Raw genomic sequence first — 115,343 nt, 5'->3', positions numbered from 1 at the left:
AATCAAGCTGAGCCGCTTGACGATAATCGACCTGCAAGCCTTTAGCTTCAGCCAAGGGTCGCACGGTTTCCAGCACTTCTTGGGCAATCGCTGCACAATCGACTGGGCCAAAATGCAATTCAACCCGTCCAGCCTCGATTTTGGAAAGATCGAGAATATCGTTGATCAGGTGTAACAAATGTTCACCAGCGCCGCGAACCTGATCTTGATAGCTTTTTTGTTGGCTGTTGAGCGGTCCAAACCAATCGATAAACTCGGTCATGTTGATAATTGCATTCAGCGGGGTGCGCAATTCGTGGCTCATTGTGGCCAGAAACTGCGATTTGCGCAGATTGGCTTGCTCCGCAACGTGTTGCGCCGATTTGGCCTCGTGGACGCTGACCGCTAATTGAGCAGTGCGCTCGTCGACCAAATCTTGCAAATTGGCCTGAAGATGCAACGATTGACGCAGCGCGTTTTCAAGCGCCCGTACAAGCAGCCAGATTAAGAACATAACTATACTTAAAAATAGTAAATTGTAATATGTTGTTGAAAGAATTTCAGTTTGGTAAATATAAAAAAAGATAAAGATCGAAATTATATATAAAAAACCACTTGTAATCATCGTAAAAGATCCACTAATTAACCCAACCATGATAATAGATAATAAAAGTAATAACGTATGGTCAGATATTAGCATATTTAAACGATCAGCAGTATCAGCTATATAAATAAAATATACAAATCCTGTAAAACCTAAAATAACACCCTTAATTGTATATTTTTCCTTGAAAAGGAATAGCATAAATATATAGAGAATTGCCATGCTAATAACATTGTAATCAATAGCGTTCTGAGTAAAGAATCCAAACTGGATTGCATATAAGGTTAATCCTAAGGCAATCCCGCAGCAATAGTTAAATGCTGTTTTGCGCAACTTACGCACCGATTCAAAGCTATTTAAATCCATCCAAAAACTCCTCATTTGTGCGCCAAAGCCAACCCAAGAACGCTTTATGGCTCATGCAATACTTGAGTAGATTATGGCCTAGTATGAGTATACGCCAGCCAAATGCACGCCAATTGTACAAAATCAAAAGCTACTGCTAGTTCAACGCAGTGCGTCATGTTCCGTCAGTCTATGGTATACTATGGCCAAAGCCACAGCGCATGCTTGTGGCAAAAGAGCCACTCAGCAAACCAACGGAGGTTTCTTGAATGCACGCAGTAGTTTGTGTTAAGCAAGTTCCTGAACAAAATAGTGTCAAAATCACTGCCGATAAGCAGATTAACAGCGACGGAATCAATCCAATTATCAATTTGTTTGATGAATATGCGATTGAAGAAGCCTTGCAGTGGGCTGAAAAGAACGATGGCCAAGTAACGGTCATCAGCCTTGGCAGCGACGATGCCACTGATTCACTGAAAAAAGCCTTGGCAATGGGTGCGAACGAAGCAGTCTTGATCAACGACCCAGCTTTGGAGCATGTTGATTCGCAAAGCGCTGCTAAAGTTGTCGCTGCTGCGATCAAGAAACTTGATAATGTTAATATCGTCTTCTGTGGCAAGCAAAGCACCGACGACGAAACCGGCCAATTTGGCCCAGCCTTGGCCCGCTTCCTTGGTTGGCCACAACTGACCTATGTTTTCAAAGTGCACGAATTGAGTGACACCAGCATTGTGGTCGATCGTGCTTTGGAAGACACCCTCGAAACCGTGGAAGCCTCGTTGCCAGTCGTCGTGACGGCGGTTAAAGATTTGAACGAGCCGCGCTACCCATCATTGTTGAAGATTCGCAAAGTTAGCAAGCAACCAATCCCAACTTGGAGTTTAGGCGACCTTGGCCTTGGCGGCAGCGATGTTGCTGGCAATGTGCAAGTTGCTGATCGCGTGCCACCACCAGCCCGCCCATCAGGCGAGATGATTAGTGGTAACGTGCAAACTCAAGTGAGCAGCTTGGTTCAAAAATTGGTTGAAAATCAAATCCTTTAGTAAGTCAAAAGGCAAAAATCAGAAGGCAAAATACTTGCAGCAATGCACTATTTGTCTTCAATGATTGATGATCTTGACTTTTGACTTTTGACTTTTGACTTTCACAATGAGGTGTTTTCATGGCTAGTGGCGTTTGGGTCTTAATTGAACATAAAAATGGCGAAGTGAGCGCAATTTCCAAAGAATTGTTGGGCAAGGGCAAAGAAATTGCCGATGCGCTTGGGCAAAGCGTTGCAGGCTTAGTGCTTGGCAGCAATACGGCTAGCTTGGTCGAGCAAGCATTTGCTGCTGGCGCAAGCAAAGCCTATGTGGTTGATGATGCTAATTTGGCGCAATATACCACCGATGGCTATGTTGCTGCGGCCAAAGCTGCAATCGAAGCCCACCAACCAGAACTGTTTTTGACTGGTTCATCGTTGCAAATGCGCGATTTCACTGGCGCATTGGCTGCTGAGTTGGGCGTAGGCTTGGCTCCCGATGTAACCAATGTGAGCGTAGAAGCAGGCCAATTGACCGCTGTTCGTCCTTCACACGGCGCAAACGTTATCAATAGCTTGAGCTTCGGCGCTGCTCGCCCAGCAATCGCTTCGGTGCGTCGCCAAGTTGGTAAGCCAATTGCTGGCGCTGGCGCTGGCGAAGTGGTGAATGTGGCAATGCCTGCGGTCACGATTCGGACCAAAGTGCGCAATGTTGAGCAACGCACGGGCGCTGTGAACTTAGCCGATGCAACCGTGATTGTTTCTGGTGGCCGTGGCCTTGGCTCGCCTGAAAACTACGAAAAACTCATCCCTGAATTAGCTCGGGTGATGGGTGGCACGCACGGCGCTTCGCGCGCAGTTGTCGATGCTGGCTGGATCGCCTACGAGCGCCAAGTTGGTCAAACCGGCAAAACCGTTGCGCCAAAATTGTATGTTGCCTGTGGGATTTCAGGCGCAATTCAGCACCTCGCTGGTATGCGCTCATCAAACACCATTGTGGCAATCAACAAAGATCCCGAAGCCCCAATTTTCAAGGTTGCAACCTACGGGATTGTTGGCGATATTAACGAAATCTTGCCAGCTTTGACTGCTGAAGTAAAAGCCAAAACTGGCCGCTAATTAGTTTCTGGTTATAGCAACACACGGATCAACATTTGATCCGTGTGTTGCTATTTAAGCCTACGATTCTGGCCCGTAAACCCTAACTCTTCAAAGCTTAAGCTTAAGCTTCGATTAATCTAGCTAGCTATTGAGTGTGTTATGCTAGCGAGGCACTTTTAATGTGACATGTCAACGATTACAATTCTAGTAGAACATTGCTCCCAGTAACTCGCCTGACACGTTGATCTTTTCTATTGGTATTGGGAGGCAGGATGACGGCACCAATCGTTCAAGCTGAGTATGAGCAGCTGAAGCAAATTGCAACCAAATTTGGTCAATTGAGAGACCGAGTTTCAAGCTTACAACAACAACTTAATCAATTGCATCAGCAATTAGCCAACAACTGGCATGGCGATGCCTTTAAAGCCTTTGAGCATGAATATACTGGCGAGGTTGTGCCAGCATTAAAGCGGCTTGAAAACAACTTTAGCGTAGCCCAAAGTGTCACTGGTGAGATTAGCAAAATCTTTCGCCAAGCAGAGGAAGAAGCTGCTGGCCTGTTTAAAGGCAAAATGGTTGCTGCGGCGGCGGCTGCACCGAAGAATGATGAAGGCAGTTGGTGGAGCAAAACTTGGGGCAAAGCGAGCGAATGGGTCCATGGTGGGCTTGATGTTCTCGGCTTTATCCCTGGGTTTGGTGAAATTGCCGATGGCGCCAATGCCCTGATTTACCTCGCCGAGGGTCGCCATCTTGAGGCCGCGATCTCGGCTGCTGCGATGATTCCGATTGTCGGTGATGCAGGCAAACTTGGCAAATGGGGCGTTAAAGCTGGCAAAGAAATCGTCGAGGAAGTTGTCGAAGAAGGAGCCGAGCGGGTTGTCAAAGAGGTCGCTGAGGAAGTTGTCGAAGAAGGAGCTGAACGGGCTGCCAAACAGGTTCCTGAAGCTTTAGCTAATCGAACCTATCGTGAAGTCGAAATTGTCGATGCGAAGGGTAGCCCACTGGGCGAATTTGATAAGATCGATAATGGTATTATCGTTGAAGAAAAAGCTGCGCAAGGACTTGATAGGGTTAATCCTCGTACAGGTCTACCTGCTCAAACTGCCGATCAATGGGCCGAAAAGCAAATTTACAAGAAAACTCAAGTTCGGATTGATAATCTCGATGAGGCTGTGAGTTCGCGGCCAACCGTAAATGGCTCGCCTGATGTGCCTTCATTAGAAGATATCAAAACAATCCGCGATATTCGCTTCCATTTAAATGGTGATTCTCCAGAACTGCGGAGTGCGGTGCAAAAACAAATGGATGCACTGAAACAACGCTATCCTGATTGGAATTTTGACGCGGAGTATGGCTTATAATCGGTTTTTTATTGAAGGCTAGCTATGTTTCACCAAATAGCTAGCCTAAGCATTGAGGTCAATGTTATATGTCTATCGCTTTGCTTATTACATCAGCAGATGGCAAAGATACGCTTTTTCCGATTGCAACCGAAGCAATATTTAGCAGCTATTGGCTGCCAATTATTGAGGAGCATAATTTACAATTTCTTCGCTTATTTCAAACAGGACTTCCAGTTGAAAAAGAAGATATTCCTTATATTTTAGATGAAATTAAAATTTTCAGGAATAATCTTTCAAAGACTGGACAACAAAGTTCAATTATTAATGAACGCCTTGATGCAATCAACGAACAATTACAATTATTGGTTGATCAGGACTTTGATAGCATTTACATTGGATAATTGAACACGAAAAGGATTAATATGGATCAAATGGATGTATTTAAGCCAACCGAAATCAACCAGCAAGCGTGGCAGCAATTTGAGCAAACGCTTGATGCACAACGCCAAGCTGGCCACGAGGTTGCGCTTGATCTGCAAGTGATTAACTTGCCGAATGCTGATCAACGCCCAATTATCCTTGCTGCGCGCTATCAGGTTGATGGGTTGCCGTTCTATAAGGCGTTTCATTACCATAATGATGCTGTCTATGATTTAAGTGATGCCACTACTGAGCAATTGTTGGCAGCCTTGCGTAGCACAATTGAGCAGCGAATTCCTCAACCATGGGTTAGCGCTCGCGTGGTTGCCGAAATTCCGGCAGCTGACCATGGCTTGCTCTACGGGCGATTTAGCTCGGCCAACCAATTGCGCCACGAGCAAGGCTTTGAGGTCGATTATCAACTCTTTTTCATTCTGCGCGAGCTGCGCGAACGCTCCAAGCCTGCTTGGAACGCAATCGAGCTTGTGACCAGCCCGCAACAACCACTGCGCCTGACTATGAGCTTTGCTGATGGTCAGGTTGAACAAACAAGCTTCTAAATTTAATCCCAGGATCAATTATAATTGTTGATCCTGGGATTCTTTATTTAATCGGTTAACCTGCTTAGTTAAACGAATCAATATGCAGTATGATCCAACACGCTATAGGTTGCATGATGGTATAATTGAGGCAATTGAATATGATGCTCAACTACAGCAATTAATATTACATATCGAATATAACCTTAATTTAGCAGTTAATTATGATCCTGCATCGCCAGACGATGATTTTCGCCAAACGCGATTACTCTTGGCCGGAGTTGAAGTAATTCCATCAGAACTAGCACGAATTATTCAAGCTATCGCTGATAATGCTGATTGCTATGGCGATATTTTGGAATGCAACTGGAACAATAATTATACTTCTACAACGCTTGAAATCCTGCTGAATTTTTTTGATCCTGCGAAACAGACTGAAGAATTTATCCAAACTCAAATTTGTTATCAGACGGTCGAATGGCAGATTGATCCGCCGTTTGAGCAGGCTTAAACGTGCCAGCAATTACCTCATCCGTATTTCATGGAAGGGTGTTCATGCAAAAGCTCCGTTTAGCTGCTGATTATTGGTGTTATCCGGTCTGGTGGAATGATGGCATTCAGTTTGGCGATATTGATCCCAGCGAGTTGCCACTCAGCCCAAACCTCATTGCCGATTTGATGGCTTGGTCGGATACATTTGATGCGATTTATGTTGATGATGATCCGGCGAGTTCGGGCTTTGCAACTCGTGCCGCAGAGCAGCAATTTGCCGAGCAAGGCTTGGCGTTGGCCCAACGACTGCAAGCAGAACTCGGCACTGAATATCAGATTGAATATACCTATCGGGTTAAAGGTCACTATTGAAGCTGACGAATGCTCAGTTTGGCTTCTTTGCAGCCCGCTGCATCGCTTCAACCCCAAAGGCATTTGTATAGCGCTCGCCTACTTGAAAAGTGCTGATCAATGTGGCAAGTGCCTGATCTGGATCGGCTATAACCAATTGCTGGAGATAGCCTAGCGCTTCATGTTTATCAATTTGGCCATAAAGTGTATAGTAGCTAGCGTGCAAACTCGCATAAATAGCTTCATGCCAACCTACATCGGCAATCAATCGGGCATACAGCGGCGCTTTTAAATGCCAAGCAGTAGTAGCTGAACTTCGCAGAACGCTTGCCAAAAGCGCAGTATTGGCATCATGCGTTAAGCGATGCCAAATTGAATCACAATTGCTACAAAGTTCAAACCAATCAAGCGCTAGGTGATATTCGAGCGGGCCAGCCCAAGCAGGATCGCCTTGGGCCAAAATGCGTCGAACCTCTGCCCAAAAAAGGGCTTGGGTTGGCGGATCAAAATGTTGATAACGGCTCCAATTCAGCATGAGCAACGCATAGCCTGGCAAATCTTCGTAGATCGCAACCATGAGCAAGAGCTTTTCGCTATCAGTTAGCTCATTGGCTGCATCCCAAATTAAGCTATCAATTTCATGCAGCGTGTCTGAACTATAGAACAGCCCATGTGGGTTATTGGTTTGCGAGCCATACCAACGCGCATCCTCAGCTTCGAGCTCATATATCTCAGGGCTAATCTGCTCGATAATGGTTTGTTTATGCATTGTGGGCTACCCAGCATTTTGGATGGCTAAATAATCTTGCAACCACCCTGAAACATTATCTTGATAGTCTTTGGTTTGAGCTGGATCAAGGCCATTCAGCGCTTGGCGCCACGAAAGCGCTCGATTGATCATGCCAAGCCGATAGGCAAGATCCAGGGCTTGGTCAAGTTGCTGGCGCGGAGCAAATTGGGTCCATGGCTCCAAATAGGCATCGCGCAGGCGTTGCAACTCTGGGCCTTGCTCATCGAGTTTGAGCCAATGGGCGGCGGCACGCAGCGTCACCACCATCGAAAAGAAAGGATGGCTCACGCTGCAATCGCTCCAATCAGTGAAGGTGTAGCCACGCGCTGCATAAAGCACATTATTTTCGTGAATTTCCTCGTGAGTCAGGGTTTCTGGCAAGCCAAATCCAGCCAAAGCTTGACATTGCTCTTGAACAATTGGCTGCAAGGCTTGCAGTTGTTGATGTTCGGCAGTGCTCAAGCCAGATGCTTGATCGATCAACAAGTTGGCATGATCGTTCAGCAATTCAGCAAAGAGCTTAGGAAAATGAGCCAAACGCCGATCAGGCAGGCCTAAATCGAGCAATGCTGGCACGCGGGCAGCAAGCTGGATTTGCAATTCGCTATACTGGGGTAACAATGCATCCCAGTGCGCAAGTTGGCTGCGATCTTGGCCAAGTTGACGTAAGGTTGTGCCAGCATCGGCGGAAAGAATCCAGCCTTGGCTTGGCTCGATGGCTAAAACAGGCACATTACAGGCTGGTTGCCACGTGGCTAGGGCTTGGGTTAGGCCAGCCTCATAGCGAAAGGCTGGAGCCGGAGCTTTGAAATAGACCAAGCCTTGGTCGGTGCTCATTTGGGCAAAGGCCGACCATGGGCGTTGATGAATAAGTTCGATTGGCGCGTTGAGCTGGCGACCATGAGCGCTAAGCTGTTGCTCAATCCAGCTGCTGATTGTGCTAAACCAGTCGGCTTGATCCCATGGCAATTGGGTAGTTGGGGCTTGCATCCAGACCTCCTTCGACAAAAACAGTGGCTAGTGTAGGTCGATGGCTGGCTGCCAACATCGGTCTAACGATTGGTTTGTGATCATTGGGGCAAAAAATGCCCCTCGACTGAGTTCAGTCGAGGGGCAGATAGCTACGCGCCGCTTGGAGCGAAGCGGTTGGTGGGCGGCGGATTTGCTGCTTGACTGTTGCTAATCAAGCCATCGACCGCCTGAATTTGGCTTTCGTCGCCAATCACGCCCAACGTATCGCCTGGTTCGAGGGTCAATTGCGATTCTGGATTGCTAATCAATTGTTGATTGCGCAATACGGCAATGACCGAAGCTCCGGTTTGGGCGCGAAAGTTGAGCATCGCCAAACTTTGGCCAACTAAGCTGCTATTGGCGTTAATACTGCGCCATGCAATCTCAAAGCCACGCACACTCTGGATCAATTGTTCAAGCACCAGATGTTCAGTTGGCACAATGTTGGTGTGATATTGATCGCGGCGTACAGCATCGGTATAGCCTTGAACTTGGGTTGCTGCATAGCCCAAGCGCAAAAGGGTATGGCGAATAATTTCTAAGCCACCCTCTAGTTCTGGGTGAATCACATCGTGAGCACCTAATTTTGCTAAGCGTTCTACGCCAGAATTGGTTGCAGCGCGGGCCACAATTGGCAAGTTTGGCGCAAGATCGCGGGCAGCGGCAACGACTAATTCACTTGCTGCCTCATTGGGCAAGGTCACAACCAAGGCCTTGGCTTTATCGAGCTTAGCGTGTGTCAGCACTTCCGAGTTGGCAGCATCGCCAATCAAGGTTGGAATATTTTTGGTCATAAAATCGTCGGCGCGATGATTATCTGCTTCGACAACCACAAAGGGGATTTTTAAGCGCTGCAACACCGTGCCAATGTGTTCGCCGACCCGCCCGTAGCCAACCACGACCACATGATCGGTTTCTGGTAATTTGGTTTTTTCAGGTTCGATTGCTGCGTGGCGTTCGAAGCGTGCCCACAGCCGTGGATAGCGCTTGAGCCATGTTTCAACATGCGGAATCGACCAGAACATCACTGGATTGAGCATAATTGAGAAGATCGCTCCAGCCAAAAGCAGCGAATATTGATCTTGGGTCAAAACACCTAAGCCAACCCCAGCTTGGCCGACAATAAACGAAAATTCACCAATTTGGCTGAGTCCTGCGGCCACCACAATCATTGTGCGGCCAGATGAAGGCAAAATCAGGCCCAAAAACAGGGTGAAGATGGCCTTGCCGAAGACGATCAAGGCGGTGAGGGCGATAACTTGGCCAATATTGTTCCACACATAGATTGGATTGACCAACATTCCCACCGAAACAAAGAAAATCACTGCAAAGATTTCGCGGAAGGGCAGCACTTCATCGCCAATTTGGTGACTGAGGTCGGATTCGCCCAAAACCACGCCCGCCAAGAAGGCTCCAAGCGCCAATGAAACCTCAAAGGCTGCGGTTGCTGCAAAGGCTGTGCCAAGTGCGACCGCCACCGAGGCCAAAATAAACAGCTCGCGTGAGCGCGAATGAGAGATCCAAGTCAGCAACCAGGGCAAGAAGCGTCCGCCAGCAAATAGAATCAAAACCACAAAGATGGTGGTTTTGAGCAAGGCGATGCCACCAGCGGCCCAAGGATTACCGCCACTGCTGCCGAAAAAGGCTGGCAGCAAGACCAAAATGAGCACAGTAGCTAAATCTTCAAGCACCAACCAGCCAACGGCGGTTTGGCCAGCTGGCGTATTCAGCTCGCCTGCATCCATCAAGCCGCGCAGCAACACCACCGTACTGGCGATCGAAAGCGCTAGGCCCATAACCAAGCCTGCGGCAGTAGACCAGCCCCACAAACGCGTTAGCCCAAAGCCCAAGCCTGTGGCCAACAGCATTTGCAGGGCTGCACCTGGAATTGCGACTTTGCGCACAGCCCATAAATCTTTGAGCGAAAAGTGAAGGCCGACTCCAAACATGAGGAAAATAACCCCAATTTCTGCAAGCTGGCTAATATCACCAACATCGCCTTTGAAGCCGGGCGTGAACGGGCCAATGAGCATGCCTGCTAAAAGGTAGCCAACGATTGTTGGCAGGCCGAGGCGGCGGGCAAGTAAGCCGCCAGCAAAGGCCGCAACCAAAGCAACCGAGATATTGGTGATCAACGATATATCATGGGGCATCGGCACCTCCTGAATGAGTTGTAGTTGCTAAAACTGTTAGAATTGGGGCTAATTTGACGAGTGTGCTGCCATCGCTTGCATTGCGCAACGGGCAGCCTTGTTGTTCGAGTTCTTGCCGCAGTTGGACTGGATCAAGTTGGAAAAAACAGGCAGCCTCGATCAGATCGACGGTGCCATTGGCCACAACCAAGCGTTTTGGGCGCCAGATTGGCACGACCCGCCGCTGAATCAGATCGCCAAGAATTAGCGTAACGACCGCGAACGGTGCTGCTTGGCTAATGATCGTCGGCAACTGATAGGGCGGCAGGGTTGGTTCGCACATGCTAATTGCTAGGGCAAGCAGCAGCGGGTAGAGAAAAAGATGACCCGGGCGTTTAAGCGGCTTGAGGGCAATTAATAAGCCAAGGCTAAGAAGCTGAATTGCAATGCCAACATGGCTCCAACGCGGGGCAAGCTCAGCAAAAAGCAACAGGATGGTTAAGCCAGCGCTCATCATAAAACACCAGCGTAGCAGCCGATCGAGCAATACTAACGGTGGTGACAATGAAGATATAGGCATTAACACCTCCATAAAGCACACGAGCTAGCTTCACAGAGCGAAGCTGCCTGCTAGACGGGTGCTGCTTGATGAATGAGTATCTATGCGTATAATAAAGATCTTTATGATCGTTGTCAAGTTCAATCTGCTTGAAAATATTTTCTTAATAATTGAGTTTTAGTCCTGTAGATGAAGCATGATTTTTATAAAAATCATCAAGTTACTTGAATAATAAAGGGGAATTATGCAGCGACATCATATTGATCGACTGGTCGAAGATTTATTTGTTCTCGCGCCCCAACTGCATCGCTTGGTCGATCTTGAGGTGCGACGGCAACTCGATGGCTCAACCAGCGCCGCCCAATTACGCATGTTGAATGAACTTCAGCATGGCCCACAATCGTTGAGTGGCTTGGCGCGGCAACAACATGTTAGCCCGCAGGCCATTAGCGAGCTGCTGCCTGCCTTAGTTGAGCGCTGTTGGATCGAGCGGATTCCGCATCCGCAAGATCGGCGGCAACAGCTTTTGCAATTAACTGCTGCTGGCTTAACTGCGGTGCGCCAAGCCCAAACTCAAGCCCATAAGCAGCTTACTGCCCACGTCGCTGGTTTGAGCGAGGTCGAATTGAGCATTTTGGCAGCGGCCTTGCCCGCCTTGCAACGCCTGCTCGATTTGGCGAAGCGCGCCGATGAGGGATGAAGAGCAACCGAAGGATGAATTATGAATTATGAGGGATGAGGGATGAAGAGCACAGAGCATAGAGCATAGAGCATAAAGGCTATAGGCTTCAGGCTATGGGCTATCGGGAATAGGATGGAATACCAAAACCAATAGCCAATAGCCAACAGCCAGAGCCTTCGTGCGCTTCGTGTTCTTCGTGGTTTCGTGCGCTTCGTGGATCATATTTTAACGCAGAGGTGCAGACCAACCATGGATTAAAGCCCCTTGCTCGTTAGTTAGACAGGCAAGGGGCTTAGGGCGTTTCATATTATTAATTTGACATAATTAATGATTACTGAACTGCTGCATAGACATTAATCCGGCCACACGACCAATAGGTGCCAGTGCCTGCAATTGGGTTGGCGGTGGCGCAAATGCGATCGCGAATTTGGGCGTTGGTGCGGTTTTGCGAGGCCAACAGGCCTGCTAAACCAGCAACATGGGCGGTTGCAGTTGAGGTGCCGCTAATGGTGTTGTAGCCGCCATTGAGCCAAGTTGAATAGATGCTGACTCCTGGGGCTGCAACTTTGACCCATGTGCCATAGCCCGATGAGGGAGTTTTAATGTCGGTCTTGCCGCTGGCTGCCACGGGGAAGCAGTTGGCATAGCCAGCAGGATAAGTTGGCGTACCACTGTTGCTGCCACCAACTGCACAGCTGAGGAATGCACCTTTGTTCCAGGCATAATCAACAGCATTTTTTAAGGTGGTTGAGGCACTGCCACCAAGCCCTAAGTTGATAACTTTGGCTCCATTGTTGGCAGCATAGGTGATGCCTTGCGCCACGGCGGCAAGCGTGCCACTCCCATTATTATTAAACACCCGAATTGGCATCAAGCGACAATTTGGACATAAGCCAGCGCCACCAGTGCTATTGTTGGTTTCGGCGGCGGCTGTGCCAGCCAAGTGCGTGCCATGGCCGTTGCCATCGGTTGCATTGGTGTCGTTATCCACAAAATCGTAGCCAGCCACAATGTTGGCATCAAGATCAGGGTGATTGATTTGAATGCCTGTATCAACGATCGCGATAATCACGCTGGAATTACCTTGGGTAATATTCCAGCCATCGTAAGCTTTGATAACGCCCCAAGCCCATTGTTGGGCAATGCCCGGATCGTTGGGCGTGTACAGCGGCACATAGATGTAGTTTGGTTCGACATACTCAACCGCTGGATTATTTTTCAGCTCGGCTAAAACGCGCTCGGTTTGCTCGATCGAAGCATTGTTTTTGAGCGCAGCAAATTCGATTAGCTCAAGATCAAGGCTATCGAGGTGTTGGAGTTGATCGGCGCCGAGGTTTTTGAGGGTGGTCTTGCGGTCTGCTTTGGAGAGGGAATTGTTGAACTTAATCAGATATTGGCCTGCAACGGCGGGCGCTTCTGCTGCCGCCAAATTTTCAGGTGTTTTTTCCTTCAAACGAGTCTGCCCAGCAGTGATTGTCGGTGCTGCCAAGCCAAGGATACAGCCAACAACCAATGTTCGTAGCCATAGACGCTTCATATAAGCCTCCTCAACAACGAGTTGCAACCCACAGTTATCCAGTACGCTTCCAACAAGGCGGTCGTACCTCTACCTGAGCAACGATGTTGAGCACAACACGGCGAGGCCAGCAGATCGACGTTTTCGCTCCTTTCGTTTAATGAACTAGCCACTGTATACTAGCCGATTTTAGTGAATTTGTAAAAAATATTAATAAATAGATAATTAATCCACGAAGAGCACGAAGGATTCAGAAGTTAGTTTTAACGCAGAGGCGCAGAGAACGAAAGGATGAGGAATGCAGGCAAAAGTCAAAAGGCAGAAATCAAAAAAGAACACAGAACATCGCGAAAGGATGAGGGATGAAGGATGAAACCCAATAGCCCAAAGCCCAATCCTCACCATCTGTGGTAATCTGTGGCGAAAATAAGCAGCATTCGTGGAATTCGTGGCGAAAAACTTAACCTTCGCGTTCTTCGTGCGCTTCGTGGTTTCAACGGCTGAATTTTAACACAGAGGCGCAGAGAAATCATGGCTCTAGACTGTGGGCTATTAGGGAGCAGGAATAAAATCAAAACAATCTGTGCCAAAAAAACTTAACCTTCGTGTCCTTCGTGGATCAATGATCAGCGCAGAGGATGCGAGGATTTTGGCTAACGGAATATGGTTGTGGTAGCTCAAGCATTCCGCTAGCCTATAGCCTACAGCCTCTCGCCTTTGCGCTCTTCGCGGTTTCAACGGCTGAATTTTTACCGCAGCGGTGCATCAGCCAAGACAAAAATATCCAAATCGCGGTCGCTATTGATCAGTTTGGTCAGCAACGAGCCGCCGCGCAGCTCATCCCAGCGTGAGCGCACAGGCCGCCCAATAAAGATCCCAGTTGCATGCTGCTCGTGCGCCACTTGGAGCATCGCCGCTGCCACATCTTTTTCCTCGATAATCACCACCTCGTGGCACAACTCCTCTGCATAATCGATGTGTTCGCGGGCCGCCAAACGATAGCCACTGGAGCCACCACCAGGCGGGCGAATATGCACCCCAATCAACAATGCGCCCATGCCATAGGCCAAATCGGCGGCCCGTTGCAACAAATACATGGCACTAGGATTGAATCCAATCCCCACCAACCAACGCGGACGTTCGGCGCTATCGCTCAATGGGCGGCGAATTTCGAGCAAGGCATGGGTTGCAGCCCGCAGTTGATTCAACACATCAAGGCGTAGCGAGGTGCTACGCGCTTGCTCTGCTTCTGGCGGAGCCAGCAAAATCCCTTCATCGAGTTGGCGAATAATATCAATTGGCTCAGGATCGATCAGCACCAACTCGCTGGCTTGCTCCAAGGCTGTTTCAGGAATAATCGGCGTTGGCGTAATATCAGTCAAACGGGTAAAAATAGGCGCAATCGTGGTCAAATTATAGGCATAAATCGTTGACCAAACCGCAACTCCGGCCATACGCAGTTGCTCGACCAACTTCAACGGCTCGATTGGCTGATCTGGCAAGCCATGTTGATGCGCTAAGTTGCCAAGCACAATAATTTGGGGTGGATCGCGCAGAATCGTTTCAAGATCAAGCGCTTCAACCCGTTGATTGTTTTGGCGCTCATAAATTAAAGGTAAAGGCCGCAAACCACGGGCAAAATCACATAAATAATCGCTTGAAGCATTAAAGGCAATCCCAACATCATAGCCTTGGGCTGCCAGCAGTTGGGCATCGGCCATCAACCGACGGGTGCAGCCAATGCCTGGTGCTAAGCTCAAATAAATGCGATGTTCGCCATAACGGTGTGAAGCGGATTCAGATCGCATGGAGACCTCATTGCATAGATTGAGCTTTAATTATACCTGTAACGTCAATCGCGTGCCAAAAGCATCTCTGGCAAAACTCGGACCACAATTGGCCGACCGCGCAAATCGCGCTGAGCATAGAACAACGCTCTGCCAGCTTCGAGTTCTTCAACATTCTTGGAAAGTTGAGGGTTGGCCAGCCCAAAACCCATTAAAAAGGCGCCGAAAAAGATCGTAAAGGCCCCACGAAAGAAGTAGGCACAAACAAATGCAATCACTGCCCAAATCAGCCAAGCCCAAATTGGTAAGGGCTTGAGCGCTGGCAATTGTTGAAAATCGCGAGCGGTTTCGGCCTTCAGCAAGCGCTCGCGCAATTTGCGCCAATGGAATTTAATTTGATAAAAATAAATTGCCACTGGAATCACAATACTGATGCCGATTATGCCCGCCAAATCAGCAAGTTTAAAGCCACTTTGGCTAATGTCAGAGCCAAGAAACAGCACACCCAAAGCGAGCAAGATGCCGCCAGCGATGCAGAGCCAACGCCCGACTTGGCGTAATTGTTCAGTTAAGCGCATTGCATGCTCCTAGGGTTGTACCTGATAAATAATCCAGCCATCGGCTTCGTAGACTTTGGTCGCTGCTTGTTCGATTAAGCCAATATTGGCTTGGGGATAGGCTCTTTGCTCATTCGGCCCCCAAACCACATAATTAACTTTTTGGCGAGTCAGCACTTCGCGTAGTTGATTTAGATCAGTCGCATTATAAATCGCATTCAGATCGCCTTGGCGCTGCGCCACTTGCTGATTGGCATCGGGCTGCTTGCTGCGCCACAAGCCTTCGTGAGAACCAGGCCAGGCCAAAAGGGTTGGCCGAGCACTCAAGGTCGCCAATTCACCGCCATCTTGATAGCTACTGCCAGGCGCGTTTGCCAAAACGCTGTTGCGCGGTGTGTTGGCTTCAAGCCAAGCTGCGGCTTTGCGAATTGGCTCGGAAAAGTGTTGAGAGCTTTCAATCCCATCTAGTTTCGCGCCGCTCGAATCCCACGAGGGCGAGGTTCGCGGATTGATCACTGAAATTGGGTAGACCAAGCCGCCAGCCAATAAGAGCCCAAACAACGGCAACCAAATGCCATTTGTCCAGCGGCGCCATTGGCCATTGCTCAACAAGCCCCAAATACTGGCAGTCGCAGTAATCCCCAACAGCATCCAAGCTTGGTAATAAACCTTGAAAACTGTGTTCATGCGATTATCAAAGATATCGCGTAGATACAGAAAATCGACGACGACAATAATTAATGCAGCCAAACCAACCACGATCAAGCTAAAGTTTTGCACATCGCGCTGGTTGCGTTGCCACGCTGTTTGCCAACAGATCACGGCAATTGGTAAAAACACGACCGCTGGAATCCCCACGATCAAGCCAATGAGCAGCACCACCCCAATCACTGCCCATTGTTGCCATGCGTTGACGATGCGCGTTAGCCAAGCAACGATTGGCACCAAGAACAAACCAAAAATGATCAGCAAATCAGTCCAGCCTGAATGATCACGGGCTGGAGCCATAATTTTGCCCAAACTGTTGATAATTGGGATATTGGCGAAGGGTTCAGGAATCGTATCGCGGCCAGCAAACGAGGTGAAGGTCAGCAGGAATGGCATATAGAGCAAAACCGCTGCCAACACCACCAAACCAACTTGACCAGCCACATGCAACCAATCACGGCGCGTTGGCTGCGGTGTATGCCCGCGCCACAAGTTGACCAGGCCCAAGGCATACAATACACCAAAGGTTGGCGCATCCCATGAATTAGCAGCGTACAAGCCGCCAATCACCAAGCCAGCCATCGCCAATTCAAGCCAATCGTGCTTGGGAAAGCGCAGCATCGCAGGCCGCACAAACAGCGCCAAGGCTAAGGCAATTGCCAACAGCGTCAGCGGAATCGCGAGCACATGCGGGTGCATATCGGCCAGATAGAAGCTGAAGAAGGGAAATTCGGTGATAATCTCGCGCTGAAACATCCCCATGCGTTGCTGGTTATCAACGATGATCGTCGTTTCTTCGCTATCGTCGTAGATCACGCGTGATGGCCACCAAGCATTAAATTTCTCGCCCATTGGTGGCAAGGTCGAGCTTTTGGACTCGCCTGGATTATCCGATTTGAGCGTCGCAGGATCGACGGTAGCAGGCTCAATGCCTTGCAATGCTTGCCACAGCACCGAAACCCGTTGGCTATCAGTGAGTTTATTAACCTCGGCAGAATTGATGATAGTTTGCAAGGCTCCCATTTGGTTGCCCACCATCAGCACCAACACACAGCCAAGCAAGGCCAGCGCGCCAATCCCTACCAAGCGCAACCGCGATAGCACATAATCGTGCCACCACAAACGCACCATCGTTGTGACTAAACCAGCTACCCCAACGCTGGCCAAGGCCATAATCGTGGCCAAGCCGAGATTGAAGGTTTCGCCAAGCGTCGCGCCACTCAGCACGCTCAAGACGCTGATCAGCACATAGCCAAAATAATAATAATTAACGCTAAATCCCGCCAACCATAAATCGCTCGGGGGGTAGTTGGAGCTATTCAACACGGCGCTAAACAGCATCGCTTCCATCGGTTTTTCGGTGGAATGAATCCCCGATCCATAAAGCCCATGCAAGCGCAACTGAATGCCCAGCCAGAAAACCAGCCCAAACAACAGTTCGTAGGCCAGCCATTCAGGCCAATGTTGGCGAACTGCCGCCAGCATGCGCGCTTTATCCAAAGGTTTTTGCACAAACCAACTGAGCGTGCCAAGGCCGATTAAGCCCAAGCCAACCGTCACGCCATCGAAGCCCGAAAGATTGAGCATCGCGCCCATCCAAGCGATCCATGCAACAACCAACAGGCCCAGCGCCTTGCTCCACGCCAAGCCCCGCCCTGGCAAATAGCCAAACACGCGCATACTCAGCGGTAGCGCGAGAATTCCGATTAAAACGATGCTTAACCACCAAGCAATCATAACAACTCACTATGGCAGGTTCTTCAAGCGCTCCTGCGCCGAACCTACCCACAAGCCCTCGGGCGGGGCGATACTCAAATAGGTTTCGTATTCGCGGCGAGCCTCGGCAGAATTATTTTGCAAACGATACACTTCGGCCAGATGATAGTGCGGGTCGGCAAATTGGCTATCAGCCAGAATCGCCGCGCTAAATTGAGCCGCTGCCGCATCAAGTTTGGTGCTATCAACCTCGGCCCAAGCCAAATAGCCTTGGCCAAGTTTGGTTTGGTTTTGCGGGCTTGGCCCTGCATTATAGGCTTGTTCGTAGGCCAACACCACCTGATCGTAGCGCTTCAGCGCGAGCAGCACATCGCCCAAGAGATGGTGCAAGCCAATATCATTGGGGTGCACGTCGGCAGCGCGGCTCAAAATTGCCGCCGCGCGATCAGCCTGGCCCGATTGCCACAATTGCTTACCAGCCTCGAAGGCATAGCCAGCATTGTTGGGGTCGCTTTCGTAGAGCGCAACCGCCGCCTCGACTTGGTTGCCAGCTTGATCAACGGGGTTATTCGGGACTGCGGGAGTCGCAGGCACGCCATCACGCCATTGCATTGCTAGTTCGCGCAATTGCGAGGTTGTCTTATAAATCGTGACGCTATTCTGTTGATAAACTTGCTGCACACCAGGCATAGTCACAAATTTATCAACGCCCATTGGGTCGCGCAAGCGCTCAATCTGGCCAACATACACATAATCTACGCCATATTTATTCAGCAACCACTGGGTGCGCAATACATCAAGGCTGCTATAAATCTCCAGCACATCGCGAATGCGTTGATCAACCAATGGCCCGGGCCGTTGTTCGCCAGCATGCAAGGCGCTGATGATTGTTGGCAAGCCAGTATTGGCCGTGATCCGAATTCCAAAAGCGCGATAGAATTCTTGCTCCGATTGCAGCAGAATTTCGGTGCCAGTAATGTTATCGGTAATCCAGCGAATGGCCGCCAGATCGTCGGCCAGATTGACCACGCCATTGTTGACGTTATATTCAGCGGTTTGCATATAGGCCAAGCCATCAAGGGTCAAGCCTGGCACTGGTTTATCGAAACGCATGCCAACCCGACTGAGCGTGCCAAAAATCGGGAAGAACAGGCCAATCACAACCCCAACGGTCACCACCGTTTGCCAACTATATTTGGCTGCCCGCGAGCTGCGCAGGGCCGAAGCAATATGCGGCAGCAGCAGGCTCGCACTCAAAGCCCACAGTACCCAAACTTGATAACCAAATTTGAAGACCGTGTTCATGCGCTCTGAATCGCCGGGGCCACCTTCCCACGTACCAGGGGCAAGGTGATCACGAATGAACAGCATCTCGACACCCAAGGCCACTAAGCCGCCAACCAATCCCAGTACAATCGCCCAGCGCGCCGATGGCGAGGCTACCCGATTGATAAAGCGCCGAATGAGGCCCGCCAATAGCAAGCCGATCACCAAGCGCACCGGAATCCCAGCGCTGAAAATTGGCTTATAGATTGCTGCCAAGCCTGGCAAAACCGAAGGCTCAGTCAGCGCACTTTTGCCAGCATTACTGCGCGTTAAGAGCAACACAACCAAGGCCGCCGCAGCCAAACCATAGCCAATCAGCCAGCGCCCGCGCGTCGCTTTCACCCAATCCAAAAATGGCGTAGGTTCGGCGCGCTTCAGCGGCAACAACAGCCAAGCAGTAATTACCAGCACAAACAGGCCATAAATCGCCAGCCACGGCACAAGCGCCGTGCCAACCCGAATGGGCCACACGCCGCCAACGGGGGCTTTATAGCTGCCCAAGAATGGCGCATACAGCAGCAAACCAAGCGCAACAGTTGCTACGCCAAGCAAGCTATAGCCAAGCGTCGCCCACCAACGGCGGTGCGGCGCTTGCCAACCGCGCGCCATCAAACCAACAATGAGCACCAAGCCGTAGGTCGGCACATCCCAAGCATTGGCCGCAGCCAACGAGCCAACTGCCAAGGCCGCTAAGCCAAAGGCTGGCAATTGTCGCCGCAAACGTCGTCGTCGGCTCACTTCCCATGCCAAGGCCACCACTAACAAGGTTATTGGCAAGGCAATGAGGTGCGGGTGTAAATCGGCAAAAATGATGCTCCAAGCAGGGAATTCATTAATTGTGTTGAGCTTATCGCTGACGGTAACCCGACTTGGCCCCCAGAACCATGGCACGCCACCACCCAAACGGCGGGTAAAGTTTTCGCCCGTGCCATTGGCCAGCGCATCGCCGAGCATCGCACCCAAGCTGGTTTCACTATCGAGCGGCGCACAAGCAGCTTCGCGGCCTTCGCCACCCAACTCGCAAGCTTGCCAAGCCCGCACCACGCCGCCAATTCCGGTCGAGGTGCCAATTGGCAATACGCCTGCTAAATTGCCGATGATGGCTACTGCAACTAAGGCCATGGCAGCAACTTTGAGCCGCCGCGTAACCACCAAGCCCACGGCCCAAGCACCAATGCCGATCAACGCCCCAACCGTAGCAACCGCCAAATTAAAGCCAATTGCCGAGTTTAGGCCAAACAACTTCATCGGCAAGGCCATCAAATACAGGCCATAATAGTAGTAGTTGATCGTGCCTTGCGAATAGAACGGATCAAGTGGTGGCATGTTGGGCGAGCGCAGCACTGCATTCAAAAAGCCAAATTCAAACGGCTTTTCGCCACCCCAGTAGGGATGCCACAAATCAGGATTGGCCGCCCGAACCAAGGTCCAAAGCGCAAACAAGCTGATAAAAACCAGCTCGCTGATGATGATGTTGCGTCGTTGTTGCCGCCAGCCAGCGCGAATCCGTTGGTCCGCTCCAAAATACCATGCTGCAACCGCTAAGGCCGCCAACATTGCGAAGCCGACAACTACGCTGAGCCGCGTCCACTGCCAGAAGCCAAGGCTGGTTGGCAGCCAAATCAGCCAGCCAAGCAGCAAGATCCCAGCAATTTTGCTGGCACTCCAGGCTGCGGCCAACGACGAACGCAAGGCTTGGGCCACAATTGGGAAGGCTAGCAAGCCCACTAATTCAAAGAATAGCAACCACAAGACGATTGCAGCGCCCTGATTTTGGTTGATCCAAGCCCAATCTGAGAAGCCATCGACGCGCGGGGTTTCGACTTTGTTATCGACTGTGGCTTGGGGCAAGGGCTTTTCAGCCATGCTAATCGCCGCAACTGGATTGGCTGGCGGTATGCCCGGCAATTCGGTCGGCGGCAAGGCACTTGGCTCAGGCACGTTGGCATCGGTACGCAGGTAGATTTGGGTTGAGCCGCTATCGTAGCCAATGCGCCAGCGCCCTGAGGCCTTCAGTTGATCAAAAACTGGCAACAAATCGCCGTAGACCGCGCGCTCCAAGCCGCCAAGGTAAATCACACTCACGCCATAGCGGTCGAGGTAATTTTGGGCGGTGTTTGGATCAAAGGCGGTATAGATTTGCTGAATAATATTTTTGCGATTAGCAATAATGCCCGCTGCTTCTGCTGGTGCACGTTGTTGATTCTCGTGACCATCCCAACCAATCAAGGTTGGTAGGCCAGTCCAGGTTGCAATCCGGCTGTTCCAACGATAGGCCGAGGTGCTGGCTTCGAGCACGGTTGGCGTGCCTTCGACGTTGGCACGCAACCAGCGAATCGCCGCTGCATCATCTTTAATTGCGATTTCGCGATTTTCAACCCACGTCGCGCCTTCCATCCAAGCCATGCCATCAAGCCCACGCGGCGCATCGGCCACATAGCGGTCGGCAACTTTGGCTTGGGTAGCGGTAATTGGATAGACCAATGCGCCAAGCACCAACAAACCGGTGACGGTTGCCCACGAGATGCGCAACGGAGCCGCCAAACCAGAACGCAACCCGCTGCGGAAGGCGCTCAAGGTCAATGGCACAACGCTGGCCGCTGCCAAGGCCAACAAGGCCCAAGCCTCATAGCCCAGCTTAAAAACGACGTTCATGCGCCCAGCCCCGGGCAAGACAATCGTTTCGGTCAAGAGCACGAGCAAAATGCCAGCAGTCGTCAAGGCCAAGGGCACAACTTCGCGCCGACGGGTGCGGCCAGCCAAAGCACTCCACAACAGCGAAATTCCCCAAACTGCCAGCGGCAATAGAACCACAATTGAGGCAGCACGTTGGGCAATTGCCTGCTTGAATAAATTATCAATCAACAGCGCTGCTTTGTTTGGCTCAACGCTCATATCAAGTGGCATTACCACATTTTGCAACAGGCTCATCAACGCCATCCAGATCAGGCTGGCGCTAACCCCAATCAAGGTGCTGCGCATGCCCCAAATCCGCCGCGCCAGCAGCAGCATCCATGGAATCAAAATCCAGAACCACAAGCCATACAGCGCGGTGAACTCGCGAATCGTCATGCGCTGATCGTTGGTTAGCAATTGGGGCTTGCCGTAGTCGCCAGTCGCCAAATAACGGTTGAACGGCGACCAAACCACGGTCATCACCACAAATACAGCCAGCGGTGGCAGCACAATCCACAGCCAGCGCTTGGGCCAAGCGACGTTGCGGCTTTGTTGGACCCCAACCACCAACAGCGCAACCGCCGCCAAAGCCAGGCTCAGCGGATAATCCCACACATTGGTGGCCTTGAGTGCGCCAACCAAAATACCCAGCGCCACGCTCCAACCAGCCAAAGCTTTGGCCGAAATCTTGGGCGCTTTGTACAAGCCAACCAAGCAGAGCAAGAGCAAGACGAGTAGCGAAAGCCCAATGATGTGAGCATGCAAATCGCCATATAAAAACGAAAAGAAGGGAAATTCGCTAATTGTGCTGGGCGGAATCACCCGCGTTGCATTCCAATACGGCCATTCTGGGCGCAAATTGAACGATTCGCCGTCGAGCCGTTTGGCAAAGCCAGCCGCCGCATCAGCCAACGGCGAGCCACCTTCTAGCCAAATACCTTGGCTCGATTGCTCAGGATTCGACCAACTTAACTCGCTGTTGCCCAAAATTCGCGCACTATTGAAATAGAAGATTGGCTGGACCAAATTGCCCAACAGCATCAAGGCTACCGCCGCCCCAACCGCCGTCACGCAGGCGCGGCGCTCGATCTTTTTGGCGGCTCGCCCAAGCGTCGAGAGCAGATTGTAGCCAAAACTGCCACTTAGTTGCGCGGTCATGGCAAATAGCGAAATCAAGGCCAGATTGAAGCCAACCTCTGGGCGAATCGCCAACAGCTTCATTGGCGTGCCCATCAGCACATAGCCCCAATAGTAATAGTTCATATAGCCGCCAGCAAACCATGGGTCATAGGGCGGGAACTGCACCGATTTGAGCGTCGCGGTGAGGTAGGCCAAATTCATGGGCTTTTCGCCACCCATGGCTGGGTGCCATAAATCGGAGTTTAGGTAGCGAATCGTCAGCAAAATCAAAAAGCCAACCAGGTAAATCGCCTGCGACGTGAGAATTGCCGCCCGCCGTGTCTGCCACCACAAGCGTAATTCGTGGCGCGAACGCAGCAAACTAACCCCGCCCAAGCCGACCAAAACCAGATAGACCCCAGCAATCCAGAAGCGATTGAACGACCACCAATGCCATGCTGCTGGCAGCCATGCAATCAAGGTCAGAGCAAATAAGCCAACCAGCCGCGCCATGCCCAAGCCACGATCAGGCAAGGGCAATTTTAAGCGCCAGAGCAAGCCGAACGCTGCCAAGCCCAGCACTTCAAGCGCCAAAACCCAGAAAATCAATGGCGCAACATTGGCAATGCCATCGAAAACCCAAGCCCAGGTACCAGAAGTCAGTTGGGCACGCCATTCGGCCACGGTTTGTTGCAACATAGTTGGCATTGGCGTGGCAACTTTAGGCCGCAGCTTATAAATTTCATCAACATTCACATCGCGCAAAATTTGCTGGCGCGCCGCATCAAGATTCCAGCGCTCAGTGCGCTTCCAAATCGTTACCCGAGGATGATCGTAGACGCTCCAATCTTCGGTAGCGTGATCATCGGGAATGCTGATGCCCAAAAACGATGGATACGAGCTAAAATCGGCAACTTTTTCGTAGCCCAGCGAGCCATCGAAAATGCCCTTGAAGAAATTGAGCGTCGCCGGAAAGCGCATCGGCAATTGATCAAGCGAATCGTAGGCGCGATTCGAGGTGAAGGCCAAATAGTTGGCTTGGTTGGCAACTTGCAGAATTTGCTCAATCGAGCCAGCATCATTTTCATTGACAATTGGCAACTGCACATCAGTCCAGATCCAATTTTCCATGCCTGGAATGCCAATATCCCACGAATCGGAGGTGTGGGTGCTGCCCGGCGGCAGGTTAGCATGCGCCCAAGCAGAAGCTTGAATCCGGGTATGTGGTCGCTCATAGATCCGGCTAAAACCCCAGCCCCAGAGCAACGTCACCAGTGCGACCATGCTGGTTAGGCCCACTGCCAACCCATGCAACGGCACTTTGCGAAATAGCAACGGTGTGCCTTCGCGCCGCGCCCAATCAACAAAGCTAATCAAGCCCCAAGCAGCAAATAAAATTAACGGGCCATAGATCGGCAGTAAATAGCGCATCGGCTTGATCATCAAGCCGCCCTGCCAAAAGAAATAAATCCCTGTCCAAAGCCACATTGGCACGAGGCCAAGCAAACGCTGGCGTGATTTTGCGCGCCACAGCGCAACCCCAAATGCCAGCCAGCCAAGCCAAGCAGCCACGCCCAAAGGCACACCCATGCCCCAACGAATCATGTTGGTCAATTCGTAGGTATAGTTGCTGCGACCAGCCCATTGATGCGATGAAGGTGCGTCAACATCACCAGATGAAGTTGCACTAGCACGGCCAATTGCCTCAAGGAAACGGCTATCAGGCCAAAAACCATTGAAAGCATCGGGCATGCTAAAGCGCAGGGTAAAGAGCATAACCAAGAAGGCCAACAGCCCAAAGCCAACCCCATACAAACTGCTAATCAGCAAGCGTACAAACATGGCCCAAGGAGAACGATCACCATGCAAATAGGCAGGGTTGTGCCAATAGGCCACCATCGCTGCAATTGCAACAATCCCGCCAAGCGGCGCGAGGGTAATTTTGCAGGAAATTGCCAAGGCGAGGGCTGCGCCAGCAAACATGGTGTTAAGCACGGCGCTCCACCAGCGGCGCGATTGGGCCAAGCGCGTGCTAGCATACAACGTCAACAGTCCATACATCGCTGCCTGACCATCGACGACAAAAAAGTGAGCATGTTGAATGAGCGCTGGCGACCAGGCAAAACAAAAGCCAGCTAACAAGCCAATCCGGCGGCTGTTGAGCGTGCGGCCAAGCAAAAACAAAATGACAATTGAGATCAAATCGGCAATTGTTGAGACAGTGCGACCAACCACGGCAATTTGGCGGCTCGATAGTTGATCTGGTTCAATTTCAGGGTAGAATTTTTCGGTTAAGTAGCGCACGCTGGCAACTGGCAACGAGCCATAGACATAGCCTTGATCAATCGTGCGTGGGTTGAGTGAGTTACAGCCGCTGGTTGCGCTAGGCCGTTGTTTGCTCACATCAGGCTCTTCCGGATTGCGCGCATTCTTCAGCTGCGCCACGCCTTGATCGTTCTGCACTATCTCACATTCGGTTCTGAGATAGCTCAAAAACGAATCGGGTACTCGCAGGTTGGGCGTAATCGCATCCTTGAGGTAATACTCGTCTGGGTGGATGAGCGGCGCGTAGCCATCCCAATCAGCACGATTGATCGATCGTACTCCCCAAGCCATCCAAAGGATTACCAACAATAAAAGCAAGCTGATCAAATCGGGGAAGCGTCGCCCCAAGGCACGCAGCGCAGCGAAACGTGGCATAGTTATCACCCTGAACTCAACAACGGGCGAATTATAGCGCAAAATTGGCTTGCATGGGAACGAAATAAAGATAAGGATGAAGGATGAATTATGAGGGATGAAGTTAAGAACAGAGAACAAATCAAAAGGCAAAAGTCAAAGGGCAAGGGATCAGAGGTCGGGGACTAGGGATCGGGTGCTCGTCTAGACCCATAGCCAAAAGTCTATAGCCATCTGTTCTCTGCGCCGCTGCGTTAAAGCATTGATCCACGAAGGGCATGAAGGGCCACGAATGATGGAAACCGCGAAGAACATTGTTTCGCCACGAATTCCACGAATACTGCTTATTTTTGCCACAGATTGGCACAGATGATTGGGATTCTGTTGCTGCTCCCCGAATAGCCCATAGCCCATAGCCTCCCATCCCTGACATCTATTTTGCCTTCTGCCTTTGCTCCTAATCCCTGGCCCCTGATCCCTCGCCCAGCGCTTGTTCAATTATGGGTTTGAGCATCTCAAGGCTGGTTTGCTGTTTGATTTGTTGATAGACTGGTGCATCCAATTGTTGCTCAAGCTGAGCAAGCCATGGAGCTAATAAGGCTTGTTCTGGCTCGGAGCGTGGCGCGCCAATCGATTCGCGTAGTTGTTCGACCATTATTAAGCGTTGGGCTCCTAGCTGATAGTTGCCCGCCTGAATTGCCAAAATTGCCATGCCCTCCAAACATTCGGCAATACTTTCGCGCTCGCCAAGTTGTTGTAAGGCCTGCAAGCTCTGTTGATAGTAGGCTTGGGCTTGCTGATACTCGCCGCGTTGCAAGCTAATGGCGCCAAGATTGGTGAGCGAGGTTGCGCTAGCCCACTGGTTATTGAGCTGTTGGCGTAAGCTGAGGGTTTGCTGGGCCAGATCATAGGCGCGTTGCAAATCGCCGCGATAGCGTGCTAGCATCGATAAGTTGCTCAAGGTTGCCGCATAGTTGGCAGCTTGATCAGGATTGGGGCCAAAGACGGCGGCATTCAATTCAAACAAGGCTTCTGCTTGGCTATAGGCTTGTTGTTTAATCGCCACCAGCGCCAAATTATTGCGCGCCATGGCTGCGCCAATTGGGTTATTGTTGGCATCGTAGAGCGCAAGGCTCTGGCTAAAGCTGGCTTGGGCCGCAGCAATATCGCCCCGACTCCAGGCCATAGCACCACATGCGTTCAGTGCTCGCGAATGGAGGGTTGGCTCAAGCGGTTGCGCTTGGCTGGTAGCCTGGGCCAGGGCTTGATCAAGCCATTGTTGGCCTTCGTGGAAATAGTTGCGTGCCCACCAAAAGCGCCAGCTATTGACCGCAATATTCAGGGCCGCAATGGGATAATGATTGCTGCTGGCCCAGGCAAGTGCCGCGCGCAAATTATCGTGCTCAGCCTCAAAGAGATCGAGCCAATGTTGTTGATCGCTGGCAAAATGTTGATTAAACGCCTCGCTGAGTTGGCTGGCCCAAGCTAAATGCTGTTGCGCTAACTGTTGCTGTTGGGCGCTTGCTAATTGTTCGAGCACATAGTCGCGCACAAATGGGTGCAACACCCAGCGCTCAGTTTGTGGCACTTGCATAATCAAATGATGATCGACCAAATTGCCCAAAATTTCATATAGCGCAGGGTCTGTTTCTTCCAGATTAAGCGCAAAGCTGGCACTGCTGATTGTCCAGCCAGCAGGCCAAATTGCCAAGGCATAGAGCGCTTGTTGTTGGCTTGGCTCTAGTAGATCGAGGCTCCAGCTAATCAGATTGCGCAGGCTGCGCTGGCGTTCGGGCAAATCGCGAATGCTGGTTTTTAGCCCAAGCACATGGTTGGTTAATTGTTGGGCTAAGCGTTGCGGCGACAGCACGCGCGTGTGGGCGGCAGCTAATTCGAGCGCCAAGGGTAAACCTTCAAGTTGGCTGCAAATTTGGCGAATCGCTTCAAGCGTTGCTGCATCTGGTTGCAATGCTGCTGCATGGCTTTGGGCACGTTCAAGAAATAAGGCAATCGCTGGCGTTTCAGCCAAATCTTCGCTCGCAATCGGTTTGCTTGGCACTGCCAAAGGCTGAAGTTGCAGCATATATTCGCCATACAAATTGAGCGGCACGCGGCTGGTGGCGACAATTTGCAATTGTGGTGCTTCGCGTAATAGCTGGCCAATTGCGGTCACGCCTTCAACTACATGCTCAACATTATCCAAAATTAGCAATAAGTGACGGTGGGCCAAAAACTGTTGCAGGGCTTTTTCGGCAGTTTGCTGTGGGCCAATCGCCACCCCCAAGGCCTCGGCAATTGTGGCTAAAACCAAGTGCGGTTGGCTGATGCTGGCTAGCCCACAGAAACACACGCCATCGCGATAGTTGGCCTGCTGTGCTTCGGCAATGGCAAGGGCCAAGCGGGTTTTGCCAACCCCACCAAAGCCCAGAATGCTGATTAAGCGCTGGCCTTTTGTCAAGAGTTGATTCACGGTTTGCTGCTCGTTATTGCGCCCCAAACAGCTGGTTGGCGGAATTGGCAGGCTGAAGCTAGCATTTGGTTGGCTCTCAGCAATGCCATCATTCAAACGAGTAGTTAATTGTTGACATAACTTTTTAAAGTGTCGATGATAGGTTGTGCTGTGAATGCCCAAACTATCGGCGTAATAAGCAATACTGCGTTGTGGTTCGGCCACAATTAAGTGCAGCAAGCGCTGTTGATCGGGCTGTAAAGCTTGCTGACAAAGCGCTTGGAGAAAGGAATTCAGGCCGCCCTTGGCGCTTACAAGTTGTTGAATTGCTGTCTGATTGAGTGCCGTATGCGGTTGTTGGAGCAGTTGCTGAAGCCATTCAACCTGCCAAAGATGCTGGGTCATTGCCAAATTCTCCTCAACCATGTGCTATTAATAAAATTTTGACTATTTTGACATTCTGCATTATGATGCTGCTATCCACCAATTTCTCCAACCTATCCGCTAGTTGATTCTCACAAATATCCGTCAGTCGCTTCTCTCGATGATCGTTCGTCAGTGACGATGAGCAATGCAAAGGAGTCGTTCGTGAAACGTCGGATTGTTATTATTTTGGCCCTGATCGCGCTCATGTTGGCCACATTTAGCCTTCCCCCGCAAGCAGTTCAAGCTCAAACCAATCAGTTACTGGCCGCACCAGCGCCACGGATTATTGCCGAGGTCAATGGGGCTGGCAAGGGTCGGGTTTGGGTTGGCGCTGTGCCCGCCAACAGCAGTAGCAAGCCAGTTTTGGTCTTTGTTCATGGTCTGCACGGCAAGGCTCCTAACTGGTGGGGCGAAACCATGTATCACGGCACGAACGATATGTATGATAAAGCCTATGCCGCTGGCTATCGTACAGCCTTTGTCAGTATTGACGACGAAGTTGATGGCCCTTCATCAACAATTTGGACGAACGGCGCAACCCTCAATCGCCAATTAGACGTTATTTTAAGCCATTATGGGGTTAGTTCGGTTAACATTATCGCCCATAGCAAAGGTGGTGTCGATACCAATAGCGCAGTTATTCACTATGGCGCAAGCAGCAAAGTGCAAAATATCGTCACCCTTAGCTCGCCACATCGTGGCTCGCAACTGGCCGATTTGGCCAACAGCTGGTGGGCTGGTTGGCTGGCTTCGTTGCTTGGTCAGCGCGATGATGGCACCTATTCAATGCAAACCTCGTACATGAACAACTTCCGAGCCCAAACCGATGGCAGCGCCAACTACAATAATGTGCGCTTCCACACGGCTGGCGGTACCAACCATGGCCCATTCTTCTCGGCAATGTGGTTTGGTGGCGCCTACATCTCCGGCGATAACGATGGAGTTGTGCAGGTTAGCAGCTCAATTCACCCCCGTCAAACGACTCGCCTCTTCACCCGCAACTACGATCACGATAATATTCGCTTGGGCAGCGTGGTTTGGAGTTCAATCGAGCCAAGCGTGCGCAGCACCTTCCGCAGCAAAGCTGTCGAATCTGCAAGCGCCAGTCCGGTTGCTGAGCAAGCAACGAGCATCGAAGCCAATAGCATTTTGCGCGGGGGAATGCTCGAAAGCGCCAGCCGCAGCGGTATTCGCTTCAAGCTCGAAACTGGGGTCAAAACTGCCAGCTTTGATTTTGTCAGCAACAGTGCAGATCTGGATGTGAGCTTTGTTGATAGCCAAGGCCAGCGCTATGCTGCCAACAAACCAGCGCTTGATGGCGAATTCTTCCGTGGCGCATATCACTACAGCGCCGAAGTAGCTGCACCTGCAAGCGGTACTTGGTCAGTGGTTGTGAGTGGTGGCAAAGCAGATACCGCCTATTTGTTCAATGCCACGCTTGAAAGCAGCCTGAAGGTGCAGCTTGACGCTGCCAATTTGTTGGCCCAACCCAACCAAAACTTGGGCTTCAAGGTCAATGCTGCCAATGCCCAAGCCTTGAGCATCAAAGCTCAATTGACTGGTACACCACAGGACACTGAATTGCACAGCGCAATGCCAACCAACCGCAGCTTGGCTGCTAAAGGCGTTGATCGCGCAACTCTCAATCTCAGTAGCCCACAAGCCTTTGGTTTGTATCAACTGGCAGTAACGGTTACGGGTACAACCGCCGATGGCAGCAGCTTCGAGCGCTCAATTCCATTAAATATTGGGGTTGTTGATAGCGCTGCCAAGAATGCCGCCGATAGCTTGCCTGCTGGCCGCTAAACCGCGAATAAACTAACGCTTTGGCCAAACACCATCCTTTGGGGGTGGTGTTTGGCCGTTTAGCTAGCCAATTTTTAGGCATAATCGTGTACAATACAAATAGATATTAGCACCAGTTATGGAGGCGAATGTGGATCGCCAAGAAGCTTTCGAGTTTTTAATTGAACACTACGAACAACCCCGCCATCGTGGCGAACTGGCCGATCCGGATGTGACCATGCCTGGTGGTAATCCTGGTTGCGGCGATGTCGTGACAATCTATCTCAAGGTCGATTCAGCCAACGATGCAATTCAAGATGTGGCATTCGTCGGCGAGGGCTGCACTATCAGCCAAGCAGCTGCCTCGATTTTGCTTGAACAAATGCAAGGCCAAAGCCTGACAGCAGTCGAAGGCCTTGATTTTAATTGGATGATCGATGAGCTAGGCCGCGAGGTGGTGCAATCGCGCCCACGCTGTGCAACCTTGGCCCTCGGCACGCTCAAAGCCGCGATCAAGAAATATCGCAACGATCAAATTCGGGCGGAGCTTGGCGCGGAGTCGGCCCAAACCCCACCTGAAACATTCTCAAATTAAGCACACCTGCGTGGTGTGAGCTATAGGAAGGAATTTCAATGCTTAGTGATGATATGGTTCGTTCAGCGCTCAAAAACGTGGTTGACCCTGAAATTGGGGTGAATATCGTTGATTTGGGTCTGATTTATAACGTCGATATTCGCGATGAAGGTCGCCAAGTGGTCGTTGATATGACCCTGACCACGCCTGCTTGCCCAGCTGGCCCGCAAATTATCGACCAAGCCCATAAAGAGGTCAAGGCGCTCGAAGTGATTCACCCAAGCTTGAACGATGTTAATATCAACTTGGTTTGGACGCCCTTCTGGAACCCAGAAATGATGAGCCAAGATGCCAAAGATGAACTAGGCTATTTCTAAATTGAACTCAGCCAAAACCCCGTTGTGCTGGCTAGGCATGACGGGGTTTTGCGTTTAACCAAGGCGTTGGGCGGCAACTGTTTCGACCAATAAGCGGGTTTCAGGGTGAATCTCCAAACCAGCTAAATCGTCAACCCCAAACCAGCCAATCGCCAGCGCATCGTCGCCAGCCTGCGGCTCGCCACTCAGCCACTCTGCTTGCATTTCCAACAAGACATAATGATATTGAATACGCTCGCTTTGGTCGCGATGAATGACATCGACGGCAGTGATAAAGCGTGGTGCGCTAATTTCAACATTGCATTCTTCGCGAATTTCGCGCCGCGCAGCCGCCTCGATAGGCTCGCCAAGCTCAATCGCGCCACCTGGCACGCTCCACTGGCCAGCTAGCGGCTCCTTGGATCGCTTGATCAAAAGTACCCGTTGCGCGTGCCAAACCATGACCGAAACCCCAATTAACGGTTGGCTAGGATAAATCCGCGACATCAATGTTCCTCAATCACAAAGTTAATCACGCTTGATTATGCCATAGCTTATTGCTGCAATGCTAGGTGTTTGCTACCAGCTCATAGTTCTGCATCCGGCGACGTTCTTGATACAGCTTGTAGGCGGTATAGCCTGCATCGACAATCACAAAGAATGCCGTGAATGTCAGGCCATAGTAGAACGCACTCATGCCAATTGCCATATTACTCTCGCGAATCATATCGCCAAGCCTGCTTAGTTTGAGCAACGAGCGCGGATAACCAGCATTTGCCAGCCAGGCGGAATGGCCTTGAATCAGCAAGAACAGCACGATCAAGCTCAAGCCACTGGCTGCTAGCGAAGCAATTCTGGTGCTTGTTTGCCAAACACCGCGCCACAATACAACCAAATCGACCACAATATTGACAATACTGGCAACCACAACTAAGGCAAAGTATTGGCTAATGACTGGATTTTCAAACAAGCCTTGGCCGCTGAACCAGCGAAAGCCACCTTCAGCCTGAAATTGCATCAGCCAGCCGAGCAAAATAACCTGCGCTGCAATCCCAAATAATTGCGAGCCACGGCCAACTTTTTCGCTGGCTGGGGTGATCGCTGGCAATTTGCGCGGATCAAAAGGCTTTTTCGGTTCAAATTCGGTGTCAACTTCGAGCTGTTGTAAGCCCCAAAAAATTGCTACGATCAGCCCAAAGGTTGCAGGCAGATTGCCAATTACGCCCCAGATTGTATTAATGATATTGAGCCGTTGATTGCCGAGCGAGCCAAGCAACGCCAAGCCAAGCTGGGTCGCAATCATAATGCTAAACACCAGCAATACAACCGAACGAAACTGCGGAAACAGCGCTGGGCTAATTAAATATTGGCGATTATTGCCATAGGCGGCAGCAACCTTGGCTGGCTCGCCCAGCGCTTGCAAGGCGGCGACCACTGCTGCTTGATCATCGAGCGCTTGATCGTTGCGCTCAAGGCTATCGTAAATCGACGAGCGTAATTCAGCCAAAATATCGTTGCGCTGTTTCGCTGGCAAATAATTGCTGACTGCACCAAGGTAGCGTTCAATCAAATCCACCTTAAACTCCTTCATCATTCAAGAGGCGCTGCATAACTTCGGCCAAGCTTTGCCAATCGTGACTAAGTTGGGCCAGAATTGTGCGACCTGCCTCGTTAATCACATAGTAACGGCGTGGACGAGAGCCTTCGACATTCCACATGCTATCCAAAAAGCCTTGGCTTTCTAAGCGGCGCAAAAGCGGATACAGCGTGCCTTGGTCGATGTTAAAGCCTCGTTCAGCCAAGCGATCAATCAGCGAGTAGCCATATTGGGGCGTTTGCAGCTGGCTTAGCGCCGCCAAAATCACCACTCCCCGGCGTAATTCTTGGGATAACTTTTCGTATCCCTCTTGTTCTGTTGCTTGTACTATCATGTCTTTTATAATACTGTGTATTACACAGTATTGTCAAGAGTTAAATATACGGAAATTTTTGGTATTTTTGAAATTATGAACTATTGCAGTAAAACGTGGGTAGAATAGAGCAAGGATGGTTATCTAGTGGGAGTTTGGGCTATGGGGTTTAAGCCAATTAAGGTTGATCGCCGACTCGTCTATGAGAACTTATGGTTTAGTACTTGGAACAGTAGTATTGAGCATTTGTCAGAATGGCTCCCCATGGACGACGTGGCAAATCAGGTGCGATTTATCGAAACCTATGCGAAACCATATTTTGAACCAGCGCGCCATCCAAGTTATATTCGTTCTCAGTATTGGATGAAAGAATCCCTGCGCTATTGCTTGAATATCTATGATGAACAGATGAGGCATGAATTTTATCGTGCATGGGATTCAATGCAAATCCAGTTTGACCAACCGAGTGATGTTCATGCTTTTTTGCTGCGCGTTTGGCAAATCCTTTTCCCTGATGAGCCGTGGGAAATCGATAATCTTAGCTTTTATCACGATATTAGCGACGAAGTGCGTCAGCAAGTCCAAACCAAGCCCAAAAGATCGGCCCAACCAGCCGTTGATCCGCTGGCTACGCCGCGCCCACCGCGCCGCCGCAAACGCCATGAGGTGGTTGAATTGGGCTATTTGTATGATGATCCGTATAGCGAGGATTATTATGCAGAACCCTAGCCACAATCCACATCCTACTATTACTTGATAATATACGTATATTGATGTAATATACGTATATTGAAAAATAATTTCGTAAGGATGGGATATGCAATTTGATGCTACGCTGATTATTCAAACAACCTTGGCGACGGTGATGCAAGCGCAACAACGGTTGGCCGAGCATTTGTGGTGGGGTGGCGCTTCAGCCAATTCAACAATGGCTCCAAGTTTGTTGGAGCAAGAACTGACGCTTTTGGTGCAGGTTGCTAATGGCGAAATTGAGCGCGAAACTGCGGGCGTGGCTCGTTATTTTGAAATTAAAGGCGTGCTCGATGATGTTTGTCGGTTGTTGTGGCAAGCGCCGTTGAGCGCAGAACCAGTTATCCCCGCAGAATTTTGGACTCAGCCTGGGATTGGCGCGGTTTGTGGGGCGGTGCTGGCATGGCTTGATGCAGACGATTTAATTACGATCACCGAGGCGGCGCAGCTGCTCTACCCCGATGCAGCGCTGGTTGGCAGCAATGTGGCGACTCAACGGGTTATTCGGCTGATTCATAGCGGCAAACTCCACGAATATACCGCTAGCGCTGAGCTTGCGCCCAATCCCCGTCATCGGCGACGGGTCAAGCGTAGCGAGGTGCTGCCACTCTGCAATATCGTTCATGCTGAGGATGATGTTTAATGTTTGACTCCCAACCCTCGCGTTGAAAGCGCAAAAAATGCGCAGATCACGAGGGTTAATTTTTTGATCCACGAAGGACACGAAGAGCACGAAGCACGGTTTTTAGCCATAGAGTGTCACAGATTGGCCCAAATTATTCTTTGCCAACGCCAATGGTCAATAGCCTATAGCCTTCTGCCTCATCCTTCATCCCTCATCCTTTCGCTATGCTCTATGTTCTATGTTCTTTGCTCTATGTTCTGTACGCAGCCCATGCCAGCAATTGAGCAACAGTGCTAGGCCGCTAGCGGCAATCAAGCCACTGCCCAAGCGCAAGCCCCAAACGCTATTAATCATCACAGCGATAATCACCAAGCCGCTGCCCAAGCCATAACTTGCGATTGAGGTAGTGGTTAGGTGGGGCATGAACAATTCGCGGGCAGTGGTTGGCACATGCTGGGTTGGGCGATTGGCGCGATCAATCCAAATTAAAAATGGAATAATTTTGTGCAACATCGTCATGATTGCTAGCCCAATCCAGCCTTGCATGCCAGCCAAAAACAAAACTTGGAATTGCTTTACTCCGCTGCCGGGGAGCCAACCCAACGCTGCGCTAAAAGCCCAGCCGCTACAGAAGAGCAGCCATACGCCAGCAGCAATAAACAGTTTAATCGGGCCTTCGATTTGGCGGCGAATCCGATGGCGCAAAATCGAACGCACATCAGCCAGCCATGCTCCAAGACTGAGCAACATTAAACTGGCGCAACTTAATATAATAATGTTTGATGCTTGGAGCCATAAGGCTACGCTAGTTGCATAGGCTGCGACGTTCATGCCCACAACTGCAATCCAGCGCCAGCGGCAAACGTAGCCATGGGCCAAACTGAACATTGCCAATAATCGATAGCTCAAGGCCAAGGTTAGCGTGCTAAACCAACCGAGCACTCCCAGCGTGGCATGGCCGAGTGGGCCATAAGCAACCAAACTTGGCCAAAGCAAGACCGAACGATTGATCACAAGCATAATTCCAATCAGGAGTTGAATTGTCAAGGCAGTTAATGCTAAACTAATCCCAATCGTCGTTACATCCCACTGGCGTGCTTGCCATAACGTGCGACCATAGCTTGCCAAAATGCCCACCAAGCCAATACTCATCAAGCCAGCCCCGCTTATCAGCCAATGAGTTGCCGTTTGACTAAACGCCCAACTGAAGATGCCGCTGCCAAGCACAAACCCGCCAAAGCTCCAATCGACCATGCTGCGCCACAGCAAGGGTTGTTGCAACAGCACTGGCAAGAGTTGATACAAGGCCGCCAAACAGATTAAGCTCGCCCATCCAAGCGTAATTAGGTGGGTCAAACTTAAGATGTTGGGGCTGTAGGGAAAGCCAATCAGCTGCGGGGCAATGCTGGCTTGTAGTCCAGCCCAAGCCAACAGAAAGCCTTGAGCTATCAGCAGCAAAATCAACACGTTGCGAGCATGATTATAGTTTTGGCTGGGGACATGCATAGCATCCTCGTTTCAACAATTAACCTCTGCATGAGCCTAGCAAATTGAGTTAATTAAGGGCGTGACTTTTCTCACACCACCGTCATGTGAGAAAAGTCGCTGCCCGAAGCACGTTGCTGAAGCTAGAATCGCCAAACAAGGCATTCAGCCCAACGAGGTTTTCATGATTACTGCTACAATGACGGTTGCCGATATTCTCAAGCGCTATCCCAATTTGCTTGAGGTGTTTGTGGCCCAACATACAGCCTTTCAACGGCTACGCAATCCGCTGTTGCGGCGGGTGTTTGCGCGCATGGTTACGGTTGAACAGGCAGCCCAAATTGCCAAGATTGAGCCTGCGCGCTTGCTGCAAGCGCTCAATCAAGCCCAACCTGATCCTGTTGCGGGTACGCCACTTGCCGAAGATTTTGCTGAGCAGCCCGATCCAACCACTCCTCCAGCTTGGCTGCACTTGCACCACATTACAGCGCTGCTTGATGTGCGTGAAGCCCAAGCAAATGCCCAAAATCCACTGGCGCTCATTACTCCAGCAACCCTTGCCCTTGCCGCCGATCAGCTCTTGCTGTTGCGCAGTGGTTTCGAGCCAGTGCCGCTGTATCAATGGCTTGCGCGGCGTGGCTACCAAGCTTGGGCCTATCAACATACCAGCGATGATTGGTTGGTTTTTATTGGGCGCGTTGCCAACAACGAAGCCCAACAATCCAACCAACTCAATCCGGCTAAGCCATGTGTTGTTTTGGATAATCGTGGACTTAAGCCGCCAGAACCGATGGTCCGCACCATAACCACGCTCAAACGGTTGCCGCCAACGAGCTATTTAATTGGTGTGACCGACCGAATTCCGGTGATTTTGCACGAAACCCTCAGCGACGAAGGCTATTCGTTTGAGTCGTTAGGCCACATCAAGCAAGCCTATCTGACATTAATTACTGCATTGTAAGGAGTTTCTAACCACAGGTATTTAGCTGATTACATTGTTGTGGAGAGCTAGCAAGTACCCTGCTAGTGAATCCCCAAATGTGCCAACTTAAAACAACAGTGTCGTTTTGGTTCAAGGAGCACCCGATGGTCAAACGCCACCCCGTTCGCAAAGCACTGCTTTGGGGCTGCATGACAACGATCAGTCTTGCGATTATGATTGCGGTTGGTTCACGCGATCTGGCGCATTTTGATGCAGCCCTTGTCGCGTATACCTTTGCCACGCTTTTTGCCACCTTTGGCATTACCTACCGCTACACGATGTGGCTGCAACGCCCGCCAACCGCCATGTATTGGAAACGCGGCTGGCAAATGTTTTTCAAACCCCAGCGCTTATTGACCAACATTCGCAATTTATTTACCCGTACCAGTAGCGATTTTGCCGCTAATCGCTTTATTTGGAAGCGTGGCAAGCTGCGCTGGCTGGCCCACTGGTTCATTATGTGGGGCTGCATTGTCGCTGTCGCAATCACGTTTCCCTTAGTTTTTGGCTGGCTGCACTTTGCCAGCGTGCCCGGCTCATTAGATTCGTATCGAGCCTATCTGTTTGGCTTTGCGCTCTTCGACTTTCCCGTCGATTCGATTTTTGCCTTTTTGATGTTTCATGGCTTGGTTTGGTCGTCGTTCGCGGTGATTTTCGGCGTGATGTTGGCGATGTGGCGGCGCATGCGCGACCATGGCGCGGCCTCAGTCCAGCAATTTGTTGAAGATATTTTGCCATTGATTCTGCTGTTTGCGATTAGCGTGACTGGCGTGATGCTGACCGCCAGCTACACCTGGATGCGTGGCTATGCCTTCGATTTTATTGCGATTCTGCACGCAATTACGGTGATTTTCACCTTGCTGTATATGCCGTTTGGCAAGTTTTTTCACATCTTCCAGCGCCCCGCTCAGCTTGGCGCAACCTTCTATAAAGATGCAGGCGCAACCAGCGAGCAAGCCCATTGCCGCCGTTGTGGCGAAGCTTATTCCTCGCGCATGCACGTCGAAGATTTGATTAGCGTGCAAAAGCAACTTGGTTTTCGCTACGAAGTTGCGGGCGAAGTCGAACATTATCAATGGATTTGCCCGCCATGCCGCCGCGCGATGTTCGTTTTGGCCCAAACCAAACAGTGGCAAGGCAATTTTGGCGATCAAATGTTTTCGAGCATGCACGAGCAACCAGCCGCCCCGCGCTTTGGTAACCCCGTCATTAGCGAAGGCCCGCTTGGCCATGAAGATCAGGCCAATCTGCATTTTTAGGTTTGTGAGGAGTTTTCGATATGGCACAGCTTCCCCGTTCTGAACTAGAGATGATTGCAGCGTATGGCCCGCATGTGGCCCACGCCCAAGGCCAACGGCTTGAGGCTGGCGTTGAGCCAGATCGCTTGGTCAAAACCCACTGTTGCTTTTGTGGCCAGCAATGTGGCATTCAACTGAAAGTCAAAGATAATACTGTGATTGGCTTTGAGCCGTGGTATGACTTCCCGTTTAATCAAGGGATGCTCTGCCCCAAAGGTGTAAAACGCTATTTGCAAGGAGCGCATCCCGACCGCTTGTTGACCGCCTTGGAGCGTGATCCAGCCAGTAGCGGCGGTTTTCGGCCAATCGGCTACGATGCTGCAATTCAGCGCGTGGCTGATGAAATTAGCCGCATTCAAGCTCAATATGGCAACAGCGCCTTCGGGATTCTCTCTGGCGCAAGTTTGACCACCGAAAAAACCTATTTGATGGGCAAATTTGCCCGCATGTGCCTCAAAACGCCCTATATCGATTATAACGGGCGCTTGTGCATGGTCAGTGCTGGCGCTGCCAACAAAAAATCATTCGGCATCGACCGCGCCGCCAACGCATGGGACGATATGCTGCACACCGATGTGGTTTGGATTAGCGGCGCGAATGTGGCCGAATGTGCGCCAATCACCACCAGCTATGTTTGGCGGGCACGCGAAAACGGAGCCAAAATTATTGTCGTCGATCCGCGCATCACACCGATTGCCCGTACTTGCGACTTGTATTTGCCAATTAAACCAGGCCGCGATATTGCGCTCTTCAACGGCATTTTGCACCTCATGATCAAACACGATTGGCTTGATCATGAATTTATTAACAATCACACGGTTGGCTTTGAAGCAGTAGCCGAACACGTTGCCGATTGGACTCCCAAGCGCACTGCCGAGGTGACAGGGATTGCTGAAAAGGGCATTCAACAAGCAGCAGAATGGTGGGGCACGGCCAAAACCTCGTTTATGACTCACGCCCGTGGCATTGAGCACCACACCCATGGCGTGCAAAACGTGCTGGGCGCGATTAGCCTTGTGCTGGCCTCGGGCCGTATCGGGCGGCCAAATTGTGGTTATGCCACGATTACTGGCCAAGCTAATGGCCAAGGTGGCCGCGAACATGGCCAAAAATGCGACCAATTGCCAGGCTGGCGCGATTTGGCCAACCCTGAACATCGCCAACATATTGCCAACATTTGGGATATGCCTGTCGAGGAAATGCCGCAGCCTGGGGTTGATGCCTACGAAATTTTTCGCAAAATCGAAACTGGCGAGATCAAAGGCTTGCTGAGCTTGTGCTTCAATCCCAAGGTTTCGCTGCCCGATAGCGATTACGTCAGCGCGATGCTCGATAAACTGGAATTCTACACCTCAATCGATTTCTTCTTGAACGATAGCGCGCGTCATGCTGATATTGTGTTGCCTGGCTCGCTACAAGAGGAAGATGAAGGGACGGTGACCCAAGCAGAAGGTCGGGTGATTAAAATTAATCAAGCAATTGAATGCCCAGGCGAGGCTCGCCAAGATTGGCGCATCATTCAGGATATTGCCCAAGCTTTGGGCCGTAGCAAAGGCTTTACCTTCGATGGGCCACGAGCGATTTTTGAGGAATTACGCCGCGCTTCGAAAGGTGGAGTTGCCGATTATTCAGGCATTACGTACGAAAAAATTGAAGCCCAAAATGGAGTGTTCTGGCCGTGCCCTAGCGATGATCATCCGGGAACGCCGCGTCTGTTCGAGCCAAATTCTTGGAATCCAGTTGCCAAAGGCGCTGGCCCGTTCTACTTCCCTGATGGCAAAGCGCGCTTCAATGTTGCGCCCTACACGCCGCCCGCCGAAGATGTTGATCCAGAATATCCCTTGATGCTGACGACTGGCCGCGTGATTAGCCACTTCCTTTCGGGAACCCAAACCCGCCGCATTGGCCCGTTGGTTGATCAATATGCCGAGCCACGAATTGAGCTGCATCCGCAACTGGCGCTGCGGCTCAACATCAAAGAAGGCGATTGGGTGACGGCCCAAACGCGGCGCGGTGAAATCACTTTGCGGGCGCAAGTTGTGCGCACGATTCGCCCAGATACGATTTTTGTGCCCTATCACTGGGCTGGACAAAAGAGCATCAATCGCCTAACGATCGCCGCTCAAGACCCAATTTCGAAAATTCCTGAGTACAAGGTTTGTGCGGTGCGCTTGATCAAAGCGACCCAAGCACCGGCCTATGCTAGCCAACTTGAGCCTCAGCAATAGGAGCCTGCCATGCCTGAAGCCCAGTATGAATTTTTTATCGATCCTAGCCGTTGCATCGGCTGCCAATCGTGTGTCCAAGCCTGTAGCGAGTGCGACACGCACAAAGGTCAGGCCATGATTCACCTTGAATTTGTGAATCGGCATTATTCGACCCAAACTGCGCCTGTGGTGTGTATGCACTGCGATTCGCCAACGTGTGCCGAGGTTTGCCCTGCTGATGCAATTAAGAAAACGCCCGATGGCGTGGTGCAAACTGCGCGAAAACCACGCTGTATTGCCTGCAACAACTGTGTGCTGGCCTGCCCGTTTGGCGTGCCCAAGATGAATAGTGGCGCTGAACTGATGATGAAATGTGATATGTGTTATGACCGAACTTCGATAGGAAAAGCACCGATGTGCGCCTCGGTCTGCCCAAGCGGTGCTTTATACTATGGCACACGCGAGCAAATCGAAGCCCAACGTCCTCGCTCAATGCCAGTCAATCAATTTCAATTTGGTCAGCAAACAATTAGCACCAAAGTCCACATGATGGTGCCGCGAACAGCCCACCCAGAACACATTGACGTGCTTTCGGCTATGCATGATCACACCAGCGGCCACGATATTTTCTTGATGATGCACGACGAATAAGCCACCAAACGCTGTTTGTTAAAACCTGAAATTGAAAGGACATGCTGATTATGCCTCGCGACCACGATGAACTTTCGCTTGCACCCGATGGCTTGCCATTGAGCGAACAGCCGCAATGGCGGCAAGACTTTCCGATTGATGTTGCCCAAGATAATTATGTTTCGCGGCGGGAATTTGCCAAATTTTTGGTGCTGATTAGCTCGGCATTTAGTGCAGGCCAATTTTGGATTTTGTTTAAAAATTGGCAGCGCAACCAAGCAGCGCCACCACCAGCCCAAAAAATTGCCAGCCTTACCGAGATTCCGGTTGGCGGCACCTTGGTGTTCCACTATCCCAACGAGCATGAGCCATGCATTTTGGTGCGCCCCGATGCTGATACCTTGCTGGCCTATAGCCAAAAATGTACCCATCTTTCGTGCGCCGTGATTCCCAACGTTGCCGAAAACCAGATTGGCTGCCCATGCCATAATGGCTCGTTTAGCTTGGCTGAAGGTCGCCCACTCGCCGGACCGCCGCAACGCCCATTGCCAAGGATTCAGCTCGAAGTGCGTGGTGATGAGATTTTTGCAACAGCCGTGGAGCTACGCAGCATATGAAACAACGTTTTCCTCGCCAGCAAAAAATGACCATCGTCCATGGCATTTTGAGCATTGTGTTGATCATCGATATTGTGCAGCTTTGGCTCTTGACCGCCACCATGAACTCGTATCTTGGTGGTGATAGTGGTGTGCCCCTGCCAGCCCTGATTTTTAGCTGCATCTGTTTGCTGCTCAACCTTGGCTTGCTGAGATTTCTCTACAAGCTTGATCGAAAGCCCAACTGATAGGAGCCTTGCAATGAATGCTCAAGCAACGGCCAACGAGGGCCAACCCCGTGGCAATCTTGGCCAACTGATTCTCGCAACCGGCGCATTTGCCGTCTGTTTTGCAATATTTGGCTCGGTTTCGGCCATGATGCCAACAATTAAAACTGATTTGAATCTCACGCCTGTTCAGGTCAGCATTGCGCTGGCCTTACCCGTGCTGCTTGGTAGTTTAGGGCGGATTCCGCTGGGGATGTTGACTGATCGCTATGGTGGCCGGATCGTGTTTAGTGCTGTGATGGCTGGCGCGATTATCCCATCGCTTGGCATGGGCTGGGTGCAAAGTTACAATCAATTGCTGATTGCGGCCTTTGGTTGTGGCTTAGCGCTGGCGAGTTTTTCGGTTGGGGTTGGCTTTGTTAGTGGTTGGTATCCGCCGCAACGCCAAGGTTTTGCCTTGGGGGTGTATGGTGCTGGCAATGCAGGCCAATCGTTGGCGGCGTTTGGTGCGCCAGTATTGGCGGCCAACTTGGGCTATCAATGGGGCTTTTGGGTTTTTTCGGCCTTGACTGTGGTTTGGCTGATGTGCTTTATGTTCTTTGCCCGCAATGCGCCGCGCCAAGGCCAAGTCAAAAGCCTAAGCCAAATTTTGCAGCCAATGAGCAGCCCCAAAAGCTGGATTCTGAGTTTGTACTATTTTCTAACATTTGGTGGTTTTGTGGCCATGGCGGTCTATTTGCCAACTTTGTTGACCGATTTATTTGGCCTGAGCAAAACCGATGCAGGTTTGCGTACCGCTGGCTTTGTGCTAGTGGCGACGGCGTTACGCCCAGTTGGCGGGATTTTGGCCGATAAAGTTGGCGGTAATACCATTTTGAAATGGGTATTTCCGATCACCACCTGTATGGCTGGCTTGATGGCCTTCAACAATGTTGTGCCTTTTACAATTGGCGCATTGGGCATGGCTGCGGCAATTGGCTTGGGCAATGGGGCAGTTTTCAAATTAGTGCCTGAGTATTTCCCGCAATCAGTTGGAATTGTGACTGGCTTAGTGGGTGCTGCTGGCGGCTTGGGTGGCTTTTTTCCGCCATTGCTGTTGGGCTATATTCGCCAACAAACTGGCTCGTTTAGTTATGGTTTTGTGGCCTTGGCGGTCTTTACGCTGGTTTGCTGGCTGGTGCTCTACTTCAACAATCGCCCGCGCCGCCCAACCGCGCAACTCGCCTAAAAGGTAGTTTGGCGAGCTACCTATTTTGAGGTGGCTCGCCGATTTCTTTAGGCTGAAGGATTGGCATAGACATAAAAAATATAATCTTGTGAACTGGTTTTGACTCCAAAATCGTGGCACATGCGCAGCACTTGGGCGCGATGATCGGTGCCGTGGTTGACAACTTGCAACAACACTTGCCAGACAATCAAATTTTCATCTTCGCCATCAAGCGGTTTGGTTTGCAAATCTGCATCCTGCAAATTCGCTAAATACTCGCGCATCATAGCTTCAACCCCAGCCCAATAGCTGCGCAAGGTGGCCAGATTAGGGAACGCGTTGGGATCAAGCGGTTCGGGAAATTCTATGCCACGCAAGCCACTAAACCAAGTTTGATCAACACTCATCAAATGCACAAGTTGGTTGCGCACTGAGCCAAGCGAATACACTACTTCTTGCACAAATTGTTCATCAGATAATTGAGCGACATAATTCTCCAAGAGCTGGCGGTTTTCTGCAAAGTGATATTCGTAGAAATGGCGAAACGCTGCAACATTCATCTGCATCTCCGATCCTGAATCAAGCTACTTCATTGAACTAGGCTGAATCCCAAGGCCAAACGCATGGTTATCATAGCACATATGTTTTGTTGAGCATAGAGCGCAGCGACTGGATTAATTTAAGGATGGCTGAATTTCTCCGCTTGCTGAATGCTTGGGCCTTTGCTGCTGAGGGCTGCGGCTTGAGTTTGCGCTCGTTCGCAATTCGTGACCATGCTCCCAAGTACTCTTGGGAACATGGTCGTTTTTTGCTGCTTGCAGTATTTTATGGGGTTCCATGGATCGTCATTGGAAGATAGATGCGATAACTTGGCGCAACCATGCTGGGAGTTATTGTTGCCGTTGGCGTGTGGGTTGGTGTGCTCGGAACGGGTATGGTTGCGGAACTGGTTGGACTGGTTGTTGCCGTTGCTGAAACGCTTGGTATGACCGTCGCAATGGCAGTCAGGGTTGCTGTTGCTGAACTTGATGGAAGAGCGGTTGTTGTTAAGGTCGGTAGCTGGTTTGGCGTGCTGGTTGTGGTTGGCATGGCTGTTGGAGTCGCGGTTGCGGTACTCGTCGGGGCCATGGTTGGGGTGACAGTTGGTGGAAGCAGCGCAAAGTTAGCTGTCACCTGACGCGCCTGATTGATCGGTAGGATGCAGAGGATCGTTGTGCCGCTGCAATCGTCACTCCAGCCAACAAAACGTGTATTTGGCATTGGCGCGGCGGTGATGGTCACGACAGTGCCTGCATTGACCATGCTCAAACATGGGGCGGTTTGGCGAGTACATTGGATGCCTGCTGGCATGATTGTAATTGTGCCAGCGCCATCGCCTGCGAAATCGACACTGAGTGGGTAGCTCTTTACCTCAAAGGTTGCGGTCACATGCTGCGACTGATTCATGGTCACAATACAGCTTGTTTGGCCATTACACGCGCCGCTCCAGCCACTGAAGACCGAAGTTGCATCCGGCGTTGCGGTGAGCGTGATTATCGTGCTGGCTGCAAAAAGGGCTGCACACAGATTGCCACAATCAATACCTGTGGGCGTGCTGATGATCTGACCATTGCCGCTCCCGTCTCGATCAACCTGTAGCTGATACGCGTCGCGCACGGTGATGCTCATGCTATCGCTAGCGATGCTACCATCATTTGCCATCAACATAGTAGTCAACGTGTAGCGACCGCTTGCTTGTGGCTGCCACGTTGTTGCCCAGAGGGTATTTGTAACGCCCGTACCAAACTGTAGGGTAGCCACGCTATTTCCAGCGATAACGACTGTTATTTGTTGAATGCCAGCAGGCGCATACGCTCCGCCAGTGATGCTGATCGGTGCCGTCCCTGTGATGATACTCGATGGTGCGGTAATCACAATTGCGGGGCTTGGGGTTGGGGTTGGCAGCTGCAACGAAGCACTAGCGTGATTGCCCGCTAGATCATCAATGCTTGCGCTCACCAGTCCTTGTTGATGGCCTGGAAGACTGCATGTTGCCGTCAGTGTGCTCGTGCCGCCCATTGGATTGGAGGTTAAGCTACTGCTGAGCCCTTGACATGGCATGCTAAGGGTCGCAGAATCAAGGAAGAGATCGCTGGCGGTTACGGTATAGACGGTTGAGGCTGCATAGCCACCACCGCGATGGACCGCACTGAGGTTGATTGTGGGTGTAATGCTATCGATCATGCCGCGCCATCTCGTTGCCATCGCTTCGGTATTGCTGAAGCTATCTGTGCCTCGCATGCGCAGGCTATACAAGCCTTGAAGCCCATGTGGAATCGAATAGTTCCAGTCGGCGCTGGCCGTGCTTGCCCCTGTGATCGGGGCGGTTGTCCAGCCTGATGCTAGCAAGCCAATATCCTTGGCTGATAATGCGCGATCATAGATGCGAACCTGATCGATGGCCCCGTTGAAATAGGTATCAGCCTTGCCAATTTCGAGTTTGGAAACCGGATACGGGGTGCGGCCTGCGCTCGCTGTCGAGGTATAGACCGCCGTGCCATTGACATAAACCCGATAAGCGTTGCCATCAAAGGTTGTCGCAAGATGATTCCAGGCATTGATGGTCAAAACTGGGCCTGTTTGCAGCGATGTAAAGACACTGCCATCGCCAAATCCTGCGTGAATGCGATTCTTTTGATTGATATAAATGCTTGGTGGGCGGCGCTGATTGAGCGAACCTGGTTGATAGCCCATTACCGCGTGATAGCCTGAATCGCTGCCTGTTGGGTAGATCCATGCTGCTTGAGTAAAGTTTGCCAAGCTCAGATTGTTGGTAATCGTTACACTCAGACCATCGTTAACCCCATCAAACCAGAGTGCGTCGCTATCAGTCCAGCCAGTGGTTGCTGTTGGACAAGTGGTGCAGGTTGCAGGATAGCTATTGCCACTTGCATCGGCAAAATTGGTTGCGCCAGGGACTTCGGTAAAATCGTAGCTGATCAGTGGGCTGGCGGGTAGCATCGTTTCGTCGGGGGCAAGCCAGATTTGAGCATTGCTAATTCCAGCGACCGAGCTTTGGGCCAATGCATAGACTTCCGCCGCCGACAAGGCCCGGTCGTAGAGGGTGAATTGATCGAGTTGGCCAGCAAAGAATTGGCTGCTGCCATTTGAGCCAAGGTGCAGCGGCAGGTTGATCGTCGTTCCAAACGCTTGATCAACGATGCCAAGTTCAACCCCATTCAGATAGCCTGTCCAGCTATCGCCTGCTTGCACCAAGGCAAGGTGTGCCCATTGGTTGGGTGCTAGATTCAGGGGGAGGCTGGTGGTTGAATTGCCTGTGGTTAATTGCATGCTACGGTAATTGGCCGCGATCTGCCAGCGCCAGTTTGGCGTGCTTGCAGTGCTCTGGGCTGCAAGTGTTGGGGCATAGCCAAGCGTGCCCGAAATCCAGCTTGGTTTGATCCACACGCTCAGGGTTGCTGTGTGCAGATCGATGGTTGTGGTCGGCGCGATGGTCAGGCTATCGTTGCTACCATCGAAGCTAAGCGCACGGCCAAAGATCCCGCTCACGCCGCTTGGACAGCTTTGGCCTGTACAGGTTGCGTTCAGCTGGCTAGCGGAGTAGTCGGCAAAGCTGGTCGCGCCGCTGGCTTCGGCAAACGGGAAGGCGGCAATCTCGCCCCCCCAGTGTGGTTGTTCGACCACCAGTCCATTCAGGCTTGGAGTTGTACTGATAATCCGCGAAGCCAGCAGGTCGGGCGCAAGCTCCATAGTGGGCGCGCGTCCATCAAGCATGATGCTGCCAATCAGCCCCAACCATTGATTGCCAACTGCATCGGCGACACTGAAACGCAGTTGATAACGGCCCGCCGGACGTTTGTTGGCAAAGCCATAATTGATGCTCCAACTATTGCCGCTGACGCTGACCGTTTGCGCATGATCCAGCCCAGCTACGGCGCCTGTGCTATCAAGTAAGCTCAATTGCGCTGCACTTGGATCAATGCCACTGCCAGGATCACTGAGTGTGCCGCTGAGCGCCACTGTCCATGCCAGATTATCGCTGACACTGGCGACGAGCGGTTGCCAATGGTCGCTGTAGGTGCTGGCAGCAGTTGGCGCTGTCTGATCGATGTTAATTTGATAGGCAGGCGAGATTGTTTGGTTGCCGACTGCATCGACCGCGCGGAATTGAAGGCTATAGCTGCCTGGGCCGCTGAGGCTGGTTGGATCAAAACTGTAACACCACGCGGCGTTACGTGCGAGGCTAAGCGATTCGGCACAGAGTGCTGCGCTCGACCACGTATAACTACTTGTATTTGGGCGTTTAACCCCAACGTCGAGCAAGCGCACCCCTGAGGTTGGATCAATTGTCGAGACTACAATGCTAGTTGGTTGATTGGCCATATAGGCCGCATCGCTAAGCAGGGTGATGCTTGGCGCATCGGTGTCAACCTGAAGCTCAACTGTGCTACGGGCGCTATACCAGCGCAAATCGCGGAGATAGATGCCATAGATTTCGCCAGTGGTCAGTTGACGGTCGTAGATCGCTAGCTCATCAAGTTGGCCACGGAAGAAGTTTTGCAAAACCCCAATCGTGCTTGCGCTGCCACCAAGATAGGTTGGATCATCGGTGTTTGCTTTGGCAACTGCCGAGCCATCGATCGTTGCTTGCAATGCACCATTGACATAAAACAACGCATCGTAGTTGCTATCGAAAACCACGGCAATATGCTGCCAAATCCCGGCGCGCACGCTGGCACTACTGGCATAGGTTTTTACTCCCAAGGTACGGAATTGAAGTGTATTATCGTTCAATTCAAGACTGAAACCATTGTTGCTGCTCGCATCGGTGCCGCTAGCGATGATCTGCTGGAAGCCAGCAATATCATCAGGGTTGATCCAGCCGATTAAGCTAAAGGTGCTGGTCAAGGCCGAAACCGTGGTTGGGCTTTGGACTTCAATCGCACCAGCCCCGCCAAAGGTCATTGTTTGGCCAATTTTGCCATCGGTTAGGCTCGGCGCGCTGCTACTCGTTGGCGTCGCATATCGGTAGTTCAGCACCATATGATCGATTGGATAGGAGCCAATGATAACGCTCGCCGTGGTTCCCGACAGGGTTGGATTGAAGCTCGCTGTTCCATAGTAGGAGATTGCTGCATTGCTTGCAATTTGCTCAATTCGCAGGCTATCCATACCACAGATTGGCACGCTTACATTCAATTGCTGCACCGCTGTTGCGATCAAAGGAATGCTCAGAATCAGCTGATCGGTACTTTCCAAACGAATGTTAATCCCATCAGCGCCAAAGTTGCTAAAATCGGCGGAATCGAGGGTGACCGTATTGCAGAACGAGCCGCGCAGCACGCCAGGATAGCCATTGACCGAGGTATCGTGAACGCTGCTGGCATTGCTTGAATCGGCATTGAAATCGAAGGCCATGGTGGGCGCTGATTCGGTGTAGAGTTGTTTGATTTGGCTGGCTGAGAGCGTGATAGTATAGCCGCGCAGATCATCCATCGCGCCATGGAAAAAATCGCCATCAGCCCCCAAGTTCCCAAATGTTCCTGCCCGATTGGCTCCAATCGATGGGAAACTGCCTTCGTAGGTGCCGCTGCTGCCAAGGCTGGTCGAGCCATATAGCGCTCCATTGACATAAACCTTCGCAATTCGGCTGGTCAGGTCAACGGTTGCTGCGACATGGACCCACTCGTTTTCTGGCAGATCAATCGCGATTCGATAGGTCGTCCCGTTGATTGTGACCTTGAAGCTGTTGTAATCCAACTCAAGTCCGCTACTACCGAGCGAGTTACGGAAATCGGCAATCGTGCCGCGATCGGCCTTGACCCAGGCTGCCACGCTGCGAATGTTAATTTCACTCAATCCACAGGGCAAGCCCAAAACTCCAGCATAGGTACAGCTGAGCCAATCGCCGCTGCCATTGAACCATGCAGCCCGCCCGACCACGCCTTGCATGCCTGTGGTTGGGCAGCCAATCGTGCTATAACAGGTTGGGGTTTTCATGTCGTTGCTTTGGCTATAGCCTGTTAGCGTGCCATAATTGTTGAATATGGTTTCGCCTGGCACTTCCTCAAACGGCATAAGCAACGGCATGCTGGCTGCATTGCTATCAGTTACCGGATAGGCGATTGCCGATTGGAGATCGATTGCCGCCTCTACCTCTTGGGTAAACGTATGGCGGCTAGTAACCGCATTGCTGCTCACGCTGGCAGCGGCGCTCAGCGTGCTTGCCGAAAGTGCATTGAGTTGGAAGGTTGTAACAGCGTTGGCAAACTCGATCATGGGATAGGTAGTTTGCATCAGCAATTGCGCACCTGCCAGATCAACCGCTGCGGGAAGCAGCACAACTTCATCGAGCAAGCCTGCGTAGGCGTTATAGCCTGTTTGAATCATGCCAAGGCGCAAGAAGGGTGGCGCGCTCAGGCTAGCTGTGTTACCGGTGCCGCTGGCAACCAACGTCCCATCAATATACAGCCGCATCGCCCCACTTTGCTTGACCCTAGTTGCCACCACATGATGCCAACTGCCATTGGCGACGCTGCCGCCTTTGATGGTTGTGTCGCTGGCAGTCGGGTTGCCAATCCCAAACAAGACTTTGCCACCATCGCCAAGGGCGATCCCAAAGTCGTTACCATTGCCTGAAACCTCACCATCGACCAAGCCATTGCCCTGCCACCACGCGCTGGCACTGCCTGTGGTTTGGCTCGTTTGCATCCAAAATGCGATGCTGAAATCGTCGGCTAACGTATGATCAAGCACCATGTAATCATCGCTGCCATCGAAGCGGAGCGCCGCACCAAATTTGCCAGCGCTGGTTGATGTGGGACAGCTATAGAACGCTCGACATGCTGCAACCCGACCTGCATTGACTCGGTTAATCTGTTCGACGTTGAAGCTTGGTTGGTCGAAATTAAGCGCGTAGCTTGTGGCAATGAAATCGTCAAGCGCCCCGTTCAGCGGCATTCCACCGCCACCACGTCGCCCAAACCGCGCATTGCTATCGGTTGTGATCAAGGGCCAATAGGTGCTGGTGCCGCTACTGCTGGCCGTTGTGGTGGTGCCATTATAGGTTGTGGCGATGCTGAAGCTGCTGGTTGCGCCTGCCGCTGCGGCCAGATTCCAGCTGATCGTCACCGTTACCCAACTACCAAGTTTGCCACTGAAGCCTCCGGCGGCAGTGGTTGCGAATGGCCCAAAAGCAATGTTGGTTGTACTGCGATTTATCAAGCCAAGCGTGACCAGCCCAGCTGAATCAACGAAGGCCCGTAAACAATAGCCTGCGCCCGCCGAGCTTGAACAGCCGTTATCGAGCAAATAATAGTAGGAACCGCTGGCTGGGAGCGTCGTCAATTTAAGTTTAAAGCTTAGCGATCCGCTCGTCCCTGCTGCGTTACTTACTGTGGCAGGCAAGGGCAAATAATCGTCGCTGCCATCGAACCACAGGCCTTCGTTGGTTGCGCCAGCGGTTAAGCTTGGGCACGTCGCTGCCGAGGCACAGGTAACGGTGCTGCCGCCGCTCGCAGTGTTGACAAAACTGGTGCGCAGGCTGCTATTATTTTCATCGAAGCCAAGCGCAAAGACCGTTTCTGCATTATTGTTGATGATGCTGATGGCGTTGAGATTGCCATGCAATGGGCTAGTTCCATCGATGCTATTGCCCAATGTGCCAGCCCCAACTACGAGGCGCAAGCGCAGATTGTTGTTCAATCCGCTATCTAAGGTGCCGTTTTGATAGACGCGCAATTGCTTGTCGTTGACAGTCACGGTGATCGTTATCCAAGTATTGGTTGGCATAGTGATGCCACCAGTCAAGGCTGGGTTTACATCATTTAAGCCTACCATCAGCTTGCCGCTGCTATTAACCGAGACATTCAGCCCATAGGTTTGGGTTGGGTCGGTCGCAATCAAACTCATAGTTTTGCCAGCGCTTGGCCAGGCATTTAATTTCACGTTGAACGAAAAGCTTGAGGCTTGGAAGGCGGTTTCGTAGGCTAGCGTGCCGATCGAAAGCAGATCGTCAACGCCATCGAAGGCCAACGACCGATCGCTGCCACTCACAAGATCGCTTGCTGGGCAGGTCGTGCCAACACAGGTTGCCGCTTCGCTCTCGCCAGAAGCTGGGCTAAAGCCGCTCTTGCGGTCAGCATCCTCGAAGCGCAAGGCAATCTTCGGCTCGGCAACAACTGGATCGCTGGTGCTAGTGCTACCCAGCAAATGGCCATGAATGCCTTGGGCTGCCAGCGTATTGGTGACGTTGGTTGAATACTGCAAGGCTGCGCCTGGTTGCACGATCAGATCATTGGGATTGTAGCGGCCATCCTTGAGCGCAACCACTTCGCTGGCCGACAGTGCCCGATCAAACAGGCTTACTTCGTCGATTGTGCCTTTGAAATAGTTATCGATGCGGCCAACCCGCAAATTGCTAATTGGATAGGGCACTTTGCCGCTGGCTGCGGTTGAATTCGCTTGCTCAACCCCATTGATATAGATGCGCATGGTGCTGCCATCAAAGGTGCTGGCAATGTGATTCCACGTGTTGCTGCTGAGCATGGCACTGCTGATTGAAAGGCTGTTCCATGTGCTGCCATCGCCAAAGCCAACTTGCACCCGTCCCGCCTGAAACAGGTAGATGCTTGGTGCGCGTTGGGCCAACACCCCGTTGTCATAGCCAACAATCCCATGAAAGTTCGTATCGCTGCTGGTGGGATAGACCCAAGCTGCTTGGGTATAGGCCGTGGGATTGAGCTGAACGCTGGCTTCGAGATAATCGTTGCTGCCATCGAAATTGGCCGCAGTGCCATAACGCCCACTTTGGGCCGCGATTGGGCAAGTGGCGGTGCTGGCACAGTTAAAGCTGGTGGCGCTGGCACTATTGGCAAACACGGTTGCATCGGCAGGTTCTTCTAGCCGTAGCAACACTGTTGCCGCCGCAGTTTCCTGCACGTTCATTTCGGCAAATTGCACAAGATTGTCAATTAATGAGGCATCGGTGGCGACCCATGGGTTGAAGCCATAGACGAACTCTTGTAAATCGTTCAAACCATCATCATCAATATCGCCAACATTGGGATTCGACCAAACTCGTGTATAACGGCGATTGTCCGCAGTATCACTGTAGCTGATGATCCAGCCGGTGGTGCTTTCGGTTTTGTCGTCAAGCCCATCGCCATCGCTATCGTTGCGCAAAGGATTGGTGCCAAGGCTCAATTCGCGGGCATCATCAAGCCCATCGCCATCGCTATCGCTTGCTTCTGGGTCGCTGCCTTGGGCCAATTCGTAGCTATCAAGCAAGATATCCCCATCAGCATCGCGGCTTAGATCCTCAGGGTCTACTCCGCCCGCAGCGCTGCTGAGCAAGCCATCACCATCATGATCGCGTTGGCTGGGAAACTGCAACGCTCCATCCTCGTTCCAGTCGAGGGCATAAAATTCGCTTATGCTTGCGGGCAAAATATCGAGGGTTTCGCTAGCCCCAATATTAATTTCACTGGAGCCACCAACGGTTTCGGTGCTACAACTAAACAGATCAAGCCAACAGCCAGAGTAGGGCACCTGATAGGCTTCGCTCAAATAGAGCAAGCCATCGAGCGAGCGATTGATGCCAACGCCAACCCGCGTCAAAGCTAATGCCTCGACCGATTCAATCGTTTTGGTCAATTGAATTTTGCGCCCGCCAATCGCAACCCAGTCGCCACGCATATCGCCCTTGTTAATTTGAGTATGATAATCGACTGGCTCATCGTCGAGGGTGTAGAGGAACGAGGCCTTATTGGCATCGGCTGCTGAATATTGCGTGCCATAGAGCAGGGTGTTGGTGACCCGCATCGTGTACGAGATGCTATTGGTCACGATAAACCCATCTTCGGGTGTGCCAAGGCTGCGATTGACAATATCAAGCGTTAAGCGATCTGACGAATCCATGTTTTTGATCACTAAGTCAACATCGTAGAGCAGCTTGGCAAGCGCTTCGGTCATACGGTCAAAGACCGTTTGCTGGCCAACAATCGCCAGAATGCCATCGATAAAATAGACCATAAAGAACAGGAACGAGAACAATTGGCCAATCCCTGGCACATATTCCAAGGCAAACATCACCACGGTAATAATGGTGCTGGCGATGGTATAGGCCACATAGACCGTAAAGGCAATGCTGCCCCCATCACCAGTTGTAATCATGCTCCACAACACATCCCCTGACGTGGCGAGAAAAATGATCCATGGAATGAGCACTCCAAGCAGCAAGCCAAACTTGCCCACCGCTTTAAAATTGGCCATGGTCGTCGATTTTAAGACCGCGCTTACGCCCATACCCGTTTGGTAGAGGGTATAGAATTTGTGCACCATATTGGCGATATACAAGCCAACCCCAACCACGGTCGCTGCATTCAGAATATAAACGCCAGCCTGAAAGCTTGCATCATCGCCAGTGAGGTAGCCCACCGCAAACAAGGTTGCCCCAACCGCCAAGCCAATCGTGGTTACCCCAATTAAACCATGCAACGCTATACTCTTTTTATTTTGTAGCAAGCGTTCAAAGGCAAAGGTATATTGGGTAAAGCCCTTTTTATAGGCATGATTGATCACGCTCCAAAAGCTATAGCCGCTATAACCCATTGCCTTATATTTGGCAAACTTGCTGACCGATTCGATGATCGTGCTGAGGTAGGCGTTGCCAATAAAAGTAAAGCCCTTCGGGGTCGACGATGGCCAGCCTGGCGTATAGAGGCTTTCCGCTAGATCAGTGCTCTGCGTCCACAGCACTGTGCCAGCGCTTTCGACCGTTTCCGAGAGTCCTTGCAACAAGGCTGCATAATAGCTTTGGGCCCACAGCTGCTTACCGCTTACCTCATCGAGGCTGGTGCTTGAGCCATCAGCTTGAAAAAATTCGTCGTCGACTACAAGGGTGTTCAAAAGGGTTAAATATTGCTCTGGGTCGTAGTTGCCCCACCCGCCATTGCTATAGGTGTAGGGTGCCCAACTCATGCGCGCTTCGGTCACCAATGGCACGCTTGCTGCATCAAAATTAAGCGTAATCGCGTTACTGGTAACGCTGCTGTCATCAACATTCACCGATCGGCTTTGATGTTCGCTGGCAAAGAGCAAGGTTGGATTGGTTTGGCCGGCATAGGGCGTAAATACGCTGCTCAACAAGGCGGCAGTCCGCGTGATCGTTAAATCTTCAACATAGGCATCATGGTGGTCGTAGGTAACGCGTTGCACTGCGAGATCATGGTTTGCTGCGCCACCCGCCCAGCCATCAATGCTATTCGCCAAATTGCTGATTGTTACATCGCGGTTGCCATTGCTTGTGCAGATGCCGCTGCCATTGATGCTGCTACAATCGCGCCCACGCAAAAAGCTGTTGCTCATGTTCCAGCTAGCGACCCACAAATCGCTATCGAGTGCGAGATTAGTATCCTCAACAGGATTTTCGTAGACAATCGCTGTATCAGTGCCATGTTCCTCGGTTACGGTCAAGCCAGCCAATGTCCATTGATCGTAATAGGTTTGGATGATCGCGTAGCTATCTTCGCAGCTGGCAAGATCGCTTTCGTCGCTACAGCTATCGGTGAGCATTTCAACCAGCCAGACCAAACGCACCTCGTGGGCTGCTCCCCACGTTGCTCGCCCATTGCTACCTTGACTTGGTTGATAGAACATGCGCGCCGTAAAGCCAACCACGCCGCCATCGCTTTCATCGGATATATAGCTGACTGGCAGATAGGCCAATAGTTCGCCATCGCCACTGCTCGAATCGTAGACGCTGAGGTCATAGCGCTCGATTGCACTGCTATCGATCCAGCTATCAACCCCAACATTAACCTCGCGATCGCTACCGCTATAGGTGGCATTGACTGGCAAATTGGCGTAGTGGCCGCTGGTGTAGGGCATGCGAATTTGGAGCATGGGCGTTAGCCGAATATCGCCGTTGGCGGCGTTCGGATCAGTGCTGCGCAAGGTTTGGTTATCGGTGTCGGCGAAGGTGGTTTCTAAATGGCGCTGAATTTGCCCAGCGCTATCGCCGCTCGGCCAATCGAGCACAGTCCCAAAATAATCAAGGTGCTCAGGATTGGTCGGGGTAATTTGAAAATCAACATACACTGGCTTATTGGTTTCAAGCTGGCTGATGCTTAATGCAAGCGGCGTATCACCAGTGAAGGTTTGCGGGATGACGCCGTTGGGCGAGGTATCAACCGCATCGTTAACTCCATCGCCATCATTATCGAGATCAAACACATCGGGCTGGCCATCGCCATCGCTATCGGGACAGGCCGCCGTTGGATCATAGGCGCTCGACATCGCAACCCAAACTTGACACTCGATCCCATCGGTCAGGCCATCGCTATTGCTGTCACTGGCATAGGGGTCGAGATACCACTGGGTTCCGCCGAGCGCGAATCCCGTTACTTCGAGGTTGTCGTCGATTACATCGCCATCACTATCGGCTTCGTCGGGCAAGGTGCCAAGTTGATGCACTTCCGTGCCATCCTCAAGACCATCGCCATCGCTATCGGTTGGATCAGCAACCCCAACACAAGGATCGCTGCTAGAACTCGCACTCGGGCAAGCACCCCAAATTGCCTCATCATAATCGGTCAAGCCATCGCTATCGCTATCGGTTGTATCGCTTGAGGCTAGCATGCCAGGTAAGGCCAACGCTGGTTGCTCGGTCAACAAGGCGGTTAATTCGCCATCGACGATTGCTGGCTGAGTTGGGCTGGTTTGCGGATTGCGCTGAGGGTTCCATGCGCTGGTTTTTTGGCTGGCGACAGCATCATTCAGCTGTTGCTGTTGGCCTAGCTGCTGCTCGCGCTCAGTTTGTTCGGTCTTTTGCTCAGCGGCAAAGGCCTCGGTCACATCGGCGCGGAACAATGGTGTGGTCAGCAGGGAGAGAATTACTAGCGCCACGGTGTAGGTATGCACGGTGCGGTTGTGTAAGCGGCGCATCCAGAGCGCAATCACCGCGAGCAGCAGCCCAATACTGGCCATTTGCAGCACCAGCAGGCGCAAAGCTGGCAAGCCTTCGATCAGACGAAATCGAATCCACGTGATGGGGTCGGCGCTGAATGGGGTTGAGGCAAGCGCTAAACGGCTGTGATCGAAGTTGCTATAATCGCCAACAATTGTGGCAACCGAACGACCTTGACCACGTTGGGCGGGAAATTCAATGGTTAAGGCAATGCGCCGCGGCAGACCTGCTTGGTCAATCCACAGCTCGCCACGACCTTGCATGGTGCGATAGGCTTGGCCTGCGTCGAGAACGACATGAGCTGGAATATTGCGACTTGCGCGAATGTGCTGCTCAAGCATGGGCCCGAGTTGGTCAGCCAAGCTGCTGCCATCGAGCGAAAAACTAACATGATCATAGGTGAGCGTCAGATCCAGCGCGGCTCCCGCTGCCGTTTCAAAGGCCCTGGTTTCCTGCCCAAGCAATTGCACATCATCGGCTGCAATCAGAAAACTCAGCAAATTTCCTGCGGGCGCAATCCCATTCAGATCCTGCACATCGCCTGGTTGCCAAGCGCCAAGACCTTGGCGTTGCTCCACCTGTCCGTTATGCACGCGGAGCGAATGCGCTTTGGCGGGATTGCGATCGGCGCCATTCCACAGCTGCATTTCGAGTTCCTGCTTGGCTGCATCAACCTGAGCTTCGATCGCCACATGATCAACCTGCGGTTGTCTGCCTGCGCTGGTGATTGCGGCAACCGGATAGGTTATTTGCTCGATGCTTGCCTGATAGCGATAGCTGCCACTTGCCCCAGCCCGTTCCCAAGCGCGGGTGATCATGCGCTGCGGAGTTTCGGCCTGATTGCCGAAGCCAACGCCAAACAAAATCAACCCAAGAACGGCGACGATAAGCGACACGGTACGCCACACAGCGCTATGCGATCGGATTTTCATGGAACCTCCAAGGCCAGGTAGGAATGACGTTGCCAACCAATGTATGGAGCGCAAGCTAAGAAAGTTTGCGGAGTATAGCACGGCATGGGGCTTGGCCCTACGTGCCAAATGTCATTATTTGGCCGCATATGAGGGATGACATTTGTCATAGGGTCTGGCCATAAGATCATGACATTTGGCACTGCGACCCCAAAAATCGCCATGCTATAATGCGGACGGGCAACTGACCCATGACCACCGCAAGGAATGTCTATGCATGTCCACGAGGCAGCCACGTTTAGCGCCAGCCAATCCAACCCGTTGTTAAATGCAGTCCACGACCCCGAGCATGGAAGTGGCGGCTTGACGATTAAACGGATTTTACAAAGTGTGGCGTTGTTGTGGATAAGCTATTTTTTGATTTTAACGGGCCTTGATTGGGTTTCATTAATCTCACGACCAGGCGCCTATCCCTTGCCATGGTTCTATTATGTAATTCATATGGCTTTAGCGGGAATTGTATTTGGCTTAGCCAGCTGGGATGCGGCCCAACGGACTTTAGGCCGCTGGTTTATGCCGCTAATTCTGGCGCTGATCTCGGTCGTTCCAATCGCTCTTACTCCGCTGATTACAAGCGGCCAAGGCCCAATTAGCGCCGAGCCTGGTTTGGTCGTTCTGCGTCTATGCCCGATGTTATGTGTGGCCGTTGTGATGGTTGCATGGACGTATAGTTGGCGTCAGGTTGTGTGGTTTTGTTTTGCCACGGGTGCGCTGATTTTGGGGCCTATTTTGCTGCGCGCGCCACGGTTTAGCTCAGCAGTTGCAATCACAATTGTGCAAACCAGCACCTTTTTGGTTTTTGGCTATGCGCTCTCGGCGTTGATGCAGCGGCTTCGTTTGCAGAATGCGGCCCTGCGCGAGGCCCATGCTCAGCTGCGTCATTATGCAGGCACCCAAGAACGACTTGCCATCAGCCGTGAGCGCAATCGGGTGGCTCGGGAGTTACATGACACCTTGGCTCATGCGCTGAGTGGCTTAATTGTTCAGTTGGAGGCTGCCAAACTGTATCGCACGATTGATCCACAAACCAGTCATAGTTTGCACGATTCAGCTTTGGAGGCAGCACGCCATGGACTTCAAGAGACGCGCCTTGCCTTGAAAGCCTTACGCTCGCGCCCACTCGACGATTTGGGGCTTGCGCTGGCCGTTCGCCAATTGGCGGAGCAACTGGCTGCCACCAACCCACTTACGCTTGCGCTTGAGATTCCGCCCTTGCTTCCACCCATGGCGCTTGAGATCGAAACCTGTCTCTATCGCGTGGCCCAAGAAGCCATTCGGAATACGATTCGGCATGCGCAGGCTCAACAGCTGCTGGTGCAATTGAGCCACGATGATGGCGACCTCTGCCTAACGGTGCGCGATGATGGATGTGGCTTTGACCTTACGGCCACACCACTCAACGGCCATTTCGGCCTTGCAGGCATGGAAGAGCGGGTTCAGGAACTTGGCGGCACGATCTTCATAACCAGTAGGCCCAATGCAGGAACCTGCGTCACGGTGCATTTTTATGGAAAGGGGTAATTGATGATCAAGCTCGTAATCTGTGACGATCAGGCGGTCGTGCGTGATGGCCTCTCGATTATGCTCAATCTTGACCCCGATCTTAAGGTGGTTGCTACCGCGAGTAATGGTCGTGATGCAGTCCATCTCAGTGCTGAATGGGAACCAGATCTGGTACTTATGGACCTCAAAATGCCTGTTATGAATGGCATTGAAGCCACCCGCCAGATTCGGGCGAACCAACCAAGCGTGAAGGTGCTTGTCTTGACAACCTATGATGATGATGAATGGTTATTTGAGGCGATTCGGGCTGGAGCAGCAGGCTACTTGCTCAAGGACTTGGCCCACAGCGACTTGGTGACTGCGATTCGCGGCACGGTTGCAGGCAATGCCTACGTCGACCCGCATGTAACTGGCCGCTTGCTGAATCAGGTTGCCCAAGCGCGTAGCAGCCCAGCAACAAGCCAATTGACCCAGCGCCTAACCGAACGAGAGCGAACGGTTCTCAATCTGATTGCCAAGGGCTATACCAACGCCAGTATTGCTGACGATCTTCGGCTTTCTGAAGGCACAGTCCGCAATCATGTGAGTACGATTTTAGCCAAACTTGAGGTTGGCGATCGCACCCAAGCAGCACTCTTAGCGGTTGAGCATGGCTTGCATCAGCGTGACAGCATCTAGCATCGGCCTCGATCCATAAGCGCCATAGAATGCTTTGGGGCAACGAGCTGGCCTATTGCGCGTGCTCAATGTGCGCTTCGTTAAATTAACTCATGATCGGCTGGCCCCGATTTAAGCTAAACGCTATGCACAGATTTCCCCACCTAGGCCGCTAGGCCACGCTTCAGTGCTCCCCAAAAGCTAGAAATTTCTGGCAAATTGATAGGCAAACTCTGCACCATTCATCTGCAGCTCCTATACTTAATCAAGCTGCTTCGTTAAACTATCCTCAGCATGAAGCTCAATATGGAACTTCATCAGCGTCCATATGTTGTATGTGGAATCGATTGAGGAATTGTTATTAATGGAAAGACTTGAACTCCAACTTTCGCCAATCGCCGAAACCGTCTATCGCCAACTTGGCTGGACTCCAGCGCGCGATGTTGATCCTACAGTGCATCTTGAGCACATTGTAGAAGCGACGTATCCGCTATTTCCGCTGGCTGAAGCATTTTTACGCCAATTTGGTGGCCTAACAACCTTAGGTAGCCATAATCGATTTATTTTTGCTGATCAAGTTTTTGAGCATCACGGAATTCCCTATCGGCTTTGGCGAATGTTTGAGAATTTCATTCCTGCGTATTCTCAGCATGCCGATTATGAAGCTGCGCCCTACTGGCTTAACCATCCGTTGATTGTCGATTATGGGCGTTTGATTTGCCCAATTGGCTCGTATGATGTGGGAAGCACGATTTTTTTGACTTCTGATGGTTGGATTATGACTGGCCAATTCTACAATATGCGTTGGGGTGGTTTGGCTGATGTGGCTAAATCGGCTTTGAAAATTTGGGGAACCACGCCCAGCGAGGGCTTGAATGCCTTAGCTGAGTATGCAGTTTTGTTTGATAATGTAGCCAAGGAGTAGCCATGATTAAGCCAATTATTGATTCACTGTTGTTAGCAGCAGGCTGGCAGTCAGATGCACAGATCGATCCTGAACCATGGCTCTATGAGCTGCGTCAGCAGCAATACCCAATCTTTCCCCAGCTGATTGAGTTATTGAGCCGTTATGGTGGTTTTCAGTTCAATAGTGCAACTCTAGCCCAGCCATGGCCGCTCGATGCAAGCTTGGAAGCGCTATTTGCATGGACTGATGACCCAATTGAGATTCAATTACTGCCACAGCTGGCCCCAGCATTTAGCGAGGCAGCCTTTTGGTATTCTCATACCTACATCCGGCTGAGTGGTTTGCAAATTGCCCCAATTGGCAGAATTAAATGTCCAAATCGAAATGAGAGTTCGCTATTTGTGCTTTCCAATGGGCAAATTATGCTTGAATCAACGTCATATTATTATCATCTTAAAGGTTTATCTTTGCTTGGGGCAAATTTGCCGCTTGCGCTGCACCGGCTTCTGCAATCGTTTTTGTTGATTCAAGCAATTAGCGAAGAGCTTTGATTTTGAATCATCAATGCAGCATCAGCGTGCATGGCCTCAATGTTGCTTGATGAACAAGCAGTTAGGCGCTCGCAAAATGGAACCGCGAAGTACATTTGAGCCACAGATGACCACAGATTAGGTTCCCAAAGCCAATAGCTAATCGCCTAATCTCTCTTCGCCACGAATTACCCGAATTACACGAATGATTGTTTGATTGCTGTTCCCATATCCCCAAGCCAATAGCCAAGAGCATAGCTGAGGCAGTAGGTGTTAGGGATCAGCGGCCAGTAAATCGGAGAGATCACCAATTCTGTGATTAATCGCTCTTGACACTTATGACGCGCTGTGTTATATTCTTGATAACGCAACGCGTCATGACATCGAAACAACAACACATGCTATAAAAAAACTGCCGCTTGGCGGTTTACCCAAAGGAGCGATCTATGACGATCATTCGCCAAATTGCTGACACGACTGAAAAACAAGTCAAAAGCGCCCAAAAAGTTGCTCGCCGTTCATGGTTGGCAGGCTTGGGGATTGCAGGGTTGGCCATCGATAACGGTGAAAAAACCTTCAAAAAATTGATCAAGCGCGGCGAAAAAGTAGCCGCAGGAGTTCGCGGCGATTTGAAAGATTTGAATGTGCGCCTCCGCCGCGAGCAAAACAATTTGAATAACGATGTGCAAGATGCTAGCCAAACTGTTGAGCGCGGTGTAAGCGATGTCTTGGAAAACTTGAACATTCCTTCACGCAAAACCTTGCGCGTGCTCGATACCCGCATCGCCCAACTTAACGCCCAATTGCGCGAACTTGGCAGCGATGGCAGCATCGCCCCAGTTGCCAACTACGAAAATCTTACTGCCGAAGAAATTATTGTTTTGTTGCCAACTTTGAGCCTTGATGAACTGTTTGCTTTGGAAGCCTACGAAAGCAGCCACGCCAAACGCGTCACCGTTCAACGCGAAATTGAACAATCGGTTGCCAAACACCTGACCGTCGATGGCGAAATTCGCGAGCCATTTGCTGGCTACGAGACCTTGCGTGCTGAAGAAGCCATTGCCAAGCTCGATGGCTTGGGCATCGCCGAATTACATCACGTCAAATTGTTTGAAGCCAGCCACGCCAAGCGCATTACCGTTCAACGCGAAGTTGAACGTCGGATCGAAGCGCTTCGCGGCTAATTTGGCGCGGTGCTATACTGAAACAACTGGTGAGCGATAGGTCAATCCAAAGGAGTTATTGTAATGGCTGATGAAATCGAAGTAAACTTGAATGAAATCAAGAAAGATGCTGACGATCGTGGCGTGCCATTTGTCGATGGTGTGCGCAAATTGATGTTGGCTGCTGTTGGCGCTGTCGCCATGACCCGCGACGAAATGGAACAATTCGTTGGTCGCTTGGTCGATCGTGGTGAAGTTGCCGAACGCGAAGCTAAAACCTTGTTGAATGATGTGCTTTCGCGCCGCAAACGCGAAGTTGAGCATGTTGCCGATGAAGCTGAATCACGGGTTGAATCACGGCTCGAACAAGTGCTTAACCGCATGAATATTCCATCAAAGCGCGATATTGACGAGTTGAGCGACAAAATTGCCCAACTTTCGGCTCGGGTGGAAGAATTGAAGAAAAGCCGCAACGCCTAACCCCTAGGCCTGCTGCTTCGCAAAGTGCAAATCCCCCTTGAATGGCAAAAAACCATTCAAGGGGGATTTTTGCTTCTCAACCAAGCTGTATCTGGTGTTATGATGGGCGCTAGCACGCTTTACATTGCTGGTTAAATTCAAGCAATCTGATGGGGGTTGGCATGATCGAGCAAATCCAACGCTTCTTGCGGTATCCTGAGTTGATTCATGGCGTTTCAACCCGCCAAGGTGGGGTCAGTAAACCACCCCATGCAACCCTCAATCTTGGTTTTTCGCGGCCCGACGATCCCGCTGCCGTCTTGGAAAATCGCCGCCGCTTTGCAGAACAGGTTGGCTTTAACTTGGATGATGCGGTTTTGGCGGGCCAAATCCATGGCACGACCGTCGCTGTGGTGGGCGAATTGCAGCGCGGACGCGGCGCGAGCGAGCGCGAAACAACCTTGCCGCCAGCCGATGGCTTAGTCACCAACCAGCCTGGGCTGGTGCTGTGGGCCAATTTTGCCGATTGCACACCATTGCTCTTTTTCGATCCGATTGCTCAGGCGGTTGGCGTGGCTCACGCTGGTTGGCAAGGCACAGTTAATAATATTGCCAAAGTGGTCATCACAACCATGCAAGCCCAATTTGGCTCCGAGCCAGCCAACATTCTGGCAGCCATCGGCCCAGCGATTGGACCATGCTGCTATGAGGTCGATCAGCCAGTGATCGGCGCGGTTGAACAAGCGTTTGGTGAGCATTCGACCCATGTGTTGTTGCGCCAACTTGGCAAACAGCGTCCGCATTTTGATTTATGGGCGGCAAATGCCCATTGGTTGCTGCAAGCTGGCATTCAACCTGCCAACCTGATTAACATGAATTTATGTACAGCTTGTCATAATGATAGATTCTTTTCACATCGTCACGAAGCCGGAGCTACCGGTCGCTTTGCTGCGGTGATTGGTCTATGCGAGGTACGTCATGCCGTTTGATCAGGCTCAATTGTTGGAACAAATTGCCCAGATTCAGCAACGGATCGACCAGGCTGTTCAGCGCAGTCAGCGCGATCCTGCCAGCGTTCGCTTGATTGCGGTCACCAAATCCCACCCAATGCTGCGGGTCAATGCAGTGTTGGCGGCTGGCATTCACGATGTGGGCGAAAATCGGGTGCAAGAGGCCGAGGAGAAAATTGCCCTGCAAACGCCCGCGGCACTTGCTGAAACTCGCTGGCATTTAATCGGCCATTTGCAACGCAACAAGGCGCGGCGCGCTGCCAAGCTTTTTTCATTAATTCATTCAATCGATAGCCTTAAATTGGCCGAAATTCTCAACCGGATTGTTGATGAAGAAGCGGCGGTAATTCCGCAGCCCTTGCCAATTTTGCTGCAAGTCAATGTTTCTGGTGAGCGCTCCAAAGATGGCTTTGCCTTAGCTGGTGGCCTGCGCAACCCTGCGTGGCGCGAGTTTGTGGCCGAAGTTCGGGCGATCGCTCAATTACCGTTGATCGATTTGCAGGGCTTTATGACTATTGCGCCCTATTCTGATGATGTTGCGGGCGTGGTGCGGCCATGCTTTCGAGCCTTGCGCGACGTGCGCGATGCGCTTGAGCAGGAGCTTGATCGCCACTTACCAGAGCTTTCGATGGGCATGAGCGGCGATTTTGAGGTGGCTATCGAGGAAGGCTCGACGTTTGTGCGGGTAGGCACTGCGTTGTTTGGCGCACGCTAAATAACGGCCTACTACAAGCTATGCTAAAATTGGAATATTCTAATTTTAGTATTTGGAGCATTTGCTCATAGTGGTAGAGATGGCTATGCGTTCGATCCAGCAAGCGTTTGAAGTTCGTTATTCGTATCCAGTGCATTGCACTCATAAACTTTTTGACCGAGCTAACCCATGTTTAGCGTCTATATTTGCTCCAGCGCTGAGCCAGCCCAAGCTTTGGGTTGTGCTTGATCAAGCTGTGGCTGAGCATCACCCGACCCTCTTAGCCGAGATTGAGGCCTATGCCCAAGCTAGTCAAGCCTTTGAATTGGTCGAGCCAAGCCTGGTGCTGGCTGGCGGCGAAGCGATTAAACATAGTAGCGAGCCATTACAGGCAGTCTATGCAGGGATTAATCGCTATGCGATCGATCGCCATTCGTATGTGATGGCGATTGGTGGCGGGGCATTAATCGACATGGTTGGCTATGCGGCGGCAACCGCCCATCGTGGCGTGCGCTTGATTCGCGTGCCAACCACGGTTTTGGCTCAAAACGATGCAGCAGTTGGGGTGAAAAATAGTATCAACGCCTTTGGCAAAAAGAATTTTCTAGGCACGTTTGCGCCACCCTACGCTGTGCTCAACGATAGCCACTTTCTGACCACGCTCAGTGAGCGCGATTGGCGTAGCGGCATTGCCGAGGCAATTAAGGTGGCTTTGCTCAAAGATTCTGCCTTTTTTGCCACGATTGAGCAAACGACATCGGCGCTTCAGCAGCGCGATTTGGCGGTAATGCAGGATCAGATTTTTCGCTGTGCCGAGCTGCATCTTGCTCACATTGCTGGTGGCGACCCGTTTGAGCGTGGCTCGGCGCGCCCCTTGGATTTTGGCCATTGGGCAGCGCATAAACTTGAATATCTCAGCGATTACAATTTGCGTCATGGCGAAGCAGTAGCGATTGGCATTGCGCTCGATTGCACCTATAGCTATTTGCTGGGTGATTTAGCTGAGCCTACTTGGCAACGGGTGTTAAATTGCTTAACTGCGGTTGGCTTCGATCTTTATCACCCAGCCTTGAGCAGCTATCTTGAGCAGCCAATGCATCCCCAAAGCCTGTTGAGTGGCTTGACTGAGTTTCGTGAACACCTTGGCGGCCAATTAACCATCACATTAATTCGTGACATCGGCCAACCCTATGACGTTCATACAATTGATTTAAGCGTTATGCAACAAGCCATTCGCTCTTTAGCCGAACGCGCTTGAAACGAGGATGATATGCAGATTGAAGGCTCTTGCCCAAAGACCCAACGTGAATTAATCGAGCTTGAATTTATTGAGCATCGGACCAAAATCTTAGATATTGCTGCCTTTTTGGATCGCTTTGATCGTTCGATTGAGCACAATGCCAACGACGATTTTCGAATCAAGGCTTTTCGCGAAGCGCTTGCAGCGCTCAATAGCAGCGAATTTGGCCGTGTCGAACGGATTCAAATGTTGTTGAGCGATCTGAGTAGCGAGCTACGCGCTGAACGCGATGGCCAAAGTGCTTATGGCGCTGCCAAGGAGAGCGAGCAATGATCAACTATATCGATTTGCATGCGCATATGGTTTCGCGCACCACCGATGATTATCATGCCATGGCCTTGACTGGCTGTGTTGCGGTGACTGAACCAGCATTTTGGGCTGGCTATGATCGGGTTTCTGCCAGTGCCTTTGCTGATTATTTTAAACATTTAACCGAGTTTGAACCACAACGCGCCGCCAAATATGGCATTCAGCATTATACCTGGCTCTGTTTGAACCCCAAAGAAGGCGAAGATCGCGAACTAGCGCGTGAAGTTTTGGCAATAATCCCACAATTTTTGGAGCGCCCAAATGTGCTGGGAATTGGCGAAATTGGCCTAAATCGAGTGACCCGCAACGAGCTAGCCACCTTTATCGATCATGTTGAATTGGCGCTTGAGCACAATCAATTGATTCATATTCACACCCCGCACCTTGAAGATAAATACAAAGGCACCAAGGCAATTGTAGAAACCTTGGCTAGCAACAGCCGCATCGACCCCAGTCGGGTGTTGGTTGATCATGTTGAAGAGCACACGATTCGCATGGTGCTTGAACATGGTTTTTGGGCGGGATTGACGCTCTATCCGATGACCAAAGTTTCGCCAGGCCGCGCGATTGATATGCTCGAAATATATGGCACTGAGCGTTTATGTGTCGCTTCAGCCTGCGATTGGGGTCCAAGTCAACCGCTGGCAATTCCCAATTGTATGTTTGAAATGCGCCGCCGTGGCCATTCACAGCAATGGATTCACGAGGTGGTGTATACCAATCCCAGCCGCTTTTTGAGCCAAAGCCCCAAATTTAAGCTCGCGCCACTTGCGCAAGCATTGGCCGATTAAAGATCAATATTGGCTCAGCTAGGTTTATGGCTGAGCCAATATTTGCATTTCAACTGCCTGTTGGTGCGCAAGATGCCAAATCCCAATCCAATCGGAACCTAAAGTATGTTTTACTTGATCCAATAACGCAGTAAATTGTGTCTGTTCGTAGACCGAACGCTGGCGTTGGGTTTGCCGATGGAGCTTATCGGAACGACTCAAACATGTCAAAGCTCGCTCATAGCTATGGATCGTTGTGTAATAACATGCCAAATATTCAAGGGTTCGCGCTAATTCACACAGATCACCAAGCTGCTGATGGATTGTTAATGCTTGATACAGCCATTGGTAAGCTTGAGCTAAATGAGCATTGTGGATTGCCAGCGCGCCAAGATGGGTTGCGAGCATGCCGATGAGGCTGTGGTCACCTGCTAATAAACCAAACTGATATGCAGCTTCAAGGCACTCTTTACATTCGTTGAAACGGCGTTGCTCAAAATGGATAATGGCTTGATAGCGCAAAACCGTAGCTTGGCCCCATAGATCGTTGTGGGTTTGCCAATAGATCAGCGCCTGTTGCGCAGCGGCGGCTGCATCTGCATAATTGGCTTGTTCGAGCGCCAATTCGGTCAAATTACCATAACAAATAGCTTGAATTGAGCCATGATTATGCTTTTGGGTATGCTCAATTGCCTGAGCAAGATAGTGTTTTGCCTCTGCATAATCGCCTATCATCACTGCGGTTAGCCCATAATTTGCTAAACCCCACGCAATGCCTTCGCTATGCTCAAGCGCTTGCCATAAGCCTAATGTGCGTTTAAAAAGCTCTTTGGCAGCGTGTAATGCGCCTTGTAAACGGGCAATATTGCCGGTGATCAAATTAAGTCGTGCTAGTTCCAAGTTTGAGAGAGTTTGCGACGCTAATAATTGCTGACACCACCCATAGCCCTCGACGGCAAATCCTTGAGTCAACCAAAAGCGCCATAATGAGCGAATCAATTCAAGCGCATGGCTCCCACTTGGTTGGCTTAGAAACCATGTTAAGCTTCGTCGATAGTGGGGATATTCTTGCTTAATTGCTGCATAGATCGGAGCTTGCAAGCTTGTTGCTTGAATTTTTGTTGCAGCTTGTTGCATATGTTGGGCATAATAAGCATAATAACGTTGCATAACACTATCACATTGCGCATCTGCTTGGAATAGATATTCAATAAATACAGCTACAACCGTATGCATTGAATAGCGAGTTGTTTGATTCGATCCATCAACCTGAAGCAGATGATAATCAATTAATCGCTGTAAGCAACGATTCAAGCTTGATTGCTCTAGTTGTGTCCATGATTGAGCTGCTGCATAATCCCACGTATAACTCTGACCACAACCAAGCAAAATAAAGCATGCCTGAGTTTCCGGATCTAATTGCTGGAAGCTCCAATCGATAATACTATGTATATTTTTATGCTGTGGTGGATGATTAGTAAGTGTCGTATTAATATCTAATAATGATTGCTGTATATTTGTATATAAATCTTCGATTGACAAATAGCGAATATAGGCAGCAATAATTTCAATTGCTAAGGGAATACCACTAACTAATCGACAGATTTTACTAATAAAGGATATATTTTGGCTAGTAATTTGAAAATTAGCATTAGCCGCAGTAGCACATTGATAAAATAATCGAATAGCTGGATATTCGGCAATATCTTGCCAATTATAGATATTTTCGTCAGGAAAATCTAATGGATTTATAAGAATAACGTGTTCATAGTTTAAATTTAATACTTTCCTGCTTGTAATAAGTATTTTTATAGAAACTGTATTTTTAATCAGATGATCAATTACTTGATCGAAATCGACTAGATGCTCCAAATTATCGATGACGAGTAGTAATTGTTTTGTATATAAATATTCTTGAATTTGCTGTAGTAATGAGTGTTTATTTAATTCAATAATTCCAAACTTATTGGCTATGGTGCGCAATGCTGCTTGTTTAGTATCAAATTCATTTAATCGAATAAATACTATTCTATGATTAAATGAATGTTCTAAGAGAGAAACAACGCTCAAGGCAAGCCTTGTTTTTCCAATCCCACCTAAACCAGTTAACGTAATCAAACGAATCTCTTTTTGCGCACATAATCGTTGGATTAAGGCTTGCTCTTGTTCACGTCCAATAATTGGTTGTCCATAGAATTTCGCAAGCTCTTTTGAGCGATCATGGTTTGGATGATCAACTTGTTGACTATTAAGACAGGCAGCTAAGTGTTCAAAAAGCTGTTTTTGGTGGCGATGAAAGGTTGCATGATGAATATGTAACAATTGAGTATAGGTATCGACAGAAGCACCAGGATATTGCAGCAGAGTTGCTAATAAAAGTTGTTCTTTTTCTTTTAAAGGCATTGTTGTCATATAGGTATATAGTTGGGTAATGCCACCGAGTTGTTGACTATACTGCAACCAATGAGGATTAGCTAAAAACTTTGTGGGTTTTTGAATCGCTTCTTGAATCGCTTCTGCTGTCCAGCGTACAACTACATCAGTCATAATGCTCTGATCCATCTATAATTAAGCAGCTGTAAAATAATAGTATGTTAAACTAGCCCTGAGTATTTTGCCACTAGGATTATATCAATGGATGTGCTAGAGCGTGAATTACAACTGACCTATTGCACCAATATTCACCCTGCCAATGGCTGGCCAGCAGTCTTGGCTGGCTTACAACAACATGTGCTCGATCTCAAACAGCGGGTCGCGCCCGACCAAGCGTTTGGCATTGGCCTGCGGCTTTCGGGCCAAGAAAGCCACGAATTATTGCAGCCAACTGCTTTAGCTGCCTTTCAAGCCTGGCTTGCTGAACATAACTTATATGTTTTTACCCTGAATGGCTTTCCTTATCACCCGTTTCATCAACAACCTGTCAAAGATCAGGTGCATGCGCCCGATTGGCGCGAGCCTGAACGGGTTGCCTATACGCTGCGCTTGATCGAGATTTTGGCGGCGCTGCTGCCCAAGGGTATGCATGGCTCAATTTCGACCAGCCCGTTGAGCTACAAACCATGGTTTGCTGATTTAGCCAGTGTGCCTTGGGCTTTGCTCAATCGCCATGTGCTGCATGTGGTTGCTGCCTTGGTGCTGCTTGAACGCGAGCGCGACATTTTCATTCAACTGGCCTTTGAGCCAGAACCAGATGGCTTGCTCGAAACCAGCAGCGAACTGATCAGCTATTTTGAACAGTTGCTTGCTGTTGGCGCTACCGAATTGGCGGCCATGCTCAATTGCTCATTGCACGAAGCCCAAACTGCGATTCGCCGCCATGTTGGCGCTTGCTTGGATACCTGCCATTGTGCGGTGGCCTACGAAGCGCCGCGCACGGTGATTACCAATTATCAAGCAGCAGGCATGAGCATTGCCAAAGTGCAGCTAAGCTCGGCCTTGCAAGTGCAGCTTGGGGCCGATCGTCAGGCTGTGGCGACAGCCTTAGCACCATTTAGCGAGGCAATTTATTTGCACCAAGTGATTCAGCGCAATCGTGATGGCTCGTTGCTGCACTACCGCGATTTGCCCCAAGCCTTAGCTGCCATCGATGATCCCCAAGCCTGCGAATGGCGCATTCATTTTCATGTGCCGATTTTTACAAGCAGTTTTGGGGTGCTCAATGCCACCCAATCAGCCTTGCGAGAAAGTTTGCAGTTTTTGAATGAGCAGCCCTACAGCCAGCATTTAGAAATCGAAACCTATACCTGGGATGTGCTGCCAAGCCAATTAAAGCTCGCTCTCACCGAATCGATTGCGCGAGAATATGCGTGGGTGTTGCATGAACTCAAAGCCTAAATCTGGCTGGTTTGGCTATTTGGAGTTGATGCGGATCTCCAATAATCCGACCGTGATCAGCAATACCTTAGCTGGCGTGGCCTTGGCTGGCGTGAGCATCGGCGATTGGCGGGTCTGGCTGCTTGCGCTGGCATTTAGCCTCTTTTATAGCGCTGGCATGGTGTTTAACGATTGGTGCGATTATGCGATCGACTTGCGTGAACGGCCAAATCGGCCTTTGCCCAGCGGTCGCGTCAGTCGCAAAGCTGCTTTGTTGCTGACAATTGGCTTGTTTGTGGTTGGCCTAGGCTGTGTAGCGCTGGTGAGTTTGCCTGGTTTGCTGTGGGCTAGTTGCTTGGTTGGCTTGATTGTGCTCTACGATTTTTGGCATAAAACCAATCCAATCAGTCCGTTGCTGATGGCTGGCACACGGATTTTGGTTTATCTCAGCACAATTGTGGCCTTGGGTGTTGATTTTTCGTGGCAGGCCTGGCTGGCAGTTGGCCTGCTCTTTTGCTATGTGATGGGCTTTACCTTTATCGCCAAATCGGAGCTACGCCCGCAATTGAAGGCGCTGTGGCCTGCGTTGTGTGTGCTGCTGCCGGCTGGCTATGCTTTAGTTACGCCCGATTTTAGCCCGATTATTGTGAGTGTGGGCTTGCTGAGTTGGGTCTTGCACAGCATCAGTTTGGTCTATCGCCAGCGTTTGATTGGCCCAGCGATTGGCCGTTTGATTGCAGGCATTAGCCTCTTCGATGCCCTCGTATGCATTGTTGCTGGCAATTTATGGGCTTGCTCGTTGGCAATTGCCGCTTTTGGCCTTACTCGGTTGGCTCAACGCTCTATTCAAGGAACCTAAAATGCATAAAACTGTTGTAATTAATGTTGTTGGCCTAACGCCTTCATTAATTGGCCAACATACGCCACGCTTACGCGCATGGCAGCACAAAACTGCCCAAGCTTCAATTAAACCAATTGTTCCAGCTGTAACCTGTAGCATGCAGGCAACCTACCTAACTGGCAAAATGCCCAGCGAACATGGAATTGTGGGCAATGGCTGGTATTTTCGTGATGAATGTGAAGTTAAATTTTGGCGTCAATCAAATAAATTAGTGCAGGCTCCGAAAATTTGGGAAGCGGCCAAAGCGCTTGATCCAAGCTTTACCTGTGCCAATTTGTTCTGGTGGTACAACATGTATTCATCAGCTGATGTTGCCGTCACGCCGCGCCCGATGTATCCTGCTGATGGGCGAAAATTGCCTGATATTTACAGCCAGCCAGCCGAATTACGTGATGATTTGCAACGTGAGCTTGGTCAGTTTCCGTTATTTAATTTTTGGGGACCGAATTCTTCAATTGCTTCATCACGTTGGATTGCCAGCTCAGCCAAAACTGTTGAGCAGCGCTATAATCCAACGTTGAGCTTAATTTATCTGCCGCACTTAGATTATTGTTTTCAGCAATATGGCGCGAATATTGAACGCTGTGCAGCGCAATTGGCTGAAATTGATCAAGTTGTTGGCGATTTACTTGATTTTTACGCGCAACGCAACGCTCGAATCATTATTTTATCGGAATATGGCATTACCAGCGTTAATCGACCAGTGGCAATTAATCGCTTGTTGCGGGCAGCAGGCTTAATTGCTGTGCGCGAAGAATTGGGCCGCGAATTGCTTGATGCTGGCGTGAGCAAAGCTTTTGCTGTGGCTGATCATCAAGTTGCCCATGTCTATGTGAATGATTTAAGCTATTTGGAACGCGTCAAAGCCTTGCTTGAAGCTACGCCGGGCATTGCCAAAGTGCTTGATGCTGAAGGCAAACGCGAATATGGCCTTGATCACGAGCGCGCTGGTGAGTTGGTGGCAATCGCCGAGGCTGATGCATGGTTTAGCTACTACTATTGGCTTGACGATCAGCGTGCGCCTGATTTTGCGCGGGCGGTGGATATTCATCGTAAGCCAGGCTACGACCCTGCTGAGCTGTTTGTTGACCCCAGTTTGCGCGTGCCAATGGCCAAAATTGGCATGACCTTGGCCAAGAAAAAGCTCGGCTTTCGCTATGTGATGGATGTGATTGGGCTTGATCCAACGGTCGTGCGCGGCTCGCATGGCGTGATTAGCAGCGATCCTGATCATGCGCCACTGTTGCTGACCAATCAGCCAGAGCTTTTGCCCGAAGCTGCCTTGCATGCCACCGATGTCTACCAAATTTTGTGGCGACACCTTATAGAAGGATGAATTATGAGGGATGAAGTCAAAAGTCAAAAAACTGAATCCCATAGCCCATAGCCATCCTTCGTGCGCTTCGTGGCAAAAAATAATTCTTCGTGCCCTTCGCGCTCTTCGCGGTTTCAGCCTTTGTGCGCTTCGTGGATCAAAATGGCTAAAACAAATTTGTAGCGAGCAGCGTCCTAGTACAAGCCTAGATCAGGTGCTGTCAAAGGAGATGTCGATGGATAAACCACTAAATTATGTGATTTCGTTGCCAGAGCGCACGCTACGAGCAGGCGCAGCCTTAGTTGGCGGCTTGGTCAACGAGGCCAGCAATGTAATCGTTCCCAAGAGTTTGCGCAATACGCGGCTCTATCAAGTAACATTTGAACGCTTGCTGCGCATCACAATCGAATTGGTTGGCGATGTAAAAAATGTCTATACTGACGAAACGATGGGTATTGAAGAACTGACCAAGCGCAAAATCGCTGGCAATGCTGTCGAATTGGTCGGCTTTTTGAGCCTTGGTTGGTCGCCGCTGTGGTTTTTGGCCGCAGCCTCCGATGTGACGAGCGGCACGCGCACCTATTTGGCGGCGCTAGTATCTGAGTTGCAACAACGCCAATTGTTGCCAGCAGAAGCCAATATCGATTCGGTCGATGCCTTGCTCGAACGCTTGGAAGGTACCTCCGGCGTAGCCGCCGATACCGTGGACTTGCCACCGCTTGATGTTTCAGCTTTGCGCAGCTCGTGGGAAACGATCAAAGCCAATGCCAGCAGCTTGCCTGCCCCAACCGCTTTGGCCGATACCTTCGACCAACTGCGCGAAACCGCCCGCACCGAAGGCCAATCGTTGCTTGATGTTTCAGCTGTGGTTGCCGCAGGCGCGTTGCAAGCTGGCTGGAGCTTGGGCAATACCCATATTTTTGAATATTATCGCGAGTCGTTGAATGCGATTCAAGAAGAGGGCTTGCTTGAGTTTGCTCGCCGTGTCACTACGCCATATTTTGAGCGGGCTGCCAAGCACTTCGACCCAGCAGAAGAAACCTATACCGATCGCTTTTTGCGCCAATTGGATGGGCCACCAGCCCCTGAACAACCTCAGGCCACTGAACAAACCCAAGCAACCAATATTCCGATCGTCAATGAGGATTCAAAACCAGCTGACGAAGCGAAGTAAGCAGCGCTTGCTTCAACCCCTCTTCCAACCCGTTGGAAGAGGGGTTGTTAATGCTGCTATTTTGCTGATTAAGCTGTGAAAGCAGATAGTTAAATCATCCACTTTTGTCTTAATCGCCCTACTAAAAAATGTATTAATAAAACGTGTTTTAGGGCTTGACAATGGGCTAAATCGCAGCTAGCATAAACACAATCTCTCACTGTAGGGAACCTATTTCGCTCCACACTATGGGGTAAACGTATGCTGTCGCTGACGACTGCTCAACGTGATCTATTGTACCTTTTGCTCACCACCGAAACCCCAATCGGGGCTGCGGCGCTCGGCCAGTCTTTGCATCTCACGCCACGCCAAGTTTCCTATAGTTTACGCAGTATTAAGCTTTGGTTGGCTCGGCGCCACGCCAGTTTACGCCAAGTGCCAGGGGTTGGCATTCAACTGATCTGCTCGCCATTGCAACGCCAACGCCTGCATGCTGAGCTTGAATCGCAAGCCAAATTTCAATTGATTCTTACGCCGGAGCAACGCGGCCAGCTTTTGGGCTTGGTGTTGTTAATTACGCCTGAACCATTGACCCTCAACCAGCTTCAGCACGATTTGGCAGTTGCGCGCACGACGGTGCTCAAAGATCTCGATGTGATGGAGCTTTGGTTGGCAAGTTTTGGCTTGCAAGTGGTGCGGCGGCAACATCGTGGCTGCTGGATTGAAGGGCCGGAATTGGCCAAACGCCAAGCAATTGCAGCCTTGTTATGGGGCGATGTGCCCTTCAGTTTGCCAATTATCACGCTTCAGGCTGGGGTTGGCTTTGATTTTGTGTTGCAGCAGGATGCAGCGCTCTTGCCAATTATTCAACGGATCAATAGCTTTTTGCACGAGCTTGATTTGGCTGAGGCTCAACAGCAGGTCATTTGGGCTGAAGCACAGTTAAATGCCCGCTTTAGCGATCAGGCAATCAGCCTGCTTAGTTTGGCTTTGGCCTTGCAACAGCAGCGGATCAGCGCCCAGCATTACCTGACGTGGCATCCTGAAACCTTGCATTGGCTTGAGCAACAAGTAGTTTGGCCAATTGCCAGCCAATTAATCATTGACTATGGCTTGGAGCAAACGCCAAGCGCTAGACAGGCCGAAATTGCTGGCTTGAGTTTGCAACTGGTCTGTGCCGCGCGCGAACGACCATGGCTCAAGCAACGCGAAACTGATCATGTGACCCATAACTTAATCAATCGATTGATTGATCTGATTGCCACAAGCTACACTGTGCCAGCTTTAGCCAACGATCAGCTTTTACGTGATGGCTTAGAGGCATTAATTCCGCCTGCTTGCAATCGTCAACGCTTTGGCTTGTGGGTTCCGACCCATCAGGCCAGCGAAACCCTGAGCGAGCGCTATGCAGCCGAGCGGCGCATGGCCGACATGATTGATCGAACTTTGTTGGCGACGATCGGCGTAACCTTGCCGCTTGATGCCCGCGCTGAACTGATTTTGCTCTTGCGCGCGGCGGTTGTGCGGGCGCGACCAGTCCAAACCCGCAATATTTTGGTGGTTTGCCCAAGTGGTATGGCCACAACCCAACTTCTGGTGGCGCGGCTCAAAGCGCGTTTTCCCAAGCTTGGCATTTTTGAAGTGCTATCGATGCGCGAGCTCTCTGCAGAACGTTTGGCCAAGGCGGATTTGGTGATTACAACTGCGCCGCTCGCTCTGGCTAGTGTGCCGATTGATGTCATCCAAGTGCATCCGATGTTGCACCCAGAAGATATTGCCGCGCTCACCCAGTGGATGGTTTAGGCTGCGAAATAATCGCATTTTGTCGCAATTGAGCGAATAAAAAGCAAACTAATAAAATGGGTTTTATGGCTTGACAATGGCCTAAAACGCTTGTACCGTAAGAATAGAACAAACACATCGAACCTCTGTCCATCCGGAGCTATCTCCCTCGATTGACAATCTACGACAGGAGCGTCGCGATGGTGTAGGGCACTGCCAAAACACCACGGCGAACCTCTTCTTAGCGGTGTGTGTGAAACCGTGGGTGACTGTTGCTCCGCGAACAACCCGGGCGTTAGCGAGCAGAACCACCATTCTGAAATCCACGGCCAATCAACGACGATTAACAATGACTTCAAAGGAGAAACGCCCATCATGCGACAGCATATTCAGCGCTTTGGCAGCTTCTTGGCTGCAATGGTTGTTCCGAACATTGGTGCGTTCATTGCTTGGGGCTTAATCACCGCTCTGTTTATTCCCACTGGTTGGATTCCCAACGAAGACTTTGCCAAGCTGGTTGGCCCAATGATCACCTATTTGTTGCCAACCTTGATTGGCTACACTGGTGGCAAGATGATTCACGATACCCGTGGTGGGGTGGTTGGCGCTGCCGCAACTATGGGTGTGATCGTCGGGGCCGATATTCCGATGTTTATCGGGGCCATGGTTATGGGGCCGCTTGGTGGCTATTTGATGAAGAAAATCGACGAATTCCTCGAAGATCGAATGCCAACCGGCTTTGAAATGTTGATCAATAACTTTTCTGCTGGCTTTTTGGTAACTGGCTTAGTGCTCTTGGCCAATGTGGCAATCGGCCCAGTTGTGGAATTTTTGAGCGATGGCTTAGGTTCGGGCGTGCAATTCCTCATTGATTCGCGCTTGTTACCAGTCGCCGATATTCTGATCGAACCAGCCAAAGTGCTGTTCCTCAATAACGCGATTAACCACGGGATTCTTGGCCCCTTGGGTGTGGCGGAAGTCAAAGAGAGTGGCAAGGCGATTCACTTCTTGCTCGAAAGTAACCCTGGTCCAGGCTTGGGATTGCTCTTGGCCTTCTGGTTTGCTGGCAAAGGCAACCTCAAGCAATCGGCTCCAGGTGCTGCCGTGATTCACTTCCTCGGCGGGATTCACGAAATCTATTTCCCCTATATTTTGGCTCGCCCCATGATGATTGTGGCAATGTGGGCTGGTGGGATTGTGGCCGACCTCTGGTTTGTGATTTGGGATGCTGGTTTGGTTGCCACGCCATCACCTGGCTCGATCTTTGCCTATTTTGCGGTTATTCCACGCGGCGGCCATTTTGCGGTCTTAGGTGGTGTGGTTGTAGGGATTATCGGCTCATTTGTGGTTGGCTCGGTGTTGCTCAAACTCTTCCCAGGCCAAGAAGCTGTTGAAGCCGAACAAGAAGCAGCCGAAATGACTGGCGCAACCGTTGCCGCTCACTAATTAATTTCAAACAAGGAGGTTTGTTATGGCTCAATCAATTGCCGCCGCCGATGTTTCAACCATCGTATTTGCCTGTGAAGCAGGGATTGGCTCAAGTTTTATGGGCGTTACTGCGCTCAAAAAGAAACTCAAACAAGCCAATCTGAGCATTAGCGTGGTGCATAAATCGGTGCGCTCGTTGCCAACCGATGCCAAACTGGTGTTGGTGCATAAAGGCTTGGCCGATTTTGCCCGCAAGCAAGCGCCAAATGCCGTGGTGATTGCCTTCAGCCAATTCCTCAACGATCCAGTGTTCGATCAGGTTGTGCAAAGCTTGCAGGATGGCACTGATCTGGTGGAGGCCTAAAATGCCAATCTTATCAAGCGAAACGATTCGGCTAGGCGCCAGCGCTGCGAGTAAACACGAGGCCATTCAACAAGCTGGAGCCTTATTAGTTGCTAGCGGCTGTGTTTCGGCTAATTATGTGGCTGGCATGTTGCAGCGCGAACAAGTTATCTCAACCTATCTTGGCAATGGGGTAGCGATTCCGCATGGCCAGCACGAAAATATGGCCGATGTGCTGCGCACTGGCATCGCTGTGGTGCAGTTTCCCGCTGGTGTTGAGTGGGAGCCAGGCGAGTTGGCCTATTTGGTGATTGGGATTGCCGCCAACGCCGATGAGCATGTTGGCGTGTTGGCCAATTTGGCCGAAGTGATCGAGGATGAGCAAATTGTCCAGCATTTAGCCCAAACCAGCGATCCGTTGCAGATTCTTGAGCACTTAGGGCGAGCGCGTGAGGAAGAAGCCTACAACGAGGAAAGGCATCATGCAGGAGCTTGATTTGGTCATTCACAACTCGGCAGGCCTGCATGCGCGGCCTGCCCGAGTGCTGGTCGACCTTGCAAAACAATTCAAATCGACGGTGCATATTCGGGCTGGCAACAAGCGAGTTAGCGCCAAAAGCATGATCGCAATTTTGACCTTGGGTGTTGGTTGCGGCCAAACGGTTCAAATTGACATAAATGGTGAGGATGAGGCGTTGGCCGCCGAAGCATTGGCAAGCGCCGTGCGCGAAGGCTTAGGCGAAGGCCCCGCAACCCATGATAGCGTCAAGAATGCCTTAGTTGCTGCTCGCAACGGCAATGGCACGCACAACGGCCATAGTCACGCCGAATCAAGCATTGCTGTGGCTGACGTTGTGCCAGTCAGCGCCCCAATTCGTGCTGAACCGATCAAGGCTGGCTCAAGCATCCAAGCGATTGCTGGTGCGCCTGGGATTGCGGTTGGCCCAATTTTGCGCTACGAACGGGCACGAATTGAGATTAACCACACATTTAGCGGCGTGGATACTGAGCTACGGCATTTGCAAGCAGCCTTGAGCACCGCCCAACAACAATTGGTGGCGCTACGCGAACAAGTGCTGATACGGGCTGATGCCAGCGAAGCAGCAATATTCGATGTTCACCGCGATCTGCTGGCCGATCCAGCGTTGCTCGAAGCAGTGCATGGCGCGATTCAGGCTGGGCAGGCGGCAGCGGTGGCTTGGCAAACAGTGATCAATCAACAGGCTGCGGCAATTGCCCAACTTGACGATCCACTTTTGGCCGAGCGCGCGAGCGATCTGCGCGACGTTGGCGAGCGCGTGCTGCGCTTGTTGGCTGGAGCCGAAGCCGCCAGCCTTGACGAACATTGGGCCAAAACCAAGCAGCCCATGATTGTGGTTGCCTATGATCTCACGCCTTCGGAAACCGCAGCCTTTGATCCGGCCAAAGTGCTGGGCTTTTGCACAGCGGTGGGTGGCCCGAATGCGCATACGGCGATTTTGGCTCGCGCCTTGGGGTTGCCAGCAGTGATTAGCGCTGGACCGAGCGTCTTGGAATTGGCCACTGGTACCGAGGTTATTCTTGATGGCACTGCTGGGACGTTATTAATTAGCCCAGCGGCTGAGGCGATAACTGCTGCCAAAACTGCTCAGCAACGCGAGCGCGAGCACAAAGCCTTGGCTATGCGCAGCGCCAAATTGCCAGCCACGACCGTTGATGGCCAGCATATTGAAGTTGTGGCCAACATTGGCGGCCTGAGCGAAGCCCAACAAGCCACAAGTTTGGGAGCCGATGGCGTTGGCTTATTGCGCACCGAATTTCTGTTTTTGGAGCGTACCCAAGCCCCAACCGAAGCCGAGCAATTTGCAACCTACCGCGATATTGCCCAAGCCATGGGCGCTGCACCAGTGATTGTGCGCACGCTCGATATTGGCGGCGACAAACCGTTGCCATACTTAGCCTTGCCTGCCGAGGAAAACCCATTTTTGGGCGAGCGCGGCATTCGGTTGTGCTTGGCTCACCCTGAGTTGCTGCAAACCCAATTGCGGGCAATTTTGCGCGCTGCCAGTTTTGGCCGCTTGCGGATTATGTTCCCGATGATTGCCGATGCTGGTGAATTACGCCTTGCCAAAGCTGAAATTGAGCGGATTCGAGCTGAATTACAGCTGCCACCAATCGAAATCGGGATCATGATCGAAGTGCCTTCAGCTGCATTAATGGCCGATCTTTTGGCTAATGAAGTTGATTTCTTTTCAATTGGCACCAACGACCTGACCCAATATACCTTGGCGATGGATCGCACCCACCCAACCTTGGCCACCCAAGCAGATGGCTTACACCCAGCGGTGCTACGTTTGATTGCGCGCACGGTTGAGGCGGCCCATGCTGCTGGCAAATGGGTTGGAGTTTGCGGCGAGTTGGGCGCTGATCCGCAAGCTGTACCAATTTTGGTTGGGCTGGGCGTTGATGAACTGAGCGTCAGCGTGCCCGCCATTCCAACGGTTAAAGCCCAAATTCGGGCCTTGAACTTTGCTCAGTGCCAAACAGCTGCCCGTCGTGCATTGGCCTGTGCCACTGCCGCCGAAGTACGCCAAGGAGCGTTCGACCAATGACCACTTTTGACCACTACCAAGCGCCTGATGACCCGATTGCCGCAACCACGGTTGCTTGGAATATGTATGGGGCTGGGGTTGAAAATATTGGGCGCGATGCCCAACCTGAAACCTTTGCCGTGAGCGAGCCTGCCGATAATCAATTATTAGTGCGGGTCGATGCGGTCGGTATGTGCTTCTCCGATGTCAAGTTAATTCAGCAGGGTGGTCGCCATCCCAAGCTATATAATCGCGATTTGGCCAGCGAGCCAACCCGCTTAGGCCACGAAGCAGCCTTAACCGTGCTCAAAGTTGGCAAAGATCTGCAAGCTCAGTATCAGCCAGGCCAGCGTTTGGCGATTCAGCCCGATATTTACCAAGATGGCATGAGTACGGCCTATGGCTATACGATTCCTGGTGGCCTGACTCAATTTCACCTGCTTGGCGAGGAAGTGCTGAATGCAGACGATGGAGCCTATGTCTTGCCAGTTGGTGCGGGTATGGGCTACGCCGAAACCGCATTGACCGAGCCATGGGCCTGTGTCGAAGGAGCCTACACCCAGCGCCGCCGCCTTGAACCCAAAGTTGGTGGCACATTATGGATTATTGGCAATGCGAATGATCAAACCAGCTACAGTTTTAGCACTGGCTTGGATGCGCCAGCCAGAATTGTGTTGAGCGATGTACCGCAGCAATTGCGCGACCTTGTGCAACAAACCAGCAAGGCCGAAATTATTGTGCGCGATGGCTTGAGGATTGATGATTACGCCGCGCTACGCAGCGAATTGACCAGCAACCAAGGATTTGACGATGTGATTGTGCTTGATCCACGCTCGGCGAGCCAAGTTAGTGCTGCTGCGCGTTTGGTGGCCCGGCGTGGCACGTTTAATTTGGTTGGCCAAACTGCGCTCGATGGCTTGCCTGAGATTGATGTTGGGCGCATTCACTACGATTATATTGCTTACGTTGGCACAAACAGCGCAGACATTAGCGCAGCCTATGGTGAAGCACGCAATCGTTGCGATTTGCAGCCACATGGCGTAGCGGTCTTTGTTGGCGCTGGTGGCCCGATGGGCCAAATGCACGTCCAACGGGCAATTGAATTGCCGAATGGGCCACGCACGATCATTGCAACCGATGTTAACGATGATCGTTTGCGCGCTTTGGATCGCTTATTTCGGAGCTTGGCTGAGGCCCGCGGCAAACGCTTGGTCTTGATCAACCCAACCGTTGAAAATTCGTTGCATGCCACGGTTATGCTCGAAACCGACGATCTTGGCGCTGATGATGTGATTGTGAGCGTTCCAAGTGGCCCGTTGATGGGCGATGCTGCCACCTTGCTTGCGCCAAATGGCATGCTGGTGTTGTTTGCAGGCGTCCCGAATGGCACCTTTGCGCCATTGAATTTGAGCAATGTCTATTTGGCCAATGCTCAATTTACAGGCACATCTGGCTCGCGGATTAGCGACCAGGCCACGGTGATTCAAAAAACCTTGGCTGGCGAGCTATCGCCAAATCGCTCGGTGGCGGCGGTTGGTGGCATCGAAGCAGCGCTTGATGGCGTCAAAGCCATGATGGCCGGAACCTATGCAGGCAAAGTCGTGATTTTCCCGCAGTTGAGCGGCCTACCATTGACTGGAATTGATCAATTGCACAACATTTGCCCTGAGGTTGCTACGAAACTTGGCGAGGGCAATGTTTGGAATCCTGAAGCAGAACAAGCGTTAATTGAACATTTCTGGCAAGGCTAAATTTGTACTGACATTAAATATCAAGCCAGTTCCTTAGAAAATAAGGAACTGGCTTTTTTGCATGATGTTTTTGGGCTAAAAAAACGACTCCCAATTAGTTGTTGCTAATCGGGAATCGTTTGAATGGGGTGGCTAAAGGGGCTCGAACCCTCAACATCCTCAGCCACAGTGAGGCGCTCTGCCATTGAGCTATAGCCACCACATTTTTTTGCCTCAGTTACTAAGGCGTTAGGATTATAGCACGATTGGCTTGGCATGTCAAATTGAATCAAGCGGCTCAGCCAGTGTCATGCTTCTGGTTGAGCTGGGGTGAAAATCGTGGCAAATTGGCTAGCGACAGCCCAAAAGCCTGTGATAGACTGGCCATGGCGTTGTGTCCGCAGCAAAACCAAAGGAGGCCTTGATGCGTCGCATACTTGTTGTTGCTTTAATGGTTGGCTTGATTGCTGCTTGCAGTTCCAATTGGGCTGGGCCACCGAGTGCCCAGAGCACGCCCGCCAATCCTACCAATTTTCCGCCGACTCCCCAAAGCTCGCCAAGCATTGGTCAATGCCCGGTTTTTCCGCTTGATAATATTTGGAACACGCCAATCGACAATTTGCCTGTGCACCCGCGTTCGAGCCAATATATTGCCAGCATTGGCGCCAGCGAAAGCTTGCACCCAGATTTTGGCGCAGGCCAATGGAATGGCGGCCCAATTGGCATTCCATATGTGGTTGTGCCTGCCAATCAACCAACCGTAAGCGTGAATTTCATCGATTATCCTGATGAGAGCGACCCAACCACTGGCGCAGGCCAATATCCCGTGCCACCGAATGCGCCGCGCGAACATGGCAGCGACCATCATGTGTTGGTGGTGCGCGAGGGCGAGTGCAAACTCTACGAACTTTACAATGCAACCAAGATTAACGATACAACTTGGAATGCCAGCAACGGCGCGATCTTCGATTTGCGTTCGAATGCGTTACGGCCTGCGGGCTGGACTTCGGCAGATGCAGCGGGCTTGCCGATTTTGCCTGGTTTAGTGCGCTACGAAGAGGTGCAAGCAGGCGAAATTCGCCATGCAATTCGCTTTACCATTCAGCGTTCGCAAAAAGCCTATGTCTGGCCCGCCCGCCATTTTGCCTCGTCGCTTACTGACCTGAATGTGCCACCAATGGGCATGCGTTTTCGACTCAAAGCCTCGTTCGATATTGCGGGCTTTTCCAGCGAGGTGCAAGTTATTTTACGCGCCATGCAACGCTATGGCATCATTGTGGCTGATAATGGATCGGATTGGTATATTTCCGGCGCGCCGCATCCAAATTGGGATGATAGTGATTTGGGCAGTGCGTTTGATCAAATTCGGGGCGAGCATTTCGAGGCGGTTGATAGCTCAAGTTTGCAATTTACCGCCGATTCGGCAGCAGTTGTAGCCAGTGCCGCACCGCAGCCAAGCAAGCTTGCAGAATTTGGTGGCGTTGATCAAGGTCAACAATTGCGCTATGCGATTACTGTGGTTGGCACGGGCAGTTCGCAAACGATGAATGATCAATTGCCAGCTGGCTTGACGATTGTTCCAGCCAGCGCCACAATCAGCCCAAGCAGCTTGCCAGCGCCAACGATCAACAACAATAGCGTGCAGTGGAGCGGCACAATTCCCAATTCGCAGAGTGCCGTGATTAGCTTTCGTGCTAGCGTCAGCACCAATGAGCGCCGCCTAATCGTCAATACAGCCCAAATTAATAGTCGCAGCATGCATGCCAGCATTATTGCCAACGGCTACCGAGTTTGGTCGCCGCTAGTGCGTAAGATTAAGTAGGAGGTTTTGTGAACCAATTTGAGCCAATCTATCACCCTGAAAGTCGCCCGCTTAGCCTCTGGCTTGCCCCAAATAGCAAGCCTGCTCGGGCAGATCTGGCGCGTGAATGTCGGGTGCGTGGCTTGGGTGTCGAACGTGATCCAAGCCATGCAGCAAGCGCCATTCGCGAACATATCGCTGCTAGTCAAGGAGTCGTGCTCTATCTCGATTCACTCAAAGTAAGCGTTGATCAGCCGCTTGGGGTAGCGATTCTCTATTTGCAAGAACATCCCGAAACGCCGTGGTGGCTGGTGTGTGATGGAGTAGAAATCGCCGAAGTTCGTGAAGCAGCGAACTTTCAATATCTACCGTTTGCGCAATTGCAACAGAGCTGGCAACTCGACCACCATAGCCCAGTGCAGATAGCACAAGCATTGTTGAAGCTGGTTTTTCAGCGCTTTATGCGTCAAAATGACCCTTCCTGGCTGAGCCTGCTGGCAACCACTCACACCGCTGCCCCAGCCAAAGGCGCGCATATTGCCCTCGATTGGAGCGATTGGACGCAGGATTATGCCATTGATAACGCAGCCTGGCCAGTTATTCAGCAGGCGCTTATTGATGTTAAAAATGTGATTGTTGGGCAAGCAATTGAACGCTTATTGATTCTGCCGCAGGTGCATTTAACCGCTGCGCTGCTGATTGGCGCAACCTTCAACACCAGGGTTTCTGGGCTTGAACAGCTTTGGGTGGCAAACGACTTCAACAAGGCCCTAACTTGGTGGAATTGCAATGCCCAAGGCACTGCTCATGGGCTAAAAACCCAAATCAGCATGCTTAATCAAGGGCAAGCTGTAAGCATGGAATGGGCAATTACCCAACCAGTCGCCAAAGTCGTCCAACCAATTGAACGCTATATTGAACGCCAACTCCAGCAGCTCAAACAGCGCAACCTGTATGCCAAAGCCGATCAGCAACGTTTTGATATTGAATCAAGTTTGCAAGCGAGCGCCCTAGCCCATTTCTTTCGCAGTGAATTATTGGCGCAAGATTCGCCGCTGGTGCATCTGTTTGCAGCAATGCCTGCTGCTTTGGCAGTCTGCTTTGGGCGGCAACTCAATGCCTGCCCGCCATTACAATGCTATGAATTAAAGGGCCATACTGATTACGAACCATCATGGATTATTAGGGTTTAGGCTTGCTCACCACGTGCCCAGAATATGCTATACTCTAGGGGTCATGGCAAGCCATGATCCCTCAATATTGGCGGGCGTAGCTCAGTTGGATAGAGCATCGGTCTTCTAAACCGACGGTCGTGGGTTCGAGTCCCGCCGTCCGTGCCAAAACCCTTCTTTCCAAACGTTAGCGGGCAAATCCAAAAGCACATGAGTGATATATGCAGCACTGGCGCATTACCACGCCATTAAGTGGCCGCTTTGCTCCCCGAATCAATCATGCTGGCAGGCCATTTTGGTGCGCTTTTGATTATCATGTCGTGGATGATCCAACGAGCGATAGGCTGATGGTAGTGGCTTCACAGGCCGCAGTTGCGCCAACCCTTACGTGGTTTCCTCAGCTGCGCGCAGGCATGCAAGCTTGTTGGCAGCAACTTGCTGACGATGGGGTGCTGTTGGTCGGGGTTTGGATAACAATTGAGCAGATTGCGACCCATCCAATTGATACAACTGCGCAAGGCTGTCACTATTACGGTTCGGCCTTTCTGGCATGGCTTTTTCGTGAGCATGCGCACATCATTTCACCATAATGCTTCATTGTGCTACTTCAACCCGTGCCCAATAGGCTTCATAGCCAAAAAAGATAAGTATTCCAATTGCATAACTCACCAGATCCCAGCCATTAAAGGTTGTGCCAAGGACGATCGCTATGAGCCTCAACAGGCTGTTCTCATGGCTGCGCATGGCAAGCGGAATGTTTGTCAGTTGAAACAGCTCGATTAGCACCACAACCCCAAAACTAATCAGCGCTGCCTTGGCGAGCGTCAGCCTCGGCGCAAGCACAAGCAGCAGCATAAACAACATTGCCGCATACAACGCATCGCCAAGATAATTATCGAATAGCACGAATCCGCTCGAAACCAGCCGCGACCCAATGCCACTGAGGATAATCGCGCCAAGCACAATAATTCGGCGGGTTATTGGCTTCATCAACATAGACTCCAAATATTCATCAATTGACTCATTTCTTCCAACCAGCACCTAGGCAGTTCACTTTTTTCATATTGACCAGCTATTAGTAATGCAGGAAAATGTGCGCACATGTTGGCGCTGCTTTAGTATCCTCAAACGAGGATTATGTGCTTAATTGAGAGGATACGATTAACTATGCGTTCTACTCTGCGTTTGTCAATTGGCTTGGTGAGTGTGGCGCTGCTTGCGCTGAGTAGCCTACTGGGCGTGAATGCGCGCCAACCAGCGAGCGGGTTGCCCATCAGCGGCACATGGGATAGTAGCCTTGGCCAAAACTTGCAACAACCAGCCACGATCTCCTCATTAACCCTCGATCAAAATGGCGATCTATATGTGGTTGGCGATTTTCACTCGGTCAATGGTCAAGCAATTAATGGATTAACCAAATGGGACGGCGCAACCTGGACAAACTACAACTTGCATGCAGATGATATTAATAAAATTCGCGCCGTTGCAACCTATAGCAATACGCTCTATGTTGCGGGCCAATTTACGGACCTGCAGAATCGCCAAATTAATCATATCGCTGCTTGGGATGGAACGAATTTTCAGGCCTTTGGCGAAGGCCTATGGGGAACGCTTGAGCAAGAATTCGCCGAGCCAATTGCCTATGCGCTGCATGTCTATAGCGATACGCTGTATATTGGCGGCAACTTTAGTGGCTTTAATGGGTGGCAGTCATTTGGGGTTGCTCAATGGAATGGGACAGTGACCCCCCAACTGATCGAGTTCAACGATACGGTCAGTAGCTTTATCAGCACGCCTGAGGGCTTAGTTGCTGCTGGTGAATTTTGGAAGTTTAACTTCCAACCTGCACAGCTTGCGCGACTAGAACAAAATCAATGGGTTCCGATTAATTTTGGCTGGCCCACAATGCATTTACAAGCTTATACAATTGGTATCAGCACCTACCTTGTCACGCGATCGTGGTATGCTCCCTTTCCAAGCCAAGTGTATCGTTGGCACAATAGTCAACGGGAGCTGATTGGGCCAACCCATCCTGGGCCGATTGATGCGCTGGTTGGCTTTGATAATACGTTGTATATGCAAAGTGGCAATCAGCTTTGGGTTTTGAACCAAGATCAATGGGTTCCAGCTCAATTGCCCTTTGAAATTACCAAGCTTAGTGCCTTGGCATCCGATGGTGAAACGCTCTATCTTGGTGGCCATATGACGCTTGATGGTCAGCCTCAGCAGTTGGTCGCGTGGGATGGCAGCACCGCCCAAGGGCTAGGCAGTTTTGTTGGCAAGCAGCATGTTCAGGCCATCGCTGGCGATCTTGGTCAACCAATGATTATCACCAAGCAATTGACTGCTACGAATTTGGGCACAATTCAACGCTGGAGTGGCAGCCAATGGAATACGCTGGCAACTGGTGATACGGCGCTTATTGAGGCCCAATTACATAGCTTAGGCCAACAAGCCTATGTCTTGTTGAATTTTCCGCGTGCTTTGAGTATCGCTGCGCCAGCGAGCAATATTTGGCATTGGGAGAATAATGCTTGGCAAAGTGGTGTGCTGAGCACAACGAGCTATATTAAATGGCATCGTTCTGGCCAACAATTGTTCACCTTGCTTGCCCCAATGCAAGCGAATCTCCCAATTACCGGGCTGGTTGAGTTTGATGGTCAAAACCTTATCCAACGCCAAACGAGCGAATCATACTGGGATTATGGGGAGCAAATTTTTGTCCATCAAAATCAATTCACTAGAATTGAGTTTGAGGCATTACAATGGGTGTATTTTCTCCATCTCTCGCACTGGAATGGTACTAAATGGCAAGATGTTAAAATCCATGAATTGGGCAAAATTGACCATCATTTTGTTGCTTGGAACAATGAGCTGTATATGGCGAATAGCGATGGTCAATTCTATCGCTTTGATCAAGCGTTGAATCTGATCGAAATAGCCCAATTTAATGGGCCAATTACCACGATGCAAGGCCTTGAAGGTGGCGGCTTGTATATCGGCGGCGATTTTATGCAGGTCGATGGCGTGACGACTGGGCCAATTGCGCGCTTTGATGGTAATAGCTTTAGCGCTTTGGCAAGCTATCCGAATGGGGCAGTGCGCAAACTTGCGGTCGATTATAACCGCTTGTATGCAGTTGGCGATTTTAGCAAAGTCGGCGAAACTGATTCGTTGGGGGTTGCTGTATTCAATTTTGCCAGCCCAGAATTAACTCCAACCCCAACCAATACACCAACCGCGACCAACACCGCGACCGTAACCAATACGCCAATGCCGACCAATATCGCAACGGCGACTAGCACGCCGACGACTGCGACCGCAACTAGCACGCCAACGCCAACCAATACACCAACGCCAACTAGCACGCCAAGCGCAACAATTTCGCCAACGCCAATTGCCCCGCTATATCGGCTGTATGCGCCGCTGACGATGGCCCGAATTGACCGATAAACTGGGCTGAAGAATCGGGGTGGTACGATTGTTGCTTGATAGCATTGCATAGAAGATGATCTTGTGATTCCTATGGAGGACGATGATGACCACCCTTAAAACACTCGATGATCTGTTGCATGAACATCTCAGCGATCTGTATGATGCAGAAACTCAGATTCTCGATGCTTTACCAATGATGGCCAAGCAAGCGACTGCGCCTGTGTTGCGGGCTGCCTTCGAAAAGCATCTGGAAGAAACCAAAGTTCAACGCGCTACGCTTGATGATATTTTTGCCGATTTGGGCAAGAAACCAGCCGACCACCGCTGCAAAGCAATGGAAGGAATCTTGCGCGAAGGCCAAGATTTCATGAAAGAAAAGGCTGATCCTGAAGTGATGGATGCTGGGCTGATTGCAGCAGCTCAACGGGTTGAGCACTATGAAATGGCTGGCTATGGCTGTGTTCGCACCTGGGCCAAACAGCTTGGGATGAATAGCATCGCCGAACGCTTGCAAAAAATTCTTGATCAAGAAGGCGAAACTGATCATAACCTCACCAAAATTGCCGAAAAAACAATTAATCGGCGAGCTGTTGGTGAATAAGCGTTGATTTAAATTGCGCTTTGAGCAAACCCTCTGCTTCAACCTATGAAGCAGAGGGTTTGCATTTTCTGCTTCTTTTCGTACTAGCGTACTCGATTGATTGGCAATTCTATGTTCTATGCTCTTTGCGCTATGTTCTTAGCCATGGGTTTGCATTGTGCAATGGCTATGTGGTAGCATAGCAAGCACAGTCGAGGCCGACCATGCACGCAAAGGCACGGGCGGCTTTCTTATCGCAATTCAGCGTAAAGCAGTCTGCATGAATGAACAAGCCTTACGGATTTTATATTTGGCCTCTGAGGTCGAGCCATTTGCCCGCACCGGTGGTTTAGCCGAGGTTGCTGCCTCGTTGCCGCGCGCCTTGCAGGCCTTAGGCCACGAAGTGATTGTGGCGATGCCACGTTATGGTCACATTGATCCTACCCGCTGGCAGCTTGAACCAAGCCAGGTCAATCTGACTGTGCCTTTAGCCGACGCTGCCGAACCAGCAACCTGGTATAGCACCAGATTGCCTGATAGCAATGTGCAAGTTTGGATGGTCGAGAACCAGCGATTGTTTGGTCAGCCAGAGGTATACCTTGGCGATGGCGATGCTGAGCGCTTTGTGTTTTGGGCCAAAGCCACGCTCGAAATTGCTCGCGCGCAAGGCTGGCAACCAGATGTTGTGCATCTCAACGATTGGCATGCGGCGATTGTGGCTAACTGGCTGCGCACCTCATATCGTGATGATCAATTTTTTGCGAATACCGCCTCGCTCTATACCATTCATACGCTTGCCTATCGTGGGGTCTTTGGCCAACGGGTCTTGGAGATGGCGGGCATTGCAGAATATGGCTATATTGCGCATTCTGATATGCCAAGTTTGCATCGAGTGGTCGATTTAATGAGTCGTGGCATCTATTATGCCGATATGATCAATACGGTCAGCCCGACCCATGCCCGGGAAATATTAACCCCTGCATTTGGTGAAGGCCTCGACCCATTGCTGCGCGACCGGCGCGATCGCTTGTTTGGGGTCTTGAATGGCATTGACAATCAGCGCTATAATCCTGCTACTGATTCGTACCTTGCTCAAGCGTTCAGCCACGACGATCTGACGGGCAAACAAGCATGTAAAACGGCGCTGCAACAGCAATTGGGCTTGGAGCTTGATCCTAACAAGCCCTTATTTTGTTTCATTGGGCGCTTGAACGATCAAAAAGGCTTGGGCCTGTTAGCAGAAACCATCGAAGCATTACTAAGCCATCATCAATTCCAATGGGTGGTTATGGGGACTGGCGAAGCGCGTTATCATGAATGGCTCAGCAGCTTGCAGCAACGCTATCCACAGCAGGTTGCGTTGGCGCTGACCTTCAATGAAGCATTGGCGCATCAATGTTATGCTGGAAGTGATGTCTTATTAATGCCATCGTTGGTTGAGCCAGGTGGCACGAATCAACTGATTGCTCAGCGCTATGGCTGTTTACCGTTAGTTTGCGCGGTTGGTGGGCTAGCTGATACCGTTGAGAATATCAACACCTATGCCGGAACCGGCAATGGCTTTGGGTTTACCCAGCCAGAGAGTCAATCGCTGTATGGCACCATGATGCGTGCCCTAGAGCTATATCGACACCAAGAACTCTGGCAGGCCGCAGTTAAGCGGGCGATGCACTGTGATTGGTCGTGGGCACGTTCGGCGCAACGCTACGATGAACTGTATCGCCGAGCTCTCGTCAGTCGTGCAGCGCGTCGGCCACGCGCTAGCTATGGAGACGCGAATGAGCGTTCGTGAGTCGCTGTGGACTATGGATTCGTTTGAAGAAGCCTTCTTTAGTAATAACCACGGAGGAGCCGTGATCACTCATCTGCCGCGTTTGGTGGCGGGCTTGCCGCCCTCGGTTGCCGCCCTGTGGCGACAACTGTTCCGCGTTGATGTGAGCCATGGCACAATTCATCCACCAGACCGAATGCATGGCTGGATTGAACGCGCTTTTGGCAGTGTCGAAGCTGTCTTGCATCAAGAAATTATTCGAGTGACCAACCTCTGGACGCTCGAGGGAGCGATTTTTAACCGGATTCGTGGGTTACGCCCGCAACAAGGTCGCTATCAATCGGATATTGATCAGATTATTGCTGCTAGCGCTGGCCCGCAAGATGAAGCGGGCTTTTGTACGCCTGAAAGTGGTACACCAGAAGATCGTTTTGGGCGGGTGCGCGGGCGCTATTGCCTTAGCGCTTCCAACGTCGCCAAATTCGATGGCTGGCATGGCGTGCTGATCTTCGATCAACATAATCCGCTCAATTTCAATCTCGAACGGGTCGAAGACTATATTCAGACTGCTGGGCGTTGGTTCGATGCAGTGCATAGTGCCGATCCGCAAGCGATCTATCCATTCTTTATTTGGAATAGTCTCTGGCGTTCGGGAGCATCGGTCATTCATGGCCATGCTCAAATGTCGGTTTCGCATGGCATGGCCTATCCCAAGGTCGAGATGTTGCGGCGCACTGCTGAGCAATATCAGCTGCAAAACAACAGCAATTATTTCCAAGATGTTTGGCGGGTACATCGGGCCTTAGGTTTGAGCTTAAATATTCATAGCGACAACACCTATGGCTTTGTCTCGCTCACGCCAGTTAAGGAAAAAGAGGTTGTGCTGTTTGGCAACGATCCGCAGGAATTGGCTCAATCGCTTTATCATGTGCTCGATTGTTTTGTGACTGAGTTGGGCGTGCAAAGCTTCAATGTGAGCATGACCCTGCCGCCGCTGACCGACACCCCTGAATCGTGGGACAACCTGCCAACCATCGTGCGGATTGTTGATCGCGGCGACCCGAACAGCCGTGGCTCGGATATTGGGGCGATGGAACTCTATGCAGCAACCGTTGTTGCCAGCGACCCATTTAATATTGCCAATGCTTTGGCAGGACGTTTCCCTAGCCGCTAAAGCTTAATCGGAAAGCGTCCTGCCCCATTTTGTGATGGTGCAGGACGCTTTTGATTTAATCCTAGCCTAGTTACTCTGCAAACCAATCGCGCAATTCTTGGGGATGCGCGGCAGCACCCAAGGCAACCATTAATTTGATGCGGGCCTTAACTGGCGAAAGTTGCTGGGCAAACATAACGCCCAAGCGTTTGAGATCGTGATATTCGCCAACGTAGCCATATTCGTCATAGCAAATGCCCTTTAAGCAACGGGTCGTCACCACCACCGGAATCCGCTTGTTGAGTGCTTCTTGAATGGTTGGCAACCACCACGGCGGTACGCGTCCGCCACCAAAGGCCGCAATCACAATGCCTTGCGAGTTGGTGTCGATGGCAGCGCGCAGTTGGCGATCGTCGGCGCCTTGGGTGGCGTAAATCAAATCGACGCGTTCGGCCAATCGCGAACAGGGAATATAGTGGCGACCGCTTGGTTGATGATGAATTCGCACGGTTGCGCCAGTCAAGCTGCCAATCGGGCCAAAACCAGGTGCATCAAAGGCATCAACCGTTTGCGAATCGATTTTTTGCACCGTTGCTGCCGAGAACAAGCGATCGTTGAAGGCGACCATCACGCCAAGCCCACGGGTTTGCGGGGACGCAGCAGCGCGAATTGCTCCGGTCAGGTTGGTAACGCCATCATAGCCAATATCGGTGGCAATCCGCATCGAGCCAGTAAAAATCACTGGTTTATTCGAATCGATCAATAAATCGCATAAGAAGGCGCTTTCTTCCAAGGTATCGGTGCCATGGGTCACAACCACGCCATCGGCCTCGCCCAGCAATTGGCTATTCACTCGTTGAGCCAAATCAAGCGCCATGGTTGGGGTAATATGGCTGCTTGGCAAGTTGGTGAAATCTTGAAAGCTCACATTAAATTCGCCGCGAGGCAGCATGGCCGAAAAATCATCACCTTTGAGCATTGGAACTGCGCCGCTCCATTGCGGTGTGCGTTTGGTGGAAATTGTGCCGCCCGTTGTAATAACCACAACGTTGTGCATAGAGTCTCCCTGCCCGAAGGCTGTGAATCGTAAACTCGGCTTCAAGGTTTGAGTTTAGTCAAGCTTGTTGCTCACGTCAAGCATCGGCGCAACTGCGAAGCAGGCGAAATTTTGATCCACGAAGAGCACAAAGAGCACGAAGGGGAGAAACCGCGAAGAACGCGAAGCGACGAAGGGGAGAAGGCTATGGGCTATAGGCTTTTGGCTATGCGGAACGATGAACGGGTTTGGCAACAGTCGATTGGCACTTCACGGATACCTATCCCTAGCCCCTGACCATGACCGCTCGCTGTGAAACCGCGAAGAACGCGAAGCGCACGAAGGTTAGGGGTAAGCAAGCGTAATAACAATCCACGGAGAAACATTAGGGGGTGTTGGGGGCTGAAAACCCCCAGCGTTTCCCTCCAGCGGAGGGACGGAAGGGAGGAGAAATAAAAGCTATGATTATCAAAGAAAGATTGCTATGCAAATATTAACCATTTTTGATCCTAATCAATATGTTATCAATATAATTGCTGGGATTGATCAATTTAAGTCTATTAGGATTAATAATTTATCAAAAGATATGATTATGAATTATCAACCTGAGCCGAATCAAGCGAATCAGCTAGGGATTATCTACGTGGGTATTCCAGCTGTAATTTCAGAAATGCAATATTTGAGCATATGTCACCCTAAATTCTTTTATATTCTTGATCGTGATGATCCATTGCGTAAGCAAAGCCCATTGGGCGGTGAGAGGTTTCTGCCTTGGAGTATTGGCTACTTTTTTTATCTATTTGATCGTGATGATAAATATGGTATAGAGCATAGACTTGTAACGTATTTTTTTGGTCGCGGATAGAAAGTAGGTTGTTATGAGTAAACACACTCATGAAACGATCAAAGCATTGATTATTCGATTACATAATGAAAATTGGCAACCATCAGCAATCCTGTATATTCTCAAAAGCCTTGGCCTTGGGCGTGAAATGGCCGATTATTTCTATTTTGCGTTGGATCTCGACCCAGATGTCGTAACCTACATTTATGCTTGGTATCGGCAAGGCATTTCTGACGAGAGACTAGATTTTTTGATTCAGCGCTTGAACAACTGGTAAAAGCAGCGTCACTTTAGCGCTTTGATCCACGAAGAGCATGAAGAGAAGAAACCGCGAAGATCGCGAAGGTTAGGGTGAAGGAAGCTTTAAAACAATCCACGGAGAAACATTAGGGGGTGCTGGGGGATGAAAACCCCCGGCGTTTCCCTCCAGCGGAGGGACGGAAGGGAGGAGAATCATTGATAAAGGATTAGATTTCAGTGGGAAGGAATTAGCAACTAAATCGCGAAGAATGCGATGTTTCGAAATTGCGAGGCGCACGAAGAAAGGTTTTAACGCAGAGGCGCAGAGCGGATCAGGCTTTTGGCAAAAGGAACTGATCCCTAGCCCCTGACCCCCGATCCCTCGCAGCGCAACCGCGAAGAGCGCGAAGCAGGCGAAGTTTTGATCCACGAAGAGCACGAAGAGCACGAAGGGAAATTGGCTATAGGCTATGGGCTTTTGGCTATACGGAACATATGTTGGGGTTGCAAAGCCGCTGGGGATTGAACAGGTACCCGATCCCCAGCCCCTAACCCCTTAGGCTTGATTATGTTGCCGATTCCAGCCTACCCAATCACCATCAACAATCCGATGATCGTTGGTTAAATGTTGGCTAACTCGTTCGCCAGCGTAATACATCCAGGCTAAAATGCGTTGCTCGCCAACTTCAACATAGCGCGCTACTCGCAAATACCAACTATTGCCAGCGGGGCTAAATTGCTCTAACTCATCGATCTCGCGCATGACTGCTGCGTACAGCGCTGGCTTAATTTCGACCAACGTGCCAACAACAGTGCCTTCGCCTGGAATCACATACGGGTAGCGATTGGCATACAGTTGGTGCTGCTGCACAATGGCAGGGGTTTCGCTGCGGGTCTTGCCTTCAAGGTAGATTTTCCAGTTGTATTCGCCTGTGCGCAACGTGCCATAGACAAACAGTGGCAAGGGCGTATCGTAGCTTGGTTGCTCACTCATTGCTCAATCCTCTCTCCATCAAGCCGCGCATAGGCGCGCACCGAAAATGTGCCAAATTGCCTGATTTTTACGGGCACTGCCGAAAACCGAAAGCCAGTGCTTGGCAGTTGCTCAAGCTGGCAAAGATGCTCAACAATCGGAATGTTGTTGCCCAATAAAATGGTATGCATTGGCCGCCTGCCATCAGCAGTATCATCAATATTGTATGAATCGATGCCAACCAAGGTGACTTGCGCCTGTACCAAATACTCAGCTGCCGCCGCTGTTAAGTACGGATGGCCCTCGAAATACTGGTCGGTGCGCCAATGTTGCGCCCAATTGGTGTTGACCAACACCGCCTTACCTTTGAGATCAAGCCCAGCAAATGCTGAAGCCTCGATTGCCCGCCCATTGGCAAGATCATGGCGAATCAGCACACCCTCAAGTTCAGCAATTTGAGTTAATGTTAATTCGGCTAAATCCTTGCCATCTGCAAAACGATGAAACGGGCTATCAATATAGGTTCCGGTGTTGGCAACCAGTTCAATTTTGCCAATATGAAACTCGGTGCCTTCGGCGTAGACGCTGCGCGAGGCCTCGCGGCTTAGAAAATCGCAGATAATCGGGGCTGGCAGGCCCTTGTAGGTTATCATGCCAGCTTCAACTGTGTGGCTCAGATCGATAAATTGTGACATAGGCCGATCCTTGTAGCAAGTAGGATTGGCTGAGTATAGCATAGGTGAATGATGGCGCTTCAGACGAGTTTAAATTGCTGGAAACATCATGCCCGTTGGGCGCTGCAAACCCTCGCAGGCTTGCACCATGGCGCGCAAACAGGGTTGTTCGCAGGCCTACAAAAAATTGGCAATTCCCAGATGGATTTGTATCTTGGTACATTAACGCCAGCCCAAATCAACAGCCAAGTGCTGGCGCAACTCGACCAACATAGGATTGAGACTGATGCAGAGTATGCAGCATGGTTGGCAAGCAACGACCACTATCAACTATTAACCTTGAGCGATAGTTCAAATTGGGTGTTGCGTTGGGGCGATGCTGCTGAGCAGCGCGTGCATTTGCACCCAGCTCGTTATAGTCCGCTGAGTGTGCGCGTGCGGGCGCCAGTTTTGCGCTCGGCCTATGCCTTGTTGCTCTGGCAACGTTGGTATGGCGGAGATATTCATAATCTTGAGCTGGTTAATCAAGTTCGCACGACGTGGCTGCAACTTAGCCCCATTGCCAAATTGCCAGCAGCAGATGGCTTAGGTGGCTTGCTTGCCCTGTTGCAGCCATTAAACGCACTGTATCTTTAGCATCCAACCATCCCAAATAAAGATATATAAAACTTTTTTAAGAAAGTGCTTGACAGCGCTGATTGGGCTATGCTAAGGTATTATTAAGTAATTTCATTGAAATTACGAAGCAGCAAGCCGACTCCCAATTTGTAGGAGGATCAGTGTATGGCCCGTTGGCGTTTTGCAATTTTAAGTATTGTTTGTTTGCTCTTTTTGGTATTCAATCTTCAGGCGCGGCAGGTTCCGGCGGCGCGAGCAGCGAGTTTGCCCAACGGCTTTATGAGTATTGGCTATATGCCTTCGTGGGCAGGCGATGTAAATAGCATTCAATATAGCAAAATCACCCATATCAATTATGCTTTTTTACTGGCCAACGCCGATGGCAGCCTGCGCAGCTTGGATAACCCAAGCAAATTGCAATCGATGGTGAGCTTGGCGCATAACAACAATGTTAAGGTTTTTATTTCGGTGGGCGGCTGGAGCGGCAGCTCGGTTGATGCTACGTTTGAGGTCTTGGGTGCTAGCCCAACTGCACGCACCAACTTCATCAATAATATGGTGAATTTCGTCAATCAATATAATCTTGATGGGGTTGATATTGATTGGGAATATCCCAAGGCTTCGTCTGCTGGCAATTATTCGGCCTTGATGAGCGGCTTATCAACCGCAATGCATAGCCGAGGCAAATTGCTGACCGCCGCCGTGGTTTCCGATGGTTCTGCCGCCGATGGCGTGGCCGCCGATGTGTTTGGCTATGTTGATTGGCTGAATATTATGGCCTACGATGGTGGCGAACCACATGCCAACTACGATTGGTCGATCAATAGCTTGAATTTTTGGCTTAATCGTGGCCTGCCTGCCTCGAAGGCTGTGCTTGGCGTGCCATTCTATGCGCGGCCTGGCGAAAGCTTCACCTATGCCCAAGCAGTTGCCGCCAACCGCGATAACGCCAATCGCGATTGCGCGACGGTCAATGGCGTGTATGGTTGCTACAATGGCCAGCCAACGATTCGGCGCAAAACCCAATATTTGCTTACTCACGCCGCTGGAATTATGTATTGGGAAATGTCGCAAGATTCTAAAGACAGTACCTCGCTAGTAAGTACAATTTACGACACGGTGATGGGCAATAGTGGCCCGACCGCAACCCCAACGCCAAATCCAAATGGCACGAATATCGCTCGGGGCCGCAACGCCACCGCCTCATCGACTGAAGCCAGCAGCTATGGCGCAAGTTTGGCGGTCGATGGCAATAGTTCAACCCGCTGGTCGAGCGCTTGGAGCAATCCGCAATGGTTGCAGGTCGATCTTGGCAGCAGCTATGCACTCAATCGGGTGATTCTCAATTGGGAAGCAGCCTACGCGAGCGGCTATCAGGTGCAGGTTTCCAACGATGCCAACAATTGGCAAACGATCTATAGCACCAGCAACGGCGATGGCGGCAACGACAACTTGAGCCTGAGCGGAACTGGCCGCTATCTGCGGATTTATACCACTGCTAAAGCAACCGAATGGGGCGTTTCATTATTCGAGTTGGAAGTCTATGGCACGCCAGCCAATGGCCCAACCGCCACCCCACGGCCAAATTCAACCGCGACCAGCGTTCCAAACCCAACCGCCACGCCACGGCCAAACCCAACCGCCACGCCAACCACGGGCACTCCCGCTTGGCAGCCAAACACGGCCTATGCAGTTGGCGCGAAAGTCAGTTATGCTGGCAAAAACTATAGCTGTTTGCAAGCCCATACCTCGCTGGTCGGCTGGGAGCCAGCCAATGTGCCAGCGCTCTGGCAACAACAGTAAAACAAACTAGCGATGCAGAAACGGGGCAATTTGCCCCGTTTTTTGTTGCTGATCGATATCTGCTATACTTTTGCCAGCAGAATTCTTTTTTAGTCTAGGTCGTTGATGGTATATCGATTGGAAATATTTGGGCGTTCGAGTGATGCCAGTTGTGGCTATGGCTGAGGCCCGCGCATGCCTTCGTTGAAGGTTGCAAATTCGGTTGCACTCTCGTTGGAGCGCTTGGTTGGCGCCCAAGTGAGCGTCAATTATTATGATCTTGATGATCCGGCGGTACAAGCGCAACACGTCAATCAGCTTGAGTATTTTGCTGAAGAAGGCTGGCCCTATCCAATTGCCTTATTTGATGATGAGGTGTTGTTTGTTGGGGGCTTGCAGCCGCTTAAAGTGCTTGCAGCCGTTGTCGAACAACTCCGTCGGCGGGGTATTAATCTCGCCTAAATCCAGTGTTATTGCTTGCGCATCCAACACGAATCGCGAATAACCAAGCTGGTTGGCACGGTGTGTAATAACTGCGCCGATTCGCGATTTTGCAGCATCTCGATTAAGAGCCGCACGCCCAACGACCCCATCTCCCGAATTGATTGATCAATCGTGGTAAGGCGTGGGGTTGTTTGCATCGTTTCGGGAATATTATCGAAGCCAATCACCGAGAGATCTTGCGGCACGTTGAGGCCTAGTTCTTGGGCTGCTTCAAGCACGCCAATTGCGGTGCGATCGTTGGCGGCAAAAATGGCGCTTGGCGGATTGGGCTGGTTCATCAGGTGATAGGTCGCTGCTTTGCCGCAGGCCGAAGTAAAATCGCCGTCGCAAACCAGGGCGGCCTCAAATTCGATGCCAGCTTTGTCTAGCCCAGCTTTGTAGCCTTCAAAGCGTTGCAGGGCGCTCCACGCCGTAGGATGGCCTTGAATAAAGCCAATCCGCCGATGGCCAAGGCTCACTAAATAATCGACAGCTTGGATCGCCCCTTCGTGATTGGTTGCGACGACCGATGGCACTTCTGCTCCCGCGCCATGAGGATCGATCACCACAATATTGGCGTTTTGTTGAAAGGTTGGCGCCGAGGGCGAAACGATAATACAGCCGTCGGTCAAGCCGCTGCTCAACAAGGCCACATGCTCGCGCTCCCATGAAGCTCGTTTGTTGCGGGTTGGGCTGCCACTGGTATAAATTAATAAATCGTAGCCAGAATTTTCGATTGCTGCGCCAACGCCTTTGATCACTTCGTGGTAGTAGACTTCGATTAACTCGGGCACCAACAGGCCAAGCACATTGGTTGTGCGGCTACGCATGCTTTTGGCGGCTAAACTAGCGGTATAGTTTAAGTCGTCAATCACTTGGCGCACTTTTTTGTAGGTTTCTGGCGAAACATCAGCTTTGTTGTTCAGCACTCGCGATGCTGTGCTGACTGAAACGCCTGCCGCTTTGGCAACATCGTGAATGGTAATTGTTGATTGTTTTGAGCGCACAGCACTACCTCTATCTAGCTATGAAACGGGCTGGAAACGATACCGGAACGGGATCATCATAACAGGTTGACCATGAATGTCAATTAAGCGTTTGATCCACGAAGGGAAGAAACCGCGAAGAACGCGAAGAGCGCGAAAGTTTGATCCACGAAGAGCACAAAGAGCACGAAGGCGAGAAGCATGGGGCAATAGAAGCAACCGTAATAATCCCCAACACAAATATTAGGGGGTGCAGGGGGATGAAAACCCCCGCGTTTCCCTCCAGCGGAGGGACGGAAGGGAGGAGAAAAATTCCGCGAAGCACGATTTTTAGCCACAGATTGCACAGATTATTTGGATTATGTTCTATGCTCTTCTCCCCAACCTCCAAGCAATAATCCACAACCCAACTATTAGGAGGTGCAGGGGGATGAAAACCCTCGGCGTTTCCCTCCAGCGGAGGGACGGAAGGGAGGAGAAAGATAACCACGAAGCACGATTTTTAGCCACAGATTGCACAGATTATTTGGATTATGTTCTATGCTCTATGTTCTATGCTCTTCTCCCCCAACCAGAGTATTCCCATTGCTAGCTGTTTGTGTTAAACTCTAACTCATATGTTTTGATTGAGGAGATTTACCATGACCACGCTCAATGCCTTCAAAAACTCCACGTTAAGCCTATTGCTCGCCAGAATGTTGAACGCAGCTAGTTTTGGCTTAGCGCTGATGCTGGCCTATCCAAGCAGCCAAATTAACCAGCTCTATGGGGTGCTTGGTTTGCTAGCGGCGATTGCCATGCTTTGGCTAACTACCCGCCTGACCAAAAATCCCGCTGCCTATCAAGCCCGCTGGGTTTATCTGCACGTTGCAATTGTGCTTGGCTTGCTAGTGCTTGGCTTTAGCCTGGGCTTTTCGAGCCTGCAATTGTTTGGTGCGACCCTGATTTGGCTGGTTGTTGGTGTGCTTGATGGGGCTTTTCGGCTGCGCAAGCAACGCTAAAGCTTCATCATGTTCGCTGCATCGTGCTAGAATGAAGCTAGATTAACCCTAGTTTGAGGATCGTTCTATGCCACGCTGGCGCGAAATTGTCCAAGTTGATGCCTTCGCTCGGGTTCCGTTCACTGGTAATTCAGCGGCGGTGTTGCTCGATACTGCTGGACTTGATCCCGTAGTGATGCAACGCTTAGCCCGCGAGATGAATGTTTCTGAGACGGCGTTTGTGCTGCCAAGTAGCCAAGCAGATTTGCAATTGCGTTGGTTTACGCCAACTGTCGAGGTGCCGTTGTGCGGCCATGCCACGGTTGCCGCTTGCCATGCCTTAGCCGAACGCGGCCATTTGGTGATTCCTGGTCAGTATACGATTGAAACTGCTTCAGGCATTTTGGCGGTTGAGCTGCAAGCAAGCGAAACCTCTGCTTGTAAAGTGTGGCTCGATATTCCTGTGCCCGAATTCGAGCCGCTCGATTTGCAAATTGTGGCTTTGGCTGCCGCGCTGGGTTTGGATGAAGCAGATATTCGTAGCGATGTTCCACCAACGCGTGGCGGCGAATATGGCTATATTGGTTGTCATAATCTGGCGAATCTTTTGGCAATTAAGCCCAATATGAATGATGTGCGTTTCCTCTGTCAAAGCCATCAACTAACTGCATTAACGCTGTACTGCTTGGAAGGGCTGGATGCTGAGAGCGCAGTGCATGTGCGCTTTTTCGGCCCTGTCATTGGCATTGACGAAGACCCAGTAACTGGCTCAGCCCAAGGCCCACTTGGCGCATTGTTGGTTGGGGTTGGGCTTATTGCCCAAGCAGATGGTAGCAATGTGGTGCAGTATCGCGCTGAACAAGGCGATGCCATGGGGCGGCCTGGCCGAGTTGAGGTTGCCGTCGAGTTCGATCAAGATGCCCAAGTGATGAGTTCGCGCATTGGCGGCGAAGCTTTGACGATTCTGCGCGGCCATGTTTTAGCATAGGTACTTGATTGTGAACTATCAATTTCCCTGCGTTGGCGATTGTGTTGCGCGTGCGGAAGGGGTTTATATTGCGCCCCAAGCGTTGGTTTGTGGCGCGGTCGAGTTAGCTAGCGACGTGAGCGTTTGGCCGATGACGGTGATTCGTGGCGATAAAGGCCTGATTCGCATTGGCGCACGCTGCAATATTCAAGATGGCTCAATTTTGCATGCCGACCCCGATGCTTGGCTGACAATTGGCGCTGGCGTGAGTATTGGTCATGGCGCAATTGTCCATGGCTGTACTGTCGCCGATGATGTGCTGATTGGCATGGGCGCAGTGATTTTGAACCACGCTCAGATTGGGGCTGGCTCGTTGATTGGCGCCCGCGCCTTGGTTACCGAGGGCATGATCGTGCCACCCAATTCGCTGGTTTTGGGCATTCCTGGCAAAATTCGCCCGCTCGATCCAGCCCAGCATGAGCGCATTCGACGCACTGCCGAAAACTATGTTGCGCTCAAAAATGCCTACCTTGAAGCCGCTGCGAAGCTTTGATCCACGAAGAGCACGAAGAGCACGAAGGGATGAGGGGTCAGGGATCAGGGATCAGAGGTCAGGATTGAGAAACCACGAAGCACGCGAAGAACGCGAAGGCGAGAAGCATGGGGCAATAGAAGCAACCGTAATAATCCCCAACCCAAACATTAGGGGGTGCAGGGGGATGCAAACCCCATGCGTTTCCCTCCAGCGGAGGGACGGAAGGGAGGAGAAAAATTCTACGAAGGACGAAACCATGAAGCACGCGAAGAACGCGAAGGCGAGAAGCATGGGGCAATAGAAGCAACCGTAATAATCCCCAACCCAAATATTAGGGGGTGCAGGGGGATGAAAACCCCCAGCGTTTCCCTCCAGCGGAGGGACGGAAGGGAGGCGAAAAATTCTACGAAGGATGAAACCACGAAGCACGCGAAGAACGCGAAGGCGAGAAGGATGGGGCAATAGAAGCAACCGTAATAATCCCCAACCCAAATATTAGGGGTGCAGGGGATGAAAACCCCATGCGTCTCCCTCCAGCGGAGGGACGGAAGGGAGGAGAAAGATAACTATGCAGTATCCAAAACAATTATCTTCCGCACCAGCTCGTCAGCAGCCAGGTCAAGTAAGGAATTAGACAGGAAAGCACCATGACAAGCAACCAACAACGCGCCGCACTCCAACGCCAAATCTGGCAGATTGCCAACGATGTGCGCGGCTCTGTCGATGGCTGGGACTTTAAACAATATGTGCTTGGCACGCTGTTTTATCGTTTTATTAGCGAGAATTTCGCCAGCTACCTCGAGGGCGGCGACGCAAGTATCAACTACGCCGAGCTTGCTGATACGGTCATTACACCCGAAATCAAGGACGATGCGATTAAAACCAAGGGCTACTTTATCTACCCTAGCCAGTTGTTTGCCAATATCGCCAAAACTGCCAATACCAACGAACGCTTAAATACCGACCTCGCCAGCATCTTTGCGGCAATTGAAAGCTCGGCCCTCGGTTATGCGTCCGAAAATGATATCAAAGGCCTGTTTGCCGATTTTGATACTACTAGCAATCGCCTTGGCAATACGGTCAAGGATAAAAATTTGCGGTTGGCAGCGGTGATCAAAGGTGTTGCCGGGCTGAATTTTGGTGATTTTGAAGGGAGTCAGATCGATTTGTTCGGCGATGCCTATGAATTTCTGATCTCCAATTATGCTGCCAATGCTGGTAAATCTGGCGGCGAGTTTTTCACGCCGCAGCATGTCTCCAAGCTAATTGCCCAACTCGCCATGCACAAGCAAACCAGCGTCAATAAAATCTACGATCCCGCTGCTGGCTCTGGCTCGTTGTTGTTGCAAGCTAAAAAGCATTTCGATGCCCATATTATTGAAGATGGCTTTTGGGGCCAAGAGATTAACCACACGACCTATAACTTGGCGCGCATGAATATGTTTTTGCATAACATCAATTACGATAAGTTCAATATCCAGCTTGGCAATACCCTGACCGACCCACAATTTCTTGGCGATAAGCCGTTTGATGCGATTGTTTCTAATCCGCCCTACTCGGTAAAATGGATCGGCTCTGATGACCCAACCTTGATCAACGATGATCGTTTTGCCCCAGCAGGGGTTTTAGCGCCCAAATCCAAGGCCGATTTTGCTTTTGTGCTGCACGCGCTTAGTTATCTTTCGAGCAAAGGCCGCGCTGCAATCGTCTGCTTCCCAGGGATTTTTTATCGCGGCGGCGCCGAGCAGAAAATTCGCCAATATTTGATTGATAATAATTTCGTGGAAACGGTGATTGCGCTCGCACCTAACTTGTTTTACGGCACCACGATTGCGGTGACGATTTTGGTGCTTTCTAAACATAAAACCGATACCAACACCCAGTTTATTGATGCTAGCGCGTTATTCAAAAAAGAAACCAACAATAACACCCTGACCGATGCCCATATCGAGCAGATTATGCAGGTCTTCGAGAGCAAGGCCAATGTCGCGCACTTCGCTCAATCGGTGGCCTATGAAACGATTGTCGCCAACGATTACAATCTGTCGGTCAGCAGCTATGTCGAAGCCCAAGATACACGCGAAGTGGTCGATATTGCGCAGCTCAACGCCAATTTAAAAATCACGGTCGCCAGAATTGACCAGCTGCGCAAGGAAATTGATGCGATTGTTGCTGAGCTTGAATCTGAAGAGGTTGAGGCATGAGCTACTTGGAAAAACTGCTGGATGGGGTTAATGTGGAGTGGAAGGCTGTTTCAGAGATTTTTCATTTAAAAAACGGTTACACACCTTCAAAAACAGTTAATGAATATTGGAAAGACGGGATTATCCCATGGTTTAGAATGGAAGATATTCGTACTAATGGAAGAATACTTTCAGACTCAATTCAACATATTTCAGCATCTGCAGTAAAGGGCAAGCTATTCCCAGCCAATTCACTGATAATGTCGACAACTGCCACATTAGGTGAACATGCTTTGGTTCGTGTACCATTTTTAACAAATCAACAGATAACTAATTTTTCAGTTGTTGATTATTATAAAAATAGATTAGATATGAAATTTCTCTTCTATTGCTTTTTTAATTTTGGTGAATGGTGCAAGGAGAACGCGAATAAGAGTGGGGGATTAGAGATTATAGGAATACAAAAACTGAAGCAGTATCAAATTCCCATCCCATGCCCTGAAAATCCAAAAAAATCGCGGCAAATCCAGTCCAAAATCGTTACGATTTTGGACGGCTTTGCCGAGCTGACCGCCGAGCTGACCGCCGAGCTGACCGCCCGTAAAAAACAATATAGCTATTATCGTGATCAATTGTTGAGTTTTGAAGACAGCGAAGTGCATTGGAAAATTTTAAATGATGTTTGTTTATCTATTTCAGCTGGTGGCGATTTACCAGAAAATCATGCCAAAGGACAAACTAAACCTACCGTTGAGTTTCCTTATCCAATTTATGCTAATGCGACTGGAGACAAAGGATTGTACGGCTTTACCGATGGATACAAGATTGAAAGTGATGCAGTAACTATTTCAGCCAGAGGTGCGAAAATTGGCTATCACACTCTCCGAGAGGGAAAGTTCACTCCTATTATTCGTCTAATAACACTAGTACCAAACAAAAGTCTAATTTTAACGAGATACCTGAATTATATATTAGATATGACTCCAATCGGAGGAACCGATGGAGGGATACCTCAACTAACAGTTCCAACTGTAAAGAAAATTTCCATCCCTGTTCCACCTCTTGAAGAACAAGCGCGAATTGTTGCCATTCTCGACAAATTCGACGCGCTGACCAACTCAATCAGCGAAGGTTTGCCGCGCGAAATCGCCTTGCGCCAGCAACAATACGAATACTACCGCGACCTGCTGTTCAACTTCCCAAAGCCAGTTGAGGCCTAGGATTAAAGTCAAAGGTCAAAAGTCAAAAGTCAAAAAGAACATAGAACAGAGCGAAGGGATGAGGGATCAGGGATGAAAGCCAATAGCCGAGGGGTCAGGGATAAGGGTCGGGGATCAGGCGCTAGGTTTTGGGCTGAGCAGGAACATAATCAAATACATCTGTGCCAATCTGGGGCCAAAAAATCAACCTTCGCGTCCTTCGTGTGCTTCGTGGTTTCTGGCCTTTAACGCAGAGGCGCAGAGGAACGATGGCTGTTGGCTGTTGGTTTTGGGCTGAGCAAGAACATAATCAAATACATCTGTGCCAATCTGGGGCCAAAAAATCAACCTTCGTGATCTTCGCGCGCTTCGTGGTTTCCGTCCTTCGTGCCCTTCGTGCCCTTCGTGGATCAAAGCCCATAGCCGCAGCATGGTGGCTCAATCTAAAGGAAAAACCATGACCGATTACACAACAATTGCCGAATCAAACAATTTTATTGTGCTCGATCACTATACCAAGCAGTTGCGGCTGGCTGAGGGCTACCAAAGCGAAGCTGGCTTGGAACGCGAATTTATTAAGGATTTGCAAGCGCAGGGCTATGAATACGTGGCTGGATTAAACACCCAGCAAGCGCTGTTGGCCAATGTGCGTGAGCAACTGCAAAGCCTGAACAACGTGGAGTTTTCTGCTGGCGAGTGGCTACGCTTTGTCGAAACATATCTGGATAAACCAAGCGACGGCATTATTGAAAAAACGCGCAAAATTCACGATGATTATATTCACGACTTCGTCTTTGACGATGGCCACATTCAAAATATTTATTTGCTCGATAAACAGACGATTGCCCGCAATAAAGTCCAAGTGATCAAGCAATTTGAACAAACTGGCAGCCATGCCAATCGCTACGATGTGACGATTTTGGTCAATGGCTTGCCGTTGGTGCAAGTCGAGCTGAAAAAACGTGGTGTTGCAATTCGCGAAGCCTTCAACCAAATCCATCGTTATAGCAAAGAAAGCTTCAATAGCGAGCACTCGTTATTCAAATATTTGCAAGTATTCGTTATATCCAACGGCACCGACACCCGCTACTTTGCCAATACCGTGAGCCGCAACAAAAACAGCTTCGATTTTACCATGAATTGGGCGCAAGCAGATAACAGCCCCATCAAAGACCTCAAAGATTTTACCGCCACCTTCTTCCAGAAAAATACCCTGTTGAATATTGTGTTGAACTATGCAGTATTTGATGTGAGCAACACCCTGCTGATTATGCGACCCTATCAAATTGCCGCTACCGAACGCATTTTGCGCAAAATCAACAGCTCGTATCAGGCCAAAACATGGAGCAATACCGAAAGCGGCGGCTTCATCTGGCATACGACTGGATCGGGCAAAACCCTGACCAGTTTTAAAGCTGCGCGCTTGGCAACTGAACTGCCGTTTATTGATAAAGTGTTTTTCGTGGTCGATCGCAAAGACCTTGATTACCAAACCATGAAAGAATACCAGCGCTTTTCGCCCGATAGCGTCAACGGCTCCGACAGCACCGCCGGACTTAAGCGCAATCTCGCCCAAGACGACAACAAAATCATCGTCACCACGATTCAGAAACTCAACAACCTGATGCGCACTGAAAGCGATTTGGCGATTTATCACAAACAAGTTGTATTTATTTTTGATGAATGTCATCGCAGCCAATTTGGTGAAGCCCAGAAAAACCTCAAGCAGAAATTCAAAAAATTCTACCAATTTGGCTTTACTGGCACGCCGATTTTCCCGAAAAATGCCCTTGGCGCCGACACCACCGCCAGCGTTTTTGGCCGCGAATTGCATGCCTATGTGATTACCGATGCGATTCGCGATGAAAAGGTACTCAAGTTCAAGGTCGATTATAACGACGTGCGGCCCCAATTTGCGGCGCTCGAAAGTGAAACCGACGAGCAAAAACTCAGCGCTGCTGAATATAAACAGGCAATGCTGCACCCAGCGCGAATTCGCGAAATCTCGCGTTATCTGCTGAACATTTTTCGTCAAAAAACCCATCGGCTGCAAGCGGGCAGCAAAGGCTTTAATGCCATGTTTGCCGTCAGCAGCATCGAGGCCGCCAAAGCCTACTACCACACGTTGAGCAAGCTCCAAAACGAGCCTGAATATACAAAAAAGCCGCTGAAGATTGCAACCATCTTCTCCTTCGCCGCCAACGAAGAGCAAGATGCAGTTGGCGAAATTCGCGACGAAAGCTTTGATGTTTCGGCCATGGATCTGAGCGCCAAAGAGTTTTTAAGCGCCGCGATTGCCGACTACAATAGCTTGTTCAAAACCAACTTCAGCGTCGATAGCAACGGCTTCCAAAACTACTACCGCGACCTTGCCAAGCGCGTGATTGCCAGAGACATCGACCTGCTGATTGTGGTGGGAATGTTTCTCACTGGTTTTGATGCGCCAACGCTCAACACCCTGTTTGTGGATAAAAATCTGCGCTATCACGGCTTGATGCAAGCCTATTCGCGCACCAATCGCATCTACGATGCCACCAAAACCTTTGGCAACATCGTCACCTTTCGCGATCTTGAGCAAGCAACGATTGATGCAATTACCCTGTTTGGCGATAAAAACACCAAAAACGTGGTGCTTGAAAAAAGCTACAGCGAATATATGCAAGGCTTCACCGATTTGATTACTGGTGAAGCGCGGCGCGGCTTTATTGCCGTGGTTAGCGAGCTAGAACAGCGCTTTCCTGAGCCAGATGCAATTGTGCGCGAAAAAGACAAAAAGGATTTTGCAAAACTGTTTGGCGAGTATTTGCGGGTCGAGAACGTGCTGCAAAACTACGATGAATTTGCCAGCCTCAAGGCCTTGCAACTGATTGATCAAACTGATCCGCAGGCGCTCGAAGCCTTCAAGAACGAGCACTATTTAACTGATGCAAGCCTTGCAGAGCTACAAACCATCCATATTCCCAGCGAACGCACGATTCAGGATTACCGCTCGACCTATAACGACATTCGCGATTGGCTGCGCCGCGAAAAATCCGCCGCCGAAACAGCAGAATCGAGCATTGATTGGGATGATGTCGTGTTTGAGGTCGATTTGCTCAAATCGCAGGAAATTAACCTTGATTACATCCTAGAACTGATTTTCGAGCAAAATACCAAGCACAAAACCAAAGGCCAGCTCATCGACGAAGTGCGGCGCTCGATTCGGGCCAGCCTGAACAACCGCGCCAAAGAAAGCCTGATTGTGGATTTTATCAACCAGACCAACCTTGACGCGATTGCAGATAAAGCCACAATTATTGAAGCGTTTTTTACCTTTGCCCAGGCGGAGCAAGCCCGCGAAGCAGCAGAACTCATTCATTCAGAAGGCCTGAATGAAGCTGCGGCCAAGCGCTATATCCTAGCCTCGTTGCGCCGCGAATATGCCAGCGAAAACGGCACCGAACTGAATGCAACCTTGCCCCCGATGAGTCCGCTCAACCCACAATACAAGCTCAAAAAGCAGCGGGTTTTTCAAAAAATCTCAGCCTTTGTTGAAAAATTCAAAGAGATTGGTGGCCAGATTTAGTGAGTGCTTAATGCTCAGCAATTCCATTGGCGTGGCAACTCGTGCTCGCAAACAGCACAGAAAAACCAGCCCTCTTTGATTAAGTTGAGCATAGTACACGCTGGGCAGCACCGAAACTCATAGCTGGTTGCCCAAGCGCCATCATGTGACAGGCCGATTGAATCGAGCACCTGCTGAACGACAGCCCACGAAGCTGGCTCGGGGCAATAGCCAGTCGATTGATTGGTTAATTCACAGCGGCTGAGGCGGTTTGCTTCCAGCTCAAAGCTAATCTCGCCAGCGGCCAGCACCGCAGCGCCACGAGCACAAACTACATGCTCAGAGCGTTGATCAGCAAGCCACAGCTGCAGCGCTTGATCGATGATAAAGGTTGCAGTGAGTTGCTGATGTTTGGCTGAGCCGAGCCGCTGCGCTGCAATCCATGCCTCCGCATCAGCCCGCTGGCAAATTTGGCTGCGGCTTGGCAATGGATCGGGCATGTGGCTCAGTTCGATAGGGCCACAATACTGATAGCTGCGCGCCATGGCTTGATCTCCTTGGATGGCCATGGCTCTCTGCCAACGTTGGAGAGAGCCATGGTTCAGCGAGGTTGCTATTGGGGGATATCAATGGTTTCAACGTGCGGCGGAAAGATAAATTGGGCTGGGACTGCAACCAACTCATCGGGGTCGGCCTGATATTCGGCGAGGCGTTGATAATCGGCGGGATGCCAGCCCAGGCGTTTGGTTTTGAAGCCAAAGGCGGCGAGGCCAATCCGGCGTAAATAAGCAGCGTTGGATTGATAGAACAAGCTTTCGAGTTGCGCTGGCTGAGCTAGCCAACGCCGATTAGCAACCGATTCAACGACTTCTAAGACCGCCCGAAAGTTATTAATATTGAGCAAGCCTTGGTGCTGCAACTGCTGAACGAAATCAAACCATGCTTGTTCAGTGTAGCAATGGCCCGCCAAGCGAATTTGCAGATGGGTCGTAAAGCGGTCGCGAGCTAATTCCTTGATAATCGCATGGCCGACTGGGTGATATTCTTCAAATGAACTCACTTGGCGATCAAGCGTGCTAATCAGTTCGTAGATAACCGCCCGATTTGCCAAATGCTCGCGCACAATTCCAACAATAACTGCTGAATCCTTAATTGCATACATATTAATCAGCGACTTAATCGCTGAATGGCGGAGCTGTGCAATCCCTGAAGTCAGCGCTTTGGTCAATGGTTCAACCAAAATTCGTTGGCGGTCGGTGCCGTAAAAGAAGAAACAGCGGCCAACCGCTTCTTCGCGAACTTCAAGCTGAGGATGTTCGATCAGTGCTGCCAATAATCGGAACAGTCGTTCGTGCATACTGAGCGGCTGGCCTGCGAGCGAAAGTGTGGTGAGGCTCTTGACCACCGTTGTTTCTTCATGGCTCAGCAAGCGTTCAAAGATCTGCCAGGTTTCTGGTTGATCAAGGTAGTTGTTGAGCGCATGGACGAGGGCAATCCGCACATCGCGATGTAACTCACGCTCGTTCCAACGCAACAATTCTTGGTAGGCATCCCGATTCTTGAGATCGCCGATTAAGCGGATGGTTTCTTTGGCGACAGTTATTTTATTGCTTGGCACACTACGCAAAATTGCCAAAGCTTGGCTCGTTGGCATTCGCAATAAAACTCGGCGCAAGGCATAAATCGCCACGCGGGCACGGCCATCGTCCAAGGCTTCGAGCAGGGTTGGCACGCCATCGCCAGTTTCGCGGCGGCTTAATGCCTCAAGGGCTTTATCGCGCAGCACCTCAATGGGGGCGTTAAGCTGGGCCAATTCAATCAGGCGGGTTGGTGCAACCTCGCTAAGGTAGGCTAAACGCTGCGCATATTCGATTAAATATTGGTGTTGTAAGTCTTCTTGCTCGGTTTGGGTAATGACTGCTTCGGCAAAAATTTGTTGCTGGCTGGTTGTCCAGCGCTCAAAGCCGCGCTGAATGGGCAAAATATAGCCTGCATCGCCAGTGCTAAATTTACCTTTGTAGCGTTGGGCAGGCAAAAATGGGGTCAGCAAATCTTGGCGTTTGGTATGCACAAAATTCACGATCAGCGGTTGGGTAATCCAGCTGCGATCGTTGGCCAAAATGCGCGGCACAACTTGGTTAAACGTTGAACGGGCATAACGATGCAGCACATAAACGGCACGCATAGCAGCCCAATCAATCGTATCATTGGCGATTTGCTCAAGCATTGCCAACAATTCGGGTACATCCTTGATTGCATGGCCAACAAAATTGATGATGCTTAAAATATCTTCTGCTTGCTGGCGGCGCTGCCATGATTGCATAATTGGCAAGAGTGCCGCCGCTAAGGCTTGAGCCTCGCTGGCGTTGAGTTCGCGGCCATGGCGTTGCACAAAGAGCTGGCCCCGTTCGCGGCTAATCTGGCTAATTAATTCGATGCTCGCTTGGGGATGCACTTCGAGCAATTTGCTCAGCCAGCGTTGTAATAAGCGAATGCTTGTATCGGAGCAATCGCGGGCATTGAGGCTGCTACGAATAACTTGCTCGATGCTGGCAAGATGCTCTGCTTGCCACCGTCGCGCAGGCAGTTCGCTTAACGCCGACAGCAGCTTAACGCGGACGGGATCTTGTTCGTTGCGCCGATCATGGACTAAATCCAAGCTGGTTTGGGCATATTCTGGCTGATAGCGCACAATTTTGATTAACGAAGCAAGTGCTTCGCCGCGCAATTCGGCCTCGTTATGTTTGAGTGCTGGTTGCAACGCTGCCCATGCTTCATCCCATGGCAAATAGGCTGCATAGCGAATTTTCAACTGCAGATTTGCAGCGGTGTTTGGCAGTTGCTGAATCCGCCGTGCCTCATACTGGCGTTCGTTGCTTGGCAGCGCTTGCCAAATAGCATCATCGGCGAGCATCAACTGCTCGTTGTACCATTCGCGATGATGAGCGGCGTACACAGCTGAGCGATAGGCGCTGGGGATTTTTTGCAACCATAGGCTTGGTCGCGGTAGCAAATTGAGTTCAGCCAACTGTAAAACCTGAGCCAAATCCAATTTGCTGAGCAAGTTGCCCCAGTTAATCGAGGCTGCTTGTTGCTGCTGAATCATTAAATTGGCAATAGCTTTGGGCCGCTGATTGGCAATAGCTTGCAACTCCAACCATTGGAGCGCGATTTTTTGCTCAAGCGCTGTTTGGAGCAGAGCGAGCGCCCGATCGGGATCATAGGTTACCAGATCGGGAATGGCTCGGTTGAAAATACTTAACTTATGGGTAATATTCAGGGCTTCATTTTGCAAAATCTGCTGAACTGCCTCGGCACATTCGCGTGGCTTGAAACGCGCAAAGTGGCTCCAGTCTGCTGGTGCAAGTTGATGGATAATGCTTTGTTGATGCTGGTTGTAATACTGTTCTGAGCCGAATAATTGATAAGGTTGCAGCTGTTGTGGCTCTAGGGTTGCCAAAAAATCATCAATTAAATTAAATCGACCTTGTTTAGCCAATAATTTGAGCGCTTTGCGCCAAAATGGCGCAGCTAATTGGCCCAAGCTGGCTGCTACATCAGGATCATTGCCATACACAGCGATTAAAGCAAGTGCTAAGCGAATTAACGATTGGGCGGGATCGCTGATAAAGCGCCGAATCAAGCTGCTATCGTGGCTGCCGTAGCAACTCCACAAGGCCAAACGCCGTTGGTAAATGCTGCTACTTTGGGCTAATTGCTCGATTAATTGGGCGCTTTGGGGATCGTTGGCTGCTTGTTGGCCCAATCCAACCATGCGTTTAATTCGTTGGCTATAGCTTAATTGCTCGAACTCGGCCAACAGTTGATCACGATTCATTAAGACACTCTCCTTGCTAGTTAACTCGCGCTAGGTTACGATCACCAGCAAACACATTTCTCCCTAGCCCATCACTATAGCAAGCCTGTCAAGCAGTGGCGTAAATTTAATTTGCCCCAGTTTTACCCCTGTAATTACCCCAGTTGTGCTCGGCGCTTTCGCTTTATACTCTTAATACTTAATTAAGTAATTTTAGGAGTGCTTGTTGATGATGAAGCGTACTAAACCGGTATTTCAGCTGCGAATCTTGCTGCTGCTTGGTGTGTTTGGGCTATTTGGGCTGCTTGGGCTGCCGCGTTCGATTCAAGCCCAAACAGGGGTGAATCTGGCGTTTGGGCGGCCTGCACTTGCTTCATCGATTGAAGGTGCTGGCTTTGAAGCGAGCAAAGCAGTTGATGGCAATGCTGCAACGCGTTGGGCCAGCGCCGAAACCTCGGTTGAATGGTTGCGGATCGATCTTGGCGCGACCTATAATCTTAATCGGGTGCTGCTCAAATGGGAAGCTGCCTACGCCAAAGCCTATCGGCTCGAAGTGTCAACCAATGCCACAAATTGGACGACGATCTATAGCACGATGACTGGTGATGGCAACAACGACGAATTGAATGTTACTGGTAGCGGGCGTTATTTGCGGGTTTATGCAACTACGCGAGGCACGCCATGGGGCTACTCGCTGTGGGAGCTTGAGGTCTATGGCACGGTGGCGAATCCAACCCCAACTCGCACTCCAGGCCCAACCCTTACCCCAACACGCACGCCAACTCCAACCCAAACTGGCAATTGGAACTTAGTTTGGAGCGATGAATTTAACCAGCCGACGATTGATCAAAGCAATTGGCGTTATATTGTCAATGGCGATGGGGGCGGCAATAACGAGCGCCAATATTACACCAATGGCCAAAATGTGAGTATCACTCAAGATGCCACTGCCGAAGATGGCAAGGCCCTGCTCATCGAAGCGCGCAAGGAAAATCCCGCCAATTACAACTGCTGGTATGGCAAGTGCCAATATACCTCGGCGCGCTTGGTGACCCAAGGCAAACGTTCATGGCAATATGGCCGCATTGAAGCCCGCATGCGCTTGCCGTATGGTAATGGCATTTGGCCAGCCTTCTGGATGATGGGCAATCAAGGCAATTGGCCAGCTTCTGGCGAGATCGATATTATGGAATTGGTGGGCGGCAGCCAATGTGGCAGCGAATGTGGTGATAATCGCACCCATGGCTATATGTGGTGGGCGGAAAATGGCGACCGCAACGATGGCGCGCAAGCCAAAAATCTGCCCAGCGGCAGCTATGCAGATGCCTATCACGTATTTGGGGTTGAATGGGATGCGCAGCAAATTCGCTGGACGATTGATGGTCAGCCATTGTTGCGGAACGATAATGGCCAGCCGCTGGTCTTGCCAATTACTGGCAGCGGTAAAACCGAATTCCATCAGCCATTCTATATTTTGCTCAATATTGCGGTTGGAGGCGATTGGCCGCTTGACCCACCAGTAAGCAGCGTTTTTCCGCAACGCATGTATGTTGATTGGGTGCGGGTCTATCAACGCTAAGTTGGCGCACATGGTTTCGTTTCATCCAGCCCGGGTTGTAGGAGCAACGCGGGCTGGATTTATGTTTGTGAGCGGTGAACGTGGGCACATCATTCTGATCAATGACCCTGCTGAAAAGTACTTTTGGTACTTGATTTGGCATAATCCTCGCATATAATAAGCCTATTCTTCGAGAGAATTTGCTATTTCCCAACCAAATCATGAAGCTCTGGTTTGGGTCGATGCCGTAGCAGGTTTGCTGTTACGGTTAGCTTAGCCTATGTGCTGTGATCAATGCTGTCCTGCGAGGAGAATTTATGCGTCAACAATCACGTTTTCGGCCAGCTCTGCTTTGGTGGATTATCGGCCTCGTGCTGCTTGTGCTGGTGTTTCCCAAGTCACCCCCTCAAGTTATGGCCGCGCCCTTTGTCGATACCTATCAGCGGGTAAGTGCAGGGACAATCCATACCTGTGCGATTAAAACAACCAGAACCATTCAGTGCTGGGGATTTAATCAATCGTATGAATCAACACCCCCATCTGGATCATATAGCGAGATTAGTTCGGGCAGTGCTTTCAGTTGTGCGATTCGCTATCCTGACCAAACTCTTGCCTGTTGGGGATCGAATACTCATGGTCAAACCAATGCACCAACAGGCACCTTTAGCGCGCTTGATTCGGGCGCAGCCCATAGCTGCGGTATCAAAACTGATCAAAGCTTGCAGTGCTGGGGATGGAATACAGATGGCGCACTCAATGCCCCAGCAGGAGCGTATACCAAAATTAGTGTTGGTACTTTGTATGCTTGTGCAATTAATACTGCTCAGGAACTAGTCTGTTGGGGTAGTGAAGATAGTGAGAATCCATCACCACCGTTGCCAAGTGGTACCTATCGTGATCTGAGTGTTGGAGATCGTACTTCTTGTGCGCTGGCAGTCGATAATAGTATCAGCTGTTGGAATAACCATAGCCAAGATCAAAATAGTCCCGAAGTGCCCCAGCTGCCGTTTAGCCAACTGAGTATTGGTGATTCACATAGCTGTGGAGTTTACAACACGTCACAGGTTTCGTGTTGGGGCTTCGGCTCGTCGATCCGTGTTCCGGCTGGTAGTTTTATGTACGTTAGTGTTGGTTCCATGCATACCTGTGCGATTAAGAGCGATAGGCGGATTTTGTGTTGGGGTGAGAATGGTTATGGTCAATTAGGTGTGCCGATTGAAAGTACACCCACGAGAACTCCAACCAAAACCGCAACTGTAACCCTAACCAATACTGCAACCGCAACTGCAACCCTAACCAATACTGCAACCGCAACGCCAATTGCTGAATCAACAGCCACTGACGAACCAACCGCAACGGCGACGTCGACCGATGTGCCAACTGCGACCGCAACCGCAACTGACGAACCAACAGCCACTGCAACGTCAATTGCTGAATCAACAGCCACCGCGACCGCGACCGCGACCAACACCGCAACGGCGACGCCGACCGAATTGCCAACCGCAACCGCGACCAACACCGCAACGGCGACGCCGACCGAATTGCCAACCGCAACCGCGACCAATACCGCAACGGCGACGTCGACCGAATTGCCAACTGTGACCGCGACCGAATTGCCAACGGCGACGTCGACCGATGTGCCAACCGCAACCGCGACCAACACCGCAACGGCGACGTCGACCGAATTGCCAACTGTGACCGCGACCGAATTGCCAACGGCGACGTCGACCGATGTGCCAACCGCGACCGCGACCGAATTGCCAACCGCGACGTCGAC

86 protein-coding genes, 2 tRNA genes and 1 pseudogene (1 of these 89 running past the window's edge) are annotated in these 115,343 nt (G+C 50.8%); 63 read left to right on the top strand and 26 right to left on the bottom strand.

The window, feature by feature from the left end; genetic code table 11:
- A protein-coding gene (locus SE18_RS01440; RefSeq protein ID WP_160319454.1) for a hybrid sensor histidine kinase/response regulator crosses the window boundary here: on the bottom strand, nt 1-493 show its 5' portion. Its footprint begins 761 nt before the window's first position; only the first 493 of its 1,254 coding nucleotides appear in the window; the start codon lies at nt 491-493; its stop codon lies off the left edge, out of view.
- A 704-nt stretch (nt 494-1,197) separates the two neighbouring features.
- On the opposite strand from SE18_RS01440, the gene SE18_RS01435 reads away from it, so the two are divergent.
- The 7 genes from SE18_RS01435 to SE18_RS01405 all read left to right on the top strand — a co-directional run bounded on the left by SE18_RS01435 (nt 1,198) and on the right by SE18_RS01405 (nt 6,216).
- A complete protein-coding gene (locus SE18_RS01435) occupies nt 1,198-1,971 on the top strand; it encodes an electron transfer flavoprotein subunit beta/FixA family protein (RefSeq protein ID WP_054532635.1) in 774 nt (257 codons plus the stop codon).
- Between the two features lie 119 nt (nt 1,972-2,090).
- Nucleotides 2,091-3,068, top strand: a complete 978-nt coding sequence (locus SE18_RS01430; RefSeq protein ID WP_054532634.1) for an electron transfer flavoprotein subunit alpha/FixB family protein — start codon at nt 2,091-2,093, stop codon at nt 3,066-3,068.
- A gap of 254 nt (nt 3,069-3,322) precedes the next feature.
- Nucleotides 3,323-4,411 (top strand): WXG100 family type VII secretion target, encoded by a 1,089-nt coding sequence (locus tag SE18_RS01425; protein ID WP_054532633.1) that lies wholly within the window; start codon nt 3,323-3,325, stop codon nt 4,409-4,411.
- A gap of 68 nt (nt 4,412-4,479) precedes the next feature.
- A complete protein-coding gene (locus SE18_RS01420; protein WP_054532632.1) occupies nt 4,480-4,794 on the top strand; it encodes a hypothetical protein in 315 nt (104 codons plus the stop codon).
- A 21-nt stretch (nt 4,795-4,815) separates the two neighbouring features.
- Complete coding sequence (locus SE18_RS01415) at nt 4,816-5,373, top strand: hypothetical protein (RefSeq protein WP_054532631.1); 558 nt, start codon at nt 4,816-4,818, stop codon at nt 5,371-5,373.
- 82 nt (nt 5,374-5,455) lie between these two features.
- The gene (locus SE18_RS01410; protein WP_054532630.1) at nt 5,456-5,863 is read left to right on the top strand and encodes a hypothetical protein; all 408 of its coding nucleotides are present in this window, start codon (nt 5,456-5,458) and stop codon (nt 5,861-5,863) included.
- 44 nt (nt 5,864-5,907) lie between these two features.
- A complete protein-coding gene (locus tag SE18_RS01405; protein WP_054532629.1) occupies nt 5,908-6,216 on the top strand; it encodes a hypothetical protein in 309 nt (102 codons plus the stop codon).
- Nucleotides 6,217-6,229: 13 nt separating this feature from the next.
- Here SE18_RS01405 and SE18_RS01400 read toward each other — a convergent pair whose 3' ends face one another.
- The 4 genes from SE18_RS01400 to SE18_RS01385 form a co-directional block, all read right to left on the bottom strand.
- Entirely contained in the window at nt 6,230-6,964 is a 735-nt protein-coding gene (locus SE18_RS01400; protein WP_054532628.1) for a hypothetical protein, read from the bottom strand.
- A 6-nt stretch (nt 6,965-6,970) separates the two neighbouring features.
- On the bottom strand, nt 6,971-7,975 hold the full coding sequence (locus SE18_RS01395; protein ID WP_054532627.1) for a hypothetical protein: 1,005 nt from the start codon (nt 7,973-7,975) through the stop codon (nt 6,971-6,973).
- A 131-nt stretch (nt 7,976-8,106) separates the two neighbouring features.
- A complete protein-coding gene (locus SE18_RS01390) occupies nt 8,107-10,149 on the bottom strand; it encodes a cation:proton antiporter domain-containing protein (RefSeq protein ID WP_054532626.1) in 2,043 nt (680 codons plus the stop codon).
- Complete coding sequence (locus tag SE18_RS01385; protein WP_152976521.1) at nt 10,139-10,708, bottom strand: hypothetical protein; 570 nt, start codon at nt 10,706-10,708, stop codon at nt 10,139-10,141. Before SE18_RS01385 ends, SE18_RS01390 begins: the two co-directional genes overlap by 11 nt.
- Nucleotides 10,709-10,931: 223 nt before the next feature.
- On the opposite strand from SE18_RS01385, the gene SE18_RS01380 reads away from it, so the two are divergent.
- Complete coding sequence (locus tag SE18_RS01380; RefSeq protein WP_054532624.1) at nt 10,932-11,387, top strand: MarR family winged helix-turn-helix transcriptional regulator; 456 nt, start codon at nt 10,932-10,934, stop codon at nt 11,385-11,387.
- A 313-nt stretch (nt 11,388-11,700) separates the two neighbouring features.
- Here SE18_RS01380 and SE18_RS01375 read toward each other — a convergent pair whose 3' ends face one another.
- From SE18_RS01375 to SE18_RS01350, 6 genes are all read right to left on the bottom strand, one after another.
- Nucleotides 11,701-12,906 carry a S8 family serine peptidase gene (locus SE18_RS01375; protein WP_054532623.1) on the bottom strand — a complete coding sequence of 402 codons (1,206 nt, stop codon included), beginning with the start codon at nt 12,904-12,906 and terminating at the stop codon, nt 11,701-11,703.
- A gap of 728 nt (nt 12,907-13,634) precedes the next feature.
- Complete coding sequence (locus SE18_RS01370) at nt 13,635-14,693, bottom strand: histidine kinase (RefSeq protein ID WP_054532622.1); 1,059 nt, start codon at nt 14,691-14,693, stop codon at nt 13,635-13,637.
- A 44-nt stretch (nt 14,694-14,737) separates the two neighbouring features.
- On the bottom strand, nt 14,738-15,250 hold the full coding sequence (locus tag SE18_RS01365; RefSeq protein WP_054532621.1) for a hypothetical protein: 513 nt from the start codon (nt 15,248-15,250) through the stop codon (nt 14,738-14,740).
- A 9-nt stretch (nt 15,251-15,259) separates the two neighbouring features.
- Nucleotides 15,260-17,674: a DUF2298 domain-containing protein gene (locus SE18_RS01360; RefSeq protein WP_054532620.1), complete on the bottom strand. Its 2,415-nt coding sequence runs from the start codon at nt 17,672-17,674 to the stop codon at nt 15,260-15,262.
- A 9-nt stretch (nt 17,675-17,683) separates the two neighbouring features.
- The gene (locus SE18_RS01355) at nt 17,684-25,474 is read right to left on the bottom strand and encodes a DUF2298 domain-containing protein (protein WP_054532619.1); all 7,791 of its coding nucleotides are present in this window, start codon (nt 25,472-25,474) and stop codon (nt 17,684-17,686) included.
- A 436-nt stretch (nt 25,475-25,910) separates the two neighbouring features.
- Nucleotides 25,911-28,307 carry a tetratricopeptide repeat protein gene (locus SE18_RS01350; protein ID WP_054532618.1) on the bottom strand — a complete coding sequence of 799 codons (2,397 nt, stop codon included), beginning with the start codon at nt 28,305-28,307 and terminating at the stop codon, nt 25,911-25,913.
- A gap of 183 nt (nt 28,308-28,490) precedes the next feature.
- On the opposite strand from SE18_RS01350, the gene SE18_RS01345 reads away from it, so the two are divergent.
- From SE18_RS01345 to SE18_RS01335, 3 genes are all read left to right on the top strand, one after another.
- Nucleotides 28,491-30,134 (top strand): alpha/beta fold hydrolase, encoded by a 1,644-nt coding sequence (locus SE18_RS01345; protein WP_054532617.1) that lies wholly within the window; start codon nt 28,491-28,493, stop codon nt 30,132-30,134.
- A gap of 130 nt (nt 30,135-30,264) precedes the next feature.
- Nucleotides 30,265-30,708: an iron-sulfur cluster assembly scaffold protein gene (locus SE18_RS01340; protein WP_054532616.1), complete on the top strand. Its 444-nt coding sequence runs from the start codon at nt 30,265-30,267 to the stop codon at nt 30,706-30,708.
- 38 nt (nt 30,709-30,746) lie between these two features.
- Entirely contained in the window at nt 30,747-31,064 is a 318-nt protein-coding gene (locus SE18_RS01335; protein WP_012190070.1) for a metal-sulfur cluster assembly factor, read from the top strand.
- A gap of 54 nt (nt 31,065-31,118) precedes the next feature.
- Here the strand turns inward: SE18_RS01335 and SE18_RS01330 are convergent, their stop codons facing one another.
- From SE18_RS01330 to SE18_RS01320, 3 genes are all read right to left on the bottom strand, one after another.
- Entirely contained in the window at nt 31,119-31,550 is a 432-nt protein-coding gene (locus SE18_RS01330; protein ID WP_054532615.1) for an NUDIX hydrolase, read from the bottom strand.
- 61 nt (nt 31,551-31,611) lie between these two features.
- Nucleotides 31,612-32,619, bottom strand: coding sequence for an HAAS signaling domain-containing protein (locus SE18_RS01325; protein WP_054532614.1), 1,008 nt, complete (start codon nt 32,617-32,619; stop codon nt 31,612-31,614).
- Between the two features lies 1 nt (nt 32,620).
- Nucleotides 32,621-32,908: a PadR family transcriptional regulator gene (locus tag SE18_RS01320; protein WP_369128089.1), complete on the bottom strand. Its 288-nt coding sequence runs from the start codon at nt 32,906-32,908 to the stop codon at nt 32,621-32,623.
- A 486-nt stretch (nt 32,909-33,394) separates the two neighbouring features.
- Here SE18_RS01320 and SE18_RS27080 point away from each other — a divergent pair, with 486 nt between their 5' ends.
- On the top strand, nt 33,395-33,682 hold the full coding sequence (locus SE18_RS27080; protein ID WP_152976519.1) for a hypothetical protein: 288 nt from the start codon (nt 33,395-33,397) through the stop codon (nt 33,680-33,682).
- Nucleotides 33,683-33,770: 88 nt separating this feature from the next.
- A complete protein-coding gene (locus SE18_RS01310) occupies nt 33,771-34,346 on the top strand; it encodes a helix-turn-helix domain-containing protein (RefSeq protein WP_054532611.1) in 576 nt (191 codons plus the stop codon).
- 204 nt (nt 34,347-34,550) lie between these two features.
- Here SE18_RS01310 and SE18_RS01305 read toward each other — a convergent pair whose 3' ends face one another.
- Nucleotides 34,551-35,834, bottom strand: coding sequence for a hypothetical protein (locus SE18_RS01305; protein ID WP_054532610.1), 1,284 nt, complete (start codon nt 35,832-35,834; stop codon nt 34,551-34,553).
- Nucleotides 35,835-35,997: 163 nt separating this feature from the next.
- Here SE18_RS01305 and SE18_RS01300 point away from each other — a divergent pair, with 163 nt between their 5' ends.
- The 7 genes from SE18_RS01300 (at nt 35,998) to SE18_RS01270 (ending at nt 42,981) form a co-directional block, all read left to right on the top strand.
- Complete coding sequence (locus SE18_RS01300) at nt 35,998-36,774, top strand: DUF2249 domain-containing protein (RefSeq protein ID WP_054532609.1); 777 nt, start codon at nt 35,998-36,000, stop codon at nt 36,772-36,774.
- Nucleotides 36,775-36,899: 125 nt separating this feature from the next.
- Nucleotides 36,900-38,054 carry a hypothetical protein gene (locus SE18_RS01295; protein ID WP_054532608.1) on the top strand — a complete coding sequence of 385 codons (1,155 nt, stop codon included), beginning with the start codon at nt 36,900-36,902 and terminating at the stop codon, nt 38,052-38,054.
- Between the two features lie 20 nt (nt 38,055-38,074).
- Complete coding sequence (locus SE18_RS01290) at nt 38,075-40,321, top strand: molybdopterin oxidoreductase family protein (RefSeq protein ID WP_054532607.1); 2,247 nt, start codon at nt 38,075-38,077, stop codon at nt 40,319-40,321.
- A gap of 9 nt (nt 40,322-40,330) precedes the next feature.
- Nucleotides 40,331-40,951 carry a 4Fe-4S dicluster domain-containing protein gene (locus SE18_RS01285; RefSeq protein ID WP_054532606.1) on the top strand — a complete coding sequence of 207 codons (621 nt, stop codon included), beginning with the start codon at nt 40,331-40,333 and terminating at the stop codon, nt 40,949-40,951.
- 41 nt (nt 40,952-40,992) lie between these two features.
- Entirely contained in the window at nt 40,993-41,547 is a 555-nt protein-coding gene (locus SE18_RS01280; RefSeq protein ID WP_236706785.1) for a QcrA and Rieske domain-containing protein, read from the top strand.
- Complete coding sequence (locus SE18_RS01275) at nt 41,544-41,774, top strand: DUF6755 family protein (protein WP_054532605.1); 231 nt, start codon at nt 41,544-41,546, stop codon at nt 41,772-41,774. The genes SE18_RS01280 and SE18_RS01275 overlap by 4 nt, the downstream gene beginning before the upstream one ends.
- A gap of 13 nt (nt 41,775-41,787) precedes the next feature.
- Complete coding sequence (locus SE18_RS01270; RefSeq protein WP_054532604.1) at nt 41,788-42,981, top strand: MFS transporter; 1,194 nt, start codon at nt 41,788-41,790, stop codon at nt 42,979-42,981.
- A gap of 47 nt (nt 42,982-43,028) precedes the next feature.
- Here SE18_RS01270 and SE18_RS01265 read toward each other — a convergent pair whose 3' ends face one another.
- Nucleotides 43,029-43,526: a DinB family protein gene (locus SE18_RS01265; protein WP_083469646.1), complete on the bottom strand. Its 498-nt coding sequence runs from the start codon at nt 43,524-43,526 to the stop codon at nt 43,029-43,031.
- Between the two features lie 259 nt (nt 43,527-43,785).
- Nucleotides 43,786-56,859, bottom strand: a complete 13,074-nt coding sequence (locus SE18_RS01260) for a LamG-like jellyroll fold domain-containing protein (RefSeq protein ID WP_054532602.1) — start codon at nt 56,857-56,859, stop codon at nt 43,786-43,788.
- A gap of 252 nt (nt 56,860-57,111) precedes the next feature.
- Here SE18_RS01260 and SE18_RS01255 point away from each other — a divergent pair, with 252 nt between their 5' ends.
- From SE18_RS01255 to SE18_RS01205, 11 genes are all read left to right on the top strand, one after another.
- Nucleotides 57,112-58,419, top strand: coding sequence for a sensor histidine kinase (locus SE18_RS01255; RefSeq protein ID WP_054532601.1), 1,308 nt, complete (start codon nt 57,112-57,114; stop codon nt 58,417-58,419).
- A 3-nt stretch (nt 58,420-58,422) separates the two neighbouring features.
- The gene (locus tag SE18_RS01250) at nt 58,423-59,079 is read left to right on the top strand and encodes a response regulator (protein WP_083469644.1); all 657 of its coding nucleotides are present in this window, start codon (nt 58,423-58,425) and stop codon (nt 59,077-59,079) included.
- A 343-nt stretch (nt 59,080-59,422) separates the two neighbouring features.
- Nucleotides 59,423-59,983 carry an SUKH-3 domain-containing protein gene (locus SE18_RS01245; protein WP_160319453.1) on the top strand — a complete coding sequence of 187 codons (561 nt, stop codon included), beginning with the start codon at nt 59,423-59,425 and terminating at the stop codon, nt 59,981-59,983.
- Between the two features lie 2 nt (nt 59,984-59,985).
- Complete coding sequence (locus SE18_RS01240) at nt 59,986-60,516, top strand: SUKH-3 domain-containing protein (protein ID WP_054532598.1); 531 nt, start codon at nt 59,986-59,988, stop codon at nt 60,514-60,516.
- A 425-nt stretch (nt 60,517-60,941) separates the two neighbouring features.
- Nucleotides 60,942-61,679 carry a phasin family protein gene (locus SE18_RS01235; RefSeq protein WP_054532597.1) on the top strand — a complete coding sequence of 246 codons (738 nt, stop codon included), beginning with the start codon at nt 60,942-60,944 and terminating at the stop codon, nt 61,677-61,679.
- Between the two features lie 63 nt (nt 61,680-61,742).
- Entirely contained in the window at nt 61,743-62,138 is a 396-nt protein-coding gene (locus SE18_RS01230) for a phasin family protein (RefSeq protein WP_054532596.1), read from the top strand.
- A gap of 161 nt (nt 62,139-62,299) precedes the next feature.
- Entirely contained in the window at nt 62,300-63,106 is an 807-nt protein-coding gene (gene pgeF, locus SE18_RS01225; protein WP_160319452.1) for a peptidoglycan editing factor PgeF, read from the top strand.
- Entirely contained in the window at nt 63,096-63,842 is a 747-nt protein-coding gene (locus SE18_RS01220; RefSeq protein WP_054532594.1) for a YggS family pyridoxal phosphate-dependent enzyme, read from the top strand. The genes pgeF and SE18_RS01220 overlap by 11 nt, the downstream gene beginning before the upstream one ends.
- A 79-nt stretch (nt 63,843-63,921) precedes the next feature.
- Nucleotides 63,922-65,079, top strand: coding sequence for a 3-dehydroquinate synthase (locus SE18_RS01215; RefSeq protein WP_054532593.1), 1,158 nt, complete (start codon nt 63,922-63,924; stop codon nt 65,077-65,079).
- Between the two features lie 12 nt (nt 65,080-65,091).
- Nucleotides 65,092-65,394: a hypothetical protein gene (locus tag SE18_RS01210; RefSeq protein ID WP_054532592.1), complete on the top strand. Its 303-nt coding sequence runs from the start codon at nt 65,092-65,094 to the stop codon at nt 65,392-65,394.
- Nucleotides 65,394-66,221: a TatD family hydrolase gene (locus tag SE18_RS01205; RefSeq protein ID WP_054532686.1), complete on the top strand. Its 828-nt coding sequence runs from the start codon at nt 65,394-65,396 to the stop codon at nt 66,219-66,221. Before SE18_RS01210 ends, SE18_RS01205 begins: the two co-directional genes overlap by 1 nt.
- Before the next feature lie 24 nt (nt 66,222-66,245).
- On the opposite strand, the gene SE18_RS01200 is transcribed toward SE18_RS01205, so the two are convergent.
- Nucleotides 66,246-68,747: an ATP-binding protein gene (locus SE18_RS01200; RefSeq protein WP_054532591.1), complete on the bottom strand. Its 2,502-nt coding sequence runs from the start codon at nt 68,745-68,747 to the stop codon at nt 66,246-66,248.
- An 87-nt stretch (nt 68,748-68,834) separates the two neighbouring features.
- On the opposite strand from SE18_RS01200, the gene eboE reads away from it, so the two are divergent.
- The 10 genes from eboE to SE18_RS01155 all read left to right on the top strand — a co-directional run bounded on the left by eboE (nt 68,835) and on the right by SE18_RS01155 (nt 81,256).
- Nucleotides 68,835-70,034, top strand: a complete 1,200-nt coding sequence (gene eboE / locus SE18_RS01195) for a metabolite traffic protein EboE (protein WP_054532590.1) — start codon at nt 68,835-68,837, stop codon at nt 70,032-70,034.
- Nucleotides 70,018-70,872: a UbiA family prenyltransferase gene (locus SE18_RS01190; RefSeq protein WP_054532589.1), complete on the top strand. Its 855-nt coding sequence runs from the start codon at nt 70,018-70,020 to the stop codon at nt 70,870-70,872. Before eboE ends, SE18_RS01190 begins: the two co-directional genes overlap by 17 nt.
- Nucleotide 70,873: 1 nt before the next feature.
- A complete protein-coding gene (locus tag SE18_RS01185) occupies nt 70,874-72,250 on the top strand; it encodes an alkaline phosphatase family protein (protein WP_054532588.1) in 1,377 nt (458 codons plus the stop codon).
- A 214-nt stretch (nt 72,251-72,464) separates the two neighbouring features.
- Nucleotides 72,465-73,403 carry a hypothetical protein gene (locus tag SE18_RS01180; protein WP_054532587.1) on the top strand — a complete coding sequence of 313 codons (939 nt, stop codon included), beginning with the start codon at nt 72,465-72,467 and terminating at the stop codon, nt 73,401-73,403.
- Between the two features lie 240 nt (nt 73,404-73,643).
- Nucleotides 73,644-75,185 (top strand): BglG family transcription antiterminator, encoded by a 1,542-nt coding sequence (locus tag SE18_RS01175; RefSeq protein WP_054532586.1) that lies wholly within the window; start codon nt 73,644-73,646, stop codon nt 75,183-75,185.
- A 354-nt stretch (nt 75,186-75,539) separates the two neighbouring features.
- Nucleotides 75,540-76,610, top strand: a complete 1,071-nt coding sequence (gene mtlA, locus SE18_RS27910; protein ID WP_152976518.1) for a PTS mannitol transporter subunit IICB — start codon at nt 75,540-75,542, stop codon at nt 76,608-76,610.
- A 25-nt stretch (nt 76,611-76,635) separates the two neighbouring features.
- Complete coding sequence (locus tag SE18_RS27905) at nt 76,636-76,956, top strand: hypothetical protein (RefSeq protein ID WP_152976517.1); 321 nt, start codon at nt 76,636-76,638, stop codon at nt 76,954-76,956.
- 1 nt (nt 76,957) lies between these two features.
- Complete coding sequence (locus SE18_RS27900) at nt 76,958-77,431, top strand: PTS sugar transporter subunit IIA (protein ID WP_054532585.1); 474 nt, start codon at nt 76,958-76,960, stop codon at nt 77,429-77,431.
- Nucleotides 77,418-79,526: a phosphoenolpyruvate--protein phosphotransferase gene (gene ptsP / locus SE18_RS01160; RefSeq protein ID WP_054532584.1), complete on the top strand. Its 2,109-nt coding sequence runs from the start codon at nt 77,418-77,420 to the stop codon at nt 79,524-79,526. Before SE18_RS27900 ends, ptsP begins: the two co-directional genes overlap by 14 nt.
- A complete protein-coding gene (locus SE18_RS01155; protein WP_054532583.1) occupies nt 79,523-81,256 on the top strand; it encodes an alcohol dehydrogenase catalytic domain-containing protein in 1,734 nt (577 codons plus the stop codon). Before ptsP ends, SE18_RS01155 begins: the two co-directional genes overlap by 4 nt.
- Nucleotides 81,257-81,380: 124 nt before the next feature.
- Here the strand turns inward: SE18_RS01155 and SE18_RS01150 are convergent.
- Nucleotides 81,381-81,455: transfer RNA gene (locus tag SE18_RS01150), tRNA-His, on the bottom strand.
- A gap of 204 nt (nt 81,456-81,659) precedes the next feature.
- Here SE18_RS01150 and SE18_RS27070 point away from each other — a divergent pair.
- The 5 genes and pseudogenes from SE18_RS27070 to SE18_RS01130 all read left to right on the top strand — a co-directional run.
- Nucleotides 81,660-82,658 (top strand): annotated as a pseudogene (locus SE18_RS27070) (hypothetical protein); the annotation flags it as partial.
- Nucleotides 82,638-83,057 carry a hypothetical protein gene (locus tag SE18_RS28295; RefSeq protein WP_407928463.1) on the top strand — a complete coding sequence of 140 codons (420 nt, stop codon included), beginning with the start codon at nt 82,638-82,640 and terminating at the stop codon, nt 83,055-83,057. The pseudogene SE18_RS27070 and the gene SE18_RS28295, both read left to right, overlap by 21 nt.
- A gap of 8 nt (nt 83,058-83,065) precedes the next feature.
- On the top strand, nt 83,066-84,229 hold the full coding sequence (locus tag SE18_RS01140; protein ID WP_054532582.1) for an SAVED domain-containing protein: 1,164 nt from the start codon (nt 83,066-83,068) through the stop codon (nt 84,227-84,229).
- 70 nt (nt 84,230-84,299) lie between these two features.
- Nucleotides 84,300-84,376, top strand: a tRNA-Arg gene (locus SE18_RS01135).
- Nucleotides 84,377-84,429: 53 nt separating this feature from the next.
- On the top strand, nt 84,430-84,798 hold the full coding sequence (locus SE18_RS01130) for a hypothetical protein (RefSeq protein WP_054532581.1): 369 nt from the start codon (nt 84,430-84,432) through the stop codon (nt 84,796-84,798).
- Between the two features lie 4 nt (nt 84,799-84,802).
- Here the strand turns inward: SE18_RS01130 and SE18_RS01125 are convergent, their stop codons facing one another.
- A complete protein-coding gene (locus SE18_RS01125; RefSeq protein ID WP_054532580.1) occupies nt 84,803-85,198 on the bottom strand; it encodes a ribosomal maturation YjgA family protein in 396 nt (131 codons plus the stop codon).
- A gap of 177 nt (nt 85,199-85,375) precedes the next feature.
- Between SE18_RS01125 and SE18_RS27780 the strand changes: the two genes are divergently transcribed.
- From SE18_RS27780 to SE18_RS01105, 4 genes are all read left to right on the top strand, one after another.
- Nucleotides 85,376-87,661: a hypothetical protein gene (locus SE18_RS27780; protein WP_054532579.1), complete on the top strand. Its 2,286-nt coding sequence runs from the start codon at nt 85,376-85,378 to the stop codon at nt 87,659-87,661.
- An 82-nt stretch (nt 87,662-87,743) separates the two neighbouring features.
- Entirely contained in the window at nt 87,744-88,244 is a 501-nt protein-coding gene (locus SE18_RS01115) for a YciE/YciF ferroxidase family protein (RefSeq protein WP_054532578.1), read from the top strand.
- 259 nt (nt 88,245-88,503) lie between these two features.
- A complete protein-coding gene (locus tag SE18_RS01110) occupies nt 88,504-90,015 on the top strand; it encodes a glycogen synthase (RefSeq protein WP_054532577.1) in 1,512 nt (503 codons plus the stop codon).
- The gene (locus SE18_RS01105) at nt 90,002-91,168 is read left to right on the top strand and encodes a hypothetical protein (RefSeq protein WP_201783459.1); all 1,167 of its coding nucleotides are present in this window, start codon (nt 90,002-90,004) and stop codon (nt 91,166-91,168) included. Before SE18_RS01110 ends, SE18_RS01105 begins: the two co-directional genes overlap by 14 nt.
- Nucleotides 91,169-91,238: 70 nt before the next feature.
- Here the strand turns inward: SE18_RS01105 and SE18_RS01100 are convergent, their stop codons facing one another.
- The gene (locus SE18_RS01100; RefSeq protein WP_054532576.1) at nt 91,239-92,204 is read right to left on the bottom strand and encodes an asparaginase; all 966 of its coding nucleotides are present in this window, start codon (nt 92,202-92,204) and stop codon (nt 91,239-91,241) included.
- Nucleotides 92,205-92,667: 463 nt separating this feature from the next.
- On the opposite strand from SE18_RS01100, the gene SE18_RS01095 reads away from it, so the two are divergent.
- Both SE18_RS01095 and SE18_RS01090 read left to right on the top strand, forming a co-directional pair.
- The gene (locus SE18_RS01095) at nt 92,668-93,048 is read left to right on the top strand and encodes a hypothetical protein (protein ID WP_054532575.1); all 381 of its coding nucleotides are present in this window, start codon (nt 92,668-92,670) and stop codon (nt 93,046-93,048) included.
- Nucleotides 93,049-93,061: 13 nt separating this feature from the next.
- Nucleotides 93,062-93,304 carry a hypothetical protein gene (locus SE18_RS01090; RefSeq protein WP_054532574.1) on the top strand — a complete coding sequence of 81 codons (243 nt, stop codon included), beginning with the start codon at nt 93,062-93,064 and terminating at the stop codon, nt 93,302-93,304.
- Between the two features lie 519 nt (nt 93,305-93,823).
- Here the strand turns inward: SE18_RS01090 and SE18_RS01085 are convergent.
- Entirely contained in the window at nt 93,824-94,261 is a 438-nt protein-coding gene (locus SE18_RS01085; protein ID WP_054532573.1) for a gamma-glutamylcyclotransferase family protein, read from the bottom strand.
- Nucleotides 94,258-94,935, bottom strand: coding sequence for a cyclase family protein (locus tag SE18_RS01080; RefSeq protein WP_054532572.1), 678 nt, complete (start codon nt 94,933-94,935; stop codon nt 94,258-94,260). Before SE18_RS01080 ends, SE18_RS01085 begins: the two co-directional genes overlap by 4 nt.
- Before the next feature lie 51 nt (nt 94,936-94,986).
- Between SE18_RS01080 and SE18_RS01075 the strand changes: the two genes are divergently transcribed.
- From SE18_RS01075 to SE18_RS01065, 3 genes are all read left to right on the top strand, one after another.
- On the top strand, nt 94,987-95,550 hold the full coding sequence (locus SE18_RS01075) for a hypothetical protein (protein ID WP_152976515.1): 564 nt from the start codon (nt 94,987-94,989) through the stop codon (nt 95,548-95,550).
- A gap of 147 nt (nt 95,551-95,697) precedes the next feature.
- Nucleotides 95,698-97,335, top strand: a complete 1,638-nt coding sequence (locus tag SE18_RS27350) for a glycosyl hydrolase family 18 protein (RefSeq protein WP_054532570.1) — start codon at nt 95,698-95,700, stop codon at nt 97,333-97,335.
- 174 nt (nt 97,336-97,509) lie between these two features.
- Nucleotides 97,510-97,776 carry a hypothetical protein gene (locus SE18_RS01065; RefSeq protein ID WP_054532569.1) on the top strand — a complete coding sequence of 89 codons (267 nt, stop codon included), beginning with the start codon at nt 97,510-97,512 and terminating at the stop codon, nt 97,774-97,776.
- Between the two features lie 8 nt (nt 97,777-97,784).
- On the opposite strand, the gene SE18_RS01060 is transcribed toward SE18_RS01065, so the two are convergent.
- Nucleotides 97,785-98,804, bottom strand: coding sequence for a LacI family DNA-binding transcriptional regulator (locus tag SE18_RS01060; RefSeq protein WP_054532568.1), 1,020 nt, complete (start codon nt 98,802-98,804; stop codon nt 97,785-97,787).
- A 620-nt stretch (nt 98,805-99,424) separates the two neighbouring features.
- Between SE18_RS01060 and SE18_RS01055 the strand changes: the two genes are divergently transcribed.
- The 6 genes from SE18_RS01055 (at nt 99,425) to SE18_RS01020 (ending at nt 108,212) form a co-directional block, all read left to right on the top strand.
- Entirely contained in the window at nt 99,425-99,784 is a 360-nt protein-coding gene (locus SE18_RS01055; protein ID WP_054532567.1) for a hypothetical protein, read from the top strand.
- Between the two features lie 67 nt (nt 99,785-99,851).
- Nucleotides 99,852-100,751: a PhzF family phenazine biosynthesis protein gene (locus SE18_RS01050; RefSeq protein ID WP_054532566.1), complete on the top strand. Its 900-nt coding sequence runs from the start codon at nt 99,852-99,854 to the stop codon at nt 100,749-100,751.
- Nucleotides 100,752-100,761: 10 nt separating this feature from the next.
- Nucleotides 100,762-101,283: a gamma carbonic anhydrase family protein gene (locus tag SE18_RS01045; protein ID WP_054532565.1), complete on the top strand. Its 522-nt coding sequence runs from the start codon at nt 100,762-100,764 to the stop codon at nt 101,281-101,283.
- 629 nt (nt 101,284-101,912) lie between these two features.
- Complete coding sequence (locus tag SE18_RS01035; protein WP_054532563.1) at nt 101,913-103,469, top strand: type I restriction-modification system subunit M; 1,557 nt, start codon at nt 101,913-101,915, stop codon at nt 103,467-103,469.
- Complete coding sequence (locus SE18_RS01030; protein ID WP_054532562.1) at nt 103,466-104,668, top strand: restriction endonuclease subunit S; 1,203 nt, start codon at nt 103,466-103,468, stop codon at nt 104,666-104,668. Before SE18_RS01035 ends, SE18_RS01030 begins: the two co-directional genes overlap by 4 nt.
- A 436-nt stretch (nt 104,669-105,104) precedes the next feature.
- Nucleotides 105,105-108,212, top strand: a complete 3,108-nt coding sequence (locus SE18_RS01020; protein ID WP_054532560.1) for a type I restriction endonuclease subunit R — start codon at nt 105,105-105,107, stop codon at nt 108,210-108,212.
- Between the two features lie 14 nt (nt 108,213-108,226).
- Here the strand turns inward: SE18_RS01020 and SE18_RS01015 are convergent, their stop codons facing one another.
- Nucleotides 108,227-108,736, bottom strand: a complete 510-nt coding sequence (locus SE18_RS01015; RefSeq protein WP_083469641.1) for a hypothetical protein — start codon at nt 108,734-108,736, stop codon at nt 108,227-108,229.
- Between the two features lie 68 nt (nt 108,737-108,804).
- Nucleotides 108,805-112,029, bottom strand: a complete 3,225-nt coding sequence (locus SE18_RS01010; RefSeq protein WP_054532558.1) for a HEAT repeat domain-containing protein — start codon at nt 112,027-112,029, stop codon at nt 108,805-108,807.
- A gap of 208 nt (nt 112,030-112,237) precedes the next feature.
- Between SE18_RS01010 and SE18_RS01005 the strand changes: the two genes are divergently transcribed.
- Nucleotides 112,238-113,587 carry a discoidin domain-containing protein gene (locus SE18_RS01005; protein ID WP_054532557.1) on the top strand — a complete coding sequence of 450 codons (1,350 nt, stop codon included), beginning with the start codon at nt 112,238-112,240 and terminating at the stop codon, nt 113,585-113,587.
- A 296-nt stretch (nt 113,588-113,883) separates the two neighbouring features.
- The coding region (locus SE18_RS01000; RefSeq protein WP_407928462.1) for an RCC1 domain-containing protein at nt 113,884-115,343 on the top strand (1,460 nt) is incomplete at its 3' end.

It is taken from the genome of Herpetosiphon geysericola, assembly GCF_001306135.1.
Lineage (GTDB): Bacteria > Chloroflexota > Chloroflexia > Chloroflexales > Herpetosiphonaceae > Herpetosiphon > Herpetosiphon geysericola.
The sequence above is the reverse complement of the archived record's forward strand: the minus strand, read 5'-3'. Positions and strand labels throughout refer to the sequence as shown.

What these genes read in the sequence shown, in the direction of transcription:
- SE18_RS01435 (WP_054532635.1), top strand. Translation starts at nt 1,198, where the DNA reads ATGCACGCAGTAGTTTGTGTTAAGCAAGTTCCTGAACAAAATAGTGTC.
- SE18_RS01430 (WP_054532634.1), top strand. Translation starts at nt 2,091, where the DNA reads ATGGCTAGTGGCGTTTGGGTCTTAATTGAACATAAAAATGGCGAAGTG.
- SE18_RS01425 (WP_054532633.1), top strand. Translation starts at nt 3,323, where the DNA reads ATGACGGCACCAATCGTTCAAGCTGAGTATGAGCAGCTGAAGCAAATT.
- SE18_RS01420 (WP_054532632.1), top strand. Translation starts at nt 4,480, where the DNA reads ATGTCTATCGCTTTGCTTATTACATCAGCAGATGGCAAAGATACGCTT.
- SE18_RS01415 (WP_054532631.1), top strand. Translation starts at nt 4,816, where the DNA reads ATGGATCAAATGGATGTATTTAAGCCAACCGAAATCAACCAGCAAGCG.
- SE18_RS01410 (WP_054532630.1), top strand. Translation starts at nt 5,456, where the DNA reads ATGCAGTATGATCCAACACGCTATAGGTTGCATGATGGTATAATTGAG.
- SE18_RS01405 (WP_054532629.1), top strand. Translation starts at nt 5,908, where the DNA reads ATGCAAAAGCTCCGTTTAGCTGCTGATTATTGGTGTTATCCGGTCTGG.
- SE18_RS01400 (WP_054532628.1), bottom strand. Translation starts at nt 6,964, where the DNA reads ATGCATAAACAAACCATTATCGAGCAGATTAGCCCTGAGATATATGAG.
- SE18_RS01395 (WP_054532627.1), bottom strand. Translation starts at nt 7,975, where the DNA reads ATGCAAGCCCCAACTACCCAATTGCCATGGGATCAAGCCGACTGGTTT.
- SE18_RS01390 (WP_054532626.1), bottom strand. Translation starts at nt 10,149, where the DNA reads ATGCCCCATGATATATCGTTGATCACCAATATCTCGGTTGCTTTGGTT.
- SE18_RS01385 (WP_152976521.1), bottom strand. Translation starts at nt 10,708, where the DNA reads ATGCCTATATCTTCATTGTCACCACCGTTAGTATTGCTCGATCGGCTG.
- SE18_RS01380 (WP_054532624.1), top strand. Translation starts at nt 10,932, where the DNA reads ATGCAGCGACATCATATTGATCGACTGGTCGAAGATTTATTTGTTCTC.
- SE18_RS01375 (WP_054532623.1), bottom strand. Translation starts at nt 12,906, where the DNA reads ATGAAGCGTCTATGGCTACGAACATTGGTTGTTGGCTGTATCCTTGGC.
- SE18_RS01370 (WP_054532622.1), bottom strand. Translation starts at nt 14,693, where the DNA reads ATGCGATCTGAATCCGCTTCACACCGTTATGGCGAACATCGCATTTAT.
- SE18_RS01365 (WP_054532621.1), bottom strand. Translation starts at nt 15,250, where the DNA reads ATGCGCTTAACTGAACAATTACGCCAAGTCGGGCGTTGGCTCTGCATC.
- SE18_RS01360 (WP_054532620.1), bottom strand. Translation starts at nt 17,674, where the DNA reads ATGATTGCTTGGTGGTTAAGCATCGTTTTAATCGGAATTCTCGCGCTA.
- SE18_RS01355 (WP_054532619.1), bottom strand. Translation starts at nt 25,474, where the DNA reads ATGCCACGTTTCGCTGCGCTGCGTGCCTTGGGGCGACGCTTCCCCGAT.
- SE18_RS01350 (WP_054532618.1), bottom strand. Translation starts at nt 28,307, where the DNA reads ATGACCCAGCATCTTTGGCAGGTTGAATGGCTTCAGCAACTGCTCCAA.
- SE18_RS01335 (WP_012190070.1), top strand. Translation starts at nt 30,747, where the DNA reads ATGCTTAGTGATGATATGGTTCGTTCAGCGCTCAAAAACGTGGTTGAC.
- SE18_RS01330 (WP_054532615.1), bottom strand. Translation starts at nt 31,550, where the DNA reads ATGTCGCGGATTTATCCTAGCCAACCGTTAATTGGGGTTTCGGTCATG.
- SE18_RS27080 (WP_152976519.1), top strand. Translation starts at nt 33,395, where the DNA reads ATGCAAATCCAGTTTGACCAACCGAGTGATGTTCATGCTTTTTTGCTG.
- SE18_RS01310 (WP_054532611.1), top strand. Translation starts at nt 33,771, where the DNA reads ATGCAATTTGATGCTACGCTGATTATTCAAACAACCTTGGCGACGGTG.
- SE18_RS01305 (WP_054532610.1), bottom strand. Translation starts at nt 35,834, where the DNA reads ATGCATGTCCCCAGCCAAAACTATAATCATGCTCGCAACGTGTTGATT.
- SE18_RS01300 (WP_054532609.1), top strand. Translation starts at nt 35,998, where the DNA reads ATGATTACTGCTACAATGACGGTTGCCGATATTCTCAAGCGCTATCCC.
- SE18_RS01295 (WP_054532608.1), top strand. Translation starts at nt 36,900, where the DNA reads ATGGTCAAACGCCACCCCGTTCGCAAAGCACTGCTTTGGGGCTGCATG.
- SE18_RS01290 (WP_054532607.1), top strand. Translation starts at nt 38,075, where the DNA reads ATGGCACAGCTTCCCCGTTCTGAACTAGAGATGATTGCAGCGTATGGC.
- SE18_RS01285 (WP_054532606.1), top strand. Translation starts at nt 40,331, where the DNA reads ATGCCTGAAGCCCAGTATGAATTTTTTATCGATCCTAGCCGTTGCATC.
- SE18_RS01280 (WP_236706785.1), top strand. Translation starts at nt 40,993, where the DNA reads ATGCTGATTATGCCTCGCGACCACGATGAACTTTCGCTTGCACCCGAT.
- SE18_RS01275 (WP_054532605.1), top strand. Translation starts at nt 41,544, where the DNA reads ATGAAACAACGTTTTCCTCGCCAGCAAAAAATGACCATCGTCCATGGC.
- SE18_RS01270 (WP_054532604.1), top strand. Translation starts at nt 41,788, where the DNA reads ATGAATGCTCAAGCAACGGCCAACGAGGGCCAACCCCGTGGCAATCTT.
- SE18_RS01265 (WP_083469646.1), bottom strand. Translation starts at nt 43,526, where the DNA reads ATGCAGATGAATGTTGCAGCGTTTCGCCATTTCTACGAATATCACTTT.
- SE18_RS01260 (WP_054532602.1), bottom strand. Translation starts at nt 56,859, where the DNA reads ATGAAAATCCGATCGCATAGCGCTGTGTGGCGTACCGTGTCGCTTATC.
- SE18_RS01255 (WP_054532601.1), top strand. Translation starts at nt 57,112, where the DNA reads ATGCATGTCCACGAGGCAGCCACGTTTAGCGCCAGCCAATCCAACCCG.
- SE18_RS01250 (WP_083469644.1), top strand. Translation starts at nt 58,423, where the DNA reads ATGATCAAGCTCGTAATCTGTGACGATCAGGCGGTCGTGCGTGATGGC.
- SE18_RS01245 (WP_160319453.1), top strand. Translation starts at nt 59,423, where the DNA reads ATGGAAAGACTTGAACTCCAACTTTCGCCAATCGCCGAAACCGTCTAT.
- SE18_RS01240 (WP_054532598.1), top strand. Translation starts at nt 59,986, where the DNA reads ATGATTAAGCCAATTATTGATTCACTGTTGTTAGCAGCAGGCTGGCAG.
- SE18_RS01235 (WP_054532597.1), top strand. Translation starts at nt 60,942, where the DNA reads ATGACGATCATTCGCCAAATTGCTGACACGACTGAAAAACAAGTCAAA.
- SE18_RS01230 (WP_054532596.1), top strand. Translation starts at nt 61,743, where the DNA reads ATGGCTGATGAAATCGAAGTAAACTTGAATGAAATCAAGAAAGATGCT.
- pgeF (WP_160319452.1), top strand. Translation starts at nt 62,300, where the DNA reads ATGATCGAGCAAATCCAACGCTTCTTGCGGTATCCTGAGTTGATTCAT.
- SE18_RS01220 (WP_054532594.1), top strand. Translation starts at nt 63,096, where the DNA reads ATGCCGTTTGATCAGGCTCAATTGTTGGAACAAATTGCCCAGATTCAG.
- SE18_RS01215 (WP_054532593.1), top strand. Translation starts at nt 63,922, where the DNA reads ATGGCTATGCGTTCGATCCAGCAAGCGTTTGAAGTTCGTTATTCGTAT.
- SE18_RS01210 (WP_054532592.1), top strand. Translation starts at nt 65,092, where the DNA reads ATGCAGATTGAAGGCTCTTGCCCAAAGACCCAACGTGAATTAATCGAG.
- SE18_RS01200 (WP_054532591.1), bottom strand. Translation starts at nt 68,747, where the DNA reads ATGACTGATGTAGTTGTACGCTGGACAGCAGAAGCGATTCAAGAAGCG.
- eboE (WP_054532590.1), top strand. Translation starts at nt 68,835, where the DNA reads ATGGATGTGCTAGAGCGTGAATTACAACTGACCTATTGCACCAATATT.
- SE18_RS01190 (WP_054532589.1), top strand. Translation starts at nt 70,018, where the DNA reads ATGAACTCAAAGCCTAAATCTGGCTGGTTTGGCTATTTGGAGTTGATG.
- SE18_RS01185 (WP_054532588.1), top strand. Translation starts at nt 70,874, where the DNA reads ATGCATAAAACTGTTGTAATTAATGTTGTTGGCCTAACGCCTTCATTA.
- SE18_RS01180 (WP_054532587.1), top strand. Translation starts at nt 72,465, where the DNA reads ATGGATAAACCACTAAATTATGTGATTTCGTTGCCAGAGCGCACGCTA.
- SE18_RS01175 (WP_054532586.1), top strand. Translation starts at nt 73,644, where the DNA reads ATGCTGTCGCTGACGACTGCTCAACGTGATCTATTGTACCTTTTGCTC.
- mtlA (WP_152976518.1), top strand. Translation starts at nt 75,540, where the DNA reads ATGCGACAGCATATTCAGCGCTTTGGCAGCTTCTTGGCTGCAATGGTT.
- SE18_RS27905 (WP_152976517.1), top strand. Translation starts at nt 76,636, where the DNA reads ATGGCTCAATCAATTGCCGCCGCCGATGTTTCAACCATCGTATTTGCC.
- SE18_RS27900 (WP_054532585.1), top strand. Translation starts at nt 76,958, where the DNA reads ATGCCAATCTTATCAAGCGAAACGATTCGGCTAGGCGCCAGCGCTGCG.
- ptsP (WP_054532584.1), top strand. Translation starts at nt 77,418, where the DNA reads ATGCAGGAGCTTGATTTGGTCATTCACAACTCGGCAGGCCTGCATGCG.
- SE18_RS01155 (WP_054532583.1), top strand. Translation starts at nt 79,523, where the DNA reads ATGACCACTTTTGACCACTACCAAGCGCCTGATGACCCGATTGCCGCA.
- SE18_RS01130 (WP_054532581.1), top strand. Translation starts at nt 84,430, where the DNA reads ATGCAGCACTGGCGCATTACCACGCCATTAAGTGGCCGCTTTGCTCCC.
- SE18_RS01125 (WP_054532580.1), bottom strand. Translation starts at nt 85,198, where the DNA reads ATGAAGCCAATAACCCGCCGAATTATTGTGCTTGGCGCGATTATCCTC.
- SE18_RS27780 (WP_054532579.1), top strand. Translation starts at nt 85,376, where the DNA reads ATGCGTTCTACTCTGCGTTTGTCAATTGGCTTGGTGAGTGTGGCGCTG.
- SE18_RS01115 (WP_054532578.1), top strand. Translation starts at nt 87,744, where the DNA reads ATGATGACCACCCTTAAAACACTCGATGATCTGTTGCATGAACATCTC.
- SE18_RS01110 (WP_054532577.1), top strand. Translation starts at nt 88,504, where the DNA reads ATGAATGAACAAGCCTTACGGATTTTATATTTGGCCTCTGAGGTCGAG.
- SE18_RS01105 (WP_201783459.1), top strand. Translation starts at nt 90,002, where the DNA reads ATGAGCGTTCGTGAGTCGCTGTGGACTATGGATTCGTTTGAAGAAGCC.
- SE18_RS01100 (WP_054532576.1), bottom strand. Translation starts at nt 92,204, where the DNA reads ATGCACAACGTTGTGGTTATTACAACGGGCGGCACAATTTCCACCAAA.
- SE18_RS01095 (WP_054532575.1), top strand. Translation starts at nt 92,668, where the DNA reads ATGCAAATATTAACCATTTTTGATCCTAATCAATATGTTATCAATATA.
- SE18_RS01090 (WP_054532574.1), top strand. Translation starts at nt 93,062, where the DNA reads ATGAGTAAACACACTCATGAAACGATCAAAGCATTGATTATTCGATTA.
- SE18_RS01085 (WP_054532573.1), bottom strand. Translation starts at nt 94,261, where the DNA reads ATGAGTGAGCAACCAAGCTACGATACGCCCTTGCCACTGTTTGTCTAT.
- SE18_RS01080 (WP_054532572.1), bottom strand. Translation starts at nt 94,935, where the DNA reads ATGTCACAATTTATCGATCTGAGCCACACAGTTGAAGCTGGCATGATA.
- SE18_RS01075 (WP_152976515.1), top strand. Translation starts at nt 94,987, where the DNA reads ATGGCGCTTCAGACGAGTTTAAATTGCTGGAAACATCATGCCCGTTGG.
- SE18_RS27350 (WP_054532570.1), top strand. Translation starts at nt 95,698, where the DNA reads ATGGCCCGTTGGCGTTTTGCAATTTTAAGTATTGTTTGTTTGCTCTTT.
- SE18_RS01065 (WP_054532569.1), top strand. Translation starts at nt 97,510, where the DNA reads ATGCCTTCGTTGAAGGTTGCAAATTCGGTTGCACTCTCGTTGGAGCGC.
- SE18_RS01055 (WP_054532567.1), top strand. Translation starts at nt 99,425, where the DNA reads ATGACCACGCTCAATGCCTTCAAAAACTCCACGTTAAGCCTATTGCTC.
- SE18_RS01050 (WP_054532566.1), top strand. Translation starts at nt 99,852, where the DNA reads ATGCCACGCTGGCGCGAAATTGTCCAAGTTGATGCCTTCGCTCGGGTT.
- SE18_RS01035 (WP_054532563.1), top strand. Translation starts at nt 101,913, where the DNA reads ATGACAAGCAACCAACAACGCGCCGCACTCCAACGCCAAATCTGGCAG.
- SE18_RS01030 (WP_054532562.1), top strand. Translation starts at nt 103,466, where the DNA reads ATGAGCTACTTGGAAAAACTGCTGGATGGGGTTAATGTGGAGTGGAAG.
- SE18_RS01020 (WP_054532560.1), top strand. Translation starts at nt 105,105, where the DNA reads ATGACCGATTACACAACAATTGCCGAATCAAACAATTTTATTGTGCTC.
- SE18_RS01015 (WP_083469641.1), bottom strand. Translation starts at nt 108,736, where the DNA reads ATGGCGCGCAGCTATCAGTATTGTGGCCCTATCGAACTGAGCCACATG.
- SE18_RS01010 (WP_054532558.1), bottom strand. Translation starts at nt 112,029, where the DNA reads ATGAATCGTGATCAACTGTTGGCCGAGTTCGAGCAATTAAGCTATAGC.
- SE18_RS01005 (WP_054532557.1), top strand. Translation starts at nt 112,238, where the DNA reads ATGATGAAGCGTACTAAACCGGTATTTCAGCTGCGAATCTTGCTGCTG.